Origin of the sequence: Levilactobacillus senmaizukei DSM 21775 = NBRC 103853 (genome assembly GCF_001592085.1) — a bacterium.
GTDB lineage: Bacteria > Bacillota > Bacilli > Lactobacillales > Lactobacillaceae > Levilactobacillus > Levilactobacillus senmaizukei.
Window position 1 is genome coordinate 1 of the sequence record NZ_BCWD01000006.1, and the last position, 112,082, is coordinate 112,082.

At 49.0% G+C, this 112,082-nt stretch carries 111 protein-coding genes, 2 tRNA genes, 1 other RNA gene, 1 pseudogene and 1 other annotated feature; of the genes and pseudogenes, 96 read left to right on the plus strand and 19 right to left on the minus strand.

Translation table 11 applies throughout. The features are described 5' to 3' along the window. The 3 genes from LSE01S_RS03270 to LSE01S_RS03280 form a co-directional block, all read right to left on the minus strand. A partial coding sequence (locus tag LSE01S_RS03270) for an aldo/keto reductase (RefSeq protein WP_174520180.1) occupies positions 1-382 on the minus strand: 382 nt, incomplete at its 3' end. Between the two features lie 213 nt (positions 383-595). Further along, positions 596-1,282 (minus strand): ribose-5-phosphate isomerase RpiA, encoded by a 687-nt coding sequence (gene rpiA / locus LSE01S_RS03275; RefSeq protein ID WP_061776202.1) that lies wholly within the window; start codon positions 1,280-1,282, stop codon positions 596-598. Then, entirely contained in the window at positions 1,263-1,622 is a 360-nt protein-coding gene (locus LSE01S_RS03280) for a hypothetical protein (RefSeq protein WP_061776203.1), read from the minus strand. Before LSE01S_RS03280 ends, rpiA begins: the two co-directional genes overlap by 20 nt. 157 nt (positions 1,623-1,779) lie before the next feature. On the opposite strand from LSE01S_RS03280, the gene LSE01S_RS03285 reads away from it, so the two are divergent. The 20 genes from LSE01S_RS03285 (at position 1,780) to mprF (ending at position 19,852) form a co-directional block, all read left to right on the plus strand. Further along, a complete protein-coding gene (locus LSE01S_RS03285; RefSeq protein WP_061776204.1) occupies positions 1,780-2,319 on the plus strand; it encodes a dCTP deaminase/dUTPase family protein in 540 nt (179 codons plus the stop codon). Between the two features lie 95 nt (positions 2,320-2,414). Beyond that, positions 2,415-3,788 (plus strand): DNA repair protein RadA, encoded by a 1,374-nt coding sequence (gene radA, locus LSE01S_RS03290; RefSeq protein ID WP_061776205.1) that lies wholly within the window; start codon positions 2,415-2,417, stop codon positions 3,786-3,788. Positions 3,789-3,822: 34 nt separating this feature from the next. Further along, positions 3,823-5,001 carry a PIN/TRAM domain-containing protein gene (locus LSE01S_RS03295; RefSeq protein WP_061776206.1) on the plus strand — a complete coding sequence of 393 codons (1,179 nt, stop codon included), beginning with the start codon at positions 3,823-3,825 and terminating at the stop codon, positions 4,999-5,001. A 132-nt stretch (positions 5,002-5,133) separates the two neighbouring features. Next, on the plus strand, positions 5,134-6,546 hold the full coding sequence (gene cysS, locus LSE01S_RS03300; RefSeq protein WP_061776207.1) for a cysteine--tRNA ligase: 1,413 nt from the start codon (positions 5,134-5,136) through the stop codon (positions 6,544-6,546). After that, complete coding sequence (locus LSE01S_RS03305; protein WP_061776208.1) at positions 6,546-6,953, plus strand: Mini-ribonuclease 3; 408 nt, start codon at positions 6,546-6,548, stop codon at positions 6,951-6,953. Before cysS ends, LSE01S_RS03305 begins: the two co-directional genes overlap by 1 nt. After that, positions 6,953-7,723: a 23S rRNA (guanosine(2251)-2'-O)-methyltransferase RlmB gene (gene rlmB / locus LSE01S_RS03310; RefSeq protein ID WP_061776209.1), complete on the plus strand. Its 771-nt coding sequence runs from the start codon at positions 6,953-6,955 to the stop codon at positions 7,721-7,723. The genes LSE01S_RS03305 and rlmB overlap by 1 nt, the downstream gene beginning before the upstream one ends. Before the next feature lie 27 nt (positions 7,724-7,750). Further along, positions 7,751-8,299 carry an NYN domain-containing protein gene (locus LSE01S_RS03315; protein WP_061776303.1) on the plus strand — a complete coding sequence of 183 codons (549 nt, stop codon included), beginning with the start codon at positions 7,751-7,753 and terminating at the stop codon, positions 8,297-8,299. Positions 8,300-8,379: 80 nt separating this feature from the next. After that, positions 8,380-8,940: a sigma factor gene (locus LSE01S_RS03320; RefSeq protein WP_061776304.1), complete on the plus strand. Its 561-nt coding sequence runs from the start codon at positions 8,380-8,382 to the stop codon at positions 8,938-8,940. Between the two features lie 74 nt (positions 8,941-9,014). Beyond that, positions 9,015-9,164, plus strand: a complete 150-nt coding sequence (gene rpmG, locus LSE01S_RS10770; protein WP_082622333.1) for a 50S ribosomal protein L33 — start codon at positions 9,015-9,017, stop codon at positions 9,162-9,164. Positions 9,165-9,212: 48 nt separating this feature from the next. Continuing rightward, a complete protein-coding gene (gene secE / locus LSE01S_RS03325) occupies positions 9,213-9,389 on the plus strand; it encodes a preprotein translocase subunit SecE (protein ID WP_061776210.1) in 177 nt (58 codons plus the stop codon). 122 nt (positions 9,390-9,511) lie between these two features. Further along, positions 9,512-10,063, plus strand: coding sequence for a transcription termination/antitermination protein NusG (gene nusG / locus LSE01S_RS03330; RefSeq protein WP_061776211.1), 552 nt, complete (start codon positions 9,512-9,514; stop codon positions 10,061-10,063). A 248-nt stretch (positions 10,064-10,311) separates the two neighbouring features. Then, entirely contained in the window at positions 10,312-10,737 is a 426-nt protein-coding gene (gene rplK, locus LSE01S_RS03335; protein WP_011667358.1) for a 50S ribosomal protein L11, read from the plus strand. Positions 10,738-10,835: 98 nt separating this feature from the next. Further along, on the plus strand, positions 10,836-11,531 hold the full coding sequence (gene rplA / locus LSE01S_RS03340) for a 50S ribosomal protein L1 (RefSeq protein WP_061776212.1): 696 nt from the start codon (positions 10,836-10,838) through the stop codon (positions 11,529-11,531). A 73-nt stretch (positions 11,532-11,604) separates the two neighbouring features. Continuing rightward, positions 11,605-11,732: a sequence feature (ribosomal protein L10 leader region), on the plus strand. A 24-nt stretch (positions 11,733-11,756) separates the two neighbouring features. Then, positions 11,757-12,263, plus strand: coding sequence for a 50S ribosomal protein L10 (gene rplJ / locus LSE01S_RS03345; protein WP_061776213.1), 507 nt, complete (start codon positions 11,757-11,759; stop codon positions 12,261-12,263). A 48-nt stretch (positions 12,264-12,311) separates the two neighbouring features. Beyond that, positions 12,312-12,680 carry a 50S ribosomal protein L7/L12 gene (rplL, locus tag LSE01S_RS03350; RefSeq protein ID WP_061776214.1) on the plus strand — a complete coding sequence of 123 codons (369 nt, stop codon included), beginning with the start codon at positions 12,312-12,314 and terminating at the stop codon, positions 12,678-12,680. Between the two features lie 258 nt (positions 12,681-12,938). Next, a complete protein-coding gene (locus tag LSE01S_RS03355) occupies positions 12,939-13,535 on the plus strand; it encodes an NADPH-dependent FMN reductase (RefSeq protein ID WP_061776215.1) in 597 nt (198 codons plus the stop codon). A 270-nt stretch (positions 13,536-13,805) separates the two neighbouring features. Continuing rightward, positions 13,806-14,501, plus strand: coding sequence for a response regulator transcription factor (locus LSE01S_RS03360; protein WP_061776216.1), 696 nt, complete (start codon positions 13,806-13,808; stop codon positions 14,499-14,501). 5 nt (positions 14,502-14,506) lie between these two features. Beyond that, complete coding sequence (locus LSE01S_RS03365; RefSeq protein ID WP_162257429.1) at positions 14,507-15,895, plus strand: sensor histidine kinase; 1,389 nt, start codon at positions 14,507-14,509, stop codon at positions 15,893-15,895. Between the two features lie 121 nt (positions 15,896-16,016). Further along, complete coding sequence (locus tag LSE01S_RS03370) at positions 16,017-16,652, plus strand: phosphatase PAP2 family protein (protein WP_061776218.1); 636 nt, start codon at positions 16,017-16,019, stop codon at positions 16,650-16,652. A 563-nt stretch (positions 16,653-17,215) separates the two neighbouring features. Continuing rightward, positions 17,216-19,852: a bifunctional lysylphosphatidylglycerol flippase/synthetase MprF gene (gene mprF / locus LSE01S_RS03375; RefSeq protein WP_061776219.1), complete on the plus strand. Its 2,637-nt coding sequence runs from the start codon at positions 17,216-17,218 to the stop codon at positions 19,850-19,852. Between the two features lie 63 nt (positions 19,853-19,915). On the opposite strand, the gene LSE01S_RS03380 is transcribed toward mprF, so the two are convergent. Next, positions 19,916-20,494 carry an LOG family protein gene (locus LSE01S_RS03380; protein ID WP_061776220.1) on the minus strand — a complete coding sequence of 193 codons (579 nt, stop codon included), beginning with the start codon at positions 20,492-20,494 and terminating at the stop codon, positions 19,916-19,918. Between the two features lie 204 nt (positions 20,495-20,698). Between LSE01S_RS03380 and LSE01S_RS03385 the strand changes: the two genes are divergently transcribed. Then, complete coding sequence (locus LSE01S_RS03385) at positions 20,699-21,601, plus strand: 3-hydroxyacyl-CoA dehydrogenase (RefSeq protein ID WP_061776221.1); 903 nt, start codon at positions 20,699-20,701, stop codon at positions 21,599-21,601. A gap of 67 nt (positions 21,602-21,668) precedes the next feature. On the opposite strand, the gene LSE01S_RS03390 is transcribed toward LSE01S_RS03385, so the two are convergent. From LSE01S_RS03390 to nrdH, 4 genes are all read right to left on the minus strand, one after another. Beyond that, positions 21,669-23,603: a KxYKxGKxW signal peptide domain-containing protein gene (locus LSE01S_RS03390; RefSeq protein ID WP_061776222.1), complete on the minus strand. Its 1,935-nt coding sequence runs from the start codon at positions 23,601-23,603 to the stop codon at positions 21,669-21,671. A 476-nt stretch (positions 23,604-24,079) separates the two neighbouring features. Next, a complete protein-coding gene (gene nrdF, locus LSE01S_RS03395; RefSeq protein ID WP_061776223.1) occupies positions 24,080-25,075 on the minus strand; it encodes a class 1b ribonucleoside-diphosphate reductase subunit beta in 996 nt (331 codons plus the stop codon). Positions 25,076-25,155: 80 nt separating this feature from the next. After that, positions 25,156-27,321, minus strand: a complete 2,166-nt coding sequence (gene nrdE / locus LSE01S_RS03400) for a class 1b ribonucleoside-diphosphate reductase subunit alpha (RefSeq protein ID WP_061776224.1) — start codon at positions 27,319-27,321, stop codon at positions 25,156-25,158. 102 nt (positions 27,322-27,423) lie between these two features. Further along, on the minus strand, positions 27,424-27,651 hold the full coding sequence (gene nrdH / locus LSE01S_RS03405; RefSeq protein WP_061776225.1) for a glutaredoxin-like protein NrdH: 228 nt from the start codon (positions 27,649-27,651) through the stop codon (positions 27,424-27,426). A 198-nt stretch (positions 27,652-27,849) separates the two neighbouring features. Between nrdH and LSE01S_RS03410 the strand changes: the two genes are divergently transcribed. The 16 genes from LSE01S_RS03410 (at position 27,850) to tsaD (ending at position 38,893) form a co-directional block, all read left to right on the plus strand. Next, positions 27,850-28,458 (plus strand): class I SAM-dependent methyltransferase, encoded by a 609-nt coding sequence (locus LSE01S_RS03410; RefSeq protein WP_061776226.1) that lies wholly within the window; start codon positions 27,850-27,852, stop codon positions 28,456-28,458. 58 nt (positions 28,459-28,516) lie between these two features. After that, entirely contained in the window at positions 28,517-29,002 is a 486-nt protein-coding gene (gene tadA, locus LSE01S_RS03415; protein ID WP_174520182.1) for a tRNA adenosine(34) deaminase TadA, read from the plus strand. A 49-nt stretch (positions 29,003-29,051) separates the two neighbouring features. Continuing rightward, positions 29,052-29,138: signal recognition particle sRNA small type (gene ffs, locus LSE01S_RS03420), an RNA gene on the plus strand. Positions 29,139-29,292: 154 nt separating this feature from the next. Continuing rightward, entirely contained in the window at positions 29,293-31,026 is a 1,734-nt protein-coding gene (gene dnaX, locus LSE01S_RS03425) for a DNA polymerase III subunit gamma/tau (RefSeq protein WP_061776228.1), read from the plus strand. Between the two features lie 21 nt (positions 31,027-31,047). Next, the gene (locus LSE01S_RS03430) at positions 31,048-31,356 is read left to right on the plus strand and encodes a YbaB/EbfC family nucleoid-associated protein (protein WP_061776229.1); all 309 of its coding nucleotides are present in this window, start codon (positions 31,048-31,050) and stop codon (positions 31,354-31,356) included. A 30-nt stretch (positions 31,357-31,386) separates the two neighbouring features. Further along, positions 31,387-31,986, plus strand: a complete 600-nt coding sequence (recR, locus tag LSE01S_RS03435; protein WP_061776230.1) for a recombination mediator RecR — start codon at positions 31,387-31,389, stop codon at positions 31,984-31,986. Positions 31,987-31,999: 13 nt separating this feature from the next. Continuing rightward, complete coding sequence (locus tag LSE01S_RS03440) at positions 32,000-32,251, plus strand: YaaL family protein (protein ID WP_061776231.1); 252 nt, start codon at positions 32,000-32,002, stop codon at positions 32,249-32,251. 163 nt (positions 32,252-32,414) lie between these two features. Further along, positions 32,415-33,056: a dTMP kinase gene (gene tmk, locus LSE01S_RS03445; RefSeq protein WP_061776232.1), complete on the plus strand. Its 642-nt coding sequence runs from the start codon at positions 32,415-32,417 to the stop codon at positions 33,054-33,056. 26 nt (positions 33,057-33,082) lie between these two features. After that, complete coding sequence (gene darA, locus LSE01S_RS03450; protein WP_061776233.1) at positions 33,083-33,412, plus strand: cyclic di-AMP receptor DarA; 330 nt, start codon at positions 33,083-33,085, stop codon at positions 33,410-33,412. A 9-nt stretch (positions 33,413-33,421) separates the two neighbouring features. Next, on the plus strand, positions 33,422-34,435 hold the full coding sequence (gene holB / locus LSE01S_RS03455) for a DNA polymerase III subunit delta' (RefSeq protein WP_061776234.1): 1,014 nt from the start codon (positions 33,422-33,424) through the stop codon (positions 34,433-34,435). A 29-nt stretch (positions 34,436-34,464) separates the two neighbouring features. Further along, positions 34,465-34,803 (plus strand): DNA replication initiation control protein YabA, encoded by a 339-nt coding sequence (locus tag LSE01S_RS03460; RefSeq protein WP_061776235.1) that lies wholly within the window; start codon positions 34,465-34,467, stop codon positions 34,801-34,803. Between the two features lie 14 nt (positions 34,804-34,817). Beyond that, positions 34,818-35,696, plus strand: coding sequence for a 16S rRNA (cytidine(1402)-2'-O)-methyltransferase (rsmI, locus tag LSE01S_RS03465; protein ID WP_061776236.1), 879 nt, complete (start codon positions 34,818-34,820; stop codon positions 35,694-35,696). Positions 35,697-35,701: 5 nt separating this feature from the next. Continuing rightward, entirely contained in the window at positions 35,702-36,445 is a 744-nt protein-coding gene (locus LSE01S_RS03470) for an acyl-[acyl-carrier-protein] thioesterase (RefSeq protein WP_061776237.1), read from the plus strand. A 62-nt stretch (positions 36,446-36,507) separates the two neighbouring features. Beyond that, on the plus strand, positions 36,508-37,230 hold the full coding sequence (gene tsaB / locus LSE01S_RS03475; RefSeq protein WP_061776238.1) for a tRNA (adenosine(37)-N6)-threonylcarbamoyltransferase complex dimerization subunit type 1 TsaB: 723 nt from the start codon (positions 36,508-36,510) through the stop codon (positions 37,228-37,230). Next, entirely contained in the window at positions 37,214-37,801 is a 588-nt protein-coding gene (gene rimI, locus LSE01S_RS03480) for a ribosomal protein S18-alanine N-acetyltransferase (protein WP_061776239.1), read from the plus strand. The genes tsaB and rimI overlap by 17 nt, the downstream gene beginning before the upstream one ends. Positions 37,802-37,825: 24 nt before the next feature. Continuing rightward, positions 37,826-38,893, plus strand: coding sequence for a tRNA (adenosine(37)-N6)-threonylcarbamoyltransferase complex transferase subunit TsaD (tsaD, locus tag LSE01S_RS03485; protein WP_061776240.1), 1,068 nt, complete (start codon positions 37,826-37,828; stop codon positions 38,891-38,893). A gap of 354 nt (positions 38,894-39,247) precedes the next feature. Here tsaD and LSE01S_RS03490 read toward each other — a convergent pair whose 3' ends face one another. Beyond that, complete coding sequence (locus tag LSE01S_RS03490) at positions 39,248-41,200, minus strand: ABC-F family ATP-binding cassette domain-containing protein (protein ID WP_061776241.1); 1,953 nt, start codon at positions 41,198-41,200, stop codon at positions 39,248-39,250. Positions 41,201-41,434: 234 nt separating this feature from the next. On the opposite strand from LSE01S_RS03490, the gene LSE01S_RS03495 reads away from it, so the two are divergent. The 3 genes from LSE01S_RS03495 to groL all read left to right on the plus strand — a co-directional run bounded on the left by LSE01S_RS03495 (position 41,435) and on the right by groL (position 44,217). Beyond that, complete coding sequence (locus LSE01S_RS03495; RefSeq protein ID WP_061776242.1) at positions 41,435-42,073, plus strand: redox-sensing transcriptional repressor Rex; 639 nt, start codon at positions 41,435-41,437, stop codon at positions 42,071-42,073. Between the two features lie 181 nt (positions 42,074-42,254). Beyond that, the gene (gene groES, locus LSE01S_RS03500) at positions 42,255-42,539 is read left to right on the plus strand and encodes a co-chaperone GroES (protein WP_061776243.1); all 285 of its coding nucleotides are present in this window, start codon (positions 42,255-42,257) and stop codon (positions 42,537-42,539) included. A 55-nt stretch (positions 42,540-42,594) separates the two neighbouring features. Further along, positions 42,595-44,217: a chaperonin GroEL gene (gene groL, locus LSE01S_RS03505; protein WP_061776244.1), complete on the plus strand. Its 1,623-nt coding sequence runs from the start codon at positions 42,595-42,597 to the stop codon at positions 44,215-44,217. A 135-nt stretch (positions 44,218-44,352) separates the two neighbouring features. Here groL and LSE01S_RS03510 read toward each other — a convergent pair whose 3' ends face one another. Next, positions 44,353-45,216: a CatB-related O-acetyltransferase gene (locus tag LSE01S_RS03510; RefSeq protein ID WP_201782279.1), complete on the minus strand. Its 864-nt coding sequence runs from the start codon at positions 45,214-45,216 to the stop codon at positions 44,353-44,355. Positions 45,217-45,471: 255 nt separating this feature from the next. Between LSE01S_RS03510 and kimA the strand changes: the two genes are divergently transcribed. Further along, positions 45,472-47,307 carry a potassium transporter KimA gene (gene kimA, locus LSE01S_RS03515; protein WP_061776245.1) on the plus strand — a complete coding sequence of 612 codons (1,836 nt, stop codon included), beginning with the start codon at positions 45,472-45,474 and terminating at the stop codon, positions 47,305-47,307. A gap of 69 nt (positions 47,308-47,376) precedes the next feature. Here kimA and lrgB read toward each other — a convergent pair whose 3' ends face one another. Beyond that, positions 47,377-48,183, minus strand: coding sequence for an antiholin-like protein LrgB (lrgB, locus tag LSE01S_RS03520; RefSeq protein ID WP_061776246.1), 807 nt, complete (start codon positions 48,181-48,183; stop codon positions 47,377-47,379). Positions 48,184-48,229: 46 nt separating this feature from the next. Further along, positions 48,230-48,604 (minus strand): CidA/LrgA family protein, encoded by a 375-nt coding sequence (locus LSE01S_RS03525; protein WP_061776306.1) that lies wholly within the window; start codon positions 48,602-48,604, stop codon positions 48,230-48,232. Positions 48,605-49,082: 478 nt separating this feature from the next. Between LSE01S_RS03525 and LSE01S_RS03530 the strand changes: the two genes are divergently transcribed. Beyond that, positions 49,083-50,177, plus strand: coding sequence for a glycosyltransferase family 4 protein (locus LSE01S_RS03530; RefSeq protein ID WP_061776247.1), 1,095 nt, complete (start codon positions 49,083-49,085; stop codon positions 50,175-50,177). Between the two features lie 38 nt (positions 50,178-50,215). Here LSE01S_RS03530 and LSE01S_RS03535 read toward each other — a convergent pair whose 3' ends face one another. Next, positions 50,216-50,878 (minus strand): YigZ family protein, encoded by a 663-nt coding sequence (locus LSE01S_RS03535; RefSeq protein ID WP_061776248.1) that lies wholly within the window; start codon positions 50,876-50,878, stop codon positions 50,216-50,218. A gap of 78 nt (positions 50,879-50,956) precedes the next feature. Between LSE01S_RS03535 and LSE01S_RS03540 the strand changes: the two genes are divergently transcribed. The 30 genes and pseudogenes from LSE01S_RS03540 (at position 50,957) to LSE01S_RS03685 (ending at position 82,247) form a co-directional block, all read left to right on the plus strand. Beyond that, on the plus strand, positions 50,957-52,267 hold the full coding sequence (locus LSE01S_RS03540) for an ATP-dependent helicase ComFA (protein WP_061776249.1): 1,311 nt from the start codon (positions 50,957-50,959) through the stop codon (positions 52,265-52,267). A 254-nt stretch (positions 52,268-52,521) separates the two neighbouring features. Beyond that, positions 52,522-52,941 (plus strand): ComF family protein, encoded by a 420-nt coding sequence (locus tag LSE01S_RS11115; protein WP_235808296.1) that lies wholly within the window; start codon positions 52,522-52,524, stop codon positions 52,939-52,941. Positions 52,942-53,080: 139 nt separating this feature from the next. Continuing rightward, on the plus strand, positions 53,081-53,644 hold the full coding sequence (gene hpf / locus LSE01S_RS03550) for a ribosome hibernation-promoting factor, HPF/YfiA family (protein ID WP_061776251.1): 564 nt from the start codon (positions 53,081-53,083) through the stop codon (positions 53,642-53,644). Positions 53,645-53,841: 197 nt separating this feature from the next. Beyond that, the gene (secA, locus tag LSE01S_RS03555) at positions 53,842-56,205 is read left to right on the plus strand and encodes a preprotein translocase subunit SecA (protein ID WP_061776252.1); all 2,364 of its coding nucleotides are present in this window, start codon (positions 53,842-53,844) and stop codon (positions 56,203-56,205) included. 74 nt (positions 56,206-56,279) lie between these two features. Then, positions 56,280-57,396 (plus strand): peptide chain release factor 2 gene (prfB, locus tag LSE01S_RS03560; RefSeq protein WP_156470462.1). Its coding sequence is split into 2 segments (ribosomal slippage): positions 56,280-56,351 and positions 56,353-57,396, totalling 1,116 coding nucleotides; the frame shifts between segments, so codons are not numbered across the junction. A gap of 144 nt (positions 57,397-57,540) precedes the next feature. Further along, the gene (locus LSE01S_RS03565; RefSeq protein ID WP_061776254.1) at positions 57,541-58,695 is read left to right on the plus strand and encodes a PDZ domain-containing protein; all 1,155 of its coding nucleotides are present in this window, start codon (positions 57,541-57,543) and stop codon (positions 58,693-58,695) included. Positions 58,696-58,698: 3 nt separating this feature from the next. Continuing rightward, entirely contained in the window at positions 58,699-59,406 is a 708-nt protein-coding gene (locus tag LSE01S_RS03570; RefSeq protein ID WP_061776255.1) for a response regulator, read from the plus strand. Next, on the plus strand, positions 59,403-60,755 hold the full coding sequence (locus tag LSE01S_RS03575) for a sensor histidine kinase (protein ID WP_061776256.1): 1,353 nt from the start codon (positions 59,403-59,405) through the stop codon (positions 60,753-60,755). The genes LSE01S_RS03570 and LSE01S_RS03575 overlap by 4 nt, the downstream gene beginning before the upstream one ends. 342 nt (positions 60,756-61,097) lie before the next feature. Next, positions 61,098-61,979 carry a phosphate ABC transporter substrate-binding protein PstS family protein gene (locus tag LSE01S_RS03580; protein WP_061776257.1) on the plus strand — a complete coding sequence of 294 codons (882 nt, stop codon included), beginning with the start codon at positions 61,098-61,100 and terminating at the stop codon, positions 61,977-61,979. Between the two features lie 2 nt (positions 61,980-61,981). After that, positions 61,982-62,914 (plus strand): phosphate ABC transporter permease subunit PstC, encoded by a 933-nt coding sequence (gene pstC, locus LSE01S_RS03585; RefSeq protein ID WP_061776258.1) that lies wholly within the window; start codon positions 61,982-61,984, stop codon positions 62,912-62,914. After that, positions 62,911-63,795 carry a phosphate ABC transporter permease PstA gene (pstA, locus tag LSE01S_RS03590; protein ID WP_061776259.1) on the plus strand — a complete coding sequence of 295 codons (885 nt, stop codon included), beginning with the start codon at positions 62,911-62,913 and terminating at the stop codon, positions 63,793-63,795. The genes pstC and pstA overlap by 4 nt, the downstream gene beginning before the upstream one ends. Positions 63,796-63,886: 91 nt before the next feature. Further along, positions 63,887-64,630: pseudogene (pstB, locus tag LSE01S_RS03595) on the plus strand (phosphate ABC transporter ATP-binding protein PstB); the annotation flags it as partial. Between the two features lie 14 nt (positions 64,631-64,644). Further along, positions 64,645-65,403, plus strand: a complete 759-nt coding sequence (pstB, locus tag LSE01S_RS03600) for a phosphate ABC transporter ATP-binding protein PstB (protein ID WP_061776260.1) — start codon at positions 64,645-64,647, stop codon at positions 65,401-65,403. Between the two features lie 12 nt (positions 65,404-65,415). Then, positions 65,416-66,093 (plus strand): phosphate signaling complex protein PhoU, encoded by a 678-nt coding sequence (gene phoU, locus LSE01S_RS03605; protein ID WP_061776261.1) that lies wholly within the window; start codon positions 65,416-65,418, stop codon positions 66,091-66,093. A 112-nt stretch (positions 66,094-66,205) separates the two neighbouring features. After that, positions 66,206-66,538, plus strand: coding sequence for a PspC domain-containing protein (locus LSE01S_RS03610; protein ID WP_061776262.1), 333 nt, complete (start codon positions 66,206-66,208; stop codon positions 66,536-66,538). Between the two features lie 2 nt (positions 66,539-66,540). Next, entirely contained in the window at positions 66,541-66,912 is a 372-nt protein-coding gene (locus LSE01S_RS03615) for a phage holin family protein (RefSeq protein ID WP_061776263.1), read from the plus strand. Between the two features lie 87 nt (positions 66,913-66,999). Beyond that, entirely contained in the window at positions 67,000-67,935 is a 936-nt protein-coding gene (gene hprK, locus LSE01S_RS03620; RefSeq protein ID WP_061776264.1) for an HPr(Ser) kinase/phosphatase, read from the plus strand. 17 nt (positions 67,936-67,952) lie between these two features. After that, positions 67,953-68,804, plus strand: coding sequence for a prolipoprotein diacylglyceryl transferase (gene lgt, locus LSE01S_RS03625; protein WP_156470463.1), 852 nt, complete (start codon positions 67,953-67,955; stop codon positions 68,802-68,804). A 15-nt stretch (positions 68,805-68,819) separates the two neighbouring features. After that, positions 68,820-69,833: an NAD(P)H-dependent glycerol-3-phosphate dehydrogenase gene (locus tag LSE01S_RS03630; protein ID WP_061776266.1), complete on the plus strand. Its 1,014-nt coding sequence runs from the start codon at positions 68,820-68,822 to the stop codon at positions 69,831-69,833. Positions 69,834-69,861: 28 nt separating this feature from the next. Continuing rightward, entirely contained in the window at positions 69,862-70,761 is a 900-nt protein-coding gene (galU, locus tag LSE01S_RS03635; protein ID WP_061776267.1) for a UTP--glucose-1-phosphate uridylyltransferase GalU, read from the plus strand. Positions 70,762-70,825: 64 nt separating this feature from the next. Beyond that, positions 70,826-71,764: a thioredoxin-disulfide reductase gene (gene trxB / locus LSE01S_RS03640; RefSeq protein ID WP_082622330.1), complete on the plus strand. Its 939-nt coding sequence runs from the start codon at positions 70,826-70,828 to the stop codon at positions 71,762-71,764. 75 nt (positions 71,765-71,839) lie between these two features. After that, entirely contained in the window at positions 71,840-72,481 is a 642-nt protein-coding gene (locus tag LSE01S_RS03645) for a YfbR-like 5'-deoxynucleotidase (RefSeq protein WP_061776268.1), read from the plus strand. Beyond that, the gene (locus LSE01S_RS03650) at positions 72,478-73,005 is read left to right on the plus strand and encodes a hypothetical protein (RefSeq protein WP_061776269.1); all 528 of its coding nucleotides are present in this window, start codon (positions 72,478-72,480) and stop codon (positions 73,003-73,005) included. The genes LSE01S_RS03645 and LSE01S_RS03650 overlap by 4 nt, the downstream gene beginning before the upstream one ends. Before the next feature lie 114 nt (positions 73,006-73,119). Then, the gene (gene uvrB / locus LSE01S_RS03655; RefSeq protein ID WP_061776270.1) at positions 73,120-75,126 is read left to right on the plus strand and encodes an excinuclease ABC subunit UvrB; all 2,007 of its coding nucleotides are present in this window, start codon (positions 73,120-73,122) and stop codon (positions 75,124-75,126) included. A 20-nt stretch (positions 75,127-75,146) separates the two neighbouring features. Further along, positions 75,147-78,014 carry an excinuclease ABC subunit UvrA gene (gene uvrA, locus LSE01S_RS03660; protein WP_061776271.1) on the plus strand — a complete coding sequence of 956 codons (2,868 nt, stop codon included), beginning with the start codon at positions 75,147-75,149 and terminating at the stop codon, positions 78,012-78,014. A 140-nt stretch (positions 78,015-78,154) separates the two neighbouring features. Then, complete coding sequence (locus tag LSE01S_RS03665; protein WP_061776272.1) at positions 78,155-78,700, plus strand: HdeD family acid-resistance protein; 546 nt, start codon at positions 78,155-78,157, stop codon at positions 78,698-78,700. A gap of 190 nt (positions 78,701-78,890) precedes the next feature. Then, positions 78,891-79,775 carry an RNase adapter RapZ gene (rapZ, locus tag LSE01S_RS03670; protein WP_061776273.1) on the plus strand — a complete coding sequence of 295 codons (885 nt, stop codon included), beginning with the start codon at positions 78,891-78,893 and terminating at the stop codon, positions 79,773-79,775. Continuing rightward, positions 79,772-80,785, plus strand: coding sequence for a gluconeogenesis morphogenetic factor MgfK (gene mgfK, locus LSE01S_RS03675; protein ID WP_061776274.1), 1,014 nt, complete (start codon positions 79,772-79,774; stop codon positions 80,783-80,785). The genes rapZ and mgfK overlap by 4 nt, the downstream gene beginning before the upstream one ends. A 4-nt stretch (positions 80,786-80,789) precedes the next feature. Beyond that, on the plus strand, positions 80,790-81,728 hold the full coding sequence (gene whiA / locus LSE01S_RS03680; protein ID WP_061776275.1) for a DNA-binding protein WhiA: 939 nt from the start codon (positions 80,790-80,792) through the stop codon (positions 81,726-81,728). Between the two features lie 87 nt (positions 81,729-81,815). Beyond that, positions 81,816-82,247, plus strand: coding sequence for a hypothetical protein (locus tag LSE01S_RS03685; RefSeq protein ID WP_061776276.1), 432 nt, complete (start codon positions 81,816-81,818; stop codon positions 82,245-82,247). Positions 82,248-82,280: 33 nt separating this feature from the next. Here the strand turns inward: LSE01S_RS03685 and clpP are convergent, their stop codons facing one another. After that, positions 82,281-82,877: an ATP-dependent Clp endopeptidase proteolytic subunit ClpP gene (gene clpP / locus LSE01S_RS03690; RefSeq protein WP_061776277.1), complete on the minus strand. Its 597-nt coding sequence runs from the start codon at positions 82,875-82,877 to the stop codon at positions 82,281-82,283. Between the two features lie 269 nt (positions 82,878-83,146). On the opposite strand from clpP, the gene LSE01S_RS03695 reads away from it, so the two are divergent. From LSE01S_RS03695 to LSE01S_RS03705, 3 genes are all read left to right on the plus strand, one after another. Then, on the plus strand, positions 83,147-83,590 hold the full coding sequence (locus LSE01S_RS03695) for a LytTR family DNA-binding domain-containing protein (RefSeq protein ID WP_061776278.1): 444 nt from the start codon (positions 83,147-83,149) through the stop codon (positions 83,588-83,590). Between the two features lie 6 nt (positions 83,591-83,596). Further along, positions 83,597-84,328, plus strand: a complete 732-nt coding sequence (locus tag LSE01S_RS03700) for a LiaF transmembrane domain-containing protein (protein WP_061776279.1) — start codon at positions 83,597-83,599, stop codon at positions 84,326-84,328. A 92-nt stretch (positions 84,329-84,420) separates the two neighbouring features. Continuing rightward, positions 84,421-84,492 (plus strand) — tRNA-Arg (locus LSE01S_RS03705). Between the two features lie 56 nt (positions 84,493-84,548). Here the strand turns inward: LSE01S_RS03705 and LSE01S_RS03710 are convergent. Continuing rightward, the gene (locus LSE01S_RS03710) at positions 84,549-85,160 is read right to left on the minus strand and encodes an ECF transporter S component (RefSeq protein WP_061776280.1); all 612 of its coding nucleotides are present in this window, start codon (positions 85,158-85,160) and stop codon (positions 84,549-84,551) included. 129 nt (positions 85,161-85,289) lie between these two features. Here LSE01S_RS03710 and LSE01S_RS03715 point away from each other — a divergent pair. The 6 genes from LSE01S_RS03715 (at position 85,290) to eno (ending at position 91,361) form a co-directional block, all read left to right on the plus strand. Beyond that, positions 85,290-85,361 (plus strand) — tRNA-Arg (locus LSE01S_RS03715). A 184-nt stretch (positions 85,362-85,545) separates the two neighbouring features. Next, positions 85,546-86,574: a sugar-binding transcriptional regulator gene (locus tag LSE01S_RS03720; protein WP_061776281.1), complete on the plus strand. Its 1,029-nt coding sequence runs from the start codon at positions 85,546-85,548 to the stop codon at positions 86,572-86,574. 67 nt (positions 86,575-86,641) lie between these two features. Next, positions 86,642-87,652, plus strand: coding sequence for a type I glyceraldehyde-3-phosphate dehydrogenase (gene gap / locus LSE01S_RS03725; protein WP_061776282.1), 1,011 nt, complete (start codon positions 86,642-86,644; stop codon positions 87,650-87,652). Between the two features lie 178 nt (positions 87,653-87,830). Beyond that, positions 87,831-89,033: a phosphoglycerate kinase gene (locus LSE01S_RS03730; RefSeq protein ID WP_061776283.1), complete on the plus strand. Its 1,203-nt coding sequence runs from the start codon at positions 87,831-87,833 to the stop codon at positions 89,031-89,033. 142 nt (positions 89,034-89,175) lie between these two features. Further along, on the plus strand, positions 89,176-89,934 hold the full coding sequence (tpiA, locus tag LSE01S_RS03735) for a triose-phosphate isomerase (protein ID WP_061776284.1): 759 nt from the start codon (positions 89,176-89,178) through the stop codon (positions 89,932-89,934). Positions 89,935-90,041: 107 nt separating this feature from the next. Next, on the plus strand, positions 90,042-91,361 hold the full coding sequence (eno, locus tag LSE01S_RS03740; RefSeq protein WP_061776285.1) for a phosphopyruvate hydratase: 1,320 nt from the start codon (positions 90,042-90,044) through the stop codon (positions 91,359-91,361). 50 nt (positions 91,362-91,411) lie between these two features. Here the strand turns inward: eno and LSE01S_RS03745 are convergent, their stop codons facing one another. After that, entirely contained in the window at positions 91,412-91,684 is a 273-nt protein-coding gene (locus LSE01S_RS03745; protein ID WP_061776286.1) for a hypothetical protein, read from the minus strand. 145 nt (positions 91,685-91,829) lie between these two features. Between LSE01S_RS03745 and LSE01S_RS03750 the strand changes: the two genes are divergently transcribed. The 8 genes from LSE01S_RS03750 (at position 91,830) to LSE01S_RS03785 (ending at position 102,700) form a co-directional block, all read left to right on the plus strand. Then, the gene (locus tag LSE01S_RS03750) at positions 91,830-92,897 is read left to right on the plus strand and encodes an LPXTG cell wall anchor domain-containing protein (RefSeq protein ID WP_061776287.1); all 1,068 of its coding nucleotides are present in this window, start codon (positions 91,830-91,832) and stop codon (positions 92,895-92,897) included. Positions 92,898-92,956: 59 nt separating this feature from the next. Beyond that, positions 92,957-94,507 (plus strand): ClC family H(+)/Cl(-) exchange transporter, encoded by a 1,551-nt coding sequence (locus LSE01S_RS03755; protein ID WP_082622329.1) that lies wholly within the window; start codon positions 92,957-92,959, stop codon positions 94,505-94,507. A 102-nt stretch (positions 94,508-94,609) separates the two neighbouring features. Further along, a complete protein-coding gene (secG, locus tag LSE01S_RS03760; protein WP_061776288.1) occupies positions 94,610-94,846 on the plus strand; it encodes a preprotein translocase subunit SecG in 237 nt (78 codons plus the stop codon). 78 nt (positions 94,847-94,924) lie between these two features. After that, complete coding sequence (locus LSE01S_RS03765; protein WP_061776289.1) at positions 94,925-95,668, plus strand: alpha/beta hydrolase; 744 nt, start codon at positions 94,925-94,927, stop codon at positions 95,666-95,668. 18 nt (positions 95,669-95,686) lie between these two features. Then, complete coding sequence (gene rnr, locus LSE01S_RS03770; RefSeq protein WP_061776290.1) at positions 95,687-98,119, plus strand: ribonuclease R; 2,433 nt, start codon at positions 95,687-95,689, stop codon at positions 98,117-98,119. Positions 98,120-98,134: 15 nt separating this feature from the next. Further along, entirely contained in the window at positions 98,135-98,608 is a 474-nt protein-coding gene (smpB, locus tag LSE01S_RS03775; protein ID WP_061776291.1) for an SsrA-binding protein SmpB, read from the plus strand. 332 nt (positions 98,609-98,940) lie between these two features. After that, entirely contained in the window at positions 98,941-100,737 is a 1,797-nt protein-coding gene (locus LSE01S_RS03780; protein ID WP_061776292.1) for a DUF5776 domain-containing protein, read from the plus strand. Positions 100,738-100,912: 175 nt separating this feature from the next. Continuing rightward, a complete protein-coding gene (locus tag LSE01S_RS03785) occupies positions 100,913-102,700 on the plus strand; it encodes a DUF5776 domain-containing protein (protein WP_156470464.1) in 1,788 nt (595 codons plus the stop codon). 34 nt (positions 102,701-102,734) lie between these two features. Here the strand turns inward: LSE01S_RS03785 and LSE01S_RS03790 are convergent, their stop codons facing one another. Then, the gene (locus tag LSE01S_RS03790) at positions 102,735-103,301 is read right to left on the minus strand and encodes an LURP-one-related/scramblase family protein (RefSeq protein WP_061776294.1); all 567 of its coding nucleotides are present in this window, start codon (positions 103,299-103,301) and stop codon (positions 102,735-102,737) included. Between the two features lie 121 nt (positions 103,302-103,422). Between LSE01S_RS03790 and LSE01S_RS03795 the strand changes: the two genes are divergently transcribed. From LSE01S_RS03795 to LSE01S_RS03815, 5 genes are all read left to right on the plus strand, one after another. Continuing rightward, positions 103,423-104,142, plus strand: a complete 720-nt coding sequence (locus tag LSE01S_RS03795; protein ID WP_061776295.1) for a uracil-DNA glycosylase — start codon at positions 103,423-103,425, stop codon at positions 104,140-104,142. Between the two features lie 47 nt (positions 104,143-104,189). After that, a complete protein-coding gene (pta, locus tag LSE01S_RS03800) occupies positions 104,190-105,167 on the plus strand; it encodes a phosphate acetyltransferase (RefSeq protein WP_061776296.1) in 978 nt (325 codons plus the stop codon). Between the two features lie 99 nt (positions 105,168-105,266). After that, positions 105,267-105,734, plus strand: a complete 468-nt coding sequence (gene tsaE, locus LSE01S_RS03805) for a tRNA (adenosine(37)-N6)-threonylcarbamoyltransferase complex ATPase subunit type 1 TsaE (protein WP_061776297.1) — start codon at positions 105,267-105,269, stop codon at positions 105,732-105,734. 2 nt (positions 105,735-105,736) lie between these two features. Continuing rightward, entirely contained in the window at positions 105,737-106,258 is a 522-nt protein-coding gene (locus tag LSE01S_RS03810; RefSeq protein ID WP_061776298.1) for a GNAT family N-acetyltransferase, read from the plus strand. 109 nt (positions 106,259-106,367) lie between these two features. Beyond that, positions 106,368-107,384 (plus strand): aldo/keto reductase, encoded by a 1,017-nt coding sequence (locus tag LSE01S_RS03815; RefSeq protein ID WP_061776299.1) that lies wholly within the window; start codon positions 106,368-106,370, stop codon positions 107,382-107,384. An 84-nt stretch (positions 107,385-107,468) separates the two neighbouring features. On the opposite strand, the gene LSE01S_RS03820 is transcribed toward LSE01S_RS03815, so the two are convergent. Together LSE01S_RS03820 and LSE01S_RS03825 are read right to left on the minus strand one after the other, a co-directional pair. Continuing rightward, positions 107,469-108,005, minus strand: a complete 537-nt coding sequence (locus LSE01S_RS03820) for a 3'-5' exonuclease (RefSeq protein WP_061776300.1) — start codon at positions 108,003-108,005, stop codon at positions 107,469-107,471. A gap of 21 nt (positions 108,006-108,026) precedes the next feature. Beyond that, entirely contained in the window at positions 108,027-108,791 is a 765-nt protein-coding gene (locus LSE01S_RS03825; RefSeq protein ID WP_061776301.1) for an exodeoxyribonuclease III, read from the minus strand. A gap of 179 nt (positions 108,792-108,970) precedes the next feature. Between LSE01S_RS03825 and murB the strand changes: the two genes are divergently transcribed. Then, a complete protein-coding gene (murB, locus tag LSE01S_RS03830) occupies positions 108,971-109,876 on the plus strand; it encodes a UDP-N-acetylmuramate dehydrogenase (RefSeq protein WP_156470465.1) in 906 nt (301 codons plus the stop codon). Positions 109,877-109,899: 23 nt separating this feature from the next. Beyond that, positions 109,900-112,032 carry a cation:proton antiporter gene (locus LSE01S_RS03835; RefSeq protein ID WP_061776302.1) on the plus strand — a complete coding sequence of 711 codons (2,133 nt, stop codon included), beginning with the start codon at positions 109,900-109,902 and terminating at the stop codon, positions 112,030-112,032. The last annotated feature ends 50 nt before the right edge of the window (positions 112,033-112,082 follow it).

The following is a 112,082-nucleotide window of genomic DNA, read 5'->3' on the forward strand; positions in this document are numbered from 1 at the left end:
CGTACAAGGTTTCCAAAGCCCGCCAAGTATCTAGGGTCAAGTCAAAGTCTTCTTCGTTAGGCCAATGGATCAGGTACAGATCTAAATAGTCCAACTGTAAGTCAGCTAACGTCCGGTCAAAAGCGGCCAGGGTTGTCTCGTAACCTTGGTCAGCGTTCCAAACCTTAGATGTTACAAACAGGTCGGACCGGTCGATGCCGGAAGCCTTGATGGCCGCACCAACCGCTGGTTCATTGCCGTAAATGTGGGCACAGTCGAGATGGCGATAGCCAGCGTCTAGGGCCGTCTTGATCGCGGCCGGAACGTCCTGACTGTCGATCAAGTACGTCCCAAACCCTAACATGGGGATGGTCACACCGTTGGTTAATTGAGTCGTTTCCATGAAATTACCTCGCTCTACAAATATTTTGGAACATAACGAATATAGACCAATGATACACTACCGTACCAATAGTTTCATGAATGGGTGCTTACCGTCACTGAGAATACCTCAGAGAAAGACGGAATGATTTTGCCTTTAAGCGCAAAAAAATCACCCATCCAATGCCGGTGTGGTGGTTGAATGAGTGACCTGGAGCCGTTATTTAATTTGGAACTAGTCGCGGGCGTTTAAGACTTCTGGACCGTCGGGGCGACCGACAATCACGGTGTTTACCGTATCTAAGAAGAGTCCGTGTTCAACCACACCAACAATGCCGTTTAAGGTATTTGCTAATTCGTGGGGGTGATCAATGCGGCCTAGGTGCAGGTCGATGATGTAATTCTTGGAGTCGGTCATGACGTGCTGACCGTCGGCGTTCATCCGGAATTCTGGATGGAGGTCCATCTTGTCCAGCTTTTCTAAGACGTGGGTGGAACCGAAGGGAATGACTTCCAGTGGCAGTGGGAATTGGCCCAGGTGGTGGACCAATTTACTTTCGTCCACGATCCACATGTTTTTAGTGGAGTTGATGGCGACGATCTTTTCCCAGAGGTGCGCGGCACCGCCACCCTTGATGCCTTGGAAGTTATCGTCGATTTCATCGGCGCCATCAATGGTTAAATCGATATGGTCGACGTCATCCAGATTCTTGATGGTAATACCAAGGGATTCAGCTTGGTTAGCGGTCCGGTCGGAGGTCGCCACACCAATGATGTGCAGGCCTTCGTCGGCAACTCGCTTGCCTAGGGCATCGACCATGTATTTAACGGTTGATCCGGTCCCTAGACCGAGGATCATCCCGTCTTCAACGTACTTGACAGCAGCCTGGCCTACGAGGGCCTTAAGGGCGTCTTGATTCATTTGTCTTTTCCTCCTCTAGAGATGGGTAATGTTCACTGACAGGTTGAATCGCGTTTGGTCCAGTGACCGGTAACTGATTCGGTGCCAGTAACGAAGTTAGGTGGACACTCAGGTATCGTTTAGCGTAAGGGTCGAGCACCTTTAAGGTCACGGCATTGTCCGCGGCAATTTCTAAGAAGCGACTAATCAGGTGATCAGCTAAGGTGGCCGATTGGCCGGGGCGGACGAAGAGCTGTTCCAGCACCCAGATGTGTTCGGATAAACTCAAATAATGCAGACTTGCCAGCCGTTGATCGGTTTCGACCAGGTTTAATTGCCCTGGTGCTTCCTGGATTACCATTGTGTCTACCTCCATTTCCTAATTGATTTTGGTCGATCACGCGGGCATTGTCAACTCCTTTTGACCGACCGCGGTTTTACTGGTAATCTCTTCATAGTTTGCTTATTCTAGTAACAGAGCCAACGAAAGCGATTTATTAATAGAAGGAGTGTCAATGATGAAACGTGGATTTGAAATTGTCTCACGGTACCAAGATCAGGGCTTGTCACTGCCTTATCGAACAACCCAACAGGCGGCGGGTTACGACTTTGAATGTGCGGAAGATTTTACGCTGCCCTCAATTTGGCGGCATGATCTATTGCATGCCTTCAAACGGTTATGGCAGAAGACGCCCCTGACAACGGCCGAACTGGCCGCCGGGCAGCACGACTTGAAGCCCTGGCTAGTCCCTACTGGAATTAAAGCGTACATGGAACCCGGTGAGGTCCTCATCTTAGCTAACCGGTCTAGTAATCCGTTGAAGCATAACCTAATCTTGCCAAATGGGGTGGGGGTTATCGATGCCGATTACTACAACAATGAAAAGAACGAGGGAGAAATCTTCGTTCAGCTAGTGAACGTTGGGCTGAGTGATGTCGTGATTAAGCAGGGACAAAGAATTGCCCAGGGAATTTTTATGCCCTATTATTTGGCTGACGACGAACAGGCGCCACAACAGGAACGGCAAGGGGGCTTCGGCTCATCGGATCGCAAGTAAATCTTTAGAAAATGTGTCAACAGACTAGTGTAGGATCACCTAGTAGGTATGCTAAAATAAAAGTATCTAGAAGAAACTTCTAAGGGGGAGCTACGGTGGCTAAAGCCAAAACGAATTTTGTTTGTCAAAATTGTGCATACAGTTCACCACGTTACTTGGGCCGCTGTCCAAACTGTGGCGAGTGGAATACCATGGTTGAAGAAGTGGTCACGCCAACGGCGAAGCCACAATCAACCCGAGTTAGTGCGTCTGGTCAACATTCGCATCCCCAATTAATGAATGAGATAAAACATACGACTGAAACTCGGGTGAAGACCGAGATGGGGGAGCTAAACCGGGTACTCGGTGGCGGGATCGTTCCGGGCTCTTTAATCCTGATTGGTGGGGATCCGGGGATTGGAAAATCAACCTTGTTGTTACAAGTTTCTGGTCAGTTAAGCGCCACGGGTGGCAAGGTGTTGTATGTCTCTGGGGAAGAAAGTGCCCCACAGATTAAGATGCGGGCGGACCGATTGGTCGTTAATAGTGACAACCTTTATTTGTACCCAGAGACTGATATGGCCAGTATTCGGGCGAATATTGAAGAGATGCAGCCGGACTATGTGGTCATCGACTCCGTGCAAACCATGCAGGCGCCGGGGGTGACTTCGGCCATTGGATCCGTTTCGCAAATCCGGGAAGTAACGGGTGAGCTGATGCAGATCGCCAAGACTAACGGCATCACCATTTTTGTCGTGGGTCACGTGACTAAGGGCGGAGCGATTGCCGGGCCTAAGATTTTGGAACACATGGTGGATACGGTGTTGTACTTCGAGGGCGACCTCCACCACACCTACCGAATTCTCCGGGCGGTGAAGAACCGGTTCGGATCGACCAATGAACTTGGAATTTTTGAGATGCGTGAGGGTGGCCTTTACGAGGTTGCTAACCCATCCGAAATATTTTTGGAAGAACGACTCAAGGACGCTACGGGGTCGGCCATCGTGGTCTCTATGGAGGGCACACGGCCAATTCTGGTGGAAGTCCAAGCATTGATTACGCCTTCTGTCTTTGGCAATGCCCAGCGAACATCCAGCGGTCTTGACCGCAACCGGGTTTCGTTGTTGATGGCGGTCCTGGAAAAACGAGCTAATCTGATGCTTCAGAACCAGGATGCCTTCCTAAAAGCGGCGGGTGGCGTTAAGCTCGATGAACCGGCGATTGACTTAGCCATTGCGTTAAGCATCGCTTCAAGCTACCAAGATACCGCGACCGAACCTACGGATTGTTTTGTCGGTGAAGTTGGATTGACCGGTGAGATTCGACGGGTTAGCCGGATTGAACAGCGGGTTGCCGAGGCCAAGAAGTTAGGCTTCAAGCGGATCTTTGTTCCTAAGAACAATCTCCAAGGGTGGGTACCGCCTAAAGGGATCGACGTCGTTGGGGTGTCAACCCTACGACAAACATTAAAGCTAGCACTCGACGTTTAGGTTGGGTCAGCATTGAAAGGGGGTGAAATTTAAAATGCGTAAAAAGAGTGTCGTTTTATTCATCTTTGCCGTTTTGGGGGGAGTTATGGGCGCGGCCTATCTCCCTCGAGTCTGGCAAATTTCAGGCGTCACTAGCCCAATGGTGAACAATCTGGCGGTAAACATACTGGTTGGTGCACTTATTTTTCTTATTCTCGGGTTGCTCTTTGCAGGCTTATTGCTTCGGTTGATTAACAAGATTGAAGCGTACCTGAATCGACAGAACCCCATGACGCTTATTTTTGGCAGTTTGGTTACCATTGTCGGGCTAGTGTTAGCGTTATTAATTTCAGTTTCATTTCGCGAATCAAAGTCGGTGTTTTTCAATACCGTGATTCCGTGGATATTGATGATTCTTTTTGGTTACCTTGGGTTCCGGATCGGGACTCGACTCAGCAAGCTTAAGCTGGAAGATTGGCGACGGTTGTTTCAAGCACCCGGTCGCAAGTCGACGGGTGAAGATACTGGCAAAGAGGTCTTGGACAAGGACCGCGAGCCGAATTTTCATCATTATAAGATTTTGGATACCAACATTTTAATTGACGGACGCATCTATGATTTGGCTAAAACTGGCTTCCTTGAAGGAACGTTGTTGGTTCCTAACTTTGTGTTATACGAGTTACAATACATCGCGGATTCCAGTGACTCCATCAAGCGCGTGCGGGGTCGTCGTGGCTTGGACATTTTGAACAAACTTCAAAACGAACAGATTATGCCGATCGAAATGTATGAAGGTGACTTCGAGGATATTCCGGAAGTTGACAGCAAGCTAATCCAATTAGCCAAGCAAAATGGCGGGATTATCGTGACGAATGATTACAATCTGAACAAGGTGATTCAATTCCAGAATGTTCAGGTCTTAAATATCAATTCATTGGCCAATGCCTTGAAACCACGGGTTATTCCTGGTGAAGACCTGCATGTAATGGTTGTGAAAAACGGAACCGAGCGGCAACAAGGGGTGGCTTATCTGGATGATGGGACCATGGTCGTCGTGGAAGACGGTCGGTACTTCATCAACAAGCAACTCGATGTGGTCGTGACGAGTGCCATTCAAACCGACGCTGGGCGAATGATTTTTGCTAAACCGGTCCATTCAAGTAAGAATATTGAAGATGGCAACGGTGGTAAGAAGTCTGACGGTAGCAATCGTAACGGTAAAAAATCGTCATAATGTTGTCGAAGCGTAACGAAACGATTAAGAAGTCGATCTGTCTGCCTATTGGCTGCCGGTCGACTTCTTAATTTTTGGTCGGATATGCTACAATAGACATAATTTATGTCGTGACGCGAAAGGAGTTTCGGGATGCTTAAAGTTTTTAATACCATGACTCGCCAAAAAGAAACCTTTGAACCGATGACCCCCGGCGTGGTCACTATGTACGTCTGTGGCCCGACGGTTTACAACTATATTCACATTGGGAATGCGCGGAGTGCAATTGCCTTCGATACCATTCGCCGATATTTTGAATACCGTGGCTTTAAGGTGAAGTACGTTTCTAACTTTACCGATGTCGACGATAAGATGATTAAGCAAGCTAAAAAATTAGGCATTACTGTGCCAGAATTGGGCGACCGGTTCATCAAAGCCTTCAAAGAAGATACGGCAGCCTTAAACATTGAACCGGCGACCGTTAACCCCCGGGCAACGGAACATATTAATGAAATTATTGAGTTCGTTCAGGACTTAATCGATAAGGACTATGCCTACCCAGTTGATGGGGATGTCTATTATCGGGCGCATAAGTTTGCCCACTATGGTGAACTGTCGCACCTGAAGTTAGACGACCTAGAGGAAGGGGCCTCCCAGCATACGGCCGATGAAGAGACCGCACGTAAGGAAGATCCCGTTGACTTTGCCCTATGGAAGGGGGCTAAGCCCGGTGAAATCTCTTGGCCATCCCCTTGGGGTGCCGGTCGTCCCGGTTGGCACATTGAGTGTTCCGTGATGTCGACCCATTACTTGGGTGATACGTTTGATATCCATGCTGGTGGTGAAGACCTGGTTTTCCCCCACCATGAAAACGAAATCGCTCAGAGTGAAGCCAAGACCGGCAAGACCTTCGTGCACTATTGGTTACACAATGGGTTCGTGACTGTTGGTGATGAGAACGAGAAGATGAGTAAGTCGCTCGGAAATTTTGTCACGGTGCATGATATCTTGAAGACGGTTGACGCTCAGACGTTGCGGTTCTTCATGGCGACGACGCAGTACCGACGGCCGATCCAATATAGCCAACGGAACCTAGATACGGCCGCACGTAATCTGGAACGCCTGCAAACGGCCTACGACAATATGGGTTATCGCTTAAAGGATGCCGAGGGTGGTCATGACCCGAAGACGGACCAAGAAGTTCGGCAAATCGTGGCCAATTACATGGACGTCATGGATGACGATTTCAATGTTCAAAATGGGGTCGCCGAGGTCTACGAAGTCGCTCGACTGGGGAATGTTTATGCTGAACGGCCAGTGGTTTTTGCGGGGACCTTAAGTTTCATTCGTAAGACGTTAACCGATTTGCTCAGTGTCTTTGGGGTTGAACTCCAGGAAGCGGCCGAATTAGCAGATCAAGATATCGAAGACTTAATTGCTGAACGGATTGCCGCACGGAAGAACAAAGATTTCTTGCGTAGCGATGAAATCCGCGAACAACTGAAAAATCAAGGAATTATTTTGGAAGACACGCCCCAAGGGACGCGTTGGCGAAAGGGAAATTAATGACAACTGAAGTAGATTATCGACAATTAAATGGGGTGGCATTGGCCTACATGGGAGATGCTGCTTACGAGGTCATTATTCGGCGGCACTTAATCGCCGAGGGACTCGCCAAGCCTAATCATTTACAAAAGACGGCCACGCATTACGTTTCCGCGAAGGCCCAGGCAGCCTTGATTAACCTGATGGAACAGGATAAGGTTCTTAGCGAGGACGAATGGACGATGTTCAAGCGTGGACGTAATGCCAAGAGCTACACCCACGCGAAGAATACGGACGTCGTGACTTATCGGATCTCCACCGGTTTTGAAGCCTTGATGGGCTACTTAGCTCTGAGCGGTAAGCAGGACCGGGTGGATGAGTTAAGTCAATGGTGTATTGAACAAGTGGAAGCGGGGCGGACTGAATAATGAATCCAGAACAAACAACACCAGCCAATGACACCGATTTTGTTATCGGTCGTCATCCAGCCGTTGCGGCTTTACGGAGTCAGCAAACGATCAATAAAGTCTTTTTACAAAGTGGGTTGAAGGCGGAAGCTATCGATGAGATTCGTCAGCTGGCTAAGAAGCGCCATCTGGTTATTTCTGAAGTGCCTAAGCAAAAGCTAGACCAATTGACTGACCACCAGAATCATCAAGGGGTGGCGTTAGGTGTTGCAGCTTTTGAATATGCCACGGTTGATGATTTGTTTGCCAAGGCAGAGGCCGCTGGGGAAGCCCCGTTCTTTCTGATCTTGGATGGCGTCGAAGATCCTCACAACTTGGGTTCGATTCTCCGAACCGCCGATGCTAGTGGCGTGCATGGGGTGATCATTCCCAAACGTCGGGCAGTGGGCTTGACCTCGGTGGTGGCTAAGACGTCTACCGGGGCCATCGAACGGGTGCCAGTTGCTCGGGTCACTAACCTGGTTAATACCGTGCGTGACTTGAAGGACCGGGGCGTCTGGGTCTTTGGCACTGACATGGACGGCACCGATTATCGTGACTGGAATGCTAAGGGGGCCAGTGCCCTCATTATTGGTAACGAAGGCAAGGGAATTTCCCGTTTGTTAAAGGAAACCGTCGATGAGATGCTGACCATTCCTATGGTTGGGGAAGTTCAAAGCCTGAACGCCAGTGTGGCTGCGGGACTCTTGATGTACCAAGGATTTAGCTCTCGGCATCCGGTTCAACACTAACTTTAGAAGGAATGAGTGCGGGAAAAAATGAAAAAAGATATTTTAATTGTCGATGCTTATAATATGATCGGCAACTGGCCCGAACTCAACCGTCTAAAGTTGACCGATCGGTTACCAGAAGCCAGAGACCAACTCTTAAATATGTTGGCTAACTATCGTAAGCTACGGGATGCGGCCATCACAGTGGTCTTTGATGCCATGTACGTCCCCGGAATTTCCAAGAGCTATCGGCAATTTGACTTGGAGGTCGTTTGGACCAATCGGGACGAAACAGCCGATAGTTATATAGAACGTTTGGCGAAGGAACGGCAGACGAGGTTCACACAGGTCACGGTTGCGACCAGTGACCAGGCCGAGCAATGGACGATTTTTTCTGAAGGAGCACTACGTATTCCGGCAGGAGAATTGCTGCGGGATATCGAGCGGGCACAGAATGAAGTGAAGCAGACTGCTCGGGAGTACGCCGATCGGGGAATTGTGCGGAAGTCACCGTGGAATGACCAACAACTCTATAAATTAGAAAAATTACGAGACCAAATGATGTCTCGGCCGCAGCAACGCCCGAAGAAAAAATAAACGGGTGTTCGCTAAGGGATTACTGAGGCGTCCTTTACACTGGAGTAACCAGTTGAAGGAGGCCTTTTTAATTGAAAACCATGAGTGACATCGTGTTAATTGAAATGATTCGTCGGACGGCCGAGTCGCCCGCCTTGCCAGTGCTTTTTGATCGGTATCGACCAGTCTTGTTGCGGCTACGGCAACGGTACTTTATTCCGGGCTATGACCAAGACGACTGGGAGCAAGAGGCGTTAATGGTATTTTGTCAAGTGGTCACCAAGTTTCAACTGAGCCGGTCCGTGAACTTTGGCGCCTTTTACCGCTTAAACCTGATGCATCGAGTATACGACCTGATTCGCCAGAGTAGAGCACAGAAGCGGCAATGCAATCGTGGTGTGGTTTCAATCGATGCCAATGGCCCCTTTTTCGCGGATACGCTGGTTGACCCCCGTTGGGTCATTCGTGAACAACTCGAAGTTAAAGAAGCCGTGGGGTTGGTTCAGAGTCGGTTGTCAATCGTTGAACGGGTAGTCTTCCTTGGCCTGGTGCGGGGAGCAACCCTGACCGAGATTAGCCGCCAGGAACGATTAACCACTGCGCAAGCGACCGCAGCGGCCTACCGTTGTCAGGCGAAACTACGACGAGTCTTGGCCGAATGATTGACGGCCTTGTCCAATGATGGTAAGCTACTACAGTATGAGTTAGACAGGATTTTATTAAAGGTGGTGGCAAAATGTCACAAGGAAAGATTGCGTTGGCCTGTTCCGTTTGTGGGTCACGAAACTACACCATCACAGCGAGTGCAACCCGGACTCAGCGACTTGAGGTTAAGAAGTTTTGTAAGTTTTGCGGGAAGCACACGTTGCATCGCGAAACACGTTAATTGATGAATTCAGCTTATAACGGATACTAACATTAGGGAGGCAACACCATGCATTTATTCCGTTTCTTCAAATCGGTCGGCAAGGAAATGAAACAAGTTTCTTGGCCAGGCATTAAGCAGCTTCGGCATGATACCGGAACGGTTATTGGCATCTCAGTGCTCTTCTCCATCTTCTTTGGGGCTGTGGACTGGGTCGTTCAATACGGCTTGAAGTTCCTCTCGTAGTGGAATTATCGGTGGTCAAAGCAGCTTAAATATGCTATATTAGTAGCTAACGGGAACTTCGTGTATGCGGAGTTTTTTTATTTTGCTCGAAAAGTCAAAGACATTAAAGGAGTGCACCATACATGGTTGAGTCAGCTGAAAAACAATGGTACGTTCTGCATACTTACGCAGGATACGAAAACAAAGTCATGGCAAACTTGGAATCACGGGCCGAATCAATGGGGATGCAAGATAACATCTTCCGCGTGGTCGTTCCTGAAGAAGAGGAACATGAAGTTAAGAATGGTAAGGACAAGGTTTCCATGGAAAAGGTTTTCCCTGGTTATGTCTTGGTCGAAATGGTCATGAGTGACCAAGCCTGGTATATCGTCCGGAACACGCCTGGGGTTACTGGCTTCTTAGGTTCTCATGGTCAAGGTAGTAAGCCAACGCCATTGTTACCTGACGAAGTCGAACGGATTCTCCGTCGTGTTGGTATCTCAGCCCGGCATGCTGAACTGGATGTTGCTCCTGGTGACTCCGTAACCATCGTGGATGGGGCCTTCAGCGGCTTAGTTGGTAAGATTACCGAAGTCGATGACGAAAAGATGAAGTTGAAGGTTAACATTGATATGTTCGGTCGGGAAACCAGTACTGAACTGAACTTTGACCAAGTTGATCCGATCTTAGGTTAATTCGTTCATGACGCTGCTGACTACCGCACGTCGGTTGGTCGAGTATTTCGCAGTCGAGCAGGCCAAATCCGTGGTTTATCAGGCTTAATCGTCGTGGACGATTCTAAAATATTGGTTTCAAAATGAACTTGTTGTAGTTAGTAAAGTGTGGTATGATTCTCAAGTATGCGTTAGAGCATACAGTTAACGTGGGAGGAGCAAACTAACAGCTCCACTTACCACACACGGACTCAAGGAGGTATTGTCTCGTGGCTAAAAAAGTAGCTAATGTCGTCAAATTACAGATTCCTGCGGGTAAAGCAACCCCAGCTCCCCCAGTTGGACCAGCTTTAGGTCAAGCAGGGATTAACATCATGGGCTTCACTAAGGAATTCAACGCTCGTACCGCTGACCAAGCTGGTATGATCATTCCTGTTGTGATCAGTGTCTATGAAGATCGTTCCTTTGATTTCATCACCAAGACTCCTCCAGCAGCAACGCTGTTGAAGAAGGCTGCTGGTGTTGAACACGGTTCTGGCGAACCTAACACGAACAAGGTTGCAACTGTAACCAAGGATCAAGTTAAGCAAATCGCTGAAACTAAAATGCAAGATCTAAACGCAGCTGATGTTGAAGCAGCTATGCGCATGATTGAAGGTACTGCCCGGAGCATGGGCTTCACGGTCGAAGGTTAAGCTCAGTTTTCGGATAGTCGGACACTTCACGAAAATGAAATGTGTCAAGTGGGAGGTTTATCCGTTACAACCACATTTGCAAGGAGGAATACACAAAAATGGCTCACAAACGAGGTAAAAAGTATCAAGACGCCGTCAAGATGGTTGAGGCCGACAAGGTCTACAACATGAGCGACGCCATTGATTTGGTAAAGAAGATGGATTTCGCTAAGTTCGATGCAACTGTTGAAGTTGCTTTCAAGCTTAACGTTGATACAAAGCAAGCGGACCAACAACTCCGTGGCGCACTGGTACTTCCTAATGGTACTGGTAAGGATACAACGGTTGTTGTATTCGCCAAGGGTGACCAAGCTAAGGCTGCTGAAGCAGCTGGTGCCGATGTCGTTGGCGAACAAGACTTAGTAGAACGCATCCAAGACGGTTGGTTGGACTTTGACGTTGCAATTGCAACGCCAGATATGATGGCCCAAGTTGGTCGTTTAGGCCGTGTCTTAGGACCTAAGGGCTTAATGCCTAACCCTAAGACGGGGACTGTTACGATGAACGTTGAAAAGGCTGTTTCCGACGCTAAGAACGGTCAAGTTACTTACCGGACTGACCGGGATGGTAACGTTGCTGTTCCATTTGGTAAGGTTTCCTTTGATGCTGACAAGCTTGCCGGCAACTTGAAGACCATTGCCGAAACGATTGTACGTATTCGTCCAGCCGCTGTGCGTGGGACTTACGTTCAACACGTTTCAATCGCTTCTACGTTCGGCCCTAGTGTCGACGTTGACTTGAGCACTATGATCTAGTCCAAGTTATGAAGTGAATAAAAAAATCCCTCTCAATACGTTGACACTGGCTGTTGAGTATTGTATGCTATTAAAGTTATTAATAGATCTACCTAAGACTCAGGTGGCCCAACGGCCTTAATCGATGCCTGCCGAGGCAGAAGTTTACTTAAACTTTTGTTTCCTTATGTCTTGGTGGCATAGGGATTTTTTTATCCCACCAATCTACTCTGGGAGGTGAACAATTTGAGTGAACAAGCTATTGCTGTTAAAGCAAAACATGTTGATGCCGTTGTTGACAAGTTTAACAACGCAACGAGTGCCATTGTCGTTGACTACCGTGGTTTAACGGTTGAACAAGTAACCGACTTACGGAAGCAATTACGTGACGCCGGCGTTCAGATGAACGTCATCAAAAACAAGGTTTTGACTCGGGCTGCCGACAAGGCGGGCTACGGTGACTTAAACGAAGTCTTCGCAGGTCCTACTGCCGTTGCTTTCTCTGACGAGGATCCAATCGCCCCAGCCAAGATTTTGAAGAAATTTGCTGATAGTGTAGACGCCCTTGAAATCAAGGGGGGTTACATCGAAGGAAAGATCGTTTCCGTTGATGAAATCAACACCTACGCTACCTTGCCTAGTCGTGAAGACTTGCTCTCCATGCTGGCTAGCGAACTTCAAGCACCAGTACGGAACGTGGCCTACGCAATTAAGGCTATCGTTGACAAGGGTGACGAAGGCGACGCAGCCTAAGTACCCACGCTACACAAAAAATAAACCCAATTATTGGAGGAAAATAACATGGCTTTTGATAAAGATGCTATCATCGCTTCTCTTAAAGAAGCATCCATTACTGACCTTAGCGACTTAGTTAAGGCAATTGAAGACGAATTCGGCGTATCCGCTGCTGCCCCTGTTGCTGCAGCCGGTGCTGCTGGTGGCGACGGTGCCGCCGCTAAGGACTCATTCGACGTTGAGTTGACTGAATCTGGTGACGCCAAAGTTAAGGCTATTAAGGCCGTTCGTGAAATCACTGGTCTTGGTTTGAAGGACGCTAAGGGTCTTGTTGACAACGTACCATCTGTCATCAAGGAAGGCGTTTCAGAAGACGAAGCTAACGACGTCAAGGAAAAGCTTGAAGCCGTTGGTGGTGTGGTTACGCTTAAGTAGTCATTTACTAACTAATATCAAAAGGGGCTCAATCGTATCGCTGAAAAGCGGTGCGGTTGAGCCTTTTTTCTTTTTTTCTGTTTTGATGGATTGCGATTAAAGCATGGGACGAAATGTGGTACAAAAACTCTGGACCACATTTTTGAGAATCTAAGTGGGACAGAAGCGATTACTGAACGGTTGATTGATATTTTGGCGGTTTGTAACTCATGGTTGGCGATGATATAGTTGGATTGGATTCAATTAGGAGGTCATTAAATGACAGTAAAAATTGGCGTCATTTTGGGTTCTACCCGGACCCATTCATTGGGAGACCAAATATTTAAGTATCTTCAACGGACGACCTCAATCCCGAATGGTGATTTTACCTGGATTGATTTGAAAGACTACCCGTTGCCAATGTACGATCATGATGAGACACCATTGTCAGAACCAATTCAAAATCTAACAAGTCGTGAGCGAAGCTGGCTGTCGGTTTTGGAACAGCAAGATGGGTATATCTTCTTGAGTCCAGAGTATGATCACGCCATTCCTGGGAGTCTTAAGAATGCCTTGGACTTTGTTGGTCCAGAAACAGCTAATAAACCGGTACAAATTGTGACGTATTCCAAGTATAGTGATGGCGGAATGTTAGCTGCCGCTTCATTTGTCGGTGTCTTACAGATGCTTAAGCTGATCGTCTTGCCGACACCGGTACTGTTATGGAATGCCGATACTAACTTTGCGTCGGATGGGACATTGATTGCTGAAGCGGCGAATAGTGACCATTTTGCCGAAAGATTGCCAAGTGCTTTTCGTGAGTTAACCCACTACGCTCAGATTATGAAGGAACATCCGTTGCCAACGTCGCTTTGACAACGAGGGGGCCTGACCAGTTTAGTCGGTTCGTGACGATTAGCAGGGAATTGCAAAAATATTTAGCGGTTTTGCTCATTCGTCGTGAGTGAAATTAGTCAAAGGGATTAGTTCGACCATCAAAAGCGTTTAGGATAACCTGAACGCTTTTTTTGGTCACTTTTAAGCTGGCCAATCATATAACTTTTTCTAAGATTTGTGGTGGCTCATAGTACTTCTGATGATAAACATCTATGCTGGAGAAAAAGAATTTTGCAGGGGGATCTCGGTATGACGGGAACAGTTTTAATCGTCGAGGATGACGCTGCGTTGTTAGATTCATTAACAACGGAGTTGCAATTCGAGGACTACACGGTATTGAATGCTCGCGATGGTCGAGCGGCGCTTAAAATTTACGAGAGTAATCAGGGACAGCTGGATCTAATTTTATTGGACTGGATGTTGCCAGAACTGGATGGCCTAGGTGTGTTACGACGAATCCGCAAAAGTGACAATTTACCGGTGATTATGATGACGGCCAGAGACTATGTAGGGGATAAGGTGGCTGGTTTAGATACTGGTGCTGACGATTACATCACTAAACCGTTCGATATTGAGGAATTACTAGCTAGAATTCGAGTTGTCTTGCGCCATCAATCTCGGCAACAGGCTGCCGGTAGTCAACTTCACGTCGGCGATCTGGTGTTAGATATCAGGTCGCGGCAAGTTCTGCGTGACGGTCAATTGATTCAGTTGACCCAGCGAGAGTATGAGCTACTCCTCTGTCTGATGAAAAATTCCGGACAGACGATGACTCGGGATGAGTTACTTAACAGTGTCTGGGGGGTGGATTTTGAAGGCCAGCCGAATATTGTCGATGTCTATGTCCGTTATCTCCGAAATAAATTACGGGAAGAACATTTTCAACCACTAATCCATACGGTCCGTGGCGTTGGGTATGTGCTCTCGGCCGAGTATCACGGGTAATGCGGATGAAAAAGCAAATTGAGAATCATACAACAGCCCAGGAGATTCAGCGTCGCTTTTTGACGATGCTAGTTTTGATGACCTTATTTATGGGGGTGTCAATCGTTAGCACGGTTGGTTATCAATTGGTCAAGCAGAGTGAACATTCTTCTCAGCAACTTATTCGGAGCTTGCGGCGGTCCTTTATCAATGATCGACCCGATTGGAATTATTGGCAACGGACTAGCCCGTTAGACACTCGAAATACCTTCGTGCGGGTTTATAAGGAACATGATCGTCGGTCAACGAGTACCTTTTACTCGGCGCGGGCGCGACATTTTATTCACCAACATCATTACCCGCTCCCATTCTATCCGTCATTGGATTATACGCCAGGCTATGGGATTACCTACTATCGTGCAGGTAGTCGGGCGGGATTCTATTCCGAAATCTGGATGAGTTTGACCCCGGTCACAACGATTCTATTTTCAGTCTTAGTGGTGACGGCTGGTGTGGCGATTCTGATGATTGGTGTTGGGTGGATTTATGTTCGTCGGACGGCGAATAAAATCACACAGCCGTTAGCCGGCTTGAATACCGCTGCCAAGAAGCAGGCCCAAGTTCGAACGGTTAAAGCCGCGTTGCCGATCCCGGATCGGCCGCAGGAGGTGACACAGCTAGCCGCGAGCTTCAATGAGTTACTCACAGTGATTAATCAAAATGCGGAGCAGGAACGGGCGTTTACCTCTAATGCAGCCCACGAACTGCGAACACCGATTGCCGCTATTCGTGGTCACGTTCGCTTGCTGGAACGGCGGGCGGCGGGACATCCAGAGATTATTCCGCGGTCGATTCAATTCATTGATGAAGAGTCGATTCGAATGCAGAAGCTAGTTGATAGTTTGCTGACACTGTCCAGAGCCGATCGCGGCGCCCTGACCTTAACGAGTTTTGATCTAGTCCCGATTATTCATGAGACGATTGAAGAGGAACGGGCAGTTTTACAGCAGCCGATTGAGGTTCATTTAATGGAAAATGTCATAGTGTTTGGCCATGCGGAGAGTATCCAACAGATTTTGACGGCGCTCCTGGATAATGCTGGTAAGTATTCACCGAAAGATCAGCCGATTTCGGTGATCGTAACGGTTAATGACGGTTGGATTGACCTAAGCGTTGCTGACTTAGGGCTGGGCATTGCAGATGCGGATAAACCGCGAATATTTGATCGATTCTATCGGGTTGATTCAGCCAGAACTCGTGAGGTTGGCGGAACCGGGTTAGGTTTAGCCATTGTGGCCCAGTTAGTCAAGTTAAATCGTGCGACCATTCGGGTCATCGATAATCGACCTCAGGGGAGTCGATTCACTGTAAGATTTCAGGCAGGAAATACGAATTCTGAGAATCCTTCAGTCTAATCTCTTTTGGAACCGGTAGCTAGAACCCTAGTCCTTGCCTATGATGGAGACATTCCAGCATGGGTAAGGATTTTTTTGTAGCAACAGTGGTCTAATGATGACCAGAGAGGTAGGTAGCGTGATGACAGAGGCGCAAGCCAATCAAGAATTAGCCGTGGGTTTTGGGGGATTATTTGGGATTCTAGCCATCTTGATCAAGTTCGGATCGGCTAGGCTGGCGGAAGTGGATCGATTGGGTCTAAGCATTTTAAATTCGGGTTTGTTGGGACAACCCGTTCGATGGTGGTCGTGGTTAACGGCAACCGGGAGTCCCCTGATTATGGGCGGGATAACCGTGGGATTGGGCCTGTCCTTGTGGTACCGGCGCCAGGTGGCTTGGGCTGCGACGATAATCATTGCCTGGGTAAGTGGTGATGTTCTGATCATGATGCTAAAACATCTAGTGGTTCGCTTGCCATCGGCTCAAAGCACGATGGGCGTTGAGCGGATCGGCTTTCTTAGCAGTCGGGTGTTTAGTACCACCTTGCTAACCCTGATGGTGGGAACGCTACTTTTTAAAATGTTAAATCAGAGCTGGTTGGTATGGCTACTAGTGGGTCTACTTGGATTGTGGGTTACCGGTGTCATGCGGGCCAGCATGGGGTTGAATAATTATTTTCCCAGTGATGTTTTGGGAAGTCTTCTGCTAGCAGGCGGCTGGTGGTGCCAATGCGTGAGCCTGCATGAGCGATTCTGGGTTAAACGCTCAATGGTGTAGCTGTTAACGGGGAAGAAGCGTGAGTGATTAGGCAATATTTAACACGGTGTGATTCTGTGGTGTTTGGATTCTGAAAGTTTCTCAGAAGAATCACTTTTGGAGCCAGTTTTGATGGTGTAGCTAATGGTTTATTATGAATTTAATCAATGGGACCTTAATCATTGATTAGAAACAGCACCTTGGGGGAAGCCAAATAATGGTTGCCAGTTTGGAACGGGTTATTTGCTTGAGATTACGAGTTCCAAGAATTGAAATTTGTCGTCAGCGTGATGGTGGTCATTGGGGTAAGGGAATAAAAAACGACATTAAGCTAAGATTTGGCGTTAAGTCGACGATCTAGCGGGGAAACCTTAATTGTCATGAGAAGTCAGGATGCCATTGATTGGGGAATCAAGACATTGTAGCGGTCAGGATTACTTTCTGGCCGTTTTTTGTTTGACGATGAAACGAGTCACTGGTAATTGGTTAAGATAGGTCATTGACAAAACTAGCTAATGGATTATCGGTCTAATTGTGATTTGGATTAATGGTTGGCATAATGAAGGACTACGGGGGGGATTATCATGGGGAAACGTCTTTGGGCAGGAATTCAGAAACGGATGGGCTTGATTAAAGGCATTTTTATCTTCTCGATGCTAATTTTTATCATTCAAGCAGGGGCGCACGTCGCACATGAAGTCAATGGACATCAGTTACAGGCCGAGTTGAGCAGTCTGAGCTGGGCGAATGGGTTGCTGCTAATAGTGGGAGGCTTTGTGGCCGTTCTACCGATGTTAATCTATGACTTTACGATCGTTGAGTTTCTCCCGGGAAAATTCTCTCGCGGGTATGTTTTCCGTACCGGGTGGGTGACGAACACCTTCACCAATTTAGCGGGAATGGGCGGCTTATTAGGGGCTAGCCTGCGAGCCAACTTTTATGCCAAGTCGGCTACTAGAAAACAGGTCGTCTATGCAATTTCTAAGATTGCCTTGTTTCTCCTGGCAGGCCTGTCGATGGCCTGTTGGGTGGCCTTACTGAGCTTATTTGTGTTTCACGTCGGCATTGCTTATGAGGGGTACTGGTTCTGGTTATTAGGCGGTGGCTTGTATTTTCCGTGCCTCTTAATCTTTACGCGATTGAATGATGGTGAATTTTTCCAGGATCTTACTTGGTCGCGGGAGTGTCGGTTGATTCTCGGCTCGTGCTTGGAATGGGGGAGTTGTGCGCTCTTCTTCCTACTGATTGGCTGGACGCTGGGTCTCCCGATTAACCTGGGTGCCGTCTTCCCAATGTTTGTAGTGGCCTCAGTGGCAGGGGTGGTCTCGATGATTCCTGGGGGTCTAGGATCATTTGATGTGTTCATGATCATTGGATTGGGATTCATGGGCGTTAGTCGGGCGGATGCCACCGGATGGCTGTTACTATACCGGCTATTTTACTATCTCCTGCCGTTTGGCGTAGGCGTAGGGTTCTTCATTCACGATGCCGGGCGACGCCTAAATCACTTCCTAAACGGCCTTCCGGTGGCAGCCTTACGACGAGCAGCACAAATTTTCGTGACCGTTTTTATGTACTTCTCGGGGGTTATGATGCTGCTTTTCGCCACGATTCCGGATGTGGTTCTGGCTAATAAGGTCTACCTTCAACTGGTGCCTTACATGTTTTACTTTCTCAGTCAGGTGGATAATATTGTGGTGGCCTTTCTTTTAATTGGATTGGCGCGAGGCGTTGGTGCCCGAGTTAAACGGGCGTTTTGGCCAACCGTCATCGTTTTGGCAATCGCCATTGTGAATACTTTGGTTGCGGAAAACTTTCCGGGCGGATTAGTCATCTTACTATGCTTGGTAATGGTTTCGTTAGTCTTTGCCCGACCGGAACTCTATCGCAGCGGGTTCCATTATTCTTGGGGTGGGCTAACGGTCGACAGTCTCATATTTGTCGGTACATTTTTACTTTATACGGTGCTGGGAATTTTGACACTACATGGTCACCATCATCACTCCTGGATTCCCCACTCCTGGTGGATTCCATCGACGCAGGTTTGGCTCGATGGGCTCGGAGGTCTCCTAGTGGCGCTGTTTATTTTGGCGGCTATTTATCGTTACTTGGCCTTTCATCCAGCGAATTGGTTACGACGACCGTTCAATGCGGAACGGGTTCGCCGGTTGATTAAGAAGTATGGTGGCAATGAAGTCAGTCATTTAGCCTTCTTGAGGGATAAACACACGTACTTTTATCGTGAAAACGGGGAGGACCAGTTGTTAATTCTGTTCCGGCGACGGGCGAACAAGCTGATGGTCATGGGCGAACCCATTGGGAATCAAACAAAGGTACGATCGGCTCTAGCAGCATTCATGACCGATGCCGATGAGGCGGGGATGACCCCCGTCTTCTACGAGGTCAGCGAGGCGTTGACGCTTTCCCTCCACGAGATGGGGTTTGATTTCATTAAGATGGGGGAAGAAGGCCACGTGGACTTGTCGACCTTTACGTTGGCTGGCAAGCCGCATCGCGGTGAGCGGGCATTGGTCAATAAGTTCACCCGTGAGGGCTTTTATTTTGAACTCTTACAACCACCGTTAAGCGATGATACCTTTGAACAACTGGCCAAAATTTCTACGGAATGGTTAGGCGATGAAACAGAAAAGGGGTTCTCCATGGGGTTCTTTGACCGAGATTATCTGAATGAGGCACCGGTAGCGGTGATGAAGGATGCCAACGATCAAATTGTGGCGTTTGCTAATCTCATGCCAACCGGGAAGCATGATGTGACTTCAATCGATCTAATGCGGGCGGGCCATGCCGCTCCGTCTGGTATTATGGATGGCCTCTTTGTCCATCTGTTTAGTCTTTGTCGAGAACAGGGTTATCAGACATTTAATCTGGGGATGACCCCATTGGCTAATGTAGGTGTCTCTCGGTTTAGCTTCATTGAAGAACGGGCGGCACATCTGATCTACGAGTATGGGTCGACGTTTTACAGTTTCCAGGGCCTGCGATCGTATAAGGAGAAATACGTCAGCAATTGGCAACCTAAGTACCTGGCCTATCGGCGGCGCCAGTCGTTGGTCTTTACGATGTTGCAACTGATGCAAACGATCAATCATCCTGCGCGAACGAATCGTTGGTTACCTGGGTGGCTTAACGCCTGGATTGACGATGAGATTCGTTGGCAGAATCGTAAAACAGTTGATAAGCCAGTTGAAAAAGGTAATTAATCCTGCAACCGACTAATCACTGAGACTAAAAAAGGCGGTGACCATGGTCACCGCCTTTAGTTGTTAATTTGTGTATTTATAAGGAAGTTGATGGTGGAAGGTTGCGAACCCCGCAAAGATTTCATCAATCGTCGTGGCATTGATAAATAGATCTAGATTTTCCTGTGGCGCAAAACCAGCATCACAACACTTGTGCATCATGGCAACTAGGTCATCATAGTAATGATTGATATTGAATAGGGCGATGGGCTTTTGATGGACGTTGATCTGACTCCATGACAACATGGTGGTGAACTCTTCGAATGTGCCAAAGCCGCCGGGCAATACGATAAAGGCATCTGATTGGCGGAGCATTTCGTCTTTGCGCTCATCCATGGTGGACGTTTCTAGTAGGGTCGTGACGTTGGTTTCGGCTAACCCCATTTCGCTTAAAAAAGTGGGGATGATCCCGATAACTTCACCGCCGGCATTCATGGTCGACTTGGCGATAGCCCCCATCAGGCCTTCCTTACCGCCCCCGTAAACGACGGGATGATGGTGGTCAGCTAAGTACTGCCCCAGAGCATTGGTTTCGCTTAAAAATTGTGGGTCGTACCCATGGTTAGATCCACAGAACACACAGACATTCTTGATGGTTGTCATGTCAAATACCCCCGAAAGTAAGTTTGCTAAAGCTATCATTAGTATACCGCAAACCCCTGGAAGTTTAAGTGAAAATTTAGTTTGAGCTCTGGGTGATTTTGTTAGTTTTTGAGGTTAACTGGCAGTTCTTCGTTGCTCGATAAAGAGGAGTGGCCTATGCTTGTCAGCATGGAAAATGAGGCTAGGCCAAAAGGATGGATGACTATGGGGATTAAAAAAGTCGTGGTTGCTGGTGGCGGAACCATTGGAAGTCAGATCGCGTATCAAGCAGCCTACAGTGGATTTACCGTGACCATTTATGACCGCAGCGTGGCCGCTGTGGCGGCGACTAAGCGGCGGACGGCAACCTGGGACCAAGTCTATGCGGAACGACTCTTTGCCACGCCAGCCGTGGTTTATGATACGAATGAGCGGATTCATTACGCCACGGATTTAGAAACGGCCGTTGAGGGTGCCGATCTCATCATTGAGGCCATTCCTGAGGTCTTAGCCGTGAAGAATGAGTCTTATGCCGCCCTCGCCAAGGTGGTTTCGGCTCAATCAATCTTGGTCACCAACTCCTCAACATTTCTACCGAGCCAATTTGCCACCATTTCGGGTCATCCGGAGAACTTTCTGGCGCTGCATTTTACGCCCCATGTTTGGCCCAATCAACCGGCCGAGATTATGGGACAAACGTTGACCACGCGGACCGCCTATCAGGCGGTGGTTGAGTTTGTTCGCGAGATTGACATGGTTCCAATCCAATTGACCAAGGAACAGCCGGCCTACATCTTGAATACCTTGATGGCACCATTTCTGGAGTCGGCACTGTTACTATGGGAAAAGGGTGTCGCTGAGCCAGAAATGATCGATCGGGCCTGGATGATTGCTACCGGTGGCACCAAGGGGCCCTTCGGCATTCTCGACGAGATGGACCTGCGTTCGGCCTATCGGTTAATGTTGGCAACTGGTGCGGAGCCTGGTAAGGAGGCCTTGGTGGCGGTAGCGCGGCGGTTAAAGACCGAGATGCTGGATAAACACCGCTATGGTCAAATTAGTGGTCGCGGATTCTATCATTATCCGCAGCCAGCCTATAGCAGCCCAGGGTTTCTAAAACACAAATAAACAAAGGACGATTACCGGCGAGAAGATTCTCGTGGTAATCGTCCTTTGTAACTAGGATTATTTTGATTTATTCGTGACGCTTCCGACTAGCTCCAAGGCCTAAGATACTGATGACCATGGCAACACCGGCAACAATCGCGCTGACGGAACTCTTTTCGTTGGTTTGTGGTAAGGTCGTGGCGTTCTTGTTGGTATCTGCATGGTTAGCAAGCTTCAACGCATAGTCAGTCTTAGGATTCTTGTTCATGCTGTTGTAAGTCACACGGTTACCTTTTGAGGCGGTTACCTTGGCAGCGGCAGCACCCTTCTTAGGTGTAGGTGTAGTGACTTTCTTACCCGTAACCTTGGCAGCGGCGCCACCCTTGGTTGGTGTGCCGGTGGTGATGGTTGCACCATCGCCGCCCGTTACAGGCGTGGTGACGGTGCTACCGCCATTGTCCGTCGGTGTGGTCGTGGTGCCAGTGGTAGGAGGCGTTACGACAATGATGGGGTCCTTGCCATTGACGATGGTAAATTCCAAGGAGAAGGCGTATTGGCTGGTCTTGGAATTCAAGGCCCAAACTCTGTAGGTGCCATCGGGAACATCGGCATTAGCGGTTAAGTTAAAACCAATTGGATTCGTTGGGTCAGCCGTGACCGTGAAGAGGCTACCCTTGCCATTGCTCCAGCCATAAACTTGCATGGGGTCAGTCGTGTCAAAGGTCACACCATCGGCACCCCGGACACCAGCAACCAGGTCGGTCAATGGATCAAACGTCCGGTTCTTAGGGGTGATGGTAAAGGTTCCACCCGTTAAGATTTGATTCATGGTCGTTTGGTTAGAGGTTGGTGATTGTTGACCAGAGGTGAAGTGGTTTTGTTGCGCATCAACGATGATATCTGGCCGCAGGACTGGCAGGTTGCCAGAGAAGTCATTGTGACTGATATACAGGCTGTTGATGTTGGTCAGGTCGGCTTCGGTGATTGGGCCAGATAGCTTGTTGTCGGCCAGATTGAGTGAAGTTTCAGGAGCAGCAGGGCCCATATTTTCAAGGCCACCGGTTAATTCGTTGCTGGAAAGGTTAATCCAGTTGAGATCCTTGTAGTTTGTCAGGTTAGGTAAGTTACCGGTTAAGTGGTAGCCCACGATGTATAGGTAGTTCAACGCCGTATTTTCACCTAGCACGTTGTTCATAAAGGTCGAGGCGTCGACTGGTGAGGTTGCTTGATCCTTGCTGAGAATGGCGAAATGAGTCAGATTGGGTGCAAAGGAGAAGTTAACGTAGTTGGCTGGGTCAACGTCACCAGTAAAACTGAAGTATGTTAAGTTCTTGAAGTATTGTAAGCCTTCAAAGGTCGTTGGCAGGGTGCCGGTGTAACCATCGGTGTATAACATTGAAAGTTGGTCAATGTATTGGTACAGGTTGTCATCGGTCACCGTGATACCACGGGCCGGATTAAACGACTTTTGTAAATCGAATTCTACTAAGGACCGTAAGCCGTCGTCCTTTAGCCATTCGGTTGCATTCACACCTTGGACGGACGAGGCGTCATATGTAGGAGTCTCGGCATCCTTAACGAGCTTGGCTCGTGAAGAGTAGCCAACCTTGCCCAGATTGTCGTCAACGCTGCCAGATCCATCAGGGTTAGTGACTTTGTGGGTGGTGATGTCACCCGTATGGTGGTTTACGTCGGAACCAGCATCCTGGTCAGTACCTGAGCCGGTATCCTTGTCGGTACCTGAAGTGACATCCTTATCGGCGCCCGCATTTTTAGGATCATTGGTATTACCAGCACCCAATGTTGTAGTACTGGACTTAATATCGTTAGCAGCTGCTGGTGCTTGATTGTCGGTGTTAGGTGTATCGCTGATATTGCCAGTGGTATCGGCAGAGGCCGTGGCACTCATACCGGTGACGCCTAAGCTTAAGGCTGCAACCGTTACACAAGCGAATACCCAGTTCTTGCCAGCCTTGTAGCTCTTGTAATGTTCCTTCGTATTTAACGTAACTTGCTTTCTCATGATATTTACCCCCTAGTATGGTAATGGAACCTTTTTATCTTCCGCATCGATGATTAGCATTTGTACCACAGATTTGTAAATGTGGATAACTTTCTACAACTTCATTGTACACCCTGGTTGACTAAATACAATCCTAAAATATTAAATAAAGAAACTATTTCGCCAATAAGAAGGATTGTTAAGGATCTATTGTTAGAAAGCGCTTAGAAATGCACCACACCAGTCTCTTCACTATATGTTGCCTTTCACGAAAAGTGGTTTATAATCACGGATAAACCGGCGTTTTTGGCCGACGAGTGGTTAGCATTGGTCGAGCGGAAGATGGCTAAACTGGGGCCAAATGGGTTAGGGTATGTTCGTTAATCGAGCAATCTAAGTCCTACAGAGTTGTCGGTGTTGGCAGAAAACATGAACGGTTAAGACCCTCGAGCATAAAAAAGGCTCCTAGACGAGTTGGTCTAGGGGCCGTGGTGAAATTATTTGCTAGGATCATCGGGGTCCTTAGCGGCACCGATGGTGTAGTCACTGTCGTTCATGGCTTCCACATCGCCTAAGAGATACCCATTCCCAACTTGGGAGAAGAAATCATGGTTAGCCGTGGAGGTTGAAATTCCGTTCATGACGACGGGGTCAACGTCTTCGGCGGTATCCGGAAACAGGGGGTCTTGACCCAAGTTCATGAGGGCCTTGTTGGCATTGTAGCGGATAAAGGTTAGGACCTTTTCCGTCCAACCGATTTGATCATATAAGGTGTGGGTGTATTTTTCCTCGTTAGCATAAAGTTTGTAGAGGAAGTCGTACATCCAGTCCTTCATTTGCTGCTGCTCGTTGTCGGTTAATTCCTTCATGCCTAATTGGAATTTGTAACCGATATAGGTTCCGTGGACGGATTCGTCCCGCAAGATTAGCTTGATGATTTCGGCAACGTTGTTGAGCTTGTTGTGGCCGAGGTAATAGAGCGGGGTGAAGAATCCAGAATAGAATAAGAAGGTTTCCAAGAAGACACTGGAGATCTTTTTCTTTAAGGGATGTTCATCGTCGTGATACAGGTCGTAGATCCGTTTCGTTTTGTTCTGTAAGAATTCTTCGGAATCGCTCCATTGGAAAATCTCATCGATTTCATTGGGCGTGTTCAGCGTGGAAAAGATGGTGGAATAACTCTTGGCGTGAACGGATTCCATGAATTGAATGTTGTTCAAAACCGCCGTTTCGTGAGGGGTACGGACGTCCTTACGTAGGGCGGCCATTCCATCTTGGGACTGGAGCGTGTCCAATAGGGTGAGGCCACCAAAGACGTGACCAACCACCCACTGGTGATCAGTGTCAAGCGTCCGCCAGTCGTCCAGGTCATTTGAAACCGGGATCCGGGTGTCGAGCCAAAATTGTTCCGTGAGTTTTTCCCAGGTTGCCTTGTCGATCTCGTCCGAGACCGCATTCCAGTTAATTGCATCATAATTTTCAATTCTTGCCATGTTGCCACTCCTTTGTAAGGGACTAGGTGTCAGTGCTGATGATTAAGTTAACGGCTTACTTTAAAAGCGATCAGCCTTAATTAGATCACACAACTCTCACATTGGTTAGCCCCGACTTCGTTGTTGTCATCGGTAAAGGTCCGTACGTAGTAGATGGACTTGATTCCTTGGCGGTAGGCATAATTGCGAAGAATACTGAGGTCACGAGTGGTCATTTTGTCGGTCCGACCATTCTTCCATTCGTACAAGCCTTCGGGAATGGTTGACCGCATGAAGAGAGTCAAACTCATGCCTTGGTCTACGTGCTTTTGAGCCGCAGCATAGACGTCAATGACCCGACGCATGTCAGTGTCGTAGGCTGATTTGTAGTAAGGCATGGTGTCGTTGTCGAGGTAAGGCGCTGGGTAATAAATCTTCCCAATGGTCTTCTCTTGGCGTTCCTCAATCCGATTGATAATAGGGTGGAGGCTAGCCGTTGTGTCGTTGATGTATGAGATTGAGCCGTTAGGGGCGACGGCCATACGGTTCTGATGGTATAAACCATCGGCCATGACAGCGGTCTTGAGGGCGGCCCAGTCGTCAGGAGAAGGTAACCAAACATCTGCAAAGAGGTCCTGAACCTTAGCGGAACTTGGCCGCCAATCGGTTTCGGTGTAGCAGTCGAAATAGGATCCATCGGCGTAGGCACTCTTATCGAAGTTGTGGAAGGTTTCGTGACGTTCCTTAGCAATTTCATTGGAGGCCTTCAGCGTCCAGTAGTTGAGGAGCATGAAGTAAACACTGGTGAACGCGATACTGTCCTTAGAGCCATACATCATATGGTTCTTAGCAAAGTAGCTGTGGAGACCCATGGCGCCTAAGCCAATGGTGTGGGCGAGTTGGTTGCCCTTTTGAATGGATGGCACGACGTCGATGTCAGAATTATCCGTGACAAAGGTCAGGGCCCGAACCATGGTTTCGACGGAATGGCCAAAGTCTGGGGCCTTCATCAAGTTAACGATGTTAGTGGACCCCAGGTTACAGGAGATGTCCGTTCCTAATTGGTCGTACTCCTGACGATTGTTGACGGTCGACGGCACTTGGACCTGCATAATCTCGGAACACAGGTTACTCATGACGATGCGACCGTCAATAGGACTTTCGCGGTTGGCCGTATCGATGTTGACAATGTAAGGGTAACCGGACTCTTGTTGTAACTTGCCAATTTCGGTTTCGAGGTCCCGGGCCTTGAGTTTCTTCTTGCGAATATCGGGGTTAGCAACCATGGCATCGTAGTTTTCCGTGATGTCGACGTAGGCGAATGGCTTGCCGTAGATTCGTTCAACATCGTAGGGGCTAAAGAGGTACATGTCGGCGTCGGCTTGGCAAAGTTCATAGAACTTGTCGGGAACGGTAATCCCAAGTGACAAGGTCTTCAAGCGAATCTTTTCGTCCGCGTTCTCTTTCTTGGCGCCTAAGAAGGCGACAATATCAGGATGGAAAACACTGAGATAGACTACACCGGCACCTTGACGTTGGCCCAGTTGGTTGGAGTAAGAGAAACTGTCTTCTAGCAACTTCATGACGGGAACAACACCGGAAGCGGCGCCATCAATATGTTTGATTGGATCGCCGGCTCCGCGCAAGTTGGAGAGGCTGATGCCGACTCCGCCACCGATTCGTGACAGTTGCAGGGCAGAGTTAATCGTCCGGCCGATGGTATTCATGTCGTCGGTTGATTGGATTAAGAAACAAGACACCAGTTCACCCCGCCGGGCCCGGCCGGCATTCAAAAAGCTCGGGGTGGCTGGTTGGTAACGTTGGTGAATAATCTCATCGGCCAGGTTAAGCGCCAGTTTCTGATCACCGGCGCCAAAGTCGAGGGCATTCATCGCCACCCGGTCGATAAAGTTTTCCAAGTAGTAAGCGTTGTCGTCAGTCTTTAAAGCGTACTGAGCATAGAATTTGTAGGCTGCCATGAATGACTTGAATTGGAAGTGTTGGTCGCGGAGATAACGGTAGAGATCTTTAATGAAACTCATTGGATATTCAGCAATCACTTTTTTTTCTACATAGTTACCGGCAATCAGGTAGTCAAAGCGATCCTTCAGTGAATCGAAGGTCTTGGTGTTGGGTTCGACATTTTCCTTCATGAAAGCCTGAAGGGCTTCCTGGTCCTTGTTCAACGGAATCTGCCCATCGACGGGGATGTTGATTTCGTTATTCAGGTCATAGTAAGTGACGTCCTTTAAGTCATGTAAACTCATATGATCAACGCTTCTTTCTCTCTTAAGGTTATGAAATCAAATAAAAATGGCGCCACCGTGAACAAACACGACGTCGCCAAGACGGGTTTGTGCTAACTTAAATTAGCCGGCGAACTGCATCAGTTGGTCGGGACGGAAGCCATAGAAAGCTGGGTGACCAGGGGCCTCAACCACTGGCACCGCTTGGAAACCTTTTTCCTTCAAGTAAGCCACGTATTCTGGATTTTGATTGATATTACGTTCTTCAAAGTCCACGTTGTGTTCACTCAGGAAACGCTTCGTCATCTTGCATTGCATACAGTTGTTTTTAGAATAAATCGTTATTTTCATTGTTGCCACTTCCTCAGCTTTTCTTTTACGATGAATTCAGTTTACACCAGATATAGAAAAATACAATCAAAAAAAGCACTATATTTGGTAGTTGGATCATACAATAACTACCAAATATAGTGCTATAAGCGTTTTTTTTATTTTATTAGCTTCTCCCAAATATCTACGGTAAAATAGACCTTAAAGGTGGCGGATAAATTGACTAATCACTATTATACACAAAATCCAGATGTTTTACACGAAGAACACCATTGGCCATTCACCCTTTTAGGCAACGAATTGTTGTTTACCACCGACAACGGGGTTTTTTCAAAAAACCGGGTCGACTATGGGTCGCGGGTTCTTTTAGCAGCGTTTGATGCCGAGAAGACCCCGGCTGGGCCTTGGCTTGACTTGGGAACGGGCTACGGCCCAATTGGTCTGGCTCTAGCTAAGCGTTGGCCAGAGCGACGGATCACCATGGTTGATGTGAACGAATTGGCCTTGGCACTAGCTCGTCAGAACGCGGTGGCTAATCAGATTGAAAATGTTGAAATTAAGACGTCAGACATTTATAGCGAGGTTACACAGCGTTATGCGGCGATCATTACGAACCCCCCCGTACGCGCTGGTAAGTCCGTGGTCTCAACGATGCTAACGGCAGCCAAGGACCACTTGTTATCTGGGGGAACCTTAACGGTGGTCTTACAGAAGAAGCAAGGGGCGCCGTCGGCCAAGAAATTAATGACGGCAACGTTTGGTAACTGTACTATCATTAAGAAGGATAAGGGCTACTACATCTTGGAAAGTACGCTGATGTCCGAATAAGCGAAAGGAAGCGGTCTGCTTGCGTAAGCTGGCTTATTCACCAACCGAACGACATTATATGGAAGAAGCCTTGTTCGAGGCGGACCAGGCGGCTTTGATTGGCGAGGTACCAATCGGCGCGGTGATTGTTCGTGACGGGCAAATCATTGGACGAGGACATAACCTACGTGAACACGGCAATGACGCTACCTTGCACGCAGAGATTCGGGCCATTGAAGAGGCTTGTGCCTGGCTGAATAGCTGGCGACTAAATGACTGCCAATTGTATGTCACCATTGAACCCTGTCTGATGTGTAGTGGGGCCATCATTAACGCTCGGATTCCACAAGTGTTCTATGGTGCTCGTGATCCAAAGGCGGGAGCGGTGGATAGTCTCTACGAGGTCTTGGGCGACGACCGGTTGAATCATACCGTGACGGTGTATGAGGGCCTCATGGCTAAGGATGCTGGTGAACGAATGGTGGCGTTTTTTAAGGCGGCTAGAAAGCGGCAAAAGGCCCGCAAAAAGGCGCGGCAAGCAGCCAAGCGGGCGGCGGCTGATTAGTCGCTAGACAGCACTTGCTAATCATGATACACTATTAGTTGCCGTTAAGGCCTTGGAGCAAGGGTGGACTTACGAATTGTGTCAGGTCCGGAAGGAAGCAGCACTAAGTTTGTTTCGCTTTGTGCTTCAAGTTTATGAGCTAATTCCAACTCCTAGTCCGTTGACTGGGAGTTTTTTTATGGTTTCAACATCAAATTTCTGACGAGTAGGTCGTGACAGCACCCGTCGGGAAAGGCTATAATTAATTTCAGCAAAATTAAATGTCATCATTAAAGAAAGGAACCGATTACATGGCTTATCAAGCATTGTATCGTGTTTGGCGGCCCCAACGCTTCGAAGACATGATTGGGCAGGGCGTCATCACACGAACCCTTAAGAACGCCATTACTACCAATCAAATCAGTCACGCCTATCTCTTTGCGGGCCCCCGGGGAACCGGGAAGACGTCCGCTGCCAAGATTTTTGCCAAGGCCATTAATTGTCATCATCAGGTCGATGGTGAACCTTGTAACGAGTGTGAAACGTGTCGCGCCATTACGGATGGCACCTTAAACGATGTCATTGAAATTGATGCGGCATCTAACAATGGTGTCGAAGAAATTCGAGATATTCGAGATAAGGTGAAGTATGCGCCCACCGTTGCGGACTATAAGGTCTATATCATTGATGAAGTTCATATGCTATCGACGGGCGCCTTCAACGCTTTATTGAAAACGTTAGAAGAACCCCCGGCTAACGTGATCTTCATCTTAGCCACTACGGAACCACATAAGATTCCGGCGACGATTATTTCGCGGACCCAACGGTTTGACTTTAAACGAATTGCGGCCAGTGACAGTTATGAACGAATGATTTATATCCTGAATCAAAAAGATGTCACCTATGACGAGCAAGCGGTGAAGGTGATCGCTAAGGCAGCCGAAGGCGGGATGCGAGATGCCTTGAGCATTCTCGATCAGGCGCTGTCGTTTGGTGATAATGAAATTACCTTGGACAATGCCCTGTTAGTCACAGGGAGTGTCGCGCATGAGCTATTGGCGACCTTTGTTGGGCAAACGTTGGCCGGTGATACCAAGGCGGCATTAGCGACCCTACAGTCCGTCTTGGAGGCCGGGAAGGATGCTGAACGATTCACGGAAGATATTATCGGTTATGCCCGTGATTTGTTACTCTACCAACAAGCGCCACAATTAGTTGAGGAAGCAGAGATGGGGAGTGTCAGCGATGACTTCCAGGCACTAGCTAAACAGACGCCTGCTCAGACGATGTACGCGATGATTAATGAGCTTAATGCCATTCAGCAACAGATGCGCTATACCACCCATCCGGACGTTTACCTTGAAATTCTGACAATTAAATTGGCCGAGATTGGTCAACAACAGGGGCAACCAGCGCCGACACCAACGGTTGCCGCGGCGCCTGTTGCCGAACCAGCGGCTGTTAAGGTCTTGCAACGCGAAGTCGAACAGCTCCAACAAACAGTGAAGCAGTTGCAGGCGACCCCGGCAGCTGCCACGACGGCAACCCCAGCAGCTAAGCCGAAGCCGCGGGTGGCCAAGTCCAGTGGAACCAAGGAAGTCAATTTGGCCAAGGTTTATCCGGTCTTGGGTTCGGCAACCAGAGAGAAGCTGAACCAGCTACAAGAGGTGTGGCCCGATCTACTGAATAGCCTGTCAGTCACTCAACGTGCTGTTATGAAGGTGTCTCAACCCGTGGCGGCTGCGGACTCAGGGGTGATTGTTGCCTTTGATTATTCCTTCCTGTACCAGCGCGCCACCACTGATAACGAGCTGACCGATGCACTCGAAAATGGCTTGGATCGAATGATTGGGACCGCGTTACCGGTTGTCTTTGTTCCTAAGGACGAGTGGCCAGTGATTCGGAAGAATTACCTGGCGGCCCATCAGGCCGAACTTCAGGATCATAGTGATTCCGAAGCACCGAAGCAGCCAGAGACCGCGCCGATCGTTTCTAAGGCCGAGGAACTCTTCGGCAAGGACATTGTTGAAGTTAAACCAGATTAAATTTTGAAAGGATGATTATAAATGCGTAACATGGGAAATATGATGAAACAAATGAAGCAGATGCAAAAAAAGATGGCGGAGGATCAAGCTGAATTGAACGCCCAAACTTTCACGGGGACTTCACCCGACGATTTGGTTACGGCTACCTTTACCGGTGAACGGAAGATGACTGACTTGAGTATTAAGCCCGAAGCCATCGATCCCGATGATCCTGATATGTTAGCTGATCTCGTCTTGGCCGCTGTCAATGAAGCCTTGACCAAGGTGGATGACACGACGAAGCAATCTTTAGGTAAGTACACGCAAGGCTTGAACATCCCCGGGATGTAAGCCAAGCCTTAGCGGAAAGGACGTTGCAGCATGCAATACCCAGAACCGATTGCACAACTCATTGACAGTTATATGAAATTACCGGGAATTGGTCAAAAGTCGGCGACGCGCTTAGCGTTCTTTACCATTGACATGGCGGAAGATGATGTCACGGCCTTTTCGAAGGCGCTGGTGGCGGCAAAGAAAGATCTGCACTTTTGTTCCATTTGTGGCAATATCACTGAGGGTGACCCATGTACGATCTGTGCCGACAAGACCCGAGACCAATCCCATGTACTGGTGGTTGAACAGGCTAAGGACATCATGGTCATGGAGAAGATGAAGGAATATCATGGTCTGTACCATGTGTTACATGGGGTCATGTCGCCCATCGAAGGTAAGGGGCCCGAGGACTTGAACATCTCAAGTCTGATCAGCCGGTTACAACAGAATCCATCAATTAAAGAAGTTATTATTGCAACCAATGCCACCCCAGAAGGTGAGGCCACGGCCATGTATCTATCGCGGCTAATCAAGCCGGCAGGAATTACCGTGACGCGGTTGGCCCATGGCTTGTCCGTTGGTAGCGATATTGAGTACGCCGATGAAATGACGTTATTTAAGGCCGTTGAAGGCCGTACAGAAATGTAGGGAGGAATTCGCGATGTTTGGACGAAAGAAACGGCAGTTGCCGCGATTGAAGGCAGCCTATGATGATGATCTCTTGTCGAGCATTGACGAGGCAAAGGATCGTTGGGATCACGCCAAGCAAACCGAAGAGGCCATTGCCGATGCTGACAATCAGATGATTGCCAATACTGCGCTGGCTCGTCAGACCTACCTGTTTTTATATCGTGAGGCCCGGCTTCGTCGGGTTCGAAGCAAACATATTTCGGCGGCGGTTTTCCGTGACTAGCTGAGATTCATGGCGTCAGATTGACTGCCGATGACTGAAGCGTTTGGGGGTCCCCAAACGCTTTTAATATGGTGGGAAATTTAGGAATCCCATTGATGCAAATAGACATCAATTATCAATTCAAGTACAATATAACTATCAATAAAAAATGAGGTCGAGGATTGTGTCAGGAACGTTTATCAGTTTTGAAGGACCCGATGGTGCTGGGAAAACCAGTGCAATGAAGGCAATAGTAGCTAAGCTCCAACCCACAATTGGGCAAAAGTTGACGGTGACTCGCGAGCCGGGTGGTAATCCTATTTCGGAGAGTATTCGGTCGATCATTTTAGATCGGAAAAATACGGCGATGGATTACCGAACGGAAGCGCTGCTTTATGCTGCGGCCCGGCGCCAGCACCTGGCCGAGACGATCCTCCCCGCTTTGGCGAACAATCAGATTGTTCTTTGTGACCGTTATGTGGATAGTTCGGTCGCGTATCAGGGAGCGGGTCGTGAAATTGGGGAAGCGGCAGTGGCTGAGATGAATCAGTTCGCCACGGATGGCTTGTTACCGGCATTAACGATCTATTTTGACGTACCGGCAACGGTTGGCCTCAAGCGAATTAAAGCCCACCGGAATCCGGCAAAGGTTGACCGCCTGGATGTTGAACAGACGGCGTTTCATGACCGAGTTCGGGCAGCTTATTTGCGGCTACAGACGGCCGAACCTGACCGGATTAAACTGATTGATGCGACCCAGTCGCCCGATCAGGTGATTAAGGAAGCCTTAGCTTTAATTCAATCAATCTTACCAAAGACCATTTGAACGGATAATTACGGAGGAAGATAATTATGAAATTAATCATTGCCATCGTCCAAGACAAGGACGCTAACCGCTTAAGTAATGACTTTATCGAACACAATATTCGTGCGACTCGGTTATCCACCACTGGTGGTTTTCTCAAGTCGGGGAACACGACTTTTCTGGTAGGGGTTGAAGATGAACGGGTAGACGACGCGATGGAAGTCATCAAAGATGCCAGCCACACGCGTCAACAATTTATGACGCCACCCGTTAACTTAGATGCGCAGTTAGACAGTACTTCATCGTACCCCGTTGAGGTGCAGGTCGGTGGCGCAACCGTCTTTGTCTTGCCAGTTGACCAATTTCACCACTTTTAGGGGGCACCAATGACCGAGGAATCCTTGCTATCCACCGCCCAACGGTTACAACCGCAGCTGGTGAATCATTTCATGAATCTGATTACGAAGCACGAGTTAAGCCATGCCTATTTGTTTAATGGGGCCGATGGTACGGGACGTCAGGTCGTGGCAACGACCATTGCCATGCGGCTTTTTTGCCGAAATGTAACGGCCGAGGGGCGACCTTGTGGGGAATGTTCTGAATGCCGGCGGATTCTGTCCGGGGATCACCCGGACGTCGTGAGTGTCGTCCCGGATGGCCAACGAATTAAGGTAGAACAAGTCCGCTACTTGAAGGCGGAGTTTTCTAAGAGCGCGGTCGAAGGCAACCAAAAGATTTTCATCGTTGACCAGGTTGACCGGTTGACGACCAGTGCTGCTAACAGCCTGCTGAAGTTTATTGAAGAACCAGTGGGGAACACAGTAGCCTTGCTCCTGACGGCCAGCAAGAATCTCATTTTGCCCACAATTCTGTCGCGGACTCAGGTGGTTGATTTTCCTGGGGTCGCTCCCAAGGAGCTGGCTAATGAATTGGAAAAAGCCGGCGTGGTTCCGAGTCAACGACTACTATTAGCGACACTGACCGAGAGTGTAACCGCGGCGACCGAGTTGATTGCTGACGACTGGCTGGGCGACGCCCAAGCCAAAGTTGGCCAATGGTTTACGGCCTGCTGTGAGGGAGATGAACGGGCCTTTGTTCGGGTACAAACGGAGCTGGTTCCGCTGGCGACGAATCGTGAGCGGCAGGGCATCGTATTGGATATGCTGGTGGCCGTTTGGCATGATGCTCTGCGGTTGCAGACGACCCAGCTGAGTAATGACCAACTGGCCTATCCGCAGGTAGCCAAGGTGAGTCAACGGGTCGCAACCCAGCTGACCACGGACCAACTAGTCAATGTGATGACGTTGTGCCTGGGCACCCGCAGTCAGTTGGCCGGGAATATTAATTTTCAAACAATCTTAGAGGCCTTAACGCTACGGATCTTGGAACAGACGCGTTAGGCGCCAAAATGACAAAGGAGGGTCACGGCTTGGATAAACAGGCAGTGTATGATCAACTGAAGAATTTAGAGAATCAATTGCAACAAACGCTGAGTCAGTTCACTGATCTGCAGGCCGAATTGACCCAGGTCTTCGAGCAGAATGCCGAGTTGGAAATTGAAAACCAACATCTCCGCGATTTGTTACGGGAACTGCAGAAGAGTCTGCCAGAGGATCCGCAAACGCCACAAGGACTCTCGAAGTCTCGGCAAATTTTGGAGAAATTGTATGAAGAAGGGTTCCATGTTTGTCGTGAATTTTATGGCACGCGGCGTAAGCAGGATGAAGAATGTGCCTTCTGTCTAGAAGTTATTTATCGTGATCAATAGGGAGGCTAACAATAATGGAACGACGACGCAGCTTTCCTGCTGAATCAACCGGGCATTTGTACCTGGTTCCAACGCCAATTGGTAATTTAGATGATATGACCTTTCGGGCCGTCAAGACCTTAAAGGACGTGGATTTAATTGCCGCCGAAGATACCCGCAATACTCAGAAACTGTTAAATCATTTTGAAATTGAAACGAAGCAAATTAGTTTTCATGAACACAACACCCAGGAACGGATCCCTCAGCTAGTGGCCAAGTTAGCGGCTGGCATGCAGATTGCTCAAGTGAGTGACGCGGGGATGCCGTCTATTTCTGATCCCGGACACGAGCTGGTTGTGGCCTGTGTCGAAGCTAATATTCCGGTGGTGCCATTGCCTGGGGCTAATGCGGGGCTAACCGCCTTGATCGCTTCGGGGCTAGCTCCCCAACCCTTCTATTTTTATGGTTTTCTGGACCGTAAGCCCAAGGATCAACGGGCCGAGATTGCCGAATTAGCGCAGCGACCAGAGACCCTGATTTTTTATGAAGCGCCGCATCGACTGAAGAAAACGTTGACGAATCTGGTAGATGGCCTAGGGGCCGATCGGCCAGCGGTCCTATGTCGAGAGCTGACGAAGCGCTATGAGGAATTCCTACGGGGAACCCTGAGCGAACTGGCCACTTGGACCGCCACGGATACGGTTCGAGGGGAATTTGTCGTCTTGGTTGGTGGTAACCCCGAACCAATCTCTAACGAGGCAACGGTGGATCTGAGTGAACCGATTGAGGAACAGGTTGACCGGCTCATCGCCGCCGGTGACAAGCCTAACGCTGCGATCAAATCAGTCGCAAAGTTACGTGGCTTAAAGAAACAGGACGTTTATCGTGAATACCATCATCTTGATAAGGAGTGACCAGCTTGGCCGCCAATGAATTTTCAGAGAGCCATCGCGTTGTTGACCATGAGGTCGATGACACCAGACGGTTAACGCTAGCTCAATTAATTAATTTATTTGTACTGGTATCGGAAGACCAGAACGATAACCTGGGCCTTGGGGTGGACTTTGTGCAGTCCCATGGGGTTGGCTGGGTGGTGACTCAGTACCATTTCCAGGTGACCCGGATGCCGTTGGCGGGAGATACCGTTGTGGTTAAGACCAAGGCGACGGCCTTTAATAAGTATTTTGCCTACCGGGAATATTGGTTGTTTGCTGCCGATGGGACGACGTTAGCCTATGGTGAATCCATCTGGGTAGCCATGAGTTATGCCACCCGAAAGATTGCAACGATCCCGATGGAAATTATTGCGCCGTATGAAACGGCGCCCGTTAAACGCTTGCCACGGTTACCACGGCCAAGTCGATTTGACGAAACGCAAACGACTGAAACCAAGCCCTACCTAGTTCGCTACTTCGATATCGACGCTAATGGTCATGTGAACAATGCCCATTACTTTGACTGGATGTTGGATGCCTTACCAGCAGAGTTTCTACGGACACATCAACTCCGCGATTTTCAAATTCGATTTGAAAATGAGGTTCGTTATGGCGAAGCGGTTGCCAGTGTGGCTAGTCATACGGCCACGACTAGTCAACATCGAATTATGATGGGCGCTACCACGGCGGCCACGGCCAATGCCGCTTGGGCAATGCGTGAGCGTTAGAGTGGGATCTTTAGCGTGGTCAGCGTTACAATGATGAGAGATTTTGAAGGGGAATATTAAATATGAAGATTTTAGCAATTGAGTCATCTAACCGTCCCCTGAGTGTTGCCGTCTTAGAGGATCAAACAGTTCTGGCAGCGGTCACCGTGACGGTGCATCAAAAGCATGCCGAGTACCTGTTACCCGAAATCGAACGGTTGATGGGTATGGCGGGGATGCAACCCAGCGACTTGGATCGGGTGGTCGTTGCCGCTGGCCCCGGCTCGTACACCGGCATTCGTTTGGCGGTCACAACGGCGAAGACCTTGGCGGCAACGTTAGATATCGATTTAGTGGCCGTTTCTAGTTTGGCGACTTTAGCCGCCAATGTTCCCGTCGAAGGCGCGCTAGTTGCCCCCATGTTTGATGCTCGCAATCAGAATGTTTTTGCTGGGTTGTACCGAATCAAGCAGGGGCAGCCAGTGAGTGAGATTGCCGATGCCCATACGAGTGTGGCTGATTTTCTTTCCGAAGTGAAGGAGTATGGTGAACCAATCTGGTTCCTTGGTGATGCGGGTCATTTTGCGGAGAGCATTCAGACGACCGTTTCCGCGGCTACTCCCCAGGTTAGTCCGTGGCTTAACCTGCCACAGGCGGCGACCATTGGTCTCCTTGGTGCCACAATGACACCAGTTGCTGATGTCGACCACTTTGTCCCGAACTACTTACGCTTGACACAAGCCGAAGCAGATTGGCGGGCCAAGAATCCGGGAAGGGATGCTGAATCCTATGTTGAAAAAATTTAGAATCTGGTATCAGAGTATCTTTGGCGATCGTCAGGATGTGGTTCGTGAAGAGGCGTTGGATGTTAAGAATCAGCGTGTCGACATCAATGGGATTCCTTACTTTGTGGCGAAAGCGCTATTCACCGATATTCCAGAAATGATTGAGATCGAACGGGCCGTTTATTCTGGTCAGGCACCATGGGATGCCACCGCCTTTGCCAGTGAGCTTCGTCGTGAACGCGATCGACTTTACCTAGTGATTCGCAAGAATGATCAATTGCTTGCCTTTATTGGGTGTACCTTCGAGGAGCGGGAACGCGATGCCCATATCACGAATATCGCGGTAATTCCGGATTTTCAACGGCATGGGTTGGGGAAACACCTGATTCAAGTCATGATTAAACGGGCACAGCGCTTGGGTTATCAAAGTATGAGCCTCGAAGTCCGCATCTCCAATGTCAATGCCAAGCGGTTGTACCGGAGCCTGCAATTTGAACAGGCCGGCATTAAGCGCGGTTACTACTTTGGGGACCACGAGGACGCGGTTGACATGGTCTTGGATCTTAGTAAGGTCAGTCCGGCAGACGAGTAGGGTGGCCAGTGCCGCCCGTTTTTAATGAGACGACAGGGAGTAAGAGGAGTGAGTCCAACGAAAGACCGAAATTTAATTTTAGCATTTGAATCAAGTTGTGATGAGACTAGTGTGGCGGTCATCGAGGATGGCCACAAGATCTTGTCAAACATCGTGGCGACGCAGATCAAGAGTCATCAACGATTTGGTGGCGTGGTGCCAGAAGTTGCCAGTCGTCACCATATCGAAGAGGTCACACTGTGTATCAAGGATGCTCTGAGTGAAGCCGCTGTGACCTATGCGGACCTCGATGCCGTTGCTGTTACCTATGGTCCCGGTTTGGTGGGGGCCTTGCTTATTGGGGTAACGGCGGCTAAAACCGTGGCGTTTGCCCATGATTTGCCATTGATTCCAGTGAATCACATGGCGGGGCACATTTACGCGGCGCGCTACGTGGAACCCATCGAATTTCCGGCGATGGCCTTACTGGTCTCTGGGGGGCATACCGAGCTGGTTTATATGCCAGCCGAGAATGAGTTTGAAATTATCGGTGAGACTCGTGATGACGCTGCCGGTGAGGCCTATGATAAGGTTGGCCGGGTGATGGGCGTTAACTATCCGGCTGGCAAGACGGTCGATGAATGGGCGCATCAGGGGCACGATAGTTTTAAGTTTCCGCGGGCCATGGAAAAGGACGATAACTTTGACTTTAGCTTTAGTGGGTTAAAGAGTGCCTTCATTAACACAACCCATCATGCTGATCAAATTGGCGAAACGCTGAACAAGCAGGACTTGTCGGCCAGTTTCCAACAAGCCGTGGTAGATGTTTTGGCGGAAAAGACTCAGCGCGCCCTATCCGACTATCCGGTTAAGCAACTGATCCTGGCCGGTGGGGTTGCCGCCAACCTTGGTCTGCGGGAACGGTTGGAGCAAGACTTGCAACACAACCCGACGACTCACTTGGTCAAGGCACCGCTGAACTTGTGTGGCGATAATGCTGCCATGATTGGGGCATTTGCATACGTCGCTTACAAGCACGGGGTCTTTGCCGACGCGACTCTGAACGCCGATCCAAGCCTAGAATTTGACTGGCTGGCGAACTCGGTGAAGTAATTCTTATAGTGACAAATGATCAAAGGCCACCCGTTATTAATGGGTGGCCTTTATTGAATACTGTGATTAGGCTAGCAAGCTTGATGGCAAGGTCGGGGTGATCGCAGGTGGATTTTCTGGAATTGGTCTGGCCACACGGTTGTTAAGGGGCCGACTTAATGGGGGCACGGAATCGGTGGTGAGAAAGGGGTCGGCTGGCGCACCCGGCTGCAATCGGCAATATCATCATCTCTAGTCAGTCGAGGGGCGTCATTTCTCACCGGCACCACGATTAACGTCGATGACGGGTCCCATTGCCAAAATATTGATTAAAAAAACCACCGTGCTCGCTAGAGATGGTGGTTTTTTGATCGATTAGTCCGTGAAGTCTTCTAAGGCCAGACTCTTTTCGGTCCAGGATTCTTCGGTTTCATTTAGTTGATTCGTCACAGCGGTGAGTTCCTGTTGTAAGTCGGCTAGTTTATCGGCGTCGTTAAAGTTTTCCGGAGCGCTCATCTCGGTTTCAACCGCCGTTTTCTTGGCGTCGAGGTCATTCATCTGTTCCTCAAGCGCGTCGACTTGGCGGGAAAGTTTCCGTTTAGCTTTCTGTTGTTCCTTTTGCTGCTGGTAATCGACCTGGGTCTGTTTAGGCTGGTCAACGGTTGGATGGGCTGCTTCGGCCTCGGCGGCTTCCTGGGCAGCATAGGCAGCCTGTTCCGCCTTCTTGTCGACATAGTAGTCGTAGTTACCTAAATAGCGGGTGGTGCCGGTCGGCTCGAGCTCAACCACTTCGGTTGCGACCTGGTTAATGAAGTAGCGGTCATGGGAAACAAAAAGGATGGTCCCATCGAATTCATTCAGTGCGTTCTCCAAGACCTCGCGGCTGTCGATGTCCAAGTGGTTAGTCGGCTCGTCTAGCATTAGGAAATTATCATGGCGTAGGGCTAACTTGGTGAGGAGTAAGCGCGCCTTTTCACCCCCGCTGAGACTGTGCACAGCTTTATCCACATCGCTACCAGTGAAGAGAAAGCTCCCAAGAATTGACCGAATGTCGCCCTCGGGTGTGGTGGGATGATCATCCCAAAGTTCGTGCAACACCGTCTTTTTAGGGTGTAGGGTGGCTTGATCTTGGTCATAGTAGCCCGTATCAACGCCGGTGCCAAAGATAATCTGGCCCTGAATGGCCGGGAGTCGGCCAAGAATGGTCTTTAAGAGCGTGGACTTGCCAATTCCGTTGGGGCCCACGATAGCCACCGCCTGATGCTTTTTGATATCCAAATTGACAGGGGTGCAAAGGGTCTGCTGTTCATAACCGATGGCACCATTGACCACGTCCAAGACGATATTCCCGCTTTGACGATGGGGCCGAAAGGAGAAGCGGGCGACTTTTTCATCGCCCTCGGGTCGGTCGATCCGGTCCATCTTTTCCAATTGTTTTCGTCGGGCTTGGGCCCGCTTAGTCGTTGAGGCGCGAACGATGTTTTTATTCACAAAGTCTTCCAGCTTGGATATTTCGGTCTGTTGCTTGTCATATTCCTTCCATTCCCGCCGTAATCGCTCAGCCTTTGCATCGATGTAATGGGAATAGTTTCCCGGGTAGTGCACGAGGCCACCGTGGGCCATATCATACACGTCGTTGACCACGTGATCGAGGAAGTAGCGGTCATGAGAAACGACGAGGATGGCGCCAGGATAGCCTTGTAAGTAGCCTTCTAGCCAAGTTAACGTCTCCACGTCCAAGTGGTTGGTGGGTTCGTCCAGGATTAACAGGTCTGGGCGTTCCAGTAGTAGTTTGGCGAGGGCCAGCTGTGTTCGTTGACCACCAGACAGCTCGTTGATCGGTTTATCATAGTAGTTTTCATCGAATTCAAAACCGTGGAGTACTCCCCGAATTTCGGCTTGGTAGCCGTACCCGTTTTGGTCGCTGAAGTCTTGTTGTAGCTGGTCATAGGTTGCGGAGACCTGGTTAAATTGTTCTTGGTCTGCGATAATGTTGGGATCACTCATGCTGTTTTCCAATTCGTGCATGCGTTTCTCCATGGCTTGAAGTTTGGCAAAGACACTCATCATTTCTGCCCAGACCGTCTTAGTTGACGCCAGGCCAGCATTTTGGGCCTGATAGCCGAAGGTGAGCCCACGCTTGGTGGTAATCTGGCCTTCGTCGGGAGTTGTCTCACCCGCGATCATCTTGAGTAGGGTGGATTTTCCAGCCCCGTTGCGTCCCACTAGGGCGACCCGACCGTGCTCCGGCACGTCGAGACTCACGTTACTGAAGAGCACTGACGCCCCGAATCGGCGGGTCACCTGTTGTACTTGTAAAAGAATCACCGATCTGAACCTCCTTTAACTGTTGCTCAGAGTTATTAAGTCTATTTTAGCATATTCGCTGGGGAGACCGAAATTAGGAAATAATTGTGAAAAATATTTGCAAATTCTTTCACAAGAGGGGCGGTTATGCTATAATCTGTGAGGAAGTGGATTTCACAATCACGTGAACTTAAATTCATTAAGACGCTAATAAGTTAGAAGCAAAGCAGCTATTTTATATAGGAGGTATTATTTTTGACTGATCAGAAAATTCCCCGGGCGACAGCCAAGCGGTTGCCGATTTACTATCGCTACCTGAATATTTTACTGGATGCTGATAAGACCCGCGTTTCTTCAACGGAACTGTCCGATGCCGTTAAGGTCGATTCGGCCACGATTCGTCGTGATTTCTCGTACTTTGGTGCCCTGGGCAAGCGTGGCTATGGCTACGATGTTGAAAGCCTGGTCAAGTTCTTTAAGAAGATCTTGAATCAAGATCGCCTAACCAACGTTGGGTTGATCGGGGTGGGTAACCTGGGTCATGCGTTGTTAAACTTTAATTTTCATCAGGATGGTAATGTGCGAATCAGTGCGGCCTTCGATGTTAATGAAGAGTTGGCCAATACTATTCAGAGTGGCGTACCGATTTATCCAATGACGGATTTACGGAAGCAGTTGGAAGAACAGCAGATTCAAGTGGCTATCTTGACGGTACCGGCCGATGTGGCCCAAGAAGTCACGAATGACGCCGTTGCCGGCGGGGTCAAAGGAATCCTGAACTTTACCCCCCTTAGAATTACGGTCCCTAAGGATGTTCGGGTACAAAACGTTGACTTGACGAATGAATTACAAACGCTGATTTACTTCTTGGAACACTATAACCATAAAGATTAGGCAGCAGCTAGGCGGGGACTTGGGTCTCGGCCTTTTTATTTTGGTCAGGTGTTTGGCAGCAATTTGTTTGTCAAATTCCTTGATTTTTAAATCGAAAAACCATATATTAGATACTGTGATTAGCACTTATGTTAGTCAAGTGCTAACAGTGCTAAAAAGTAAGTTTATTGGAGGGATTCAAGTGTTAAAACCATTAGGAGACCGCGTCATTTTGGATCAACCAGAAGAAGAAGAAACCACGGTTGGTGGCATTGTTTTAGCAAGTAATGCCCAAGAAAAGCCTTCAACGGCTAATGTTGTGGCCGTTAGCGATGGCCGTGTGTTAGACAATGGCGATAAGGTAGCCCCAGCCGTTAAGGTTGGCGACAAGGTATTGTTCGACAAGTACGCCGGTACGGAAGTTAAGTATGCCGACAAGACTTACCTTGTTTTACACGAAAAGGATTTAGTCGCTGTTATTGACTAGGGACTTTCCCACTGATACGAAGTCAAAAAAATCTAGTATGAGGTGAAATTCAAAAATGGCTAAAGAATTGAAATTTTCTGAAGATGCCCGCAGCGAAATGTTAGCTGGGGTTGATAAGTTAGCTGACACAGTTAAAACAACCTTAGGGCCTAAGGGTCGCAACGTTGTGTTGGAACAGAGTTATGGTAATCCCACCATCACGAACGATGGGGTAACGATTGCTAAGTCAATCGAACTGGAAAACCACTTTGAAAACATGGGAGCCAAGTTGGTCTCCGAAGTTGCTTCCAAGACGAATGACATTGCTGGTGACGGGACCACGACGGCCACTGTCTTAACCCAAGCGATCGTTAATGAAGGCATGAAGAACGTGACCGCCGGCGCTAACCCTGTTGGGATCCGTCGTGGGATCGAAATGGCAACAAGTGCAGCTGTTGAAGCTTTGCACAAGATGTCCATTGACGTTAAGACGAAGGATGACATTGCCCAAATCGCTTCCATTTCTTCAGCAAGTAAGGACACCGGTAAGTTGATTGCCGATGCCATGGAAAAGGTTGGTAACGACGGGGTGATTACTATTGAAGAATCCCGTGGTGTTGATACCAGCTTAGACGTGGTTGAAGGGATGCAATTCGATCGCGGTTACATGTCACAATACATGGTTACCGATAACGATAAGATGGAAGCCAACCTCGACAACCCTTACATCTTGATTACTGACAAGAAGATTGGGAACATCCAAGACATCTTGCCATTGTTGCAATCCGTTGTTGAACAAAGTCGTTCACTCCTGATTATTGCTGATGATATCACTGGTGAAGCTTTGCCAACCTTGGTTTTGAACAAGATGCGTGGGACCTTCAACGTCGTTGCCGTCAAGGCACCTGGCTTTGGTGACCGTCGTAAGGCACAACTACAAGACATCGCCGTTCTGACCGGTGGGACGGTCATCACCGATGACTTAGGTCTTAACTTGAAGGACACGACGATTGACCAATTGGGTCAAGCCCAAAAGGTTAATGTCACGAAGGATAACACGACCGTTGTTGAAGGCGCTGGTTCTAAGGAACAAATCACGGACCGGGTTGCTGAAATCAAGGGTCAAATCGAAGAAACCACTTCTGACTTCGACAAGGACAAGCTGAAGGAACGTTTGGCTAAGTTAGCCGGCGGGGTTGCAGTTGTTCGTGTCGGTGCGGCTACTGAAACCGAATTGAAGGAACGTAAGTACCGGATTGAGGATGCCTTGAACGCTACGCGAGCCGCTGTTGAAGAAGGCTTCGTTGCTGGTGGTGGGACTGCCTTAATTAACGTCATTGGTGACGTGGCAAAGGTTGAAGCCGAAGGCGACGAATTGACCGGTGTTAACATCGTTCTCCGTGCCTTGGAAGAACCTGTTCGTCAAATTGCTCAAAACGCTGGGGTCGAAGGCTCTGTCGTCGTTGAACATTTGAAGGGTGAAAAGCCTGGTATTGGTTACAACGCTGCGGACAACAAGTATGAAGATATGGTTAAGGCCGGTATCACCGACCCAACTAAGGTTACTCGTTCTGCGCTGCAAAACGCTGCCTCCGTTTCTGCGCTATTATTAACGACGGAAGCCGTTGTGGCGGATAAGCCAGACGACAATCCTGCACCCGCTGCACCAGCTAACCCCGGAATGGGCGGCATGATGTAGTCAATGCGCCACATTTAAAATGAATTTAAAACAGCGACTCACTGCCAATGACAGTTTGGCAGTGAGTCGCTGTTTGTCTTTCCGAATAAAAAGTTGTTTCACCAGTCGGCAAAACAACTCGTTCAAGCTTTAAGGCTAGTCCTGACCGTCTTCAATGCTGTCGTGGCGTTCGGCCATTTCGACGAAGTCATCGAGCGTGGTCACCGGTGGGGTGAAGGGCTGCAGGTCGCCGTCTGCCACCTGTTGTTCGACCTTGTCGAGGAAGGTCTCGATATCATCATCTGGAGCAACGGCTAGGTCGCCATAGCCGTATTGCCACCATTTAAGGGCCATTAACCGTTCAATGATGGGTTCCGGAAACCGGTATTTAAGAATCTTTGCTGGCGATCCACCAACGATCGCATAGGGTGGGACGTCCTTCGTTACCAGGGCGCCGCCGGCCACAATGGCGCCGTCACCAATTGTCAGTGGCTTAGGGACAAAGCGAGCCTCGGCACCGATCCACACGTCGTTACCAATGACGAGAGGCCCGCCATTTGGTTCTGTGTTGGGTTTGTAGTCAACGGTGTTGCCAGAATCCTGTAAGTATTGCTGAAACGCCAAAGTGCTCCGGTCGTATGTCAACATGGAAGTCGTATACCGCTTTGTCGGGTGACTAAGCGGGAATCGATGCACACTGCTAGCGATGGAAGAGTAACGCCCAACAATGGTGTCTAGTGGCAGATTGCTGGCTGCCAGACTAAAGGCACCCATGCTAAAGAAGTGGTGGCCAGACAAGAACATGGTATAAGGTTCCGTTCGAAAAGTGTTTGATACCCGGACTTGTTGATAACGGCCGGGGTAACGGCTAGTCTGGTGGCCACGGGCAATCAGATAAATATGATGTTCTTTGAAGACCTTCTCGGCGATATCGGTGTAGGGAAACACGTGGTTTTGTACGACCGGTTTTGGATTCAGGCCGTCCTGAAAGAAAGTCACGCCATTAATAATAGTTGACATAGTGTCCCTCCTTGTTTATTTCCATCATACTATAATGTGTTCAGATGGTGGCCGAAAATGATTGAATTTTTGTAAAAAGTTTGGTGGGATATTTAATTGCTAAGTAAACGTTTTTAAGGTTTGCTAACTATTTGAGGTGTGGTAATGTGGGGGTAATTGTAGTAGAATTACGTCTGCATTCAGATTTCGATGAATGAAGGAGTTAAGCGGGCTGAGGCCCGTTTCATTATTTGTGGAGATAAGGAGAAAGTAGTCATGTGGCATTATTTAAAGCGGGTTTTGATTGGAAAACCCCTCAAGACTATGGACGAAGGTGGCCAGGCGCTGACCAAGTTTAAAGCATTAGCATTGTTATCGTCTGATGCCCTTTCATCCGTGGCATATGGTACTGAGCAAATCACCACAGTTCTTATTACCTTATCTGCAGCCGCCCTCATGTATCAATTGTGGGTCGCTGCGTTGGTTTTAATTCTGTTGTTTGCGATCACGCTTTCCTACCAACAAATTATTCACGCTTACCCCTCTGGAGGTGGCGCTTATGTGGTTGCCAGCAAGAACTGGGGACAATCTGCCGGTTTAGTTGCCGGGGGGTCCTTGTTGGTCGATTACATGTTGACGGTGGCTGTTTCAACGACGTCAGGGACTGAGGCCATCACTTCGGCCATTCCAGCTCTGTATCCGTATTCAGTTTTGATTTCAATCTTAATTGTGATTGGCATCATGTTGTTGAATTTACGGGGGATGCGGGAATCGGCGTCGTTTTTGACGGTGCCAGTTTATCTCTTTATCGGAATGATTATTGTCATGGTTGGGATGGGGCTTTACAACATCACGACCGGCAATATTACCTATCATGCCGCAGCGCCAATGAATGGTAGCGTGCAGGGGATGACCTTGTTACTATTCTTCCGGGCATTCTCGTCGGGGTCTTCCTCATTGACTGGGGTTGAAGCCATCAGTAATGCCGTGCCTAACTTTAAGGAGCCCAAGCGGCACAACGCGGCAGCGACTTTGGCGATTATGGCGGCTATCTTGGCGGTCTTCTTCGCCGGGATCACCTATCTGAGTTACTACATGGGCATTCGTCCCGAGAGTAGTCAAACGGTCTTGTCACAAATTGCGTCCGGGGTCTTTGGCCACGGCGTGCTCTATTACCTGTTGCAACTGTCGACGGCCATGATCTTGGCTGTGGCAGCTAACACAGGTTTTTCCGCCTTTCCAATTCTGGCGTACAACTTGGCAAAGGATAAGTTTTTGCCACATGCGTACCTTGATCGCGGGGACCGGCTGGGTTATTCCAACGGCATTATCTCGTTAGCGGTTGGAGCGATCGTGTTGATCTTTATCTTCCATGGTCAAACAACGCTGTTAATCCCACTGTATGCGATTGGGGTGTTTGTCCCATTCGTGCTTTCTCAATCCGGGATGATTATTCACTGGTTCCGCGAACGTGAGGGCTTCTGGGCTGGTAAGGCCTTTATCAACTTAATTGGGGCATTGATTTCATTGGGTTTGGTCATCCTCTTATTGTGGCAACATTTCAGCAATGTTTGGCCATATCTGATCATCATGCCACTGGTCTTGCGGCTGTTCTACCGTATCAAACATCATTACCGTAACGTTGCCCGGCAATTGCGGGTGGCAGAAAAGGCTAAGGCCGATATTCACAGTTATGACGGGGCAACTGTCATCGTCCTGGTTAGCAACATTACTCGGGTGACGACCGGCGCCATCAACTATGCACAATCGATTGGTGATTACGTGATTGCCATGCATGTGTCCTTCGATGAGAATCCAGAGAAGGAACACAAGACGGCTCAGGAATTTAAGGCGGAGTTTCCAGACATTCGGTTCGTGGATATTCATTCCTCTTATCGGTCCATCGCCACGCCAACCCTACGCTTCTGTGACGTGATTGCCAAACGGGCGGCTGAGCGTAATTTCACCACGACGGTTCTGGTTCCACAATTCGTGCCACGGCATCCTTGGCAGAATGTTTTGCATAACCAGACAGCATTGCGGTTACGAGCAATTTTGAACTCACGGGAAAACATCATCGTGTCTACTTACAATTATCACTTAAAAGACTAATTAAAAAAATGGCCTCCACAATCATCTGATTGCGGAGGCCATTTTAAGTTATCATGACTGAATTTTAAATTAACGTAAGCCCATCATAGTGGCAAATGGTGGAACCACGATATCAACGACGATGGAAATAATTACCACGGCGATGGACGCCATTGACCCTTGAATGGAACCTAATTGAAGAGCCTTAGCGGATCCAACCGTGTGGCCGGCGGTCCCAAGACCTAACCCGGCACCGATAGGATCGTTGTTGATCCGGAAGAACTTAACCAGCCAGTCACCCAACGCGTAAATAATGACGGCGTTTAAGATGCAGGCCATAGCCGTTACAGCGGCGTTCCCACCGATGGCTGTGGCGATTGGCATGGCAATCGCAGTCGTTGCGGCTTGTGGCAACATGGAAGCAATTCCCACCTTGTCCAGGCCAAACAACTTGGCGGCGTAGTAAATAATGAATAGAGAAATAACTAACCCAATAATAAGTGCCAAGACAATTTCTAGCCAGAACCGCTTGACTACGTCATTCCGGCGATACAGTGGAATGGCAAAGGCGATCGTTGCGGGATTCAAGAACCAAAAGATGATATTCCCACCAGGAAGGTAGGCTGACTTGTAGAAGGTTGCGGTATCCGTGCCGAAGACTTTAGCCATCAGGTAGAGAATGAAGATCCCTAAGACCATCCCCACAAACAGTGGTTGAAAGAGGAAGAAACCTTTCCCAATCTTAAATAACCATTGACCGAACAGATACACAACTAATGAAAGAAAAATACCAAAGAGTGCATTACCAGCAGAAGCTCCAGCGGCGTTGGTGCCCAACGCATCGCCTAGCCACTTACCCCAGACAGCCATGTGCGGGGTCGCAGTTAAGATCATCATATGTCGTCATCCTTTTCTATTTATTGTTTGCGAATACGAGATGAGGTTAGTCATCGTCGTCGACGTCAACGTTACGGTGGAAGACATTCTTCCGAATCCGGATGAGCAAGGCAGCGGTGTAAGCAACCACAACCAACAGGACGATGGTAGCGATGAGCACAACAACAACGATTTGGACACCTTGAGTCTTAAGGATGTCCAGACTCGCGGCCAACTGGATCCCCGATGGCACAAACAGAAAAGCAATCAGACTGATCATGAAATCCCCAAACTTTTCCACATTCCGTAACTTCACGATATGAGAAGCCAAGAGAATGTATAGGAGGACTAATCCAATAACCGGCGTTGGTACTGGAAATGATGCCGGAAATAAGGGGGAAATTAAACTGGAAACAAATAAAATAGCAGCGAAAATCCCCATTTGAATTAGGATGGGAGAAGCGGGTTTTTCTTCAGCCGAATCAACCTTTTCAACATCTTTATTAGCAGCCAATAGAAAAATCTCCTTTCTAAAATCAAACCCAGGGTGACAAACAAGGAAAAATTTCACAAACTTAAAAGGACGATATCACCCGATAAAGGTTAATGTGAAACCTTTCTCAATACCTTAAATCCATTATATGGCTTATACAGTCTTTGCACAAGCTTAATCTGTGTTTTTTCGGTCTTCAGCTGCTTACTTGTGCACAAGTAATGATGATTAAATTGATAGTAAGCGCTTCCTATAACGTTTCTAATTGTGAACCGGTACACAGGATGCAATAAATTTGGCTTGTGAATTAATTAAGTGACTTAGACAAACCGGTTAGACCAGTTATAACCTTAAATTGCGGTTGTGTTTAATTTGGGAGATTTGTATAATTAGCAAAAGATACGTTAGGAAAGAAAGAGGACGCTCTATGAAATTTGAGATTATTGTTAGCTTATTTGCTACCATGATTATCTCCGCAGTCCTAACACCATTTGTGCGCCGGTTTGCGTTCCAAATTGGTGCGGTGGATAAGCCTAATCAGCGGCGGGTCAATAAGGTACCAATGCCGACCATTGGTGGTCTGGCAATTTTTATTGCATTTACCTTTTCAACCATGTTTTTACTTCGCGACCAGATGCCAACGCAACAGTTGTGGGGACTCTTTGGTGGTGAATGTATTATCGTGGCTGAAGGGATGCTCGACGACATCTTTGAGTTGACGCCGCGGCAGAAAATATTTGGACAGTTATTAGCCGCCTTGGAAGTTTACTTCGTGGCGGGTGTCCGCATGCGGTATCTAACGTTACCATTCATTGGTGCCTGGCACTTTGGGTGGTTGGCATTGCCCATTACACTCTTGTGGATTGTGGCAATCATCAACGCCATTAATCTGATCGACGGCCTTGATGGCTTGGCGACCGGGGTGTCGATCATTGCGCTGACGACTACAGGAATCACCGGGCTGTTTTTCCTAAATCTGGCTAATACCTGGGTGGCCATTATGATTTTTGCGTTGGTTGCCGCGATGGTTGGCTTTCTTCCATATAACTTCTTTCCGGCCCGAATTTACTTGGGGGACACGGGAGCTCAGTTCATTGGGTTTATGATTGCCTGTTTCTCGTTGTATGGGTTGAAGAACGTCACGTTTATCTCCGTTGTGATTCCCGTGATTATTCTGGGGGTCCCCATTACGGATACCGTTTATGCGATGATTCGGCGAATCCTAAACCGTCAGCCCATTTCTCATGCCGACAAGCATCATTTGCATCATCGGCTTATGCAACTTGGCCTGACTCACCGGCAAACGGTGCTCGTGATTTATGGGATTGCCTTAATCTTCTCCTTTATCTCACTGTTGTATCCGTTGTCGACCATTTGGGGATCGGTTCTGCTGACGATTGCCATTTTAGTTGGACTAGAGCTATTTGTGGAGGCCATTGGGCTCGTTGGGTCGGACCGGCAGCCGTTGCTTCACTGGATCAAACATATTGTTAAAAAGATGACTTCGAAAAACTCCGATTAACGAAAAGTTGCCCCAACAATTTAGTTGGGGCAACTTTTTTAGTCGTCGGAATGACGACTGGCATTGATTTCAACGGGAACCTCATGATAATCGATGTCGCCGATCACAATCGACAATCGATCGCTGAGTAGATTGGTCATAGCTGCTTGAACGGCGGTGACGTCGGCTAGGTCGGCGGCAATTGTCACGGCAACATTGGCGCCGTACGTTGTATCCAACACCGAAATTTTTTCATCGGTGAGAAAGTGACTGAGTCGATCAAAGTTTCCGTAGTCGACCGTTATCGTCAGGGCTTGCTGACGAACCAGTTTGACGACGCCGGTGGCTTCAATCCCGGTAGAGGTTGCATTACTGTAGGCCCGAATGAGGCCGCCAGCTCCCAGTTTAATACCCCCAAAATATCGCGTCACCACGGCAATCACATTGTGCAGGTGGTTACGTTGCAGCACGGTTAGGATGGGAACCCCGGCCGTCCCGGAAGGCTCACCATTGTCACTTTCACGCTGAATTTCGTCGTGTTCGCCAATCAGATACGCCCAACAATGGTGAGTGGCCTTGGATTCCCTGGCAGTAATGTTTGCAATAAAGGCCTTGGCGGCGGTCTCATCGGTGGCTCGACCGAGATCCGCGATGAAACGAGATTTTTTAATTTCTAGTTCATGGGTGCCATTGGTTCGGATGGTTAAATAGTCGGTTTCCATAAAAAAGCCTCTTTCTGTAGAAAAAATAACGATGCTCGCGCGGAGTTACCCTAGTTAGCAAAAATAAGGAGGGTAAATATGCTTAGCGAGAAGAGTTGGTTTGGCCGTCAAGTCCCGCAGCCATCGGAACACGGAGCGGGGCGTCCGGCGCTAGTGGCCTTAGGCCAAGGCTGGCAGTGTCAACGATGTCATCAGTGGACCCATTCAAATGATCGATTGCCCAATGGTAATGGCTATTGTCGACAGTGCCTACAAATGGGGCGATTAACGACTCAAGATAAATTATACACTATTCCCGAGCCTAATCGTTTTAGCCAGCAATCGACGCCAATCTTATCTTGGCTTGGGAGTTTGAGCCCCCAGCAACAGCAGGCCTCACGAGCCGTTCTACAATATTTACGGGCTCATCGGAATCATTTGTTGTGGGCCGTGACGGGAGCGGGGAAGACGGAAATTGCCTTTCCGGCACTGGCTTGGGCCTTGGCGCAGGGCTGGCGGGTCGCCTGGTGCTCACCACGGGTAGATGTCTGTCTTGAACTGGCACCACGCCTGCAACGAGCCTTTGCGACAACCTCACAAGCCATTCTGTATGGCGGTCAGACACGGCCCTATACCTATTCTCAATTAACCATTTGCACCACGCATCAACTGCTACGGTTCCAATCGGCTTTCGATTGGATCATCGTCGACGAGGTGGATGCTTTTCCCCTTCGGAGCAGCCCTATGCTGCAGTCAGCCGTTCGGTCCGCCCAGAAGCCCACTGGTAGCCAGCTGCTCCTAACGGCGACCCCCGGTCCAGACTTGCAGCGCCTAGTTCGGCGCCATGAGCTGGCCGTCACTTATGTTCCGCTTCGATACCACGGGGTGCTGTTACCACAGATCGACGTTCAAATAGTTTGGCATTGGCGACAGCGTCTTGAAAATGGTCGATTGCCCGCCAAGTTAACGCAGCAAGTACGGCGGTATTTGGCCGACCATCAGCCGTTTCTACTCTTCGTTCCCCATGTCGTCGATTTACAAGCAGTTCAAGCGGCCTTGGATCGGGCGGGTATCTTGGATGCAGTCACGGTGCATGCAGCCGATCCACGACGTCAAGAGAAGGTGCTGGCCATGCGTGAGCACCGGATCCCCTTTCTAGTTACTACCACGATTCTAGAACGGGGCGTGACCTTTGCGAATGTGGCCGTGATTATTTTTGGCGGGGATGACGAGGTGTTTTCGACCGCGGCTCTGGTTCAAATTGCTGGAAGAGTTGGGAGATCTGCCCAGTATCCGACTGGCGAGGTGACTTGTTACTGCCATTCACAAACTCGGGTGATTCAAGGGGCCCAACACATGATTGGGCAATTGAATCGGCAAGGTCGATTACTCGGCGGACGGATCAGCTGATGCGCTGTGTTTGGTGTCATCGAGTACTGGGCCAGTCACTGTCGTTGGCGGAGATCTGGCGATTGGGTCCATTGACCAGCACACCGGTTTGTGAGAGGTGCCTGCAGAGTTTTCAAAGAATAACGTCTGATCATTGCCCGCAATGTGGTCGCCAGCAACGTGACCAAACACGCTGCCGTGACTGTGATCGTTGGGGGACTAACCAGTTAAACAATCGAGCAGTTTATCAGTATGATGCCAGCTTCAAGGCCTATATGCAGCAATATAAGTTTCAAGGTGACTACGCGTTGCGGCGGGTCTTCCAGGAAGTGTTGACGCAGGTCCTCTTAGATTGTGAGTATGATATCTTGGTGCCGATCCCGGTTGATTTGGCGACCTGGCAAAACCGGGGCTTTAATCAGGTCACGGCCTGGTTAACTGATCAGCCCTATTTTCAAGCGCTCACAGTTAAAGCCCATCATAAGTCTCAACCTCAGTCAGCCAAGAGTCGGGCGGAACGATTGCGGACGTCCCAGCCCTTTCAGTTGGTAGAAAAAGCGGCCCCACTGTTAGCCGGCCAACGCGTTTTATTACTCGATGACGTGTACACCACCGGTCGGACCTTGCGACATGCCGCGGCTGAAATTATTTTAGGGGGCGCGAAAGCGGTTACTAGCCTGACATTAGCCCGATAAACTTCAATAAAAATCATTAGATTAATTGTTTATGAGAAGGCTTTCCATTATAATATTAGTAAGCAAAGCATATTAGAAGAGTGGTCCTTCTAATGCTGAGCAAGCCAAGTGATTTCTTGGCTGAAGGGAGAGAAGTTTTATGCTCACATTTAATATTCGTGGTGAAAACATCGAAGTTACTGACGCAATACGGGATTACGTCGAAAAGCGTATCAGCAAGTTAGAGAAATATTTCGATAACAACGTTGAGGCAATTGCGCATATTAACCTGAAGGTCTACCAAAATAAGACCGCTAAGGTTGAAGTAACAATCCCACTCCCATACTTGACATTACGGGCAGAGGAAACCTCCCCAGACTTATATGCCAGTGTTGACTTGGTAACGGATAAGCTGGAACGGCAAATTCGCAAATACAAGACCAAGGTCAACCGTAAGTCGCGGGAAAAGGGTTACAAGAACCTTGACTTCTCAACTGACGATGCTGCTGACAAAGATTCAGCAGACGATGGCAAGTTAGAAGTTGTTCGGACCAAGCGCGTTTCATTGAAGCCAATGGACAATGAAGAAGCTGTTCTCCAAATGGACATGTTAGGCCACGACTTCTTTATTTATGAAGATGCCGAAACTAATGGCATTAGCATTGTTTATCGGCGGAATGATGGTCGTTATGGTTTAATCGAAGCCGACGGTAATGATCGTTAATTCAACAATTGAGGGTGTCGCAGTGATGCGACGCCTTTTTTTATTGAACTGGCGCCAAAGGAAGCGCTTTACGCTGAACGGCTTATGTGGAATAGTTTCATCTCGGCTGGGATAGTGGTAAACTGTAGGTTGAATTATCGCAAATAAATGGGTAACTTTAAAATAGACTTACTAAATGTACTGAAGGGAATTCTCACATGCCAAATATTTTGAAACGATGGGTCGAAAGTGATCGCCGAACTTTACGACGCCTCAGTAAATTAGCGGATCAGGTTGGTTCTTACGCTGATCAATATGAACAGCTCTCAGACGACGACCTGAAGGCGAAAACGCCTGAGTTTAAACAGCGTTATCAAGCTGGCGAAACTTTAGACGACCTTTTGCCTGAAGCCTTTGCGGCCATTCGTGAGGGTGCTCGGCGGGTTCTGGGTCTCTATCCATTCCACGTCCAAATCATGGGTGGGATTGTCCTCCACGAAGGGAACATTTCTGAAATGAAAACCGGTGAAGGGAAGACCTTGACCGCGACCATGCCCGTGTACCTGAATGCCATTGCCGGCAAAGGGGTTCACGTGGTTACGGTTAACGAATACCTCTCTGCTCGGGATGCTACCGAAATGGGCGAACTTTACAACTGGATGGGATTGACCGTTGGGTTAAACTCTGCCGAAAAATCGCCTGAAGAAAAGCGAGAAGCTTACAATGCCGATATCACTTATTCCACCAACGGGGAAATCGGGTTTGATTACCTGCGGGATAACATGGTCGTCTACAAAGAAGACATGGTGCAACGGCCATTAAACTTTGCAATTGTCGACGAAGTGGACTCTATCTTAATTGATGAGGCTCGGACCCCATTGATCATTTCTGGTCAATCTGAAGGAACCAGCGCGCTTTATCGTCGAGTTGATCGGTTTGCTAAAACCTTACACGACAACGATGACTTCAAGATTGACTTGGAATCTAAGACGGTTGCCTTAACCGACACTGGGATTGAAAAGGCTGAAAAGTACTTCAACCTGGATAACTTATATGATACCGATAATACCGCCTTGACCCATCATATGGACCAAGCCTTGCGGGCAAACTTTATTATGTTGCGGGACAAGGATTACGTGGTGCAAGATGGTGAAGTCTTGATCGTTGATTCCTTTACTGGTCGGGTTATGGATGGTCGGCGTTATTCCGATGGCTTGCATCAAGCGATTGAGGCCAAGGAAGGCGTTGAGATTCAGGAAGAAACTAAGACCATGGCCAACATCACTTATCAAAACTTGTTCCGGATGTACAAGAAGCTTGCCGGGATGACTGGTACGGCCAAGACTGAATCCGAAGAATTCCGTGAAATTTACAACATGGAAGTTATTTCTGTGCCCACGAACAAGCCAGTTGTGCGGGTTGACCAACCTGACCTACTGTACCCAACGTTGGAATCTAAATTCAACGCGGTTGTTCGTGAAATCAAGGAACTCCATGAAAAGGGTCAGCCTATGTTAATTGGGACCGTTGCCGTGGAAACTTCTGAATACCTGTCACAACGTTTAGATGAAGAACAAATTCCTCACGTGGTCTTGAATGCCAAGAATCATGCCAAGGAAGCTGATATCATCCAAAACGCCGGTCAACGTGGTGCCGTGACGATCGCCACCAACATGGCTGGGCGGGGGACCGACATTAAGTTGGGACCTGGCGTGGTTGAAATCGGTGGCCTCGCAGTTATTGGGACCGAACGACACGAATCGCGGCGGATTGATAACCAACTTCGTGGACGTTCCGGTCGTCAAGGGGATCCTGGTATGACGCAGTTCTACCTGTCCTTGGAAGATGACCTGATGCGGCGGTTTGGTTCCGACCGGGTTAAGAGCTTCCTGGAACGGATGAACGTTGATGGTGAAGATGCCGTTATCCGTAGCAAGATGATTACCAAGCAAGTTGAATCGGCTCAAAAACGGGTTGAAGGGAACAACTACGACTCGCGTAAGAACGTCTTGCAATACGATGATGTTATGCGGCAACAACGGGACGTTATCTACGGCGAACGGAATGAAGTCATTAATCAGGACAAGTCCCTGAAGTGGGTCTTAATGCCAATGATTAAACGGACCGTTGACCGAGTGGTCGATCTCCATACGCAGGGCGATCAAAAGGACTGGGATCTGGATACGTTACTTGACTTCGGAATCTCTGCCATGGTTTCCCCTGAAAAGATTAGCTTGGATGACTTGAAGAACAAGTCGGCCGACGAAATTAAGGCATTTTTCATGGACTTGGCGGCAGATGTCTATGACGAGAAGGAAAAGCAGCTCTACGATCCAGCACAAATGCTGGAATTCGAAAAGGTTGTGCTGTTACGTGTGGTCGATTCCCATTGGACTGATCACATCGATGCCATGGACCAATTGCGCCAATCAATTGGCTTGCGTGGTTACGGCCAATTGAACCCATTGGTTGAATATCAACAGGAAGGTTTCCGGATGTTTGGGGAAATGATTTCTGATATTGATTACGACACCACGCGGTTGTTCATGAAGTCTGAAATTCGACAAAACATTACCCGATAAGCGGGCACGAGTCAACGAGGCGGGAAGTCATTCCAGCCTCGTTTTCTTCTAAAAAACAAAAAGGAGCCAATACCATGGAATTAAGTGATGCAAAACGCGAAATTGCGGCCATGCGTGATCAACTGACCGGCTTTAGGAGGTCACTTTGACTTTGATGCCTTAAACGAAAGCATCAGTGTCAATGAGGCCCAGATGGCTGATCCCGGCTTTTGGGATGATGCCGCTAAGGCACAGCGATTAATCGATGAAACCAATGAGATGAAGAAAAAAGTCGACGAATTTCAACATCTGACGGACCAGGTGGCGGATTTGGATGTGGCCGTGTCATTGCTGCAAGAAGAGGCCGACCCGGATATGCAGGCGGAATTTGAACAAAGTTTTACGGCAACTACGGCTAGCCTACGGCAGTATCGACTCAATCTGCTGTTGAATCAGCGGTATGACCGCAACAACGCGATCTTAGAAATTCATCCTGGGGCTGGGGGTACGGAATCTCAGGATTGGGGTGACATGCTCATGCGGATGTATTCCCGTTGGGCAGATCAACATAACTTCAAGGTCACCGTCTTGGACTATCAACCGGGAGATGTAGCCGGCTTGAGTAGTGCCACGTTGTTGATTTCTGGGCATAACGCTTACGGTTACCTGCGTTCCGAAAAGGGCGTTCACCGGTTAGTCCGAATTTCGCCATTTGATTCTGCCGGTCGGCGGCACACCTCATTCGCCTCGGTTGATGTTTTACCCGAGCTAGATGATACGGTGGATGTCGAGATTAATCCCGCAGACCTCAAGGTTGACGTCTATCGGGCGTCCGGGGCCGGGGGGCAACACGTTAACAAGACATCTTCAGCGGTCCGCATCACTCATTTGCCGACGGGGATTGTGACCCAGAGTCAGGCGCAGCGGTCACAATTGCAGAACCGGCAGACGGCATTAGCGATGTTGCGAGCTAAGCTGTATGAACGTGAAGAAGAGAAAAAGGCTGCCGAGAAGGCCAAGTTGGAAGGCGACCAGATGGACATTGGCTGGGGATCGCAGATTCGCTCCTATGTTTTCCATCCCTATACGATGGTTAAGGATCACCGAACCAACTACGAAACTGGGAATGGTCAGGCGGTCATGGATGGTGATTTGGACCCCTTCATCGATGCTTATCTTCAGTGGCAATTGAGTCAAAAGAATCCAGATTAAACCGTCGCGTGATGTTTGTTCGTTAAGCGGACCAATGCCAGTGACTATTACAATAATGGTTGTGAGGGTAACACGAATGTCGTGTTACCCTTTTTTATTTCATGATATACTGGGAACAGTATTTTCAAGGAAGGTGTCGATTGGATGCGGACATTTATAACGGTGGGAAGCTTTGTGCTTCAACCGGTGGTTTGGCTAGTGGTTCTGCGACTGTGGTTAACGAGTCGAGCACGAATCAAACACGAACGCCATGACTTTGGTAGTGCGGTTTATAGTGATCATTATGAATTACGTCACTTATTGACGCAGGGGATCGGCTTAGGATTGGGCCTGGCCGTCTTAAACCTATGCGTGGGATTCAGTCTGCCGCTAGTGTGGATTGTGATTTATGAAATTTTAACACTGATAACTTTGATTATTTTACCCACAACGGTGTTGCCCTTGACGCTGATAGTCGTCAGTACCGGGCTCACATTGGTGGCAAAGGCATACATAACCCAATGGCCAGACCTGCAGCCAACGGGCCTGAGTTGGCACTTGGTCGGCAACCAAAACTTTTTTTGGCTGGTACTGATGGTCTTCTTGTTGTTGGGTCACTGGCTAGCTAACTACGGGGGCCGTTTCAATAGTCCGCGAATTTATGCCAAACAGCGGGGTAAGCGGATTGCCGGTTACCCATGGCGAGAGTTCCTGGCTATTCCCATGGTGACCCTGGTGCCGGGTGATTGGTTCAGCAGTCACTGGGCCTTTTGGCCGGTCTTCAATATTCAAGGTCATTCCTTTGCAATTTTAATTATTCCTTTGATTTTGGGACTGCGGTTTACCGTGTTTCGGCAGATTCCTCAGGCGGTTTACCGGCGTCTAGGGAAGCGGATGCTACCATTGGCCGGACTGGCAATTATTGGCTTGGCGTGGATGTATTTCCGACCCCAAGATTTGATCATTGGGTTAGTCGTCTTGTTGGTTGGTTACGGACTGATCCTATGGCAAGCAAAACGTTATGACGCCCGTCAGCCATTCTGGTATTCTCAAGTGGATAACGGGGTTCGGGTCCTAGCGATTCGCCCGCAGACACCGGCCGTTAAGCTTGAATTGGCGCCGGGAGATATTATTCTAGAATGTAATCAGCAACCGGTGACTAGTGAAACCAGTTTCTATGAGGCCCTCTTACGCAACCCTACCTATTGTCATTTGCGGGTACGGGATGTAGCCGGGGAACTCAAGGTAACTGAAACCGCTATTTACTCGGGAGCACCACACGAAATTGGGATCGTGTTATTCAGAGATCAGGAGGGGTAATCAATGATTAGAGTGCTAGTCGTCGACGATGAACCAGCAATCGTGACCTTGCTGCAATATAACTTGGAACAAGCGGATTACCAAGTCGTCACCGCTATTGATGGTGAACAGGCTTTGAATTTAGCTTTGCATGAAAAATTTGATGTGATTCTGTTGGATTTAATGCTGCCTAAAATGGACGGTGTTGAAGTGACCAAGCGTTTACGACAAGAAAAGATTAGTACCCCGATTATTATGATTACCGCAAAGACCAGTGAGTTTGATACCGTGTTTGGTCTTGAACTCGGCGCGGATGACTATATCACCAAACCATTCAGTCCGCGCGAGGTGATTGCCAGAATGAAGGCGGTCATGCGGCGGTATCGGGACGATCAACCACAGGAAAATGTGACGCGACGTAACGATCACCGACTCCGGGTTGGCGATTTAACTATTGACCAGGATAAATTTCGGGTCATGCGAGGACAACAGCAGATTGACCTCACACCCAAAGAATTTGAACTCTTACTCTTCTTTGCAAAGCGTCCGGGGAAGGTGTGGAGCCGAGAACAACTACTCGAAGGGGTTTGGGGCTTTGATTATAGTGGACAAACTCGGATGGTCGACATTCACGTCTCACACTTGCGGGAGAAGATTGAATTGGATCCTAAGCATCCGGTCCTCCTCAAAACGGTCCGGGGCTTTGGCTATACCTTTGAGGTGCCATCATGATGAAACGGCTAGCGGGCGCCTGGGTTATTATCGGGTTGGTCAACTCGCTACTCGTCTGGTTGGTTCAGGCCGCCCAAGAGCCGTGGGCACTAGTGGTTGCATGGTCCTTGGCGTTGTTGGAGACGGTGGGATTGGGCACGGTGTGGCACTGGGCCGAAAACCGGATTCACATTTTGACCAAAAAGGTTGAGGGAATTCGTCACGAAGAAACACCGGCTCACGTGTTACTTTCGCCGCATGATCCGTTTCAGGAGTTAGCCCTACAGATTAATTATCTGCAGACGCATCAGCGTAAGGTTCAACGCCAGATGGCGGGACAGAACCAAGAGTTTGCCACGCTGCTGGACTATCTTCCGATTGGGGTGATGGTGATTGACCGTTATCGAAAGGTTGAGCTGGCCAATCCGGCCATGGAACAATTCTTACAGCATCAAATATCGCCGCGCAGGCATCCGTTCACTCAGGACATCAGTCAATTTGAATTGGCGAGCCTCATCAATTCCGCGTTGTCAGAAAAACGCACACAGCAGCGTACGCTGAAGCTGGCCGGGGTGACCCGTGACTTGACGGTGGACGCGCGGGCAATTTATACGGCGACTTCGCAGGACTATTTTCAAGTGCTCGTTCTGCTGTATGACGTGACCGAGGTCTATGCCGTTGAGCAGATGCAAATGGACTTTGTGTCGAATGCTTCCCACGAGTTGAAGACACCGGTAACCGCTATCTCGGGATTTGCGAAGACGCTGTTGGCGGGGGCCAAGGATGACCCTGAGAAGTCGATTGAATTTCTCAAGATTATTGACCAACAATCAGAACGATTAGTTGAGCTCATTAATGATGTGTTGACGATTTCACATATCGAGTCTGGAAATCAAGTGGAGGCAGCGGCGACGCCCGTCGGTCAGCAGGTAGCCAGTCAGGTGACCCTGCTGTCACCCTTGGCGGCGGTAAATCAAGTGACATTAATCAATCAAGTTGATCCTGATATTGTCGAAGTGACCGACCCTCATAAGTTTGATCAGATCCTAAAGAATGTCTTGGGCAACGCTATCAAGTATAATCGCCCGCAAGGAACGGTAACGCTGTCTTCCAAGGTGACGACCGTATCGTGGACGTTAACGATTGCGGATACCGGGATTGGGATTGCCCCGCAGGACCAGCTACGGGTCTTTGAGCGGTTTTACCGGGCCGAGTTATCCCACTCTAATCAACTTATCAGTGGGAGCGGCCTAGGACTGGCAATTGTTCGTGAGTTGGTGGAGTCGCTTAATGGCAAGATTAATCTTGAAAGCACGCTCGATGTGGGGACAACGGTGACCTTGACCTTTCCGATTGTACCCATGCCCTAAGGCCAGGCTGGAAAAGTTAAATGCGTTTGAAACGAGAGTCTGGGACAAAAGCCTAGACTCTTTTGTTATATGATTTTAGATCGTCAAAGCGTGAGTCCAAAGGTAATTAGCTTTGGGCTCACGCTTTTTGTATGGAATCATCATCATCATCATTAATGGTCGTAAAGCGGATTAATGTTGGATCTGGTTAGCTGAGTTCGTTAGTTGATTGGGCGAAAAATGGTCGGGTTCGGGGTGCATTTACATAACCTTTACAATACGTCTACGGGACATTTACATTTGTTCGCTATACTGACAAGTGAAATGGTTGAGTCAGTGGCTCGACTGATAGGAGGTTTTGGTATGTCAAAGAAACGCTGGGTGCAAGGACTGATTGTGATCGCGCTCGTTGCCTTAGGGGGTTACGCTTACCAGACGCGTCAGGTCAGTCACGCTGGCGAATCGATTACTGCTGTGGGATCAACGGCCTTACAACCACTCGTTGAAGCGGCAGGTGAACAGTATACCGGCGAACACTTAGGCACCTTTGTTAACGTGCAAGGTGGGGGAACCGGGACGGGGTTGAGCCAGATTCAAGAAGGTGCCGTTCAAATTGGCAACTCCGATCTCTTTGCCGGTGAACAGAAGGGCATCAAAGCCAATCAACTGGTGGACCACCGCGTGGCCGTGGTGGGAATCACACCAATTGTGAATAAAAAAGTGGGCGTTACGAATCTTTCAACCGCTCAGCTAGTTAAAGTCTTCACCGGTGAGGTCAATAATTGGCGGGAGGTCGGTGGTGCTAACCTGCCAATTGTACTGATCAATCGCGCACAAGGCAGTGGAACTCGGGCAACCTTTGAACAGTTTGGCCTGCAGGGACGCCGTTCGAAGACTGCCCAAGAACAGGATTCTTCCGGGATGGTGCGATCGATTGTGGCCACGACGCCCGGGGCCATTAGTTACGTGGCCTTTTCTTACGTGGATAAAACGGTTCAAGACCTTGCGCTCGATCAGGTTGAACCGACGGAAGAAAATGTCACGACCAATGCCTGGAAAATTTGGTCGTATGAGCATCTCTATACCAAGGGTCAACCTAGAGGCTTGACGGCTAAATTCATTGACTACGTCCAGTCGGCGGCCGTTCAGCGGACACTGGTTCGGCAATTGGGCTATCTTTCCCCGGACCAGATGACCGTTGACCGCGATGTTCATGGTCAAGTTACTAAAATCGGAGGTGAGTAGGTATGAAGTCGACGCAACAACTGGAACGCCAACTGAAACGTCATTCCAAAGCCGCTCGTCTCGAAAGTTGGGGCCGTTTCATTAGCTTTTCGGCTTTGCTTCTGATTGTCGCCGTTGTGGTCGGAATCATCGGCTTTGTGGCCTCCAAGGGGATTGCCACCTTCGCCACAAATCACGTTAGCCTCTGGGATTTTTTAACGGAGAAGACGTGGAACCCCAATATTAAAGATGCTCACGGTAACCCCGAGGTTGGGGCTTTGCCGATGATTGTCGGGTCATTTTTGATTACGATTTTATCGGCCATCGTGGCCACACCCTTTGCAATTGGGACTGCCGTCTTCATGAATGAGATTTCCCCCAACCGTGGGGCGAAGATTCTTCAGCCAGTCACTGAATTGCTAGTGGGAATTCCATCGGTGGTGTATGGATTTATCGGGCTATCCGTCGTGGTTCCCGTGACACGCGCGGTCTTCGGTGGTAGTGGGTTCGGAATTCTCTCCGGAACCTGTGTCCTGTTTGTTATGATTCTACCAACCGTGACGTCCATGAGTACCGATGCTTTAAAGGCGGTTCCGCGGTATTATCGGGAGGCCTCGTTGGCGCTGGGCGCCACTCAGTGGCAAACCATCTATAAGGTGGTTCTCCGAGCCGCGACGCCTGGTCTGATGACTGCCGTAGTCTTTGGAATGGCACGGGCATTCGGTGAGGCCCTGGCGGTTCAAATGGTCATTGGGAATGCGGCGCTCATGCCAAGTAGTTTGGTGGCACCAGCGTCGACACTGACCTCTGTGCTAACAACGGGGATTGGGAATACCGTCATGGGTTCATTACAAAATAATGCCCTGTGGTCGCTGGCCTTAGTCCTCTTGCTGATGTCCCTCGTGTTTAATTTAATTATTCGATTAATCGGTCGAAAGGGGCGGATGCAGGCATGAATTCGAAAACGCAAAATAAAATGGCTATTGGGGCGCTGTACGGGATTGCCGGTTTCGTTGTCCTGATTCTCTTAGCCCTATTGGGTTACATTCTGATCAGTGGGACGCCACAACTCAGTTGGCACTTTCTGACGGCTCCCGCCAAGGCCTTTCTCAAAGGCGGCGGGGTTGGGGTGCAACTGTTCAATTCGTTTTACTTACTCTTTTTGGCCATGTTGATCTCCTTTCCCATTGCCTTGGGAGCCGCTATTTATCTGTATGAGTATGCCAAGAATAACTGGCTAACCACGACTATTCGGACGGCCATTGAAATCTTAAGTTCATTGCCTTCCGTGGTGGTAGGGTTGTTCGGATTCCTCTTCTTTGTGGTGAAGCTCCGATTGGGCTTCTCGATCCTGTCGGGGGCCTTTGCCTTGACCTTCTTCAATCTTCCACTGCTGACCAGAAGCATCGAAGATTCCCTGCGAACAATTAGTGAGACGCAGCGAGAAGGGGGCTTAGCCTTAGGGCTTTCGCGGTGGGAAACGGTGACCAAGGTGATTCTTCCCGCCGCCGTCCCCAGTATTTTAACCGGGGTAATCTTGAGTGCGGGTCGGGTCTTTGGTGAAGCAGCGGCCTTGATTTATACGGCCGGCCAGAGTGCCCCTGCCTTAAACTTTATGGACTGGAATCCTTTCAACATTTCTAGCCCCTTGAATCCAATGCGGCCGGCCGAAACGCTGGCGGTACACATTTGGAAGATTAATTCGGAAGGCATTATGCCGGACGCGAAAGCCATCTCGTCGGGATCGTCGGCTGTCTTGGTCTTAGCCATCTTGATATTTAATTTTGCTGCTCGCTATTTGGGTAAACGTTTGTACAAGCGTTTAACGTCAGCGTAAGGAGGTCGCCATGTTAACCAGTAATGATGTTCGCGATGATGAAGCGATGCAGGAACGCCACGTGACCCAGCTGACAGATGTGGGGGAAGACATTATCCTGTCGACACACGATTTGCATGTTTTCTATGGTCAACACGAGGCGTTGTTCGAAGGCGATCTGCAGTTTGCCAATCATAAGATTACGGCACTCATCGGGCCTTCTGGCTCTGGCAAGTCGACGTTTCTACGGTCTTTGAACCGAATGAACGATCGGATTGCTACCGTGACTGGTCAGATTATGTATCGGGGCGTGGATGTTAACCAGCCCGCGATCGACGTCTATGAGATGCGGCGTCGGGTCGGCATGGTATTTCAGCGCCCCAATCCGTTTGCCAAGTCGATCTATGACAATATTGCCTTTGCCTTGCAGCTACGGGGGGTTACGGACCGGCATCAGCTGGACGAGATTGTTGAAACCTCGTTGAGGCAGGCAGCCCTGTGGGATCAGGTCAAAGATGAACTTAATAAAAGTGCTTTAGCCCTTTCTGGGGGACAGGCGCAACGGCTATGTATTGCGCGCGCCATTGCCGTTAAGCCAGATATCTTGTTGTTAGACGAACCGGCGAGCGCCTTGGATCCGGTCTCAACCAGTCAGTTGGAGGACACGCTATTAGACCTTAAACAAAAGTACACTATCATTATTGTTACGCATAATATGCAACAAGCTGCACGGATTAGTGATTACACGGCGTTTTTTAATGCCGGGCGGGTCCTGGAATATGACACCACGTCACAAATCTTTACGAATCCGCAGGTTAAAATTACGAGTGATTATGTTTCGGGGAACTTCGGCTAAGAGGAGGAAATACAATGAGTGAGGAAATCTTGACGACGCAAGATTTGCATCTGTACTATGGGGATAAAGAAGCTTTGAAGGGAATTAACTTAGACTTTACGGAAAAAGGGATCACCGCCCTAATTGGTCCTTCTGGTTGTGGAAAGTCCACGTACCTGCGGACGTTGAATCGGATGAACGATCTGATTCCCAATGTCACCATCACGGGGACGATTAAATTTAAGGATCAGGATCTCTATTCACCCAGTGCCGACACGGTTCAAATCCGCAAGGAAATCGGTATGGTCTTCCAACAACCCAATCCCTTTCCATTTTCAATTTATGACAACGTGATTTATGGGTTACGAATTGCTGGCGAAAAAGATAAAGAAAAATTGGATGCGGTGGTTGAAAAATCTTTGCGGCAGGCAGCTGTTTGGGATGAAGTGAAGGATCACCTCCACGAGAGTGCTTTGGCGTTATCCGGGGGACAACAGCAACGAGTCTGCATTGCTCGCGTGTTGGCCGTTTCACCGGAAATTATTCTGTTGGATGAGCCGACGAGTGCCTTAGATCCAGTGTCTAGTAGCCAAATCGAGGCAACTCTCTTGAATTTACGGCACGATTATACGATTATTATTGTGACCCATAATCTACAACAAGCCTCTCGGATTGCCGATCGGACAGCATTCTTTATGAACGGTGAGCTTGTCGAAGTAGATCAGACCAAGAATATTTTTATGAATCCCGCTAAAAAACAGACGGAAGACTATATTAGCGGTCGATTCGGGTAAGGAGACTAAATCATGCGGAGACTATTTGATGATGAGTTGGCAGAACTAGATGCTGACTTTACTGAAATGGGCATGCTTGTCAGTGAAGTTATTCAGCAGGCCGTTGATTCATTCAAGAATCGTGATGCCATGGCCGCACAACAGATTATTGACCACGACCACGAGATCAATGAGCGTGAGATTGCCCTTGAAAAGAAAACATTTGAGATGATTGCCCTGTATCAACCGGTGACGACCGACCTGCGCGAGATTGTGACCATCTTAAAGGCGGTCTCGGAACTTGAACGAGCCGGGGACCACGCCCGCAACATTGCCCACGCAACCATTAAGTTTGGGACGAAACAGAAGATTCCCGTGTTGGAGCAGCTCATCGATAAGATGGGGCAGTTGACGACCCAAATGGTTCGCGACGTGCTGACGGCATACGTCAATAAGGACGAACATGTTGCCCGACAATTGGCCGCCGTCGATCATCAACTAGACCAACTTAATCATCAAGTCCGAGCAGATAGTTATCAACAGATGCGCTTGGACCCAGCATTTGAGACTGGCGCGTCAATTTACCTTAACGTTGCCCAGGATCTCAGCCGGATCGGTGATTACGTTACCAATGTCTGTGAATGGATTATTTATTTGAAGTCTGGCCAGATTATCGAATTAAATTCGGCTAGCAATGATGATGACGATTAAAGCTTAACCAAAGTTGAAGATTTCGCCCAGCGACCCCTGGAAACTTGCTTTCAGGGGTCGCTTTCGTTATTCTTGCGTTATTAGGTGAAGTTTTTTTAAGGAGGAACCGTCGATGGCTGAAAAGAAAAAATTTGCTCGCTCACGTACCAATCGATTAATTGGAGGGGTACTCGGCGGCATCGCAGCTTATTTTAATTGGAATGCGAACCTCTTGCGGGTTATTTATGTGTTGATCTCATTAGCACTGCCAACCCATGGCCCGCTAGGTCTTTTAATCTATGCGGTCTGCATGACCTTTATGCCACTGGATGATTCTCGCCCGACAGGTATCAACTTTCGCGATCTGTTTACCGGTGGGCGGAAACAACCAGAGACGCCCGACCGTAAGGTGATTCATGACGTTTCGGAACATGATGTTAACGACCACCATAAGGATGGTGATTAGTCATGCGTTTCTGGCCTCGAATCTTGATCAATGCGGCCATTTTTCTAGCCTTGGCGGGCTTCTTCCAAAGTTCGTTAGCCGGGTCGTATCAACATGCCTTTTACGTTTCTGGGGTGGGCATCGCGTTGATTGCCAGCTTTGTCTTGGCAATTTTGAATGCGATCGTTCGACCCATTTTATTTCTCTTGTCATTACCCATTACGATTCTCACGCTGGGATTATTTAGCGTGGTTGTGAATGCAGCCATGTTGGAACTCACGTCTGCCGTCATTGGGAGCAACTTCAGTTTCTCGTCGTTTGGAGTCACATTGCTGATTACCGTCGTGATGGCAATTGTTAACGCCATCATTAGTGACCACTTTGCTCGAAATTAACTGGGGAACTGGGGCTAATTTGGTAGGAGTCACCTCGGTAAAGTGCTAAAATTAAGTTAGTTTGCTATGCAGTAAGGAGGAACGTCCATGACAGAGAGTGTCACGGTGGCCGATCTGGTCAAGGCTAACCGCTTAGAAATTTATGCTGGTGAAGATGACCTGGATCGGCAGATTACGACGAGTGATATTTCGCGGCCGGGGTTGGAATTAACCGGTTACTTTAACTACTACCCAGCAAAACGAATTCAATTGCTAGGGATTACGGAAACATCCTTTGCCAAAGGGATGGGTCATGATAAATTGGTCGATGTGATGACCAAGATGTGTCAACCGGAAACGCCAGCCTTCGTGATCTCGACGCAACTCGATCCTCCTGAAGAGTTGACGACTTCGGCCGAGGCGGCCCATATTCCAATCCTGCGAACCAAGCTCACGACTTCTCGGGTTCTTAGTAACATGACCAACTTCTTGGAAGGTAAATTAGCCGAACGCCAATCGGTTCATGGGGTCCTGGTTGATATTTACGGGGTGGGGGTCATGATTACCGGTGATTCCGGAGTTGGTAAGAGTGAAACCGCCTTGGAATTAGTGAAGCGGGGTCATCGACTGATCGCTGATGACCGCGTGGAGGTCTATCAACAGGACGAACAGACCCTGGTTGGGGCTGCACCGGCTATTCTGAGCCACTTGTTGGAGATCCGGGGAATCGGGATTATCGACGTGATGAATCTCTTCGGTGCCGGCGCGGTTCGAAGTGAGGTCGATATCGATCTGATTGTCCATCTGGAACTCTGGCACGATGACAGCCATTTCGACCGGTTGGGTAACAACACCGAGAGCCAACGGTTCTTCGACGTGGTGGTGCCGAAAATTAATATTCCAGTTAAAACTGGGCGGAACCTAGCGATCATTATTGAAGCAGCGGCTATGAACTTTCGGGCGCGGTCAATGGGCTACGATGCCACTAAGGTCTTCGACGATAATCTGAAACGTCTAATTAAACAAAATGCGAATAAATCTTAAGGGGGATGGGCGTTATCTTGTTACCAATAATAGCGGCGCTTAATCCTATTGCCGTTCACTTGGGCCCCATCCAGGTCCACTGGTACGGCGTTATTATTGCGACCGGAGTCATTATCGCTGTTCTGCTCGCGGTTCGCGAGGGAAATCGTCGGGGGATCAAGGCCGACGATATCTACGACATGATTCTGTGGGCCTTGCCCGCGGCTTTGATTGCGGCACGCCTCTACTACGTGATCTTCGAGTGGAAGTATTATGCGAAGAATCCCGGGGAAATCATCGCGATTTGGGATGGCGGTATTGCCATCTATGGATCGTTGATTGGGGCAGGCATTGTGGTTTATCTGTTCTGTCGTTCGCGCTTTATCCCGACGTGGTTGATGCTCGATGTGGCTGCGCCAACCGTGATTTTAGGCCAAGCGATTGGCCGCTGGGGAAACTTTATGAATCAGGAAGCTTTCGGTCAAATAACTAGTCTGAGCTTCTTGCAAGGCCTGCATTTACCGGACTGGGTTATTCAACAAATGTTGATTACCGGGTCCTACCGGCAACCGACATTCTTGTATGAGTCAACCTGGGATCTGTTGGGCTTTGTGGTTCTGATGAGTCTCCGTCATTATCCAGGATTATTTAAGCAGGGTGAGGTGTTCCTCAGCTATGTCCTGTGGTATTCATTCGGACGGTTCTTTATCGAAGGGATGCGGACGGATAGTCTGTGGCTATTCCATCTATTGCGGATCTCGCAAGTCCTGTCGATCGTTCTGTTCGTTGGGGCATTGGCGATTATGATTTATCGGCGCCGTCGATCAGCGCCGCTACCAGCGTATCTTGACGGTAATCCATTTCAAAAACAAACTAATCTTTCTAAATAAGGAGAATCCATTATTATGTCAGAGAAAATTGCAGTCCTCGGTGCCGGTTCATGGGGTTCAATCTTAGCGAGCGTCCTAGACGAAAACGGGCATGATGTCCGTCTGTGGTCATATAACCCGGACCAAGTTGAAGAACTGAACACGAAACATACCAATTCGCGTTACATCAAGGACTTTACTTATTCTCCATCGTTAGTGGCTTATTCAGATCTCGCGCAGGCACTGACGGATGTCGATGCCGTTCTGTTCGTTGTGCCCACTAAGGCTATTCGTTCGGTGGCTGGCCAAGTGGCAACCATTTTAGCGGCTAAGAATTTACAGCCGCAAATCATTCATGCAAGTAAAGGGATTGAACAAAAGACATATAAGCGACTGTCTCAAGTTCTGGCTGAGGAAATTCCAGCCGCCAATCGTAAGGCAGTTAGTGTTATCTCTGGTCCTAGCCATGCCGAGGATGTTGCCCGCAAGGACATCACCCTGGTGACGGCGGCTAGTGAGAGTCCGGATGCAGCAAAGTACGTGCAAAAATTATTCATGACATCTTACTTCCGGGTTTACACGAACTCCGATGTGATTGGCGTGGAAATTGGTGCCGCACTAAAGAACATTATTGCCTTAGGAACCGGAGCATTGAATGGGCTGGGTTATGGTGACAATGCCAAGGCGGCGTTGATGACCCGAGGCTTAGCTGAAATCTCTCGGTTGGGTACCTCGTTTGGGGCGGACCCGATGACCTTCATCGGCCTGTCAGGGGTTGGTGATATCATTGTTACTGGCACGAGTTCTAATTCTCGGAACTGGCGAGCCGGTGACGAGTTGGGCCGCGGTGAAAAATTGGACGACGTCATTGACCATATGGGGATGGTCATTGAAGGGTTAGCAACCACCAAGGCAGCCTATGAATTGTCACAGGAACGGGGAGTTTCTATGCCAATTACTAAGGCGATCTATCAAGTAATTTATGAAGGCAAAGACATTCGTCAAGCCATTTCTGACTTGATGCAACGCGAAGGCCGGTCGGAGTTTTAAAATAGGGGATACGAGGAAGGTTTTAGATATGAGAAAAGTTAGAAAAGCAGTCATTCCAGCAGCAGGTTTGGGTACCCGATTCTTACCAGCAACCAAGGCATTAGCCAAGGAAATGTTACCAATTGTGGATAAGCCCACGATTCAATTCATTGTCGAAGAAGCTCGTAAGTCGGGAATCGAAGACATTGTGATTGTGGATGGAAAGTCCAAGCGGTCGATCGAAGACCACTTTGATTCCAATCCTGAATTGGAAGCCAATCTGGCTGCTAAGCACAAGGACGAAATGCTCCGACAGGTCAAGGAAACCACTGGGCTGAACCTGTACTTCATTCGTCAGCCTTATCCGCGGGGCTTGGGGGATGCCGTGTTGACCGCTAAGGCCTTCATTGGTGACGAACCCTTTGTGGTCCTACTGGGAGATGACATGACGGATAGCAAGGTCCCATTGACCAAGCAGCTAATCGATCGGTACGATGAGACGGGTGCCTCAACACTGGCCGTTATGCGAGTGCCGCATAAGGATACCGCCAAGTATGGGGTGATTAATCCTTCTGAGGAAACCGCACCTGGCCTGTATAATGTGACAAGCTTTGTTGAAAAGCCCCAACCGGATGAGGCACCCAGTGATTTGGCAATCATTGGCCGTTACCTATTTACCCCAGAAATTTTTGAGGCCTTGGAGACGACGCCGGTTGGACTGGGTAACGAACTGCAATTAACGGATGCCATTGATAACTTAAACAAGACGCAACGCGTATTTGCCCATGAATATACCGGTAAGCGGTATGATGTGGGTAACAAGTTTGGCTGGATTAAGACCAATATTGAATATGGCCTACAACACCCAGAGACGAAGGACCAACTGACAGCCTATATCAAGGAAATGGGCGCTAAGTTAAGCGGTCAATCAGAGTCCAAGTCGAAATAGGTGACAAACTTACTTTTTAATAGTAAAGTGTCCTCATGGTAAACAGCAGAAGGGAGCGCTAACGTTGAAGAATTATGATGTCATTGTGATTGGTGCGGGTCCTGGCGGTATGACAGGGGCTCTGTACGCTTCACGGGCCAATTTATCCGTATTAATGTTGGACCGCGGCATTTATGGCGGCCAGATGAATAACACCGCAGCAGTCGAAAACTACCCTGGCTTCAAGTCAGTCTTAGGACCGGACTTAGCTAAGGATATGTATGATGGCTCAACCCAGTTTGGGGCTGAATTCGCATATGGTAGTGTTGAGGCCATTGAAGATCATGGCGACCATAAGATCGTTAAAACCGATGATGGTGATTACACTGCTAAGGCCGTCATTGTGGCAACTGGCTCTGAGTACAAGAAGCTCGGCGTACCTGGCGAAGATAAGTTCGGTGGCCGAGGGGTCTCCTACTGCGCGGTCTGCGATGGGGCATTCTTTAAGAACCGTGACGTTGTCGTTGTCGGCGGTGGTGACTCAGCGATCGAAGAAGGCATTTACTTGGCTGGCTTGGCTTCTAAGGTAACGATCGTGGTACGTCGTGATCAATTACGCGCCCAAAAGATTTTACAGGACCGGGCCTTTGCTAACGACAAGATCGAATTCGTTTGGAACACCAACGTGACTGAAATCTTGGGTGACGAGATGAAGGTTACCGGTGTGGCAACCTTAAACAACAAGACTGGTGACAAGGGCGAAATTGCAGCCAATGGGGTCTTCATTTACGTGGGGACTTTACCAATGACTGAGGCCTTCACCGGACTTGGGATTACAGACGATGCTGGTTGGATTAAGACCGACATCGATATGAAGACGACCGTTCCTGGTATCTTCGCCATCGGTGACGTGCGGCAAAAGACCTTGCGGCAAATCACGACGGCGGTTGGTGATGGTGGGATTGCTGGCCAAGAGGCCTTCAGTTACATCGAATCGCTAAAGTCTGCAGCTGCAGCTAAATAAATGGTAAACTTAACGGAGACGACCCGGTGCGGGGAGTTTCCGTTTTTTTATGACATCAGAAGGAGTGAATCTTATATGGGGATGAATCAGTTTTTGCAAAGTTTGAGCGACCTAGAGACGATCAACCGGGCCCCTGGTTATTTCAAGTTTGAACAACACTCGGTGGCGGCCCACTCGTTTAAGGTCGCTGAGGTTGCCCAATTCCTGGGGGATGTCGAGGAACAAGCTGGTCATGACATTAACTGGCGTTTGTTGTATGAAAAGTCGTTAAATCACGATTATACGGAACGGTTTATTGGTGACATCAAGACACCGGTGAAGTATGCAACACCACAGCTCCGGACGATGTTAGCGGATGTTGAAAAGTCGTTGACCGCGAACTTTATTGAAAATGAAATCCCCACGCAATTCCAAGCGGCGTACGCCCGTCGACTAGGCGAGGGTAAGGACGATAGTTTGGAAGGGCAAATTCTGTCCGTGGCCGATAAGGTTGATTTGCTCTATGAATCCTTTGGCGAAATTCAAAAGGGCAATCCGGAACCGGTCTACATGTCGATCTACCGGGAAAGCCTGGCCACAATTTTGAAATTTAAACAGATGGCTTGTGTCCAATATTTCCTATCGGCAGTCTTACCGGAGATGCTGGCGGCGGATTTCAGTGACCGGCAAAAGTTGGCCGAATTAACCAGTGATTTATTAAAGGAGAAGCAGGCATGAAATTAGCAGCATTATGGCAACAAGCTTTGCCTGACGAGACCGTCCGTGAGCTGACGCATGCGGATGATGATCTGATTTACCAATTTCAGGTGGCTCATCCCGACTACTTTAACCACTTTCAAGATCATCCGGTGACCCGGCAAGAAGCAATCCAGGACGTCACCGACTTACCATTCAAAGCCTTACCGGAACAAAAGGCCTACCTGGGCGTGTTCCACCAGGGTCATTTGGTTTTAATCGTCGACCTAATCATCGACTATCCCTTGCCAAGCTTAGTTTGGCTGGGACTTTGGATGGCGGATAAGTCGTTGACCCATGATGATCAACGGACACTCTATCAGTCGTTGAAGACCGTCTTACAACGGGTGGAAGCCGTTCAGTTACAATTGAATGTGTTTATGGGCGACCGGGATGCCACGACGTTTTGGCAAGACTGTGGTTTGACGCCCATCAGGACGACCAGTATTGTTCGGGAAGCCCGAACGGCTAATGTGACCATCTATCAGGACAAGTTCACCGACTGAAACAGCAAATTGGCGAAAGTATGTTCGGTGTGGTAAAATATTTGAGCACGATGGGAAACAGCACGTTTCCCATTTTTCTGATGAATAAATAATCGGTAAGGGAGGCAATCATTCATGATCGATCGACAGACGGATCGCAAGTTCGACCTGGTCTCAAAGTATCAACCTACGGGGGACCAACCCCAGGCAATCAAGGCTTTAACCCAGGGTCTTGAAGACGGTGAGAAGGCCCAAATTCTATTGGGAGCCACCGGGACAGGGAAGACGTTTACCATTTCTAACGTCATCAAAAATGTGAATAAACCAACGCTGGTTCTTTCGCATAATAAGACGCTGGCGGGCCAATTGTACGGAGAATTCAAGCAATTTTTCCCCAACAATGCGGTTGAATACTTTGTGAGTTATTATGATTATTATCAACCCGAGGCGTATGTGCCTTCGAGTGATACGTATATTGAAAAAGACTCTTCGATTAATGATGAAATTGATAAACTACGGCATTCGGCGACGAGTTCCTTATTGGAACGTAACGATGTGATTGTCGTGGCCTCCGTCTCCTCCATCTTTGGTTTAGGGGACCCAACCGAATATAAAAATCACGTGGTTTCTTTACGCGTGGGTCAAGAGATTGAGCGGGATGCCTTGCTCCGCAAGTTAGTTAATATTCAATTTGAACGAAACGATTATGATTTCCAACGGGGCCGCTTCCGGGTTCATGGGGATGTCGTCGAAATTTTCCCAGCATCGCGTGATGAACGCGCGTTACGGGTGGAATTCTTCGGTGATGAGATCGACCGGATTCGCGAGGTCGATGCGCTGACTGGTGAAATCGTGGCCGATCGTGAACACGTGGCGATCTTCCCTGCGACCCACTTCATGACTAACGATGATATCATGGCCGAGGCCACGAATGGCATCGAAGGGGAACTGAAGGACCGGGTTGCCGAGTTAGAAGGTGCCGGTAAGCTGTTGGAGGCTCAGCGGTTGAAGCAACGGACCACCTATGACCTGGAAATGATGCGGGAGATGGGGTACACCAGCGGAATTGAAAATTATTCACGGTGGATGGATGGCCGGAAACCTGGCGAGCCGCCCTACACACTAATGGACTTCTTCCCTAAAGACTTCCTGATGGTTGTCGATGAATCCCACGTGACCATGCCACAGGTCCGGGGAATGTATAACGGTGACCGAGCACGGAAACAACAGTTGGTGGACTATGGTTTCCGGCTGCCAAGTGCCCTGGATAACCGTCCCCTAAAGTTAAATGAAGTTGAGCAGCATATGAATCAGGTCATTTACATGTCAGCAACGCCTGGTCCTTATGAAGAAGAGCAGACGAATCACGTTGTCCAACAGATCATCCGACCGACTGGGTTACTAGACCCGACGATCGAGGTCCGGCCAATCATGGGGCAAATGGATGACCTGGTTGGCGAGATTAACGCTCGGGTTGATAAGAACGAGCGAACTTTTGTCACGACCTTAACTAAAAAGATGGCGGAAGACTTAACCGATTATATGAAAGACTTGGGGATCAAGGTGGCCTATCTTCACTCTGACATTAAGACCCTAGAACGAACGGAAATCATGCGGGATCTGCGATTAGGGAAGTATGATGTTTTGGTCGGCATTAACCTGTTGCGGGAAGGGATCGATATTCCCGAAGTCTCGCTGGTGGCGATTCTGGATGCAGATAAGGAAGGCTTCTTGCGAAACGAACGGTCGTTGATCCAAACGATTGGGCGGGCTGCCCGAAACTCGCATGGGTCGGTCATCATGTATGCTGATTCCGTGACGGATTCGATGCAGGCTGCGATGGACGAAACCGCTCGTCGGCGGACGGTGCAAATTGCCTACAACAAGAAACATGGGATTACGCCAACTACGATTATTAAACCAATTCGTGATCTGATTTCGGTCACGAAAACCGATGAAAATGCTGGTGAGAAGGATGATTTTGTCGCCAGTGACTTTGAGGATATGGATCGTGATGATCAAGAGAAGTTGATTGCTCGTTTGGAAGATGAAATGCGGGCAGCAGCGAAGAAGTTAGACTTTGAACAGGCGGCTTCCCTCCGGGATACAGTCATGGAGATGAAGACCGAGATTGGTGACTAGGTAGTAAGGAGAAATGTCCATTGGCAAACGATAAAATTGTTATTCACGGGGCGCGCGCCCATAATTTAAAAGATATTGACGTGACGATTCCAAAGAATAAGCTGGTCGTCATTAGTGGGTTATCCGGTTCTGGCAAGAGTTCCTTGGCGTTTGATACCCTGTACGCCGAGGGCCAGCGACGGTATGTAGAAAGCCTGTCTTCCTACGCCCGTCAATTTCTGGGGCAAATGGATAAACCGGATGTAGATTCAATCGATGGCTTGAGTCCGGCCATTTCCATCGACCAAAAGACCACGTCGAAGAACCCCCGGTCTACAGTCGGAACGGTGACTGAGATCAATGACTACCTCCGTCTCCTCTGGGCCCGCGTGGGAACGCCCATCTGTCCTAACGATGGGACGACGATTACGAGTCAAAGTGTTGAACAGATGGTTGACCAGGTGCTGGTCTTGCCGGAACGAACAAAGCTCCAAATATTGTCGCCAATCGTCCGGTCTAAGAAGGGCCAACATAAGAAGATCTTCGAAAAGATCCGACGGGAAGGGTTTGTTCGAGTACGGGTCGATGGTGAAACCATGGACCTGGACGACGTGCCCGAGCTAAATAAAAATCAAAATCATGATATTGCAATTGTTATCGACCGAATTGTGATTAAGTCCGGGATTCGTTCCCGGTTGTTCGACTCCTTTGAAGCGGCGCTACGGTTAAGCGGTGGCTATGCCATTGCCGATCTGATTGATGGTGAACCAATGATCTTTTCCGAGCATTATGCCTGTCCGGTCTGTGGATTTACGGTTGGCGAGTTAGAACCACGACTGTTTTCATTCAACGCCCCCTTTGGGGCTTGTCCCGAATGTGACGGTTTAGGGGTCAAGTTGGAGGTCGACTTGGACCTGGTGGTTCCGGACAAGACCAAGACCTTGCGTGAAGGGGCCCTCGAGCCTTGGAATCCCATTAGTTCGCAATACTATCCGGCCTTATTGGAACAGGCCTGCGATGCCTTTGGTATTGATATGGATACACCATTTAAAGACCTTTCAAAGGAAGACCAAGTGACCGTTCTAAATGGCTCCAACGGCCGTGAATTCCATTTTCATTATGAAAACGACTTCGGCGGTGTTCGTGACATCGACGTCGCCTTTGAAGGGGTTGTCCCTAACATTGATCGCCGTTACCATGAAACCAACAGTGACTTCACCCGCGATGTTATGCGGAAATACATGGCCGAATTAACCTGCCAGAGTTGTCACGGTTATCGTTTAAATCGACAGGCGCTCAGTGTCAAGATTGACCACCAACACATTGGCGAGGTATCGGACCTTCCAGTCGGTAAGGAGCTACACTTCTTCCAAAACCTCAGCTTTGGGGAACAGGACCAAGTAATTGCTCAACCAATCTTGAAGGAAATCCGTGACCGGTTAACCTTTCTGCAGAACGTTGGTTTGGACTACCTGACGCTGAGTCGTTCCGCTCGAACCTTGTCCGGTGGGGAAGCTCAGCGAATTCGGTTGGCCACACAAATTGGATCTAACCTGTCTGGGGTACTGTACATTTTGGATGAGCCTTCGATTGGACTACACCAACGGGATAATGACCGATTGATTAACTCATTGAAGCAAATGCGGGATCTCGGGAATACGCTGATCGTGGTTGAACACGACGAGGACACCATGCGGGCAGCCGATTATATCGTGGACATTGGTCCTGGCGCGGGCGAAAACGGTGGCCACGTCATGGCCGCGGGAACACCTAAACAGGTCATGCGTTCTCGGAAGTCGCTGACTGGACAGTATCTGTCGGGTAAGCAGTATATTCCGGTACCTTTGAGCCGTCGTGAAGGCAATGGCAAGGAAATTCGGATTACGGGTGCCGCTGAAAATAATTTGAAGTCGATCGACGTTGATTTTCCACTTGGCGAATTTGTCGTGGTAACCGGGGTCTCTGGTTCTGGGAAGTCAACTTTGGTCAACACTATTTTGAAACGCGCTATTGCTCAGAAGCTGAATCACAACTCCGAAAAGCCGGGTAAGTTCGATGAGATTGCAGGGGTCCAAAACATCGAGCGGCTAGTCAATATCGACCAAAGTCCGATTGGACGGACGCCACGAAGCAACCCGGCAACCTATACCGGGGTGTTCGATGATGTGCGGAGCCTATTCGCTCAGACCAACGATGCCAAGCTCCGGGGGTACCAAAAGGGTCGCTTCAGCTTTAACACCAAGGGCGGACGTTGTGAGGCCTGTCATGGTGATGGAATCCTGAAGATTGAGATGAACTTCTTGCCAGACGTCTACGTTCCCTGTGAAGTTTGTCATGGAACGCGATATAATTCCGAGACCTTGGAAGTTGAATACAAGGGCAAGAACATTGCTGATGTCTTGGACATGACGGTCAGTGAAGCCTTGAAGTTCTTTGAGGCCATTCCTAAGATTACCCGTAAGCTACAGACAATTCAGGACGTTGGGTTAGGCTACGTTAAGCTGGGGCAACCGGCAACCACCTTATCCGGTGGGGAAGCACAACGGATGAAGTTGGCTTCCGAATTGCATAAGCAACAGAACGGTAAGAATTTTTACATCCTCGATGAACCAACGACGGGGCTCCACACTGACGACATTAAGCGGTTGCTGGAGGTCCTCCACCGATTGGTCAACAAGGGCAATACAGTCTTAGTCATTGAGCATAACTTGGACGTGATTAAGACGGCGGACCACTTGATTGACCTGGGTCCCGAAGGCGGGGAAGCCGGTGGAAACGTGGTTGCCACCGGGACACCCGAGGAACTGGCTGAAGTACAGGCCAGTTATACCGGTCAATACTTGAAGCCGGTTCTGGAACGAGACCGTGCGCGGACCGAAGCGGATCACACAGATCCGGCAGCCTCATAGAGATTTAATCAAGACGGGATCGCCCGACAGTCGTCGGGTTGGCCCGTCTTTTTAGATGGGGTGCTTGTGAGCGCCATTAAAAACCAGTACAATGGTTGAAAACCGGTGCGTACTAACCGGTGTTGTGAGGAGATGCAGATATGTTTAATATGAATCGTACTCGTTGGGGCTTCGACTGGAGTGAATTCATTCTCGGAATTTTATTCTTGGTTGCGGCCGGGGGATTACTCCGTTCCCCTAAGGTTGGCCTAACCGGACTGGCCATTATCTTTGCGGTGCTGGCCCTATTGAGTGGCCTCACCACGATTGCCGGCTACAAGAAGTTGCGCGATGTAACCGGGCTACGCGCCAACTTTGCGCTGGCCTTTGGGATTCTAGATATCTTGATTGCCATCGTGTTCTTTTTCGACATGAATAGTGCCATCGTGAGCCTAGGGTACCTGTTTGCCCTCTGGTTTATCTTTGATTCACTGGAGCGGTTGATTGTGGCCAGTCACCTGCGTCGGTTTGGCGGGAGCTTCTACTGGTTGTCCATCATCCTGGACGTGGTGACATTAGTCGTGGGGATCATGTTGTTCATTCATCCCATCGCCGCGGCCCTGTCACTGAACGGGCTGATCGCCATGTTCTTCATCATCTTCGGCGTGAATGCGATCTGGATTGCGTTTGCCCGCAGTCGGTCGTAAACTTAACTAATCGATCAGAAGGTCAAGACCACGGTCTTGGCCTTTTTTCGTACAATCGGACGAAAATAACGGGTTGAAAACGATTATTGGATAACTTTGTTAGGGAGATAAACGAAATATTAGGAAAAGACACGCCCGGTATGCTATACTGCTTAAAGACGTTTTTAAAAAGGAAAGCTGGAGGAGTGTCATGACGAATGAAATCCACCTGGTGATTATCACCGGGATGAGTGGTGCCGGGAAAACTGTTGCCATGCAAAGTTTCGAAGATCTCGGCTATTTCTGTATTGATAATATGCCCCCATCGTTACTCCCTAAATTGTGGGATTTAGTGCGTGAATCAGGAAAATTGTCCAAGATTGCCCTGGTCATGGACCTGCGTTCACGGGCCTTTTATGACGAAATTGTCCGGATGCTTAACGACGTAGCCGTTCATGGGATGATGAACGCACAAGTCTTGTTTCTAGACGCCTCGGATGAAGAGCTGGTTTCCCGGTATAAGGAAACTAGAAGAGCCCATCCCTTGGCACGTAATGGTCGCGTGATGGAAGGGATCCAACGCGAGCGAACCCTGTTGGCTCCGATCCGGCAAGCGGCACAACTCGTCATTGATACGACGAAGTTGAGCCCCCGCAAACTCCGTGAAGAAATTTTCCATAATTATGAAACCGAGGAGGTCCACGTCTTTCACATCGACTTGATGTCATTTGGGTTTAAGTATGGGTTACCCATCGATGCCGACATTGTGATGGACGTTCGTTTCCTACCCAATCCGTATTACTTACCCGAACTGCGTGAATTGACTGGCAAGGACCAGTCCGTTTACGACTACGTGATGAATCAGCCACAGACCGAGGAGTTCTATGAACGCTTTATTGGTCTCCTGAAGACGATCGTTCCGGGCTATAAAAAAGAGGGCAAGTCAAATCTCACCATTGCCATTGGCTGTACCGGGGGTCAACACCGGTCGGTTGCCATCGTGCGGCGAATTGCTAAGGCCCTCGGCGATATGTACCCGGTCAATGTGACGCACCGGGACATCGAGAAGCGAAAGGAGTCCGCAAATCGATCATGAGAGATTTAATGAAGAGCCGACGACCTAAGATTGTGGTGATCGGTGGAGGAACGGGATTGCCCGTCATCCTGAGTAATCTACGCGATCAGGACGTCGACATTACCGCAGTTGTCACGGTTGCCGATGATGGGGGCTCCTCTGGGATTATTCGGCACTATGTGAACGTGGTTCCGCCTGGTGATATTCGTAACGTCATGGTGGCGTTAGCGGAAATTCCTGGCATTTACAAGGACCTGTTTCAGTATCGCTTTGAGACAACCGATGATTTCTTTGCTGGCCACGCGATTGGTAATTTGATTATCGCGGCCCTTTCGGAAATGAAGGGGGGCATCTTTGATGCGGTCCAGGAGCTCTCACAGTTGATGCGAGTCAATGGTCATATCTATCCGGCGGCCAATGAGCCACTGGAATTACACGCCCAATTTGCCGATGGCACCACGCTACGCGGTGAAGCGGAGATTACTGCGGCCCATAAGCTAATCAAGCGTGTCTGGGTAGAAACCAGTAATCACCATGCCCAACCACGAGCAGCCCAGCCCGTGATTGATGCGATCATGGATGCCGATCAGATTGTCTTGGGGCCTGGTAGCCTGTTTACCAGTATCCTGCCTAATTTAATGATCAGTAGTGTTGGTAAGGCGGTGCGGGAAAGTCCTGCAGAGGTCGTGTATATCTGTAATATCATGACGCAAAAGGGTGAAACGGAAAACTTTACGGATGCTGACCACGTGCGGGTGTTGAATGAACACCTGGGGGCTAACTTCATCGATACGGTGTTGGTCAATACAGGCAAGGTTCCCGATAAGTACATCGACTATCAACGGTGGGATGAGATGTCCCAACCGGTTAAACATGATTTTCAGGGTTTACGTAGCCAGGGATGTCGGGTAATTTCCACCGATTTCCTACAACTTAGAGATAACGGGGCGTTCCATAATGGTCAAGAGGTGGTCCATGAACTACTGAACCTGATTGGTCAGCCGCGTTTCCAGAAGGACTCACGAGGTTAATTAAATGTCATATGCTAGTGAAGTAAAAAAAGAATTAACCACCTTAGATGTCCATCGTGACAACGCTAAGGCGGAACTGGTAGCCCTGATTCGCATGAATGGGGCCCTCGGACTCGCCAACCATCGCTTCGTTTTAAACGTGCAAACGGAAAATCCGGCAATTGCTCGACGAATGTACCAGCTGCTTAAGCAGTTCTACGACTTGGAGAGTGAATTGCTGGTTCGGCGGAAGATGAAACTGAAGAAGAATAATCTGTACATTGTTCGGGTTAAAACTGGTGTGACGGAGGTCTTATCCGACCTTGGCATTTTTGATGGGATGCAACTCCTGGAGTCCGTGCCCGAAGAAATTCTGGATGATGACATGCAAGTTCGGTCATATCTGCGGGGGGCCTTTCTGGCCGGCGGGTCCGTTAACAATCCGGAGACCAGTCGCTATCACTTGGAAATTTACTCCTTGTATGAAGAGCATAACCAGATGATTGCGGAAATGATGAACCGTTACGACTTAAATGCCCGGACGATTGTTCGGCGGAGTGGGTACATTACCTATCTTAAGGGTGCCGAAAGAATTGCGGACTTCCTGTCGCTCATCGGGGCCACGACGGCGATGCTGCGGTTTGAAGACGTGCGAATCATGCGGGATATGCGAAATTCGGTCAACCGGTTGGTGAACTGTGAGAATGCCAATTTGGATAAAGTGGCGACGGCTTCCACGCGGCAGATCGATAATATTCAGTTTATCGAGGCTACCGTGGGGTTGGGGCAATTACCGACGAAGCTTCGTGAAGTGGCTGAGGCCCGTTTGGCCCACAGTGAAGTCAGCTTGAAGGAGTTGGGGGATCTTGTCCCTGGTGGTCCGATTTCAAAGTCGGGAATTAACCATCGTCTCCGGAAAATTAATGATTATGCCAAACAGTTACGTGGCGAGGCCACAGCTTAAAAAAGTCAGCTAACCAAATATGCGGTTAGCTGATTTTTTTATCGAGGCCATTCGTATAATGGGGGTCGCAGAAAGGACGTGATCTCCTTGAGAGCCTGGCGATTACTGACGGAGTATTTTAACGTTGCCGAGTTTGCAACAGCCTATGCCTGGTTTACGGGCCATAGTTGGGGCCTGGATATCCGACCAAATTTCGATCGTTTCTTCTGGTATTTTCTGGCGGCGGGCATCTTTGTCTATCCCTGGGTGGCCGATTTGGAAGGCCAGGTGTGTGATCGCTGGCGGTTGCGTCAACAGATTAAGCCCGGTGTCAGATGGCACAATCGTGATGTAGTGGCGCATGATCGCGGCGGTGACTGGCGGTCGCCACACAGCCGAGTTTCGTGGGCAAACGCTCACGATCAGGATACCTTGATGCGCATGAGTAACGGATTGCTACGCGGACTCTTGCGGTTTGGTTGGATTGTTTTTGCTCCGGTAATTTTGGTGATTCAGGTCTGTTTACACACAAAAAAATAGGGCTGGCTGCAGCCAGTCCTATTTCATTTTAGATTACTTCTTTTGGTCGCTACTGTTAGTCATGATGTGGTCGATTAAACCATAGTCAACGGCATCTTGAGCACTTAAGTAGTTATCCCGTTCAGTATCTTGGTTAATCCGTTCGATTGGTTGACCAGAGTTATCAGCCAGTAATTGGTTAATGGTCTTCCGGGTCTTCAAGATCTCCCGCGCAGCAATTTCAATTTCGGTTTGTTGCCCTTGGGCACCACCAGAAGGTTGGTGAATCATCACTTGAGCGTGAGGTAAGGCAAACCGCTTACCCTTGGTCCCTGATGAGGCCAAGACACTGGCCATTGAAGCTGCCATCCCTAACGTAATCGTTTGAACGTCAGATTGGATGAAGTTCATGGTATCGTAAATAGCCAATCCGGATGAAACCACACCACCAGGCGAGTTAATGTAAAGCGAAATATCCTTGGTAGAGTCTTGGGCATCCAAGAAGAGCAATTGCGCAATGATGGCATTTGCCATGTCATCTTCGATAGGGCCTGATAACATGATGATCCGGTCCTTTAAAAGTCGTGAATAAATATCATAAGCCCGTTCGCCACGGGATGATTGTTCGATAACTGTTGGTACTAAATTCATGACAAGATAGCCTCCCTTTTTACAATTGAATGGCTAGCAGTTTGCTAACATGTTGTTAGTGTACTGCTATGGTCAAAGTAGGTCAAACAAAAAGACTTCCTTGATCCTGCTAACCTTTTAACTAAAACTATCATAACAGAGTTTATTAAAACGTCACGTATTCTGTTTTTAAATTGACCAGTTACGTCAAGGAAATAACCACTTACGTAAGGTGTATTTTCAAGTCTGTGGGTTTGTGGTTTACTAGGAACATCAGAGGAGGTGAGTACTTGAAAATTCGGGTGGATGTTAATGTCGGGTCAACCGAGCCGGAGGTTGTGATTCGTGTGAATGACGCGGCCAAAGGGGCCGCCTTGGCCCAGAAAATTGCCAGACTCACGGATAGTGATCGGCTGACCTTGGGACAGCGTGGGCATCAATATCAGGTGAAGATCGCCGATATTCTGTTCTTGGAGGCGGCCGACCATCAGGTGACGGTACATACGGCCAAAGAGATGTTTATGACCCGGCTGCCGCTGTATGAGCTGGCGGAACAACTACCGGAGTCCTTCCAACGGATTTCCAAGTCTGCCATCCTCAATCGCGATCAGGTTCGGTCGCTGACTAAATCCGTGACCGGCAATCTGGTTCGGTTTCGGGAGTCGTCTAAACAAGTTTATGTTTCGCGGCGTTACTACAAGGAATTGAAAAATAGGTTGGAGCGAAAGGGGTAACAATTAATGAAAAGAAATTGGTTTTGGGGTGTCTTCTTTGTCCTGTCGGCAGGGATTTTAATTACCAGTCAATTAGGCATCTTGACGGTTCACATTGGTTTTTGGACACTACTGTTGGCGATGTTCCTGGTGGCCGCTTTAGTTGAAAGTCTGATGCATTTTTCTGTCGGGGGCATTGTCTTTTCGCTGGCTTTCCTGGCCATTCTATTCGCCAAGCCGTTGGGTATTGTCCAGCTAGCACCCTGGACTATCTTAGGGGCGGCCGTGTTGCTGACCATTGGTCTGTCCATGATTTTTCGTCCACGCTGGCGTTGGCAAGGGCGTTTCACTGGTCATCACGGTGAAAGCTGGCATAATGGTCGGCATGACTGGGGCCGTAGTGTCGACGCCATTACGGACGTTAATGATTCGGAAACCGTGGTCGACGTTAATATGAGTGCTAGCATTCGGTATTTACAATCGGACAATTTAAAGAGTGTGCGAATTAAGTCGTCAATGGGTAACGCCAAGGTCTATTTTGACGACGTTACCCTCAGTTCAGAGGGGGCCGTGGCCTGGGTCGATAATTCTTTCGGTGGGGTTGAATTGTATGTGCCTAAGGAATGGCAGGTACACATTGATCTTTCAACGGACTTCGGTACGGTTGGCGAACGTGGTGAAAGCACCAGTACTGCGGAACAGAAGTTGGTGGTTAAGGGGCGCACGTCATTTGGTTCCGTAGTCATATTCTATATCTAGTGATCTTGCCTCAAAAATAATCAAAGGAAGACTTGAATTTATATTTAGCATCGGTTATAGTAGTAAGTGCTTGAAAAAGCTGATGCTGTTTTGCGCCCGTAGTGTAATGGATCGCACGTAAGATTCCGGTTCTTGAAATGGGGGTTCGATTCCCTCCGGGCGCATCAGTTGCCGTAACGATTGTCGTTGCGGCTTTTTTGATCTAAAAAAGCCAGGTCGCTTAGGACTTGGCTGAGTGGTTTAAGCGATCCCAGCGTTTCCGCAACGGACCGGCAATTAGCGGGGCGACGAGCACGTCTAAAATGAGTTCGGGAACCCCATTGGTTAGGATGGAAATCATGAGAACGTAACCAAGAGTCTGGTTGCCCTTGGCGCCAAAGGCGGTGGCCACGGCGGGCGTTTGGTAAAACACGTAGATTAGGCCCATGACCAGTACGGTATTAACCAGGGCGCCCGTTGCCGCGGCCAGGCGCATGGCCAGGGCTTCTCGGTGCCAGTGACGGCGAACCCAGAGGTAAACGATCCCGGCGAGTAGCCCCATCAACAGCCGTGGTAGGATAGAAATCAGGGGATTGGTGAAGACCAGTGGGGCCACGGGACTAGACGGCCAGGTGAACGCCCGAATGAAGGTTATTAGGCCCCAAAAGGTGCCAATGATGAGGCCATCAGCCGGTCCTAATGCGATGGCAGCGATGATTACAGTAAGACCAATTAGGGTCATACTGAAGGGGCCAAGGGGGATGTATCCTAAAAATGGTAGGATGTTTTGTAAGAGAACAATAGCCATCAATAGGGCATCAATAACCAAACGAAATGTTTTATGACGGGTCATGTTGGAACCTCCACGAAAAGTTTAATGCAGTTATTATAGCACCGTTTGAACCGATAATAACAGGCAGTGGCTTGTATTTTTATCCACAATCAGTTATAGTATTCATAGTGTTTTTTATTGAAAGAGTTTGCGCCCGTAGTGTAATGGATCGCACGTAAGATTCCGGTTCTTGAAATGGGGGTTCGATTCCCTCCGGGCGCATCACAATCAGGTTTCATCCTTTGCGGGGTGAGACCTTTTTTCGTTGGAATGAAGTGCTTGCCAAACGGTTGCTCAGAGGCTTATACTATCACTTGTAGGCATGTGATTGTCTTAATTTTTTGGGCAATGTGGGCGTATCTGGACCCACGCTGGACGGTAAACGTCCCATTAGGAGGCTGACGCGATGCAAATGGACTGGCAATGGATCGAAGCAGTAATGCCGCAGATGACGGACCAGCTCACAACGCGTTTCCGAATCTTACAGGGAATTTCCGCCCAACAGCCCATCGGCCGCCGGACATTGGCAGACCACCTGGTGGTGTCTGAACGCACCGTTCGGACGGTTACGACCGCTTTGGAAGGCTTAGGCCTGATTCAAATGTCTACGCAAGGTATGCAATTGACGCCGGCCGGCCGTCAGGCCCTGCGGGGGCTGACCCCCGTTATGGATGATTTTGCGGGGCGTCAACAACGTGAACGGCGACTGGCCCAACGGCTTGGTATCGAACACTGTACGATTGTCCCCGGAGATAGTTCGGCTGCTACTGGCAGCCTGTCGGGGATGGCTAAGGCTGGTGCTAAAGTGTTGGCCGAGCGTTTGCCAGTAGGCAAGAGTACCATTGCCGTCATGGGTGGTCATACTTTGGCCACCTTGGGGCAGGTATTGACCCCAACACTGGCGATGAACCGTCAGTTGTTGTTCGTTCCGGCCCGCGGGGGTGTGGGCGAGTCACCGGCCATTCAGGCCAACACCGTTTGTGCTCAGATGGCGCAACACACCAACAGTACCTTTCGCCAACTTTATATTCCGGAACAGCTTACGACGGCAACCTACCAACAGCTATTTGCAGAACCCAGTATCCATGAAGTTTTGCAACTGATTGATCGTAGTAGCGTCGTGGTTCACGGGATCGGCCAGGCCTTGGATATGGCGGAGCGTCGTAAGATGGCCCCCCACGCTGTCGCTGACTTAACCGCGGCCCATGCTGTAGGAGAAGCATTTGGTTACTTCTTTGACGATGAAGGTCACGTGGTAAGCAAGATCCCACGAATCGGCCTGGAGATCGATGACCTGGCAAAAAAGCCGGTGGTCATCGCGGTTGCTGGAGGTAGTGAAAAGGGCGCGGCCATCGCGGCTTATATGCAACTCGCACCGTCACAGACCTGGCTGGTCACAGACGACGGTGCCGCTGACTTTGTTTTAAAAAGGTGATATACTTCATGTGTACTGCTTTTTAAAAAATTATTCTTTAGAACTTCCTGAAGGAGGAACTCACAGTATGACTGTAAAGATTGGTATTAATGGTTTCGGACGTATCGGCCGTTTGGCTTTCAAGCGGATTCACGAACTCCACTCAAGCGACATCGAAGTTGTTGCCATCAACGATTTGACGACACCTTCAATGTTGGCTTACCTGTTGAAGTATGATTCAACTCATGGCCGCTTCCCTGGCGAAGTTTCCGCTACGGATAAGGGCATCGTGGTTGACGGCAAGGAATACCCAGTTTATGCCGAACCAAAGGCACAAAACATTCCTTGGGTTAAGAACGACGGGGTTGACTTCGTTCTCGAATGTACCGGTTTCTACACCTCAGAAGAAAAGTCACAAGCTCACCTTGATGCTGGCGTTAAGCGGGTCTTAGTATCTGCTCCAGCCGGTGCCGTTAAGACGGTTGTTCCTGGTGTTAACTTAGATGAACTGACTAAGGACGACGTAATCGTTTCTGCTGGTTCTTGCACGACCAACTGCTTAGCACCAATGGCTTACTTCTTAAATGAAGACTTTGGTATCCAAGCAGGGACTATGACGACTATCCATGCCTTTACTTCAACTCAAATGATCTTGGATGGCCCTCGTGGCAAGAAGATGCGTAACAACCGGACTGCCAGTGTTAACACGATTCCTCACTCAACTGGTGCCGCTAAGGCTATCGGCTTGGTTATCCCTGAATTAAAGGGTAAGTTACAAGGCCATGCACAACGGGTATCCGTTGTCGACGGTTCTTTGACTGAATTAGTAACTGTTCTGAACAAGAAGGTTACTGCTGATGAAATCAACGATGCAATGAAGAAGCACACCGCAAACAACGATGCTTACGGTTACAACGCTGACGAAATTGTTTCTAGCGATATCATCGATGATGACCACGGTTCAGTATTCGATCCTACCCAAACTGAAGTTACCACTGCCGGTGACACGCAATTAGTTAAGACGGTTGCATGGTACGACAACGAATGGGGCTTCACTTGCAACATGGTACGGACTTTACTCCACTTCGCTACGCTCTAAGCGCCAGCTTCGTATTAGGAGTTAAGTTAAAAAACGCGGCGGAGGAGAAATTACTCCGACGCGTTTTTAATTAGCCCTTAAGGCTGGGAGTCGTCCTTTGAATTTCCGGATTAAGTGCTGTATATTTGTGAACGTAAGCGAGAGTAAAGATCTATTCATTCAAGGAGGTTTTTCTAAATTGGCTAAATTAACCGTTTCTGATTTAGATTTAAAGAGCAAAAAAGTTTTGATGCGGGTCGACTTTAACGTTCCCATCAAAGACGGTGTGATCGGCAACGATAACCGGATTGTTGCGGCATTACCAACCATCAAGTACGTGATTGATCATGGTGGTAAGGCGATTCTTTTGTCTCACCTTGGTCGGGTCAAGACTGAAGACGACAAGCCTGGTCTGTCCATGCGGCCAGTTGCCGAACGGCTTTCTAATTTATTAAATAAACCCGTTACCTTTGTGCCAACGACCGAAGGTAAACAACTCGAAGATGCCATTGATGGTTTAAATGATGGGGATGTTTTGGTTATGGAAAACACCCGTTACGAAGACGTTAAAGATGGCGAATACGTTAAGCGTGAATCCGGTAACGATCCTGAATTGGGTAAGTACTGGGCTTCTTTGGGGGATGTCTTCGTTAACGATGCGTTTGGGACGGCTCACCGTTCTCACGCCTCTAACGTCGGGATTGCTGCCAACATGCCCCAAACGGCTGCTGGTTTCTTAATGGAAAAGGAAATTACCTTTATCGGTGGTGCCGTGGACAATCCTGAACACCCATTTGTTGCTATCTTGGGTGGTGCCAAGGTTTCCGACAAGATCGGGGTTATCGACAACTTATTGGCTAAGGCTGACAAGATCTTAATCGGTGGTGGGATGACTTACACGTTCTACGCTGCCAAAGGGATTAAGATTGGGAATTCTTTGGTTGAAACTGACAAGATCGACTTAGCCAAGGAAATTCTGGAAAAGGCCGGCGACAAGTTGGTCTTACCAGTTGACTCCGTTGTTGCTGAAAAGTTCGATAACGATGCCGACCACAAGACGGTTGATGGCGATGTTCCTGATGGCTACATGGCTTTGGACATTGGACCTAAGTCGATTGCCAAGTTTGAAGACGTGTTAAAGACGGCCAAGACGGTTGTTTGGAACGGCCCAATGGGTGTCTTCGAAATGAGCAACTATGCCGAAGGTACTTTGGAAATTGGGAAGTTCTTGGGGACGTTAAGCGATGCCAAGACCATTGTTGGTGGTGGTGATTCAACTGCTGCCGTTCAACAATTAGGGGTTGCCGACCGGCTTTCACACATTTCAACCGGTGGTGGTGCTTCCTTGGAATACCTTGAAGGTAAAACCTTACCAGGGATTGCTGCTATTTCTGATAAGTAAAACTTTAAAAAGCTGTGGTGCAGGTCACCACGGCTTTTTCTCGTCATTTGAGAAGACTGGAGGGGCTTTCACTGGCTTCTCTATAGTGAATTCGGTAAGATGATGGGCGTAGTTAGTTTATTTTTAGAAAGGGTGGATCAGGTTGCGAATACCACTCATCGCTGGAAACTGGAAAATGAATAAGAGTGTTCAAGAGGCTCGGCAGTTTATCGAAGATATCCAGGGTCAGTTACCTGCTGCAGACCAGGTTGAAACGGCCATTGCCGCGCCAGCATTGTTCTTACAGACCATGTTGGATGCCAATCATGACGAGGTCTTAAAGATTGGGGCGGAAACCTGTTATTACGAAGACGAAGGGGCCTTTACGGGTGAAACTAGCCCACGGGCGCTTCATCAAATGGGGATTCCCTACACGATCGTGGGACATTCCGAACGGCGGCGGTACTTTAACGAGACCGACGACGTGATTAATCGGAAGGTCCAAGCGGTCTTTCGAAACGGCATGACGCCAATCGTCTGTTGTGATGAAACCATGGGTCGTCGTGAGTCCGGTGAAAAAATTCACTGGGTGGTTAACCAAGTGTCCGCTGCATTGAAGGGTGTCAGCGCTGAAGATGCCGCGAAAATTGTGGTGGCCTACGAACCTAGTTGGGCAATCGGCAGTGGCACGACTGCGTCTTCCGATCAGGCCGAAGAAGGCTGTTACCTCATTCGACAAACGTTGGCTGACATCTATTCAGATGACCTAGCTAATGGGGTTCGTGTGTTATATGGTGGGAGTGTTAAGCCGGATAATATTGCGGGTCTGATGAAGAATGATAACGTCGATGGTGTTCTAGCCGGCGGGTCCAGCTTGGACGAAAAATCATTTGTTCAGTTAGCACATTACCAAAGTTTGTAAAACGCTGAGAATCTAATTGAAAGTCCCAGCATAAACTTATAGAATATAACATGGGATTGTCGTCTAGTTCCCGTGAAGCCAAACTTTCATAAGGAGAGAATACAAAAATGTCTATTATTTCTGATATTTACGCACGCGAAGTCTTAGATTCACGTGGTAACCCAACTGTTGAAGTTGAACTCTACACCGAAGCCGGTGCTATGGGCCGGGGGATCGTTCCTTCTGGTGCCTCGACGGGTGAACACGAAGCCGTTGAACTTCGTGATGGCGACAAGAGTCGTTTCTTGGGCAAGGGTGTTACGAAGGCCGTTGACAACGTCAACAACCTGATTGCCAAAGAAATTGTCGGTTACGATGTTACCGACCAACGGGCCATTGACCAAGCTATGATTGACTTGGATGGTACGCCAAACAAGGGTAAGTTAGGTGCTAACGCTATCTTAGGTGTTTCCTTAGCGGCTGCCCGTGCTGCTGCCGACGAATTAGGCCAACCTTTGTACAACTACTTAGGCGGGTTCAATGGTCACGTTTTACCTACACCAATGATGAACGTTATCAACGGTGGGAAGCACGCTAACAACAAGGTTGACTTCCAAGAATTCATGATCATGCCTGTTGGTGCCAAGAGTGTTAAGGAAGCTATCCGGATGGGTTCCGAAACTTTCCACAACTTGAAGAACCTTTTGAACGAAAAGGGCTACTCAACGGCCGTTGGTGACGAAGGTGGTTTCGCCCCTGACTTGAAGAACAACGAAGAACCATTTGAAATCTTGGTTGAAGCTATCAAGCGTGCTGGCTACGTACCTGGTAAGGATGTTGCTATCGCCTTTGACTGTGCCTCATCCGAATTCTACAATGCTGACACCAAGAAATACGAATTGAAGGGTGACGGTAAGGATTACACCGCCGACGAATTCGTTAGCTTGCTTGAAAGCATTGTTGACAAGTACCCAGTTGTTTCTATCGAAGATCCTTTGGATGAAAACGAATGGGCTGACTGGCAAATGGCTACTGAACGTCTTGGCAAGAAAGTCCAAATCGTTGGTGACGACTTGTTCGTTACGAACACGGACTACCTGGCTAAGGGGATCAAGATGGGCGTTGCTAACTCAATCTTAATCAAGCTGAACCAAATCGGGACTTTGACCGAAACGGTTGAAGCCGTTGAAATGGCTAAGGAAGCTGGCTACACGGCTGTCATCTCTCACCGTTCTGGTGAAACTGAAGACACGACCATCGCTGACTTAGTGGTTGCTTTGAACGCTGGTCAAATTAAGACTGGTTCAATGAGCCGTGGCGAACGTATCGCTAAGTACAACCAATTAATGCGGATCGAAGACCAATTAGGCAAGACGTCTAACTACAAGGGAATTCATTCCTTCTACAACTTAGACGAAGATGCTCGTTTGGCCATCATCAACAAGTAATTTCGTTGTGAATAAAAACTCCACCAGAAATGGTGGAGTTTTTTGATCCCTTAATTTTTGGGCGTGGTTTTGCCCGGCTTGACGGGTGTCTGTTTGAAGCTGTGACGCAGGGCAAGAAAATAGTGGCCACTGAGAGCCAAACTTAATAGGATGGCCATGATTAGCAGCAGTAAAGTCAACAGCGTACTACCGCCAGAATTAATGTCGTACAGGTTATTAGATAACAGGTTGAAGACCGCGAAGACGACCCATAGGCTGCCAACCCAGGCAAAGACGATATCCAATCGATTAATAGTCGTCACCTCATTTGCTAGTTGTGTCATTAAGAATAGGCCGACTTCAGTGGTATGTTAACGTATTAACTATGAATATAAAGAACTAAATAACGGAAATTGAGAGAAGTTTTGAGTTGTTGAAAATTAACCGTGGCCTTTTCCGGAGTTAACCCTATCGAAGGGGGAATCATAAATGAAATGGCAACAATTAGTGACAACAGGTGGTGTTGTGGCGGGACTACTTCTGGCCCTGGGGAGCACGACTGTTCAAGCCGATGCTGTGACGTTTCCATTAACCGTGAGCTTTTACACCGAGGGGCGAGATGATGATGGTGTAAAACGGCAGCATCCGTTTGAAGTCGTTACCCGTCAGTTTGTCGAGAACGAAGTGATTACGCATCCGAGGTTAGCGGCAGCCAAGCTCGTGACGTCACGCCGTTTGGCGCACGCCGATTTAACGGCACCGTTAAGGGTGGTTTACTCCGGTAGTACCGTGAGTACCGTGCAACTAACCTATGCTACGGCGGCTGGCGAGCTCATTTCTGGTGGAAAGCCGCGGGTTAATCTGACAGTTGGTGGACGAGCACATGCTGTGGCTCCAGCGGGTTATCAGTTGGTTAATCCGGGTGAGGGGGAGCGAACGGTCTTACAGACCCATGAGGAATGGCGTGTGTTGGTTCAACGGACAGGTGCAGCGGGAGTCACACCACAACCAATACCAGGTGGGTCGAGTTCGACCAGTCAGTTACCGGCGCCGCAACCAATACCTAAGCCAATTACTCCAACTATGCCGGTGCCAGTTGAACCTTTGCCAAACGTTAAGCCTGAGCATCCAGGCCTTCCCGTTATGCCACCAGTAGTGAGTCAACCAGTGCCTGTGGAACCAAACACCAAGCCACAGATGCCTACTCAGAATACGCATCTGTTGAGTCATTCTGTCGAGAACAACTCTGGTGCATCGGGGTCACTGTCGAATCACTCAATCACGCCTGTTGATATTGCGGATAAACCAATGAGTGGGGAAGACCCGATGCCTATCAAGAATGACCATGATAGGCCGTCTCCGGAGCTTTCCATGGCTAACAGCGCGGTAGATGGGAACAAGACTAAGCGGCGTATACGACGACGTCAGCGTCATCCAGGGACACCGCCGAGTCGCCTGCCACAGACAAACGAAGAGTCTTCACTCTGGTGGACTTGGAGTGGCCTAATCCTGATGAGTTTGCTAGTCGGCCGGGTGTACCGAAGAATGATCGCTTAATGCGTTGACCAGGTGTGCTAAACTTAAAGTAATGATTATTTTAAGTGGAGGCGCATAGCGTGACAGAACAAACCAATCAACAGACCAATTTGAGTCGACCAGGAGCCATTTTATTTGGCAGTCTGGTCGGCCTTTTGGCTGGACTGGTCGTTAGTACGTTTCGCCTGATAATTGAGAAACTACTGGTCGTCGTACAAATGGCCTATCATTGGCTGGGCCAGCATCCCGTAGGACTGATTCCGTGGATTTTATTGATGATTATCTTGTCCTTAATTGTCGGGCACTGGGTTCACCAATCGCCCATGATCAAGGGTTCCGGGATTCCCCAAGTCGAAGGCCAGTTAGCCGGCGACCTGGACTATGCCTGGTGGCCCGTCCTGTGGAAGAAGTTTGTCAGTGGGGTCTTCGGTATTGGAGCCGGATTATTTTTGGGACGAGAAGGTCCTTCAATTCAACTTGGGGGAACCGTGGCCCAGGGACTCGCTGAACGATTGAATTTTACGGGTAGCCGGCGCCGTCTGCTGATTGCTGGTGGTGCGGCGGCTGGACTTTCAGCGGCTTTTAATGCGCCAATTGCGGCCACGCTCTTTATTCTAGAAGAGGTTTATCATAACTTCTCCACTCTGGTCTGGCTGATCTCATTGACGAGTGCGGTCGTGGCCAATTTCATATCCAGTGAGGTTTTTGGACTGACACCAGTTTTACATATTAATTACGAGCAAGCCTTGCCCCTTAAGTACTATGGCCTCTTATTGGTTTTGGGTATCGGATTGGGGCTCCTAGGTTATGGCTATCAGTGGGCGACCTTGAACAGCGGTGATTGGTTCGCCAGACTTCGCTGGTTTCCCAGCTACTTAAACGGGATTATTCCGTTCCTATTGGTGATTCCAATTGGGTTATTGTGGCCCAATAGCCTTGGTGGCGGGAATCAGCTCATTCTTAGTTTTGCTAAAATGACACCATTGCTTTGGCCACTGGTTGGCTACTTTGTCTTGCGCTTTGTGTTCTCAACGATTAGCTATGGTTCCGGCCTACCGGGTGGGATTTTTCTGCCGATTCTGACGTTAGGAGCCTTGCTGGGAGGTGTTGGTGCCCAAATCTTCGTGGCAATGGGCGTCTTACCTAGTATCTTTGTGGCCAACTTTATGATTTATGCGATGGCGGGTTATTTTGCCGGTATTTCCAAGGCACCGTTTACTGCCATCTTATTGATTACTGAAATGGTTGGAACCTTGCAGCATTTGATGCCCTTAGCAGTGGTGGCGATTGTCGCCTACATTACCGTTGACCTCTTGGGCGGAGCACCAATCTATGAGGCTATGCTCCATCAACTGGTTGACCCGGCAAATGAAATGCCAACTGGCCCAACGGATCGGCTAGAGTTCTCCGTTACGGAGGGCTCTGGCTTAGCTGGAAAACGAGTTCGTGACCTGGATTGGCCGGACCATGCCCTATTGGTCAGCGTCCGTCGTGGCGAACAGACGGTAATTCCTCAAGGGAAAACGGTCCTGCGGTCGGGAGACACACTGGTCGTTTTCACCAATCACGCTAATCGCGCCTACGTCCGTCAGACCTTGATGGCTCTGGCGATTCCGGGTGCTCATAGCTAGATTAAGCAACCGCGGGGCTGGTAAAAACCCGCTCAATATGATAAATTAGTAGGAGTATAGTTAGACCTATTAGACCTATTTAGATAGGTAGGAGGCAAATTTGTGTATAATTTCTTATTAACTTGTATTTTAATTGTCAGTGTTCTACTGATTATCGCTGTGATGATGCAACCTTCTAAAACCAATGATGCCTTATCCGCGTTAACCGGTGGTGCTGATGACTTATTTGCAAAACAGAAGCCACGTGGTTTCGAAGCATTTATGCAACGGGTGACAGTTGTTCTAGGGATTCTTTTCTTTGGCTTGGCCATGGCCCTAGTCTACTTCTCCTCACATTAATGATTGAGTCTCCTGTTTGATTTTGCTACAGGAGGCTTTTTAAAGAATTACGAGTTGTGTGGAAGGTGGTGGTTAGCAATGCAACGACAACCGACGCCGTTGTTTTTTGAACAGGGACCAGAAGCAGTGCTCTTGTTACACGCCTATTCGGGTAGTTCAAATGACATGCGAATTTTGGCTAGAAAATTGGAGAGCGAGCACTACACGGTACTGGCTCCCATCCTTACCGGCCACGCCACCGGGGATCCCGCAGATATTTTGCGGGATGGGTCGCCACAAAAATGGTGGCAAGATACCCAGCAAGCCATTCAGTTTTTACGGGATCACGGGTATCAACGGATTGCCATCTTCGGCTTATCGCTCGGGGGCTTGTTTGCCACACGAGCATTGCTGGAAGATCCTACACTGGTTGGTGGGGGCACCTTCGCCTCGCCAGTTATCTACCGGGGAACGACACATGTCCCGGAGGCCTTTGTGACGATGGCTCGGCAGATGTATAGTCGACAAGGACTCTCTGATAGGGCACTTGAGGCTAAGATGGCCTGGATTCAGGAGCATCTGAATCAACAATTAACAGCGATTCAAGCCTTCACCGATACCACTGCAACTCACTTAAATCAGATTAAACAACCCGTCTTTATCGCCCAAGGAACGGCAGATAAAATGATTGACCCGCGTTCGGGTCAGTGGTTGGCAGCTGGTTATTCGGCTGGTCAGACGGATTTTCATGAATATCCTGGCGCTGGGCATGTCTTAACCGTTAATTCAGCCCACCACGCCTTAGAACAAGACTTACTGAATTTTTTACACACAATCTTTTAAAATAACGAGGAATCGATAGTGCAAGATAATACATTAAAAACAGATCTAACAGCATTTTTCCGGTCCCATTCGGACCAGGCATACACGGTTGAAGGTATTTCAGACGCGCTACATTACCATGGCTCGGCTGCCTTTAAACTAATTGTGCAAGAATTGGCACAGTTGGAACGAGACGGCTTAGTTCAGGTGACGGATCACGGTCATTTTCAGCTGGATCCGAGTCAGCGAATTTTGACCGGGATTTTCCACGGGAACGACAAGGGCTTCGGTTTTGTGGCTTACGATGAGAACAAAGTGGAACCAGACGCTTATATCGCGCCTAACAATACTTTACGCGCTCTGAATGGCGATACCGTTAAAATTGAAATCGTTCGGGCGGGCGATCCCCGTACCGGCAAGGGCCCTGAAGGCAAGGTTACCGAAATTGTCGAACACCACTACGAACAGGTCGTTGGGGAATTTTTCCAAACCGACGATGACGCTGGTTATGTGGGGCAGGTTCGGTTAACCGATAAGAAAGTCATGAAATATAAGTTCTATGTCACTAATGTTGGCTTAAATCCAACACCAGGTGAAGTGGTGACTGCCGAAATTACGGAATACCCTAGTGATGCTCATCCAGATGCCATGGTTGGGATTGCTAAACAAGTTATCGGGAGTGTTGACGACCCAGGAATCGATATTCTTCAGATCGTGTACCAACATAACATTCCTTCTGAATTTCCTGAAGAAGTGATGCAAGCTGCTGACGAGATTCCGGACCATGTCTTACCAGAAGAGATCAAGGGTCGTGAAGACATCACGAACCAAGACCTAGTAACTATCGATGGCGAGTCTTCTAAAGACTTAGATGACGCGGTTACGGCGTGGAAACTTCCTAATGGGAATTACCATCTAGGGGTTCATATTGCGGACGTGTCCCATTACGTTCAAGAAGACTCCATTTTGGACAAGGAAGCCTACAAGCGGGGAACCAGTGTCTACCTAACCGACCGGGTTATTCCAATGTTGCCACGGCGGCTCTCCAACGGAATTTGTTCCTTAAATGAGGGCGAATTGCGGCTGTGTATGAGTTGTGAGATGGAAATCGACCAGTCAGGTAACGTGGTCAAGCACCGGATTCACCCATCCGTTATGCGTTCAAAGGCACGGATGACTTATACCGCGGTTAACCAGATTTTGGAATCCCATGATGAACTAACCATGAATCGTTACAAAGAATTGGTGCCAATGTTTGAGGCCATGGGTGACTTACACCGTATCTTGGTTAAGCACCGTAAGGCCCGTGGGGCGATTGACTTTGACGATCGTGAAGCAGAAATCATTGTCGATGACCAGGGTCATGCGATTGATGTTAAGTTGCGGACGCGTGGAATGGCCGAACGCATGATTGAATCCTTCATGTTGGCTGCCAACGAAACTGTCGCTGAACATTACTACCGTGCCAAGACCCCATTCCTATACCGGGTCCACGAAACGCCAGATGGCGACCGTGTGCGGAGCTTCTTTGAATTCTTAACGGCCTTCGGGATTAACGTTAAGGGTGACCCTAACCACTTGCGGCCAAAGATGTTGCAAGGTGTCTTGAAGCAAGTTGCCGGTAAGCCAGAGGAAGCAATGGTTTCCGTGATGATGTTACGGAGCTTGAAGCAAGCCCGGTACAGCGATCAATCACTTGGTCACTTTGGTTTGGGAGCAGAGTTTTATACTCACTTCACGTCACCAATTCGGCGGTATCCAGATACGATGGTTCATCGGATGATTCATTACTATGAAGATCATGGGATTAACGATGCCAGCAAGGCTAAATTTGAACCATTCCTGGAACAAATTGGGGTTCATACCTCGGAAGCCGAACGGCGGGCGGTTGATGCCGAACGGGATACGAACGACATGAAGATGGCTGAATACATGGCTGACCACGTTGGCGAAGAATTCGATGCCGTGGTCGCATCTGTCATGAAGTTTGGAATGTTCGTTGAATTACCTAATACCATCGAAGGGCTGATTCATATTAGTCGGATGCAAGATGACTATTACGAATACGTTGAAAAATACATGGCCTTGGTTGGGCGGAACACGCATCGGACCTACAAGATTGGTCAAGCCATCCGGGTCAAGGTCATTCACGTCGATAAGGAACAAAGTGAAATTGATTTTGAACTTTTAAATCCGGAAGCCGCACCGGTTAGTGACTTATTACCTCATCGTGAACATCGTTCCCGAGGTGGTAGTAATTATCATGGTCACAGTAACAACGGTAGCCATAGCAATGGAAGCCGGAACAATAACAATAATCACAGCAATTCTAATAATAACCATGGTGGCAACCGAAATGGTAACCACCGTAACGGGAATCAACGACCAACTGGTCAGCGGAACAATGGTGGTCAAAACCGGAATAACAATTCAGGTGGCGACAACCGGCATCCACAAGGTGGTCGGCACTAAGCGAGGTGACACGACTTGGCGAAGAAAAAGTCCAAGAAAACACCAGATAATGTTTTAGCCCAGAACCGTAAGGCGCGACACGACTATGCGGTCTCCGATACCGTTGAGGCAGGATTAGTCTTAACCGGAACGGAAATCAAGTCGTTACGTGAACGGCGGGTTAATCTTCAGGATGGGTTCGCCCAGATTCGTAACAATGAAGCCTGGCTTATGAATGTTCACATCAGTGAATACGTTCAAGGGAATCGGTTCAATCATGATCCCCTGCGAAATCGGAAACTCTTGTTACACAAAAAGGAAATTCGACGTTTGGGCATTGCGACTCAAGACAAAGGGGTAACCTTGGTGCCACTGAAGATGTACTTGAAGCACGGATTTGCCAAGGTTTTGATTGGCGTGGCAACTGGTAAACGTGAGTATGATAAGCGTGAAACCATTAAGCGACGGGAGCAAGACCGACAGATTGCTCGAGTCATGAAGCGTTATTAATTTTGAAGAGGCCCACTGAGATACACTCTCAGTGGGCCTTTTTTGACGGCCAATTATTTTCAGAAAAGTTTATAGATAAAAAGACATGGAAGATGAACTAACAATTCAGATGGGACAACGAGGATCGGGCGGAGGCGACGTAAACAGCACAGAGCTAAATCGCTTTTTCCAAAAACATTCAATTAAAAATCAAGATAAATATGCCCATGTAAGGTCTGCTGTGCAATATTTAGATGGCCTTTTTTAATTAACGGTGTTATCATATGATTAACGAAATTAAGAGATTAATACGGCGGATTGACTACCTAACGTAAAAATAAGAGGTGAATTTCATGAAATGGCAAGTAGCATTAATGATGATAGGAGTTGGATTTGGGACGACTCAGGTCATGACCATGACTAATCATTTGCCAACTTTTAAGACAGCTGTGACGGCGCATGCTGCAGCAAAGACGACGAACGTCGCCAATGGGCGTTATGGAACCGTGGATTGGTATTTAACGGCGGATGGTGACCTTCATTTGGGGGCTGGGACATTAGGCGACGATACGGCAAGCCTGGTCTACCAGCAAGGACAATTGGCAACCTTGATTGCTCAGGCACAAGGCAACGACCAACCAACGATAAAAGATACCGAAGCCGTGGGTCGTCAGGTGAAAAGAGTGGTTTTGGATGGTAAAGTTTCCACGTCAGCTAACGCCTCGTTCCTATTTGCGCAACTTCTAGAGGTCGGTAGCTTTGAACACCTCGATCGGTTGGACACCAGTGCAGCAACTAATATGGCGGGCATGTTCAGTGCGTCAGTTTCAGGAAGTGTTGGTCTGCCAGCGGATCAGCAAGGAAACTTTAATTTAACATCCTTGGATGTGTCACGTTTCGATACTTCTAAGGTTACGGATATGTCACAAATGTTTTATATGTTGAAGCGGGTGACCAGCTACGACCTCTCGAGCTTCAACACGGATAATGTGACCAAGACCACATCTATGTTTTTGCAGAACTATCGGCTAACTAATCTGGACTTCTCCAAGGCTACTTTTGCGAACCTTCAGAACGCCGAATTCATGTTTGGATCAACCGCCATCGAGACGCTTAACTTTGCCTCGTTTGCACCACCGAAGACGTTTAGTCCATTTGCATTGTTTGGTTATCAAAATGGTGATTTTCGGAAGGTGACCTTTGGACCGAAGACCTACTTCAAGACTTCCCCTGGTTTGAACAATGCCGACAAGGATGAGACTTACACTGGTAAGTGGCAAGCGGTCGGCAAAGGGTCGGATACGAATCCATTGGGGGCTAAGTTCGATACAGGAGCTGCCCTGACATCCATTTACGACGGTGTGAATAATCCAACAACCGTGGCATCTTACGTGTGGGAACCGGTCAATCGGACGATTACGCCAGTAACGCCACCCGTAACGCCGTCGCAAAAGGCGCAACCGGTGACGGTCCGTTACCTTGATGGTCAAGGAAAGAACCTGGCTACCGATCAAGTTCTGACCGGTGAACTTGGCGAAAGCTATCGCGCGCCCAAATTGGCATTTGATGGTTATCGTTTGGTGAAGACCGACGGGAACCCCAACGGGGTCTTTACGGCTGATGCTCAAGGGGTGACCTTCCACTATGCCCCTAAGTTGGTCAGTGGTGGCGATAGTGCTACGGTTGCCCCAATGGCAAGCGTGGTGTACAGCACGAAGAAGATTGGTCTTTACAACAACAAGAACTTCTCCAAGAAGACCGTCAAGCATTGGTACGCTAAACAGAAGCGGACGAATCGTCCCATGTTTGTGGTGACCGGGTTTGCAACTTCAAAGAATGGCAACTTGCGATATAGGGTCAAAGATGTTAACCACGGGGCCAAGACCGTTGGCAAGACGGGTTATATCACGGCCAAGCAGGCCTATGTGGTCAATGTGTACTATCAGGCCAAGCATAAGAAAATTCAAGTCATTAACGCCAAGGGAATCAATAGTTACCAGCAAAAATCGTTGAAGACAAAACGGGTTCACTATAAAAAGGGACAGTTCTTGAAGGTCAAGAAACTCGTTCGTCATAACCGGACGACGCGGTATCAGTTGACCAATGGTCAGTACGTGACGGCCAATAAGAAGTTAGTTATTGCGAAGTAGACGGTTAAGGGGTCCACGGATAATCCGTGGACCCCTTTTTTTTCGACGAAGCCCCGTCATAAAGGGATTTATAAGCCGACCTTCTTGGCTCTGAACGATAGGTCGTGCTATGGTTATTCTCGAAAATTGATCGTTAAGAATTGCCGAGGTAACTAAGGAGAGGAGATCCATACGTGTGAAGTGGCGAAGTCGCGGAATATTGTTGATCACCACGTTAAGCTTGGTGGTCGTGGGGGCGCTGGGAAGACCAGTTGTTGCCGCGAGTGATGTGCGGTTGCCGCCAGAAGCCGTCAAGCCAACCCAGGGAAGATATGGCAGCGTGCCCTTTCGGTTGACGTCGGCAGGTGTTTTGCATTTAGGAGCCGGCACGTTGCCGGAGTATCACGACCTACATCTGCTGTCGCATATGACTGGGCAACTACTGGCGGCAGTTACTAAGGCCTATTTGCATCAGACCAATATCATGGGTGACGACATGGATAAGCTAGCGCCACTAATCACCAAAGTGGTTTTTGACGGGCCGGTAGTCGCACCAGTGAATTGTCAGGAATTATTTTCTAATTTGACGCGGGTCACAGCCTACGAACATCTGGACAAGCTGGATACCCACCAGACTCAGAACATGGTTCGGATGTTTTCAATCAATGCTCGGTTAACCAGTCTAGATCTTAGCCAGTTCGATACCAGTCAGGTCAAGACGACTAATAGTATGTTTATGGCGGTGACACACATGGCGACCATCGATGTTACATCCCTCAATTTGGACCAGGACACAGATATTCATGCCATGTTCTGGGGAATGCGGGCGCTACATGCATTGGACTTAAGTCATCAAACCTTTCCTAACGTTCAGCAGGCGGATCTCTTGGTTTCCCAATCGGGAATTCAGCGGGTTAATCTCAGCCACGCGGCGCCAAAGATACGGAATGGCCTCAAAAACATGTTTGTTTTAACCGAGGGTGTGTCAGAGCTTACGCTGGGTCCCCACGCCCAGACTGGGCAGGCATTAGCGATTTCAAATGCACCGACAAATAACCAATTTACCGGGTGCTGGCAGGCGGTTGGCGCCGGAACGGTGAAAAATCCCTTGGGGAAAAAATATCCGAATGGCGAACTAATCGGTAATGATCCGGTTGCGGGGAGTAAAGTTGAAACTTATGTCTGGGAGCCCGTTAATCGGGAACTACCAACCGTTGTGCCGCCAACAATCGTCCCGCCTGATCCGGGACCCGAGCCCATTTTGCCGCCACGGCCTGAACCCGTTCCGGTTGCGCAACCGGTGATGGTTCGCTACTTGGATGAAGCGGGCCAGCCTTTGGCCAAAGAGCGTCGATTACGCGGAAACATCGGGGCGCCCTACCGAGCAACGCCGTTGGCCTTTACGGGGTATCGCTTAAAGCGAGTGACTGGTCAGCCGGTTGGGACCTTCGGGGTGGTTACGCGGATGGTCACCTTCCACTACGTTCAAGATCGGCAGACAGGCGGTGCCGGGAATGCGATCGCGCCGCTGAAGAGTGTCGTCTATGCGAAACGGCGAGTAGGACTGTATGCGAAGCCAGACTTCGACCGGCGTCAAGTCAAGCACTGGTACGGTCGACAGTCACGAACAAAGCGCCCAATGTTTGTGGTGACGGGATTGGCCCGGTCTAAAGCCGGTCATCTGCGTTATCGTGTGCGGGACGTCAATCATCACTCAAGAACCGCGGGAATGTCTGGCTATTTGACAACTCGTTCTCCCTGGGTGACGAGTGTTTATTATCAACAAATGATGGGCAGCATTCGGGTCTTGAATCCACAGGGGATTAACGTCTATCGTCGCCGATCACTTCGTGGAAAAAGGGTGCACATCCGACGGGGACGATTGATCAAGGTTAGTCGGATCGTTTCGTATCATCGAGCAATGCGTTTCGAACTTCGGCAAGGGGGCTATGTGACGGCCAATAAGAAATTGGTTATTCGATGAGACTTAGTCAGAAAAAAAAGCGCTAACGATTGAGTTAGCGCGTTTCTTCATGATTAATGGTGGGTGCCAGGCCGCTAGATGGTAAGCGCTGCGGGGCCCAGCTGTGTTTCTTAAGTAGGTTTGGCAACTTTTGTTGGTGTTTGGCCCAACGATCGAGAATGGCTGCTAGACAAATGACTAATCCCTCATGATCTGGGTGGTCGATGTCGAGGCGAACCGTTCCGCCGGCGGTATGGTCCACGTTTTCAATGGTACCAATTAGCTCGCGACCATGATAAATCTTAAATCGGCCGTTATTGAGATTACCCATGATCACCCAATTTAAGCCACGAATGAACAACACTTCGCGGATGACGCCGAAGGTCTTGCTGACTTGGCCAACGACTTGCCGATGGTACAACAGGCGAAACTTGGGTAGGAGACCCAACGAATCTTGCTTGACCTCAGCCTCTAGGGCACCGGCAATGGTATAGACTGAGAGGACGTCGGCACGCATTCCCCATTTTCCAACCAACAAATAACGTGATTGGTTCTGGTCGTCACGAATAACCGTGGTCGCTCGAGCGGACAAGGCCGCCTGGTTCAGAAACAACGTCCGCAATGGGGCACCTCCTTTACCATATAACTCTTAGTTAAGCTCATTTTACCATGTTTCCTTAGCATCCGGTCGATAATATCTTTTGACTTAGGGTTATGCTAGAATAAAGACTGAGGTGTTGGGAATGAAACCGTTTATTCATAATGATTGGTGGCCGGTTCTGGAACCGGAATTTGAGCAAACTTACTATCAGCAATTGCGCGAATTCCTGGTTGAGGAATATCAAAGCCATGAAATTTATCCGGATATGTATCATATTTTCACGGCGTTTGACTGGACCCCGTTTAGTCAGGTCAAAGTGGTCATCCTCGGGCAAGATCCATATCATAATCCGGGACAAGCCCATGGCTGTAGTTTCTCAGTCTTACCGGGAACTAAGATCCCGCCATCGCTAGTCAATATCTATAAGGAATTAAATAGCGACTTAGGCATAAAGCCGGTGGATCACGGGTACCTAGAAAAGTGGGCCAAGCAGGGGGTTCTATTGTTGAACTCCGTCTTGACGGTCCGTTATGGAGAAGCTTTTTCCCATAAGGGTCGCGGTTGGGAACGCCTAACCGATGCGGCGATCGCCAAGCTGTCGGAACGACCAGAACCCGTGGTCTTTATCCTTTGGGGAAATGCGGCGCGGTCGAAGATTAAGCTGATTGATACCAAGACTAACATTGTCCTACAATCGGCCCACCCGAGTCCGCTTTCTGCCAACCGGGGGTTCTTTGGTTCTAAGCCATTTTCCAAAACCAACATCGCTTTAAAATCGTTAGGAGAGACTCCCATCGACTGGCAATTACCAGAACATGTCTCGATTGATGAGGGCTCAGCTAAACAGTCTCACGACGCATAGCTAGAGAGAATTGAGTCGTCGAATAATTCTATTGGAGGTCGTCAAATATGGAACTTTTTGATAGTCTTAAACAAAAGATTGATGGGAAGGGCAAGTCGATTGTCTTTCCTGAAGGGGAAGATGTCCGGGTTTTAGGTGCCGCCAGCCGGCTGGCCGATGAAGGACTTATCAAGCCAATTGTCCTGGGAGACATGAGTCAGATTCAAGCAACCGCCTCGGCCAACAACATTGACCTCAGCAAGTTAAATCTTTTGGACCCAACGATGATTCCTTCAGATGTTCATCAAGACATGTTGGATGCCTTAGTGGAACGGCGCAAGGGGAAGAATACCCCCGAACAAGCTGCCGAAATGCTGAAAGATCCGAATTACTTAGGGACCATGATGGTCTACATGGATCAAGCCGATGGGATGGTTTCCGGTGCGGTTCATGCAACCGGGGACACCGTGCGGCCAGCTCTGCAAATCATCAAGACCAAATCTGGTGTCAAGCGAATCAGTGGTGCCTTCATCATGCAAAAGGGTGACGAACGTTATGTCTTCGCCGACTGTGCCATCAATATTGAATTGGATGCTGCCGGGATGGCTGAAGTGGCCACTGAAAGTGCCGCGACCGCCAAGATCTTTGACATCGATCCCAAGGTTGCGATGCTGAGCTTCTCCACCAAGGGTTCTGCCAAGGGCGAAATGGTCGACAAGGTTCGTGAAGCCACGGCCCTAGCCAAGGAAGCCGATCCAGACTTGCCTGTTGATGGGGAATTGCAATTTGACGCCGCATTTGTGGCTAGTGTTGCAGCGCAAAAGGCCCCAGATTCCAAGGTTGCCGGCCATGCCAATGTCTTTGTTTTCCCAGAATTACAATCCGGGAATATTGGCTACAAGATTGCCCAACGATTCGGGGGCTTTGAAGCCATTGGACCGATCTTACAAGGGTTGAACAAGCCCGTCTCCGACCTTTCTCGTGGGTGCAACGAGGAAGATGTCTACAAGGTTGCCATCATTACGGCTGCCCAATCGTTGAACTAATTTAAGTGAACTAATCCACAGGATACCCGGATTGCTATTTATTAGCAGTGCGGGTATTATTTATGAAGCAAACAAAAACGATTAAAGAAGGTTAACTAAATGTATACAGTCACAGTCACAAGTCCCGAACAGACCATGGCGCTGGGTCAGCGGTTAGCCAATGGCCTCCAGGCACAAGATGTTATTTTGCTCGATGGGGACCTGGGTGCCGGCAAGACCACGTTTACCAAAGGCCTAGCAGTTGGATTAGGGATTACGCGCAACGTTAAGAGTCCGACGTTTACCATCATTCGTGAATATCAGGGCGGCCGTTTGCCTCTCTACCACATGGACGTTTACCGGTTGGAAGACGGTAGTGGGGATGAGTTGGGCTTAGACGAATACTTTAATGGCGACGGGGTCAACGTCGTTGAATGGTCCAAGTTTATTGCCGACGAACTCCCAGCGAATTATCTGCGGATTGTCTTCAAGCGCGATGACGAAGCCAGCGAAATGCAACGTACTTTGAGCTTTGAACCGGTTGGGGAACACTTTACGGAGCTGGTTCGGCACCTGGAGGATGACTAGTCATGAGTGAAGAAGTTGCCATTCGTTTACCAGAAGCGACCGAGTCTGCGGCCTTATTGACGTTGCTGGAACAGCTTCAAGGTGAGAGTGATACCTTTGTCCTGGCGGATGCGGCCGACCGCATGACGGCGGCGCAAGAGGCCGAACAGCTGCGACAGATTCAGCATAGTTCACGGCACCTGTTGCTGGTGGCCAGTCTGGGTCGTGAATTGCTTGGGGTTTGCTCGATTTCACCGACCACGCAGGGTCACGTGGGGGAGCTCGGCGTGGCCGTACTTCAAAACTATTGGCACCAGGGAATTGGTACCGCGTTGGTCGATGAGGCCCTCTACTGGGCAGAGACCGCCAGCAGTCTGGACGCCGTTGGGTTAACGGTCCAGACGAGAAATGTGGCGGCAGTTAAATTATATGAAAAGTTGGGTTTTGAGCGGACGGATATGCCCACGGAGACAGTGACCACGGCTGAGGGCGAGCAAGTTACGGCCGTCCAAATGGTATTTCCCATTCAACCAGCATCTGACTAGTTAACGGCAGGACCTCTGACGAGGAGCCTGTTTTTTTTGAAATAGTCCAGTCATTAACAACTGAAAGCGGTATCATTAGAAGGTGAGATTACCACGAGGAGGCTTTTATATGTATCAAGCAAACCGAACTCGGTACGATGAGATGGTCTATAATCGGGTTGGCAATAGCGGCCTCAAGTTATCGGCGATTGGTTTGGGGTTATGGAATAATTTTGGGAGCGTTGACCCACTAGAGCGGCAGCGTGCCATTATTCACCAAGCCTTTGACCTGGGGATTACCTATTTCGATTTAGCGAATAATTATGGACCGGTTCCCGGCAGTGCTGAAGCAAATTTTGGTCGGATCCTGGCCAGCGACCTGCGACCATACCGGGATGAGTTGGTCATTGCCAGTAAGGCGGGCTATTTGATGTGGCCCGGTCCTTACGGCAATTGGGGTTCTCGCAAGAGTCTAATTGCGAGTGCCGACCAAAGCTTGCGGCGGACTGGATTGGATTACTTTGATATTTTCTATAGTCATCGAGCCGACCCCGAAACGGATCCGGAAGAAACTGCGACGGCCCTGGACCAATTGGTGCGGTCGGGCAAGACCTTGTATGTGGGGCTTTCGAATTATAGTGGGGAACAAGTTAGAGCAATGTCCGCAATCTTTAAAGACCTTCACACCCCGTTCATCATTGATCAACCACGGTATAATCTGTTGAATCGGCAGATTGAGACGGATGTGTTACCCGTACTGACTGATGAACGCAAGGCGGCAGTCAGTTTTAGTTCACTCTGCCAGGGCTTGTTAACGGACAAGTATCTCCACGGGATTCCCGCCAATTCGCGGGCCGAGAAGGGAACGATTCCCTTCTTGCATCCCGCGCAAGTTGAGCAGACGTTGAACACGGTCAAGGCGCTTAATGCAGTTGCGGCGGACCGGGGCCAGAGCTTGGCACAGATGGCCTTGGCGTGGAATCTTCGACAACCAGCTATTGCCAGTGTACTCATCGGCGCCAGCCGCCCGGAGCAAGTGGTCAATAATGTTCAGGCGCTCCAACACCTCAATTTCACGTCCACCGAATTACGACGTATTGACGACATCTTAGCGGCGCAACCGGCCATTGATTGGCAAGCTAAGTAAAAAGGAACTGCCGTTTACAGCCCGTTTTGCCTTGCCAGAATGGCATAAAAATAGAGCCTGGGACCTAACCCAGGCTCTATTTGGCTAAGCATTTATGGTCACGAATTTCTTGAGCGGCTGAGTGCCAAAGTGGTTGGCTTCATACAATAGAATATTGGCACAGGCTAGACTATCATCGAGAGCATTGTGATGATGGTGCAGGTCAATGTTAAGTTCATCACACACCGTGTTCAGCTTATGGTTGGGAAATTCGGGGAAGAACTTGCGACTGGTCTTGACGGTGTCGAGGGTTAAGTACCGTGCCGTTGGCAGTTGATAGTGTTCCAAGCTACTCCGCAAGACCCCATTATCGAACGGGGCATTATGGGCGACGACTAAGCGTTCACGCTGGAAGAGGGGGGCTACGTGGTCCCAGACCTCAGGGAAAGTCGGCGCATTGGCCACGTCGGCCTCGTGAATGCCGTGAATCTGGACGTTACGCCAGAAGAAGTCTGTGTCGGGTTTGATCAATGAATAGAATTCATCAACAACTTGGCTGTTGCGGACGATGGTTAGGGCCAAGGAACAGGCACTATACCGCTTGCCATTCGCGGTTTCAAAGTCCATTGCAACAAAGTTCATGGCTGTCGCCTCCTTTCTAAGTTAAACGGTTAGGCCAGAAACGTTGAGTTCCACCGGACAGTGGTCGGAGCCCATGACCTGGTCCAAAATTTCGGCGGTTTGTAATTGATCTACGAGCCGATTACTGGTGATAAAGTAGTCAATGCGCCAACCCGCGTTGTTGTCACGAGCGTGGAACCGATAGCTCCACCAGGAGTAGCGGGCGGTCACGTCGGGATTGAAATAACGGAAGGTGTCCGTAAAGCCCGCCGCTAGTAAGTGGCTGAATTTTTTTCGTTCATCGTCGGTAAAGCCGGCGTTATGATGATTGGATTTGGGATTTTTCAGATCGATTTCAGTGTGGGCGACGTTGAGGTCGCCGCAGAAGATAATCGGCTTCTTGGCGTCGAGTGATTGGATGAAGTCGAGGAAGGCGGCTTCCCAGCCCATGCGGAAGTCGAGTCGCTTAAGCCCGCTGCCCGAGTTAGGGGTGTAACAGGTGAGTACGTAAAAATCAGGGTATTCCAACGTGATAGTCCGGCCCTCGTGGTCGAAATCCGGGGCATTGATGCCGTAGATCACGTTGAGTGGCTTGTGTTTGGTAAATAGTGCCGTACCGGAATAACCCTTACGCTCAGCATAGTTCCAATACTGATAGTACCCAGGCAGATCGAGATCGATTTGGCCTTCCTGCAACTTCGTTTCTTGAATGCCAAAGAAATCGGCATCGAGCTCCTGAAAGGTTGCGACAAAGTCCTTTTTCACAATGGCCCGTAAGCCATTGACGTTCCAAGAAATAAATTTCATCATGACACCTCCAACAAACTATTTTCAGTATACCAGAAATATTAGAATTTATTGTAAATAGTGCGTTCAACCTCGGTGATGGCCTGATTCATGGTAAAATAAGTAATGACTTTAAAAATTGTTTGGTGACGATTCAAGACCCAGCAATTAATTTTTGTGGAACGAAGGGAACTTTAAAAATGATGGAAGATATCGCAACGGCGTTTCCCGCCGTCACTATTTTGCGGCATGAGCCACTGGCACATTATACTCACACGAAAACCGGGGGACCAGCGGACTACTTAGCCTTTCCAACCAACATTCAAGAAACCAAATCCTTATTGGCCTATGCCAAGCAATCCGACCTACCCGTCACAGTGGTGGGCAACGCCAGCAACTTAATTGTTCGCGATGGCGGGATTCGTGGCCTGGTGATGATTTTAACGAAAATGAATACGATTACGACCGATGGTAATCGGGTTACGGCGGCCGCCGGTGCCGCGCTGATCAAGGCCACACAGGTCGCTCAAGCCCACGCCCTTACTGGTGTTGAGTTTGCTGCTGGCATTCCCGGGAGTGTTGGCGGCGCCATCTTCATGAACGCCGGAGCGTATGGCGGTGAAATCAAAGACGTCGTGGTTGCCGCGGAGATTTTAACCCCCGAGGGTGAGATTCGGACGCTGGATCACGATGAACTGGATTTTGGCTACCGTCACAGTTCGATTCAGGACTACCACGACATTGTTCTGACGGCAACTTTTGACCTTAAGCCGGGAGATGCCGAGGCCATTCAGGCCCAGATGGATGAGTTGAATGCTCGGCGAGCTGCCAAGCAACCCTTGGACCTGCCATCTTGTGGAAGTGTTTTCAAGCGCCCCGAGGGCCATTATACCGGACAGCTGATTCAGGAGGCCGGTCTGCAAGGCTATCAAATGGGCGGCGCGCAGGTATCGATGAAACATGCGGGGTTTATCGTAAACATCGACCACGCGACGGCAACCGATTACCTGGACCTGATTGGCCATATCCAAGCGGTTATTTGGAAAGAAGATGCCGTGAAGTTGGAAACAGAAGTTAGAATTATTGGTGAAGCACCAACCAAATAACCTAGGAAAAGGGGGGACCTTATTTGCCTATAATTGAAGCAGTGATCTTGTTGATCGTGTTAGTTTTATTGTCTAATATTATCAGTCACTACCTCACGTTTATTCCCGTCAGTCTGATTCAAATCGGCCTGGGCTTGTTAGTGGCTCTGATCTGGCATTTTGAGATTTCATTGGAGACTGATTGGTTCTTGCTCTTATTTATTGCTCCATTACTATATAACGATGGTCGACGATTTCCCAGGCGTGAACTCTGGCGCTTACGGGGGCCGATCTTTGCCAATGCCATCTGGTTAGTCTTTCTGACCACGATCTTAGGCGGATTTCTCATCTATAAATTAATTCCACAAATGCCATTGACGGTGGCATTTGCGTTAGCAGCGATTTTGTCGCCGACCGATCCAGTGGCCGTGCAATCGATCTCTAAACAGGCTAAGTTACCGGCCAGTCTGATGCATCTGGTGAGTGGTGAAAGTCTAATCAACGATGCCAGTGGCCTGATTGCCTTTAAATATGCCATTGCGGCGACGGTAACCGGGGCATTTTCCTTGGGAACGGCAACGGGCGACTTCATTTACATCAGTATCGTTGGTTTCCTGTCCGGGTTACTTTTCATGACCGCTATTCAATTAATCATGGATCTCTTGCGGCGCCAAGGGATTGACGACGTAATCTTTAATACGGTCTTACAAATTGCCACACCGTTTGTGGTCTACTTAGTGACGGAAGAAGTTACCCATGCTTCCGGGGTTATTGCGGTTGTGACCGCGGGAGTGCTGTATCACGCTCGGGAAAATCGCGTGGTGGAGGATTCACCAGAGTTGAAGCTCGTTACTGAAAAGGTGTGGGATATTATTATCTACTCCTTGAATGGGGTGGTGTTTGTGATCCTAGGCATTGAGTTGCCGGTGGCCACCTCACAGGTTATCAAGGGCGGCCAGTTTAACACTTGGCAAGCGATGTTCTTTGCCTTCATTACCTGGGTCATTATTGTGGCGATTCGAACGGTTTGGACCTATGGGTATGTGCTCTATGAACGGCTCAATAAGAAGACACCCAGTGAACGACCTGGAATTCGAATGTCGTTATTATCGGGCTTGTCCGGTGTTCGAGGGGCCGTAACGATGGCCGGGGTTTTATCAGTACCACTGACCATTGCTTCTGGCGGTGGTTTTCCAACCCGCGCGCTCATGTTGTTTGTTGCGTCGGGAGTCATTATTATCAGTTTGGTCGCCGCTACCATTACGTTGCCACTGATTTCGACTAGCAAACAACCCTTGCAAACGCGGGCTAGTGCGAGTGACGAGGGTGCTAATGACATTGATTTGGACGTTGATGGTGAAGAGATTCCTGCCGATCCGGTGCGCCAAATTAGTGAGGACGAAGCGCGGGCTTACATCATGCGTTTAGCAATTTCAAAAATTGAAGAGTTACGCCGACCCAATAATCAGCGGGCAGCCTATGACTTAATTTTAGATTATCAATTCATTATTCGGCGACTAGAGATGAATTATCGGGCGGATCAAGCGATGCAAAAGGTATTGGACGATGAACTTCGTCTCCAAGAGATTACCCTAGCCGGTGAACGTGCCTCGCTGAAGGAGTTACGCAAGGGCGAAAAGATTACGCAGACCAGTTATGTGGGAGCGTTACGGCGAATTGAAACGTTGGAGAATCGGCTAACGCAGGCTCAGGGGCATTCGATGCCGGGGATGCTCCGTTACTGGCGAGTCTTCTTCAAGCATATGTTCCGAAACGTGGCCTACTGGCTACATTCGGAGAACACCGATCGGTTACATGCCGAGAATAATTTGATTGAACGGGAGACGGCGAAGGCCGCCATTCAGTCGTTATCTCAGTATCTGGCCAGTTCCGATGTGGATGAGACGCAGTTCGATAATCAAGCGGTTTATCATTTGCTGGTCCGCTACCGGAATCAAATCGAACGGGCCAAGGCAGAAACGGCCCCGAACCACGAGGAAGAATACCAACATCAGATAAATAAATTGCGAGTTCGTGCCCTAGGTGCCGAGCGAGCAGGGATTCAATCGCTGTTGGAAGCCGGTAATATTACCTGGACCATGGCGACGCACCTTCGGCAATACGTCAACTATTCTGAAAATGTGTTGGTGATGTCATTGAACAATGAAGAAAGTTAGTTTGTGGCAAATAAAATGAGCGCGGAAATTATTCCGCGCTCATTTTTTAT

Coding starts and splice junctions, on each gene's coding strand:
- rpiA (WP_061776202.1), bottom strand. CDS start 1,282: ATGAATCAAGACGCCCTTAAGGCCCTCGTAGGCCAGGCTGCTGTCAAG.
- LSE01S_RS03280 (WP_061776203.1), bottom strand. CDS start 1,622: ATGGTAATCCAGGAAGCACCAGGGCAATTAAACCTGGTCGAAACCGAT.
- LSE01S_RS03285 (WP_061776204.1), top strand. CDS start 1,780: ATGAAACGTGGATTTGAAATTGTCTCACGGTACCAAGATCAGGGCTTG.
- LSE01S_RS03295 (WP_061776206.1), top strand. CDS start 3,823: ATGCGTAAAAAGAGTGTCGTTTTATTCATCTTTGCCGTTTTGGGGGGA.
- cysS (WP_061776207.1), top strand. CDS start 5,134: ATGCTTAAAGTTTTTAATACCATGACTCGCCAAAAAGAAACCTTTGAA.
- LSE01S_RS03305 (WP_061776208.1), top strand. CDS start 6,546: ATGACAACTGAAGTAGATTATCGACAATTAAATGGGGTGGCATTGGCC.
- rlmB (WP_061776209.1), top strand. CDS start 6,953: ATGAATCCAGAACAAACAACACCAGCCAATGACACCGATTTTGTTATC.
- LSE01S_RS03315 (WP_061776303.1), top strand. CDS start 7,751: ATGAAAAAAGATATTTTAATTGTCGATGCTTATAATATGATCGGCAAC.
- LSE01S_RS03320 (WP_061776304.1), top strand. CDS start 8,380: ATGAGTGACATCGTGTTAATTGAAATGATTCGTCGGACGGCCGAGTCG.
- rpmG (WP_082622333.1), top strand. CDS start 9,015: ATGTCACAAGGAAAGATTGCGTTGGCCTGTTCCGTTTGTGGGTCACGA.
- secE (WP_061776210.1), top strand. CDS start 9,213: ATGCATTTATTCCGTTTCTTCAAATCGGTCGGCAAGGAAATGAAACAA.
- nusG (WP_061776211.1), top strand. CDS start 9,512: ATGGTTGAGTCAGCTGAAAAACAATGGTACGTTCTGCATACTTACGCA.
- rplA (WP_061776212.1), top strand. CDS start 10,836: ATGGCTCACAAACGAGGTAAAAAGTATCAAGACGCCGTCAAGATGGTT.
- rplL (WP_061776214.1), top strand. CDS start 12,312: ATGGCTTTTGATAAAGATGCTATCATCGCTTCTCTTAAAGAAGCATCC.
- LSE01S_RS03355 (WP_061776215.1), top strand. CDS start 12,939: ATGACAGTAAAAATTGGCGTCATTTTGGGTTCTACCCGGACCCATTCA.
- LSE01S_RS03360 (WP_061776216.1), top strand. CDS start 13,806: ATGACGGGAACAGTTTTAATCGTCGAGGATGACGCTGCGTTGTTAGAT.
- LSE01S_RS03365 (WP_162257429.1), top strand. CDS start 14,507: ATGAAAAAGCAAATTGAGAATCATACAACAGCCCAGGAGATTCAGCGT.
- LSE01S_RS03370 (WP_061776218.1), top strand. CDS start 16,017: ATGACAGAGGCGCAAGCCAATCAAGAATTAGCCGTGGGTTTTGGGGGA.
- mprF (WP_061776219.1), top strand. CDS start 17,216: ATGGGGAAACGTCTTTGGGCAGGAATTCAGAAACGGATGGGCTTGATT.
- LSE01S_RS03380 (WP_061776220.1), bottom strand. CDS start 20,494: ATGACAACCATCAAGAATGTCTGTGTGTTCTGTGGATCTAACCATGGG.
- LSE01S_RS03385 (WP_061776221.1), top strand. CDS start 20,699: ATGGGGATTAAAAAAGTCGTGGTTGCTGGTGGCGGAACCATTGGAAGT.
- LSE01S_RS03390 (WP_061776222.1), bottom strand. CDS start 23,603: ATGAGAAAGCAAGTTACGTTAAATACGAAGGAACATTACAAGAGCTAC.
- nrdF (WP_061776223.1), bottom strand. CDS start 25,075: ATGGCAAGAATTGAAAATTATGATGCAATTAACTGGAATGCGGTCTCG.
- nrdE (WP_061776224.1), bottom strand. CDS start 27,321: ATGAGTTTACATGACTTAAAGGACGTCACTTACTATGACCTGAATAAC.
- nrdH (WP_061776225.1), bottom strand. CDS start 27,651: ATGAAAATAACGATTTATTCTAAAAACAACTGTATGCAATGCAAGATG.
- tadA (WP_174520182.1), top strand. CDS start 28,517: ATGGAAGAAGCCTTGTTCGAGGCGGACCAGGCGGCTTTGATTGGCGAG.
- dnaX (WP_061776228.1), top strand. CDS start 29,293: ATGGCTTATCAAGCATTGTATCGTGTTTGGCGGCCCCAACGCTTCGAA.
- LSE01S_RS03430 (WP_061776229.1), top strand. CDS start 31,048: ATGCGTAACATGGGAAATATGATGAAACAAATGAAGCAGATGCAAAAA.
- recR (WP_061776230.1), top strand. CDS start 31,387: ATGCAATACCCAGAACCGATTGCACAACTCATTGACAGTTATATGAAA.
- LSE01S_RS03440 (WP_061776231.1), top strand. CDS start 32,000: ATGTTTGGACGAAAGAAACGGCAGTTGCCGCGATTGAAGGCAGCCTAT.
- darA (WP_061776233.1), top strand. CDS start 33,083: ATGAAATTAATCATTGCCATCGTCCAAGACAAGGACGCTAACCGCTTA.
- holB (WP_061776234.1), top strand. CDS start 33,422: ATGACCGAGGAATCCTTGCTATCCACCGCCCAACGGTTACAACCGCAG.
- rsmI (WP_061776236.1), top strand. CDS start 34,818: ATGGAACGACGACGCAGCTTTCCTGCTGAATCAACCGGGCATTTGTAC.
- tsaB (WP_061776238.1), top strand. CDS start 36,508: ATGAAGATTTTAGCAATTGAGTCATCTAACCGTCCCCTGAGTGTTGCC.
- rimI (WP_061776239.1), top strand. CDS start 37,214: ATGTTGAAAAAATTTAGAATCTGGTATCAGAGTATCTTTGGCGATCGT.
- tsaD (WP_061776240.1), top strand. CDS start 37,826: ATGAGACGACAGGGAGTAAGAGGAGTGAGTCCAACGAAAGACCGAAAT.
- groL (WP_061776244.1), top strand. CDS start 42,595: ATGGCTAAAGAATTGAAATTTTCTGAAGATGCCCGCAGCGAAATGTTA.
- LSE01S_RS03510 (WP_201782279.1), bottom strand. CDS start 45,216: ATGTCAACTATTATTAATGGCGTGACTTTCTTTCAGGACGGCCTGAAT.
- kimA (WP_061776245.1), top strand. CDS start 45,472: ATGTGGCATTATTTAAAGCGGGTTTTGATTGGAAAACCCCTCAAGACT.
- lrgB (WP_061776246.1), bottom strand. CDS start 48,183: ATGATGATCTTAACTGCGACCCCGCACATGGCTGTCTGGGGTAAGTGG.
- LSE01S_RS03525 (WP_061776306.1), bottom strand. CDS start 48,604: ATGGGGATTTTCGCTGCTATTTTATTTGTTTCCAGTTTAATTTCCCCC.
- LSE01S_RS03530 (WP_061776247.1), top strand. CDS start 49,083: ATGAAATTTGAGATTATTGTTAGCTTATTTGCTACCATGATTATCTCC.
- LSE01S_RS03535 (WP_061776248.1), bottom strand. CDS start 50,878: ATGGAAACCGACTATTTAACCATCCGAACCAATGGCACCCATGAACTA.
- LSE01S_RS03540 (WP_061776249.1), top strand. CDS start 50,957: ATGCTTAGCGAGAAGAGTTGGTTTGGCCGTCAAGTCCCGCAGCCATCG.
- LSE01S_RS11115 (WP_235808296.1), top strand. CDS start 52,522: ATGCAGCAATATAAGTTTCAAGGTGACTACGCGTTGCGGCGGGTCTTC.
- hpf (WP_061776251.1), top strand. CDS start 53,081: ATGCTCACATTTAATATTCGTGGTGAAAACATCGAAGTTACTGACGCA.
- secA (WP_061776252.1), top strand. CDS start 53,842: ATGCCAAATATTTTGAAACGATGGGTCGAAAGTGATCGCCGAACTTTA.
- LSE01S_RS03565 (WP_061776254.1), top strand. CDS start 57,541: ATGCGGACATTTATAACGGTGGGAAGCTTTGTGCTTCAACCGGTGGTT.
- LSE01S_RS03570 (WP_061776255.1), top strand. CDS start 58,699: ATGATTAGAGTGCTAGTCGTCGACGATGAACCAGCAATCGTGACCTTG.
- LSE01S_RS03575 (WP_061776256.1), top strand. CDS start 59,403: ATGATGAAACGGCTAGCGGGCGCCTGGGTTATTATCGGGTTGGTCAAC.
- LSE01S_RS03580 (WP_061776257.1), top strand. CDS start 61,098: ATGTCAAAGAAACGCTGGGTGCAAGGACTGATTGTGATCGCGCTCGTT.
- pstC (WP_061776258.1), top strand. CDS start 61,982: ATGAAGTCGACGCAACAACTGGAACGCCAACTGAAACGTCATTCCAAA.
- pstA (WP_061776259.1), top strand. CDS start 62,911: ATGAATTCGAAAACGCAAAATAAAATGGCTATTGGGGCGCTGTACGGG.
- pstB (WP_061776260.1), top strand. CDS start 64,645: ATGAGTGAGGAAATCTTGACGACGCAAGATTTGCATCTGTACTATGGG.
- phoU (WP_061776261.1), top strand. CDS start 65,416: ATGCGGAGACTATTTGATGATGAGTTGGCAGAACTAGATGCTGACTTT.
- LSE01S_RS03610 (WP_061776262.1), top strand. CDS start 66,206: ATGGCTGAAAAGAAAAAATTTGCTCGCTCACGTACCAATCGATTAATT.
- LSE01S_RS03615 (WP_061776263.1), top strand. CDS start 66,541: ATGCGTTTCTGGCCTCGAATCTTGATCAATGCGGCCATTTTTCTAGCC.
- hprK (WP_061776264.1), top strand. CDS start 67,000: ATGACAGAGAGTGTCACGGTGGCCGATCTGGTCAAGGCTAACCGCTTA.
- LSE01S_RS03630 (WP_061776266.1), top strand. CDS start 68,820: ATGTCAGAGAAAATTGCAGTCCTCGGTGCCGGTTCATGGGGTTCAATC.
- galU (WP_061776267.1), top strand. CDS start 69,862: ATGAGAAAAGTTAGAAAAGCAGTCATTCCAGCAGCAGGTTTGGGTACC.
- LSE01S_RS03645 (WP_061776268.1), top strand. CDS start 71,840: ATGGGGATGAATCAGTTTTTGCAAAGTTTGAGCGACCTAGAGACGATC.
- LSE01S_RS03650 (WP_061776269.1), top strand. CDS start 72,478: ATGAAATTAGCAGCATTATGGCAACAAGCTTTGCCTGACGAGACCGTC.
- uvrB (WP_061776270.1), top strand. CDS start 73,120: ATGATCGATCGACAGACGGATCGCAAGTTCGACCTGGTCTCAAAGTAT.
- LSE01S_RS03665 (WP_061776272.1), top strand. CDS start 78,155: ATGTTTAATATGAATCGTACTCGTTGGGGCTTCGACTGGAGTGAATTC.
- rapZ (WP_061776273.1), top strand. CDS start 78,891: ATGACGAATGAAATCCACCTGGTGATTATCACCGGGATGAGTGGTGCC.
- mgfK (WP_061776274.1), top strand. CDS start 79,772: ATGAGAGATTTAATGAAGAGCCGACGACCTAAGATTGTGGTGATCGGT.
- whiA (WP_061776275.1), top strand. CDS start 80,790: ATGTCATATGCTAGTGAAGTAAAAAAAGAATTAACCACCTTAGATGTC.
- clpP (WP_061776277.1), bottom strand. CDS start 82,877: ATGAATTTAGTACCAACAGTTATCGAACAATCATCCCGTGGCGAACGG.
- LSE01S_RS03700 (WP_061776279.1), top strand. CDS start 83,597: ATGAAAAGAAATTGGTTTTGGGGTGTCTTCTTTGTCCTGTCGGCAGGG.
- LSE01S_RS03710 (WP_061776280.1), bottom strand. CDS start 85,160: ATGACCCGTCATAAAACATTTCGTTTGGTTATTGATGCCCTATTGATG.
- LSE01S_RS03720 (WP_061776281.1), top strand. CDS start 85,546: ATGCAAATGGACTGGCAATGGATCGAAGCAGTAATGCCGCAGATGACG.
- gap (WP_061776282.1), top strand. CDS start 86,642: ATGACTGTAAAGATTGGTATTAATGGTTTCGGACGTATCGGCCGTTTG.
- eno (WP_061776285.1), top strand. CDS start 90,042: ATGTCTATTATTTCTGATATTTACGCACGCGAAGTCTTAGATTCACGT.
- LSE01S_RS03745 (WP_061776286.1), bottom strand. CDS start 91,684: ATGACACAACTAGCAAATGAGGTGACGACTATTAATCGATTGGATATC.
- LSE01S_RS03750 (WP_061776287.1), top strand. CDS start 91,830: ATGAAATGGCAACAATTAGTGACAACAGGTGGTGTTGTGGCGGGACTA.
- LSE01S_RS03765 (WP_061776289.1), top strand. CDS start 94,925: ATGCAACGACAACCGACGCCGTTGTTTTTTGAACAGGGACCAGAAGCA.
- LSE01S_RS03780 (WP_061776292.1), top strand. CDS start 98,941: ATGAAATGGCAAGTAGCATTAATGATGATAGGAGTTGGATTTGGGACG.
- LSE01S_RS03795 (WP_061776295.1), top strand. CDS start 103,423: ATGAAACCGTTTATTCATAATGATTGGTGGCCGGTTCTGGAACCGGAA.
- pta (WP_061776296.1), top strand. CDS start 104,190: ATGGAACTTTTTGATAGTCTTAAACAAAAGATTGATGGGAAGGGCAAG.
- tsaE (WP_061776297.1), top strand. CDS start 105,267: ATGTATACAGTCACAGTCACAAGTCCCGAACAGACCATGGCGCTGGGT.
- LSE01S_RS03810 (WP_061776298.1), top strand. CDS start 105,737: ATGAGTGAAGAAGTTGCCATTCGTTTACCAGAAGCGACCGAGTCTGCG.
- LSE01S_RS03815 (WP_061776299.1), top strand. CDS start 106,368: ATGTATCAAGCAAACCGAACTCGGTACGATGAGATGGTCTATAATCGG.
- LSE01S_RS03820 (WP_061776300.1), bottom strand. CDS start 108,005: ATGAACTTTGTTGCAATGGACTTTGAAACCGCGAATGGCAAGCGGTAT.
- LSE01S_RS03825 (WP_061776301.1), bottom strand. CDS start 108,791: ATGAAATTTATTTCTTGGAACGTCAATGGCTTACGGGCCATTGTGAAA.
- murB (WP_156470465.1), top strand. CDS start 108,971: ATGATGGAAGATATCGCAACGGCGTTTCCCGCCGTCACTATTTTGCGG.